We start from the raw sequence: 113,911 nt of genomic DNA, 5'->3' as shown, positions 1-113,911 counted from the left end.
GGAGATCTCGTCGATCATCGTCCCGTCGGGCACGCCGGGCTTCACGGTGTCGAAGAAGTACTCCAAGGTCGGCTGGTGCGCCTCGGACACCCGCGAACTGTCGTTCCAGGACTGCCGGGTGCCCGCCGCGAACCTGCTCGGCACCCGCGGCCGCGGTTTCGCCCAGTTCCTGCGCACGTTGGACGAGGGCCGCGTCGCGATCGCCGCGCTGTCGGTCGGCCTGGCCCAGGGCTGCGTCGACGAGTCGGTGCGCTACGCCCACGAGCGTGAGACGTTCGGCGCGAAGATCGGTACGTACCAGGCGATCCAGTTCAAGATCGCCGAGATGGAGGCCCGCGCCCACACCGCGCGGCTGGCCTACTACGAGGCCGCGTCCCGGATGCTGCGCGGCGAGCCGTTCAAGAAGCAGGCGGCCATCGCGAAGCTGGTCGCGTCCGAGGCGGCGATGGACAACGCCCGCGACGCCACGCAGATCTTCGGCGGCTACGGCTTCATGAACGAGTACCCGGTCGGCCGGTTCTACCGCGACGCCAAGATCCTGGAGATCGGCGAGGGCACTTCCGAGGTGCAGAAGATGCTGATCGCCCGCGAACTGGGCCTCTGAGTGGGCATTCGTGCTCGCACGGAATAGCCCAGTTGGGCCGATCTGAGTAAGTGAACCGGAACTGCCGCCTCAATTCGCTGAGCCCGGCTACCGCCATCTGCCTTCCGCACGAGTGTGAGGGTGCAGATGAGAGGTAGCCGGCCAGAACCGGTCTTTCCCGGATTGCGAGAGCTCCTCGCAGTCATGCGGGCTCTGTGAAGTGGTCGGTGACCAGCCACTTCCGCTCCTCTGCCTGGAAGTGAAGCCAGCCCGACGGCATCTCTGCGCACGTTGGAGGCGAAGCTCGACGCGGGTTCTCCGGCAATTCCGCACGCCTATGTCGACGTGTCCGCGGCACGGTCGCGCAGGAGTTCCGCGAGCTGAAGTTCCACGGTGCCGCCGGGCGCACGGGCTTCAGCACGTCACGGGTGGTGAGCGGCGCAACCTCACGATCCTGGAGGTCTCCGACATCCACGACTTCGGCCGGCAACCCGTGTGCGTCTACCTGACCGGCGACCTGTACGGCGAGGACTCGCCGTTCCAGGCCAACGGTTGTCCCGCTCAGAGCTTCGGCACAGCGCGGTCGATGATCGCGGCGAAGTCGGTGGTCTTGGGCAGCGTGCCGAACGCGACTCCCCAGTCACCGCCGAGCCGTGAGCCGACGAACGCGTCCGCGACCGCAGGGTGTCCGTGCTTGACCAACAGGGCACTTTGCAGGATCAACGCCATCTTCTCGACGACCCGACGCGCCTGCGATTCGTCCACATCGGACAACGCCGTGCCGAGCTCGTTGAGCGCCTTGTCGATCCGCGGGTCGACGCCCGTGACAACGGCGAGGAACTCCTGCACCGACTCGGGTTCCTTCTTCATCGCGCGCAGGACGTCCAGCGCGGCGACGTTGCCGGAGCCTTCCCAGATCGACATCAGCGGCGACTCCCGGAACAGCCGCGGCATCCCGCTGTCCTCGATGTACCCGTTGCCGCCCAGGCACTCCAACGCCTCGGCCGCGTGCACCGGCCCGCGCTTGCACACCCAGTACTTGGTGACCGCGAGCCCGAGCCGCGGCCGGTGCTCCGCCAGCCACATCGCGGCGGTGGTCGCCGCCTCGGACTCGACCGCGAGGTCCGCCAGCACGTTCCGCATCGCCGGCTGGTCGATCAGGTACTTCCCGAACGCCTTGCGGTGCGCGGCGTGGTGCGCGGCCTGCCTGAGCCCGGCGCGCATGCCTGCTGCCGACCCGAGCACGCAGTCCAGCCGGGTCATGTTGACCATCTCGATGATCGTCCGCACGCCGCGGCCCTCGTCACCGATCCGCCAGGCGAACGCCTCGTCGTACTCGATCTCGGCGGACGCGTTGGACTTGTTGCCCAGCTTGTCCTTGAGCCGCTGCAGGAAGAACCGGTTGCGGGTGCCGTCCGGCAGCACCCGCGGCACCAGGAAGCACGTCAGTCCGCCGGGTGCCTGGGCGAGCGTGAGGAACACGTCGGACATCGGCGCCGAGGTGAACCACTTGTGCCCGGTCAGCACGTACCCGTCCTGGACCGGCTTCGCGACCGTGGTGTTCGCCCGCACGTCCGAGCCGCCCTGCTTCTCGGTCATGGACATGCCGGCGATCAGGCCCTGCTTGGTGAGCGGCGCCCGGAGCCCGAAGTCGTAGCTCCGCGCGGTCAGCATGGGTTCGTAGATCCCGGCCAGCTCCGGTGCGACGCGCAACGCGGGCACCGAGGCGTAGGTCATCGAGATCGGGCAGCCGTGGCCGGCCTCGACCTGCGACCACACGTAGAACTTCGCGGCACGCTGAAGGTGCTCGCCGTCCACGTACGCATGGAGGCCGTGCGACACGGCGACGTTCATCAGCTCGTGCCACGCCGGGTGGAACTCGACCTCGTCGACCCGGTTCCCGTACCGGTCGTGCGTGTGCAGCACCGGCGGGTAGGCGTTCGCGAGCCGGCCGTGCTCCTGCCACTCGGCACTGCCCGCGAGCCTGCCCAGCGCGTGCACGTCGGCGTCGTCGACCCACGCGAGCAGCGCCGGGTCGTCCGCGACGTCGTGACCGGTCAGCGGCGGAACCTGGTTGGTCACCTCGTGCGTAGCCATGCCTCGCACGCTACTACTCATCAGTAACTTTCGGCAGTCCCGAGGACCGGCCGCAGCGCGCCGAGCGTCAACCGATCTGTGCGGCCTGCCGGGCGTAGAACTCGTGGTCCGGGTGGATCTCGGCCAGCACCTTCAACGCCTTGTGCTCCAGCAGCCGATAACCGGAGGTGCGCGCGATGGTGAGGCCCTGCAGCACGTCGGGGACGGTGCGCCTGGCGATCAGCGCCGCCGCCTCCGCGTGCCGGTAGCCGGCCTCGCGCGCGGCGGCGACCGCCCTGTCCAGGTGCTCGGCTGCGGCTTCCGGCTGCCCCCGGCGCACCGCCAGCGCGCCCAGCGCCACCCGGACGTCCGCCTCGAACGCCGGATCGCCCATGTCCCGCGCGAGGGTCAGCGCCTCCTCGCCGTGCTGTGCCGCCAGCTCGTGCTCACCCATCGCGGTGTGCACCGTGGCCAGGTCGCTCAACGCGGACGACAGGTGCGCCGTCATGTTCTGCTCCCGGGCCTCCACGATGAAACGGCTGAGGTTGTCGGCCGCCTCCTCGTACCTGCCGAGGTCGCGGAGCGTGCCACCGCACACGGCCAGGTAGAACATCGAGTAGTAGTGCCTGCCGTGCGCTGCGGCCAGTTCGTGCGCCTTCATCAGGTACCGGAGGGACTCCTCCAACCGGTTCTGCATCCAGCACGTCGTGCCGAGCGAGAAGTACTGCGAGGCCAGCATGTCGTCGAGGCCGATCGCCGCCGTGAGCTCCGACGACTCGGTGTAGCAGGCCAGCGCCCTGTCCACGTCGCCCTCCTCGCGCAGGACGTCGCCCAGCACGTGCAGCAGCCGGACCCGTGCCTCCGGCCACGCCGTCCTGAGCGACTCGGTGAGGATGTCCGCCGCCTGGCGCAGCCTGCCGCTGCTCGCGTGCCCTGCGGCGATGCCGAGGTGGCCGACCTGCAGACCCTGCTCGTCGTTCGCGGCGGTCGCGGTCTCCAGCGCTGACTCGGCCATCGCGACCTGCTCCGCGGTGTGCCGCCCGATCTTCAGGTACGTGTGCATCCGGTCCAGCAGCAGGTAGCGCACCCGTCCGGGCGCCTGGGCGGCCACGGCGACGACGTTCGCGCGCTCGTTGTCCAGCCAGTCCGCCGCACTCGACGGCAGCGGCACCTCGGTGCCCCGCTCGAGCAGCATCTTCTCCGGGGCGATGCTGAGCGCCGCGGTGTAGGTCGCGTCCAGGTACCAGCGGTGGAGCCTGTCCAGCGCCTGCTCCCGCGCCTGAGCCGAGTCGTCGGTCTGTGCCCGGCCGAACGCGTACAGCCGCAACAGGTCGTGCAGGCGATAGCGGCCGGGTTGTGGCTGTTCGACCAGGTTGGCGGCGTGCAACACGTCGAGCGAGCCCTCGGCGAGTGCCGCCGCCGACTCCGCGGTGAAGTCGAGGCCCGCGAGCAGCCCGAGCCTGCGGAAGAGCGTGCGGTGTTCGTCGTCCAGTGCGAGGTAGGACAGGTCGAACGCGGCTCGGACGGCCGCCTGCTCGTCGTCGTCGATCACGAGTGCGGCGAGGCGGTTCTGCTCGCGCAGGTCGGCCACGGTGTCCGCGAGGAACTCCCCGGCGTTGGCCGCCGCGATCCGCAGCGCCAGCGGCAGGTACCCGCACAGCCGCGCCAGTTCACGTGCCGCGGCGAGGTCGATGTCGTCACCCAGCACGCGCCGCAGCAGCGCGACGGCTTCCTGCTCGGTCATCACGTCGAGGAACAGCGGGACGGCGTCGAGGTCCACGAGCCGGTTGCGGCTGGTGATGAGGCACGTGGACGAGCCTCCCGGCAGCAGCGGCCGGACCTGGTCGGCGTGGGCGGCGTTGTCCAGCAGGACCAGCATCCGCCGGTCGGCCATCAGCGACCGGTACAGCTTCGACTGCTCGGCCTCACCGAGCGGCACGTGCTGCGCCTTCACGCCGAGCGCCCGCAGGAACTGGGTGAGCACGTCGGACGGCGCCAGCGGCCGGTCCTGGGGGTCGAACCCGCGCAGGTTGACGTACAGCCGCCCGTCGGGGAAGCGCGCCACCTCGGAGTGGCCGAAGTGCAGTGCCAGCGCGGTCTTGCCGACACCCGCGATGCCGTCGATGGCGGTGATCAGCACGGTGCCGGAGCGGTCGGCGAGCTCGCGCAGCTGGTCGTCCCTGCCGGTGAATCCCGGGATCGCGGCCGGCAGCTGGTGCGGAACCTGTGCGGGTGCGGCAACCGTTTTCCCGGCTGCGTCGAACTCGTCCTGCACGGCCCGGCGCTCGTAGCCGAGTGCGGCGCGCACTCCGTTCCACAGCGGTGTTCCCGGCAGGTCGCGCAGGGCGTCGTCCTGCCAGAGCTCCAGAGCGGACTCGAGCAGGGCGGGGTCGGGCAGGGTGCGTGCTTCGGCAACGAGCCGGCGGAACCGGTGGAGGTCGACGAGGTGGGGGTCGACCTCGATCGAGTACGTCTGGCCGACCGTGGTGACGGCCAGCTCCGGCACGTCCTTGAGCGCTTTCCGCAACCGGAACACCTGGGTGCGCAGCGCGACCTCCGGACCGGTCGGCAGATCGTCGTCCCAAATCGCGGACAGCAACCTCGACTGCGGCACAGCCCGTCCCGGTTCGAGCAGCAGAGCCGCCAGCAGACGGCGTTGCCGATCGGTGAGCGAAACGCCCTCGACGGTCAAATGCCCCAGCAGTTGTACCCGCACGCATCTATTGAACAGGAGACCATTGGCCCATTAGGACGTTTGGGCGTGCCAACGGCGTTGATGCGGAATAACGTCGTTCTCGTGAGTGACCATGGGCACAGCTCGGCCGTGGCTGCGTTGAGTGCGCAGTACGCCGCGATGCGCGAAGGTGCGCCGGTGCGGCTCGCGAAGAAGACGTCGAACCTGTTCCGGTTCCGCGCCGATCAGTCGGGCGGGTTGGACGTCGGCAGGTTCGACCGGGTGCTGGCGGTGGACCCGGTCGGACGCACCGCACAGGTGCAGGGCATGACCACCTACGAGAACCTCGTCGCCGCAACGCTGCGCCACGGCCTGATGCCGCTGGTGGTGCCGCAGCTCAAGACCATCACGATCGGTGGTGCGGTGGCAGGACTCGGCATCGAGTCCACCTCCTTCCGCAACGGCCTGCCGCACGAGTCCGTGCGCGAGCTGGAGATCCTCACCGGTGACGGCGAGGTCGTCGTCGCGAAACCGGACGACGACCTGTTCCGAGCGTTCCCGAACTCGTACGGGACTCTCGGTTACGCGCTGCGGCTGGAGATCGAGCTGGAACCGGTCCGTCAGTACGTGCGGCTGCGGCACGTGCCTTTCGGCTCCTTCGCCGAATGCGCCGCGGTCATCGAGGAGGTCTGCTCGGACGGCTCGGCGGACTTCGTCGACGGCACGGTGTTCTCACGAGGTGAGATGTACCTGACGCTGGGCCACTACGCCGACATCGCGCCGTACACGTCCGACTACACAGGCAACCAGATCTACTACCGGTCCATCCAGAAACGGCGCACGGACCACCTGACGATCCACGACTACCTGTGGCGCTGGGACACCGACTGGTTCTGGTGCTCACGTGCGTTCGGCGCCCAGAACCCGGTGGTGCGCCGGATGTGGCCGAAGCGCTACCTGCGCTCGGACGTCTACCGGAAACTCGTGGCCAAGCACCGGCAGGTACGGCCCCGGGTCGACGTCGAACCGGTGATCCAGGACGTGGAGATCCCGGTTTCCGCCCTGCCGGACTTCCTCGACTTCTTCGACCGAGAGATCGGCATCTCGCCGGTGTGGCTGTGCCCGGTTCGCTTGCGCGACAACACGGGCTGGCCGCTCTACCCGATGGACGCGGACACGTTGTACGTCAACGTCGGGTTCTGGTCGGAGGTCCCGGTGCGGCCGGGAGAACGGATGGGTGACCGCAACCGGCTGATCGAGCGCGAGGTGGCGCGGCTGGGCGGCCACAAGTCGCTGTACTCGGACTCCTACTACGAGGAGGACGAGTTCTGGCGGCACTACAACGGTTCGCACTACCGGGCCGTGAAGTCCCGGTACGACCAGACGAACCGCCTGCCCGATCTGTACGCCAAGTGTGTCAGGGGACGATGAATGCGGTTGGCCTCCATATTTCAGCGCATCACCGGTGGCAGCGACGTTCGCTTCCAGGCCTACGACGGCAGCACCGCAGGCCCTTCCGCGGCCCCGGTATCGATCGACATCAAAACACCGGAAGCCTTGTCCTACCTGGCTTCCGCACCTGGTGAGCTCGGCCTGGCGCGTGCCTACGTGACAGGTCACCTGGAGATCCTCGGCGACGTGCACGCCGGCCTCTCCCGGCTCTCCGAGTTCTCCCTGCGCGAGCTCCCGTGGCTGCAGCGCGTCGAACTGCTGCGCTTCCTCGGCCGGATCCGGTTGTCGCACAAGGTCTCCCCGCCGCCGCAGGAGACCCGTCTGCGCGGCCTGCGGCACTCCAAGGCACGCGACCAGGCCGCCATCGCCCACCACTACGACGTGTCGAACCAGTTCTACGAGTGGATCCTCGGTCCGTCGATGGCCTACACCTGCGCGGTGTACCCGTCGATCGAGTCCACTTTGGAGGAAGCGCAGTTCGAGAAGCACGACCTGGTGGCTCGCAAGCTGGGTCTGAAATCCGGCATGAAGCTGCTGGACGTCGGCTGCGGGTGGGGCGGCATGGTCATGCACGCGGCCCGTGAGTACGGGGTGCGCGCCATCGGTGTGACGCTTTCCCGCAACCAGGCCGAGTGGGCGCAGAAAGCCATTGTCTCGGCCGGGTTGGCGGATCTGGCCGAGGTGCGTCACCTCGATTACCGCGATGTGCGCGAGACCGGTTTCGACGCGGTGTCGTCGATCGGGCTGACCGAGCACATCGGAAAGGCGAAGCTGCCCGGGTATTTTTCGTCTTTGTACGGGAAGCTGAAGCCCGGCGGCCGTTTGCTGAACCACTGCATCACGCGGCCGGACAACAAGCAGCGCGCGTTGTCCGGGCCGTTCATCGACCGGTACGTGTTCCCGGACGGTGAACTGGTCGGGCCCGGTCACATCGTGTCCCAGATGCACGACACCGGGTTCGAGGTGCGGCACGAGGAGAACATCCGCGAGCACTACGCGCTGACGTTGGCCGCGTGGGGTCGCAACCTCGAGGCGCACTGGGAAGAGGCCGTGAAGGAGGTCGGGGAGGCCCGGGCTCGGGTGTGGCGGCTCTACCTGGCGGCGTCGCGGCTCGGGTTCGAGCGCAACAACATCCAGCTGCACCAGGTGCTCGGGGTGAAGCTGGACGGCACCGAGTCGCACATGCCGTTGCGCCCGGACTGGCTGTCCTGATCTTCGGCAAACCTAAGGAGTGATCTTCGGCAGATCGAAACGGTGATCTTCGGCAGATGTAAAGGCAGTAACTCGGCAGATCTAAAATGAGCGGTACGATGAGGTAGTGCGAGAAGGTATCGACTACCTGCCGCGGCGGGCGGCGGAGCGGGTGACCGATGCGATGTCGGACACCCGCGTCATCGTGGTGAACGGCGCTCGTCAGGTCGGCAAGAGCACGTTGGCCGAGAAGGTGCTGCGCGAGCACGGTGGCGTGGGACGGTTCCTCGACGACGGCGTGACTCGGGCGGCTGCCGCAGCAGACCCGTCGGCATTCGTTCAGCACGACGGCTTGATGCTGATCGACGAGGTTCAACGGGTGCCGGACCTGTGGTTGGAGATCAAGTACCTGGTCGATCGCAACCAGCGGCCGGGTCAGTTTCTGCTCACTGGTTCGGCCCGCCTCCTGGGGCTGCGCAGCTTGCCGGACGCCTTGCCGGGGCGTTCGGAAACAGTGGAGCTGTGGCCGTTCTCTCAAGGGGAGATCGACGACGCCCCGGATGGTTTCGTCGATGCGGCCTTCGCGGCAGGAGCGGAACTGCGAGCTGAGCCGAGCGAGCTGAGGAAGAAGGACTACCTGGCTCGTGCGGCCAGAGGGGGTTATCCCGAAGCGTTGCGCAGGGATAGTCCGCGTCGTCGTGCCAGGTTCTTCGACGGGTATGTCGCCGACCTGATCGCGCGTGACGTGAAGCAGGTGGCTGATGTCGAGCGAGCGAGCGACATGCGGACGCTCGTGTCGCTGTTGGCGGCGCAGACCACCGGTCTGGTGAGTTACAACCGACTGTCCGGCGATCTTGGGCTGACCGCGCCAACCGTGCGGAAGTACCTGGAGATTCTTGAGACGGTGTACCTCGTGCGCACTGTGCCGGCTTGGTCTGCCAATGCGACGACGCGGGCGGTGGCGACTCCGAAGGTGTTCTTCGTCGACTCCGGGATCGCTGCGCATCTGGGTGCGGGAGAGGGTGCATTGCTCGAGAACTTCGTACTTGGTGAGTTGGCGCGCCAGCTGACGTGGTCGGAGACGTTCGCGTCGCTGCACCACTACCGGGACCGGGACCAGTACGAGGTCGACGCGGTGTTGGAGGACAACGCTCGCCGGGTGGTCGGGATCGAGGTGAAGGCCGCGGAAACCGTGCGAGCAGAGGATTTCCGCGGCCTGCGTTTGCTGCAGCGCAAACTCGGCGACCAGTTCCACGCGGGGTTCGTGCTCTACACCGGCCGTGAGTCGTTCAGCTTCGGCAACGGCATGACCTGCCTGCCGATCTCCGCGCTCTGGACCTGTTAAGGCGCCGGCACCGGGAACGCCACCGGACTGCGCCGCCCATCAGCCCCGACCGCCCGCACCCCGAAGAACACGTTGTCCTTCGAAAGATCCACGGTGTGCGCGCCAACGACGCCGACCGGGATCCGATGCGTCCAGTCCGGCGCCTCTGTCGGTCGCCACACGACCTCGTACCCGGCCGCCGCCGGATCGACGTCCCACACCAGGTCCGTCTCGTTGGTGAGCCGGTTGGTCCGGATCCGCACCCCGCGAGGCGTTCCCGGCGCTGTGGCCAGTGACCACAGCACGGCGGCGTTCACGCGCGCCACCCGTGCCATGTACGCGAAGTCGCAGAACTCGACCAGATCGCCGTACTGCACGCCGTTCTCGACCCGCACGTTCTGGTGCTGGTGCGCGTAGTCCTCGTGCGGCTCGGTGAACCGCGCGGCCGGGAATCCCCGCTCCAGGAACGGGATGTGGTCGCCGCCGCGCAGGTAGCGGTCGCGCCGGTAGATCACTTCGACGGACATCCCGGTGCCGCCGAGGTCCGTGACGAACCGGGCGAGCTGGCGCGACGGCGAGTCGTTCTCGCCGCCCACCGAACGCCGGATCGCGGCCTGCTCGGGGGTCTCCGAGGTCGGCACGCCTTCCGCGAACAGGCGCACCACCCGTGACGCTGAAGCAGGGGCCGCGCCGACGATGTCGTTGGTGAACATCCCCTGCACGCCGGTCAGCTTCGACGCCAGGTGTGCCGCGCCGTACAGGCCCTGCTCCTCGCCGGCCACCGCGGCGAAGATGATCGTCGCGTCGACGTCGCGCGTTGCGAGGACCCGTGCGATCTCCATGACCGCCGCCACCCCGGACGCGTCGTCGTCGGCTCCCGGCGCGTCGCTGACCGCGTCCAACGGGTCGGACGCCCGCGAGTCGTAGTGGCCGGACACCACGTAGATCCGCTCGGGGTTCTTGCCGCCTTTCAACGTCGCCAGGACGTTGGTGATCGTCGTGGCGACCGGAATGCGAGGCGACGGCGGCTGCACGAACGACTGCAGCTCGACGGTCAGGCGACCGGGGTAGGAGCGCAGCTCGCGGAAGATCCAGTCGCGGGCGGCGCCGATGCCGCGCACCGGATCGGTCTGGCTGGACAGGGTGTGGCGGGTGCCGAACGAGACGAGCTTGCGCACGGACGCCTCGATCCGCCGCTGGTCGATCTCGCCGAGCAACCGCCGCAGCTCGCGGTCGGGTTGTTGAGGGGTGGTCGGACGTCCGGGTCCGGTGGGCCAAGCAGACGGGGACGCGTTCGCAGGGGTAACGGCCGTGACCGCGGGGCTGAGTGCTGCCGCGGCCATGAACTGTCGTCGACTGGGCATCACCCCGGTCTAGACCTGCCGGACCGACCCGCACAAGGCTCAGCCGAGCTCAGGTTTTCGGGTCAGCGCGGCGATTCCGAGCGCGAGCGGCGCGAGGTAGAGCAGGATCGGCGGCACGTTCAGCGTGGCCAGGAACAACCCGAGCACACCGGCACCGAACACCAGCGCCACGAACCCGGCCCACCGCGGCCAGACGTTCAGGACCGCGACGCCGTAGCAGAGCAGGGCGAGACCGGCGAGCACGGCGGCGACGGCCAGCAGGCCGACGGTCCACGCGTTCATCGCCACGTACCAGGACGGCACCACGCCGCCCTCCCGCGCCATCTGCACCGTCACGGTGAGCCGGAACGCCAGGTTGCCCAGCCACAGCGCGGTCGCCACCGACATCAGCACGAGCCCGGTGACCGCGACCGGGCCGCCGAGCAACCTGGTCAGCGCCCCAAGGCCGGCGAGCGTCAGCGCCGCTCCCACCGCGAACAGCACGCTCGACACCTGGTAGGCACCCAGGTTCTCGCCGATCATCCGCACGGCGTCGACCGCGCCGGCCCGCCACACCGGGAGCAACGACGGCAGCGAGGCGGCGGCGACCACCGCGAGGCCTCCGGCAGTCAGCAGAGCTCCGATGAACACCTGTTCTCGTCGCATGGCTGCTAGGATTCGCTTAAATCATTTAACAGTCAAGCCGTTTGGATATTAAGTTGGTTGAGGATCTCGGGCAGACGCTGACCCACGAGCTGATGGACCTGAGCGCGGCCGTCGACCTGATCGCGCAGGCAGCGGCGGCGAAGCTCGGCGTGCACCAGACCGACCTGATCTGCCTGCACCTGCTCGTCAGGAACGGTCCGATGAGCGCGGGGGAGGTCGCAGCAGCGCTGGGGCTCACGACGGCGGCGATCAGCACCATGGCCGGGCGGCTGGAGGCGGGCGGGTTCGCGCGCCGGGAGATGGATCCGCACGATCGGCGGCGCGTGCTGCTGCACGCCTCACCGGAGGGAACCCAGCAGGCATACGGACTCTTCGCGGGCCTCTACGACGCCGTCGGAGAAGTGGCCGCACAGCAGGAAGAGCGGGATGTGGTCCGGCTGATCGAGTTGCTCCGGTCGTACCGGCAGCTCGTCAGCGACCACACCGCCGCTCTTCGCGAGAGGGATTAACTCAGCTGGTTCACGATCTGCTTCGCCGTGTTCGACGGGATGGCGAACCCGATCCCGACGCTCCCGGCCTCACCGCTGCTCGACGCCGGTGAGTAGATCGCCGAGTTGATCCCGATCAGCTCACCGGCCGCGTTCACCAGCGCACCGCCGGAGTTGCCGGGGTTGATCGACGCGTCGGTCTGGATCGCCTGGTACGAAACGGAAGACGAGCGCCGGCCCTCACCGGGCACGGTCACCTTGCGGTCCAGCGCCGAGACGATGCCGGTGGTCACGGTGCCCTGCAGGCCGGAGGGTGAGCCGATCGCCATCACCGCGTCGCCGACCTTCACGGAACCCGAGTCCGCCCATTTGATCGGCGTGAGGTCCGAGACGCCAGAAGCCTTGATCACGGCCAAGTCGGACGACGGGTCGGTCGAGACGACGGTGGCCGGCACCTCGCGGCCGTCGTTCAGCTTCACGGTCAGCTGGCCACCTGAGGCCGCGACGACGTGGTTGTTGGTCAGGATCTGGCCGTCGGCGGTCAGGATCACGCCGGAGCCGACGCCGTTCGGGAGGTTCACCTGGACCACCGACGGCAGGACCTTCGACGCCACGGACGTCCAGTCCACAGTGGACTGGTTCAGGACCGTCTGCGCCGACACGGACGTAGAAGAAGCCGGGGTGTCCGGCGAGGCGATCACCGCGCCGGTGACACCTCCGAACAACCCCGCGACGAGTGCCGCCGCGGTGAGCATCGGGGCCGTGCGGCGCCAGAACTTCGGCGCCGGCGCAACGGCTGGCTGCGGTTCCACCAGTGACCCGCTCATCGCGGGGAAGCTCTGCTCGGTCATGACTCCACGATGGACCGCCATCATGTGAACAACCTGTGCGGAAACCCGAAAAAACCCTGATAAGAACTAGCTGAGAAGCGCGGCGACCTCGGTGGCGCACAGCGGCGGCCCGAAGTGCGATCCCTGCCCGCCGGTCACACCCAGCGCAGCCAGCCGGGACGCCTCGGCGGCAGTCCGCACGTCCTCGGCGTAAAGCGGCAGTCGCAGGACCGACGCCCACTTCAGCAGCGCCACCGCAGCGCTCTCGTCGACCCGGTTCGCGCCCGCGTCCAGGCCGTGCACGACGGCGCCGGTGAACTTCACGCCGGTCAGCGGGAGCAACCTCAGCCGGTCGACGCCGACGTTGCCGCCGTTCATCTGGTCCAGCACGAGCCCGATGCCGCGCTCGGCGAGGATCGTCAGCTCTTCCATCTGCTCGTCGTTCAGCAACGCCGGCAGGTGTTCGTGCAGCTCGAAGCGCAACTGCGAAGCGGGCAACCCCGTCCGGTCGAGCACGCGGGAGACCTCGGCGACGAGCTCGGGTTCCTGGCACAGCCGCGGCGGCAGGTCGATCGACAACGCCGGCGCCTTCGAACCCAGCGCGGAATACCACTGGCTCGCTTGGGAACAAGCCTCCGAGAGTGCCCAGTGCACGAGCCGGACGATCATGCCGTTGTCGGAGGACTGGTCGATGAACGTGTCCGGGCACAACACCCCGTGTGCCGGGTGGTTCCAGACGATCTTCGCTTCGAGCGCGAGCACCGAACCGTCGGTCAACGAGTAGATCGGCAGGTAGTCGACGCGGAACTGGCCCTCCTCCAGCGCGCCGGGGATGGAGGCGGCGAGCGCGTATCTCTCCTTGTCGCGCAGGTCCCGTTCGCGGTCGTACAACGCCCACTGCGCCTTGCCGTCGCGCTTGGCCCAGCCGACGGTGACGTCGGCGGCTCTGAGCAGGTCGACGGCGTCCCCGCCACGAGCTGCCCGCGCCACGATGCCGACGCTGGTGGTGACGCCGACGCCGTTCGCGCCGATCCAGATCGGCTCCTCCAGCCGGGCGGTGAACTCGTCGACCAGCGCGATCACGCCGCGCACGTCGCGCGGGTCCTTGATCAGGACGCCGAACTCGTCCTCGCCGATGCGCGCGACCTTGCCGACCTGCTCCGAGAACACGGCCCGCAGGTGGGTCGCGACGTGCATCAGCACCCGGTTGCCCGCCTCGTGCCCGAACGCGTCGTTCACGCCGCGGAACCCGTCGATGTCGACCTGCACGAGGGCCAGAGCCTCCGGTCCCTTCGTGCCGACCGCGCCCTCCAGCCAGCCGAGGAACTGCGCCCGGTTCGGCAGGCCGGTCTGCATGTCGTTGAGGCTCTGCCGCACGAGCTGCGTCTGCAGCGCGCGCATCTCGTTCATGTTCTCGATCATCGTGACGAAGTACGGCGGCGCGTCCTCGTCCTCGCGCACCAGCGAGATCGCCATGTGCGTCTGGATCGTCTCGCCGTCGCTGCGGATCATCCGCTTCTCGACCCGGATGTTGTCGAAGTCGGACGCGATCAGCTGCTGCGCCAGCTCCCGCAGCGCGGCCCGGTCGTCCGGGTGCACCAGGTCGCGGCCGCTCATCGTGCGCAGGTCTTCGCGCTTGTAGTCGAGCATCGCCAGCAACGACTCGTTCACGTCGATGATCTCGCCCGTCAGGCTGCTCACGACGATGCCGAACGCCGAGCTGTGGAAGATCGCCCGGAACTTCGCCTCGCTCGCCCTGACCGCGTTCTCGGCCCGGCGCATCGTGTTGATCGCGGCCGTGCGGCTGATCTCCTGCTGGTCGAGCGTGCGGTCGCGCAGACCCTCGGCGTACCCGGCGGCGAGCGCGCCGAGCTGGGCCGGCGAGACCGGCGTGTGGTCACCGAGGTACGTGAGCGTCAGCTCCAGCGTCGCGGAGGCGATGAAGTCGTTCTCCACCATGGATCGCCCGACCCGCCGAGCCTCGGCGACACCGCCCGTGAGCAACTGCTCGACGAAGCCGCCGAGCAGTTCCTCGAGCTTCTCGCGCGTGAAGTTCGCGAGAAGGGTGCTGGAGATCGCCGCCGCCCAGCGAACGGCGGGCTCTCGGCTGTCGACCATGTTCATTCAGCTCAGGTGGCCATTCGTGGGGACCGGGGTGATCCGTTGATCGATCGTCGGGCGCCAATCGATACGCCTGCGAACCCACTTCCGCCAGATTCGGTCGAACGGGTGACAGCCCCGTCCGGTACCACCACCGGGTGTGGGTCCAACGCTCAAGCTTACTGATCACGCCTGATGTGTCCAACCGAACCCCGATTCCCGGTCGCGAATCATGGGTTCGCCCAGGAATTCACTCGTTTGAACTAATGAATCACCTTGTCGAAGGCCAGCGGACCTATTGTCAGTGGGTCCGCGTCAACGTCGAACAACGGCGTGTACCCGGTCGCCAGGTACAGCCCTTTCGCCTCCGGCTGACGTGGCCCCGTGGTGAGGTAGATCCGGCGATATCCGAACGTCCGTGCCTCGTTCTCGAGTTCCACCAGAACTCGGCGTGCCAGACCGCGCCGGCGGTGCTGCGAGTGCGTCCAGATCCGCTTGAGCTCGGCGGTGTGTTCGTCGTGACGCATGAACGCGCCGCCCGCGACGGCCTCTCCGGCCTCCATGAGCAGCAGGAACTGTCCGTGCGGCGGTTCGAAGACGTCCGCCTGTCGCTTCATCTCCTCCGCCCCGCGAGGGCCGTAGCGAGACGTGTACTCGTACGTCAGCTCAGCGACCAACGGCGCCGCGTCCGGGTCTGACTGCCGGACACGGCGCACTTCGAGCGTGGTCATGCGGCCTTGGCCCGGTCCCTCTTCGCGACTTCCTCGCGCACCAGCGGAATCACGTACCGGCCGAAGTCGATCGCGTCGTCGAGCAGGTCGTAACCGCGCGCAGACAGGATGTCCACGTCGAGGTCGTAGTAGTCCAGCAACGCCTGCGCCACCTGCTCCGGCGTGCCGACCAACGCGTTGGAGTTGCCCGCACCACCCGTCGCTTTCGCGGTGGGCGTCCACAAAGCACGATCGAAACGCTCACCGCGTTCCGCGACCTCCAGCAGCCGTTGCGAACCGGTGTTCTCCGGATTGGTCAGGGAATGACGGCGGCTCAACGGCCCGTTCGCTTTCCGCGCCTCGATCCGGTCCAGCGTCCGATAAGCCTTCTCCCACGCCAGTTCCTCGGTCGGTGCGATGATCGGCCGGAACGCGACCTGGATCCTCGGCACGTCGGTGCGGCCCGCGTTCTTCGCGGCCTGCTTCACCGACTCGATCTGCTGTGCCGTCTCCGCCAACGGTTCGCCCCACAGGCAGAAGATGTCCGCTTCCGCCCCGCCCGCCTCGTAAGCCGCAGGGGAGGAGCCGCCGAACGACACGTTCGGGCGAGGTTGTTGCACGGGAAAGACATCGCTCACGAAGTCCGCGAACCTGTAGTGCTCCCCGTCGTGGTCGAAGGCGGACCTGTTTGTCCAGGCCTTCTTGACGATCTGGATGTACTCGCGGGTGCGGCTGTAGCGCTGGTCCTTCGTCAGGTAGTCGCCCTCGCGCTGCTGTTCGTGATCGGTGCCACCGGTGATGAAGTGCACGGTGAGCCGGCCGTCGCTGATCTGGTCGAGCGTCGCGAACGTCTTGGCGGCGAACGTCGGGTAGGAGACGTTCGGCCGGTGCGCCAGCAGGATCTGCAGCTTGTCGAGCTTGCTGGCCAGGTAGGCCGCCGCCGAAGCCGGCTCCGGTGCGCCTGAACCGTACGCGAACAGCACGCGATCCCAGCCGTGCTCCTCGTGCGCCCGAGCGAGCCTGATCGTGTAGTCCTTGTCGAACGCTCCACCGGACCGCGGTGTCGTCTCCGACCCGTTGTTCGTGGCGGCGATCCCGAGAAACTCAACTGGCATGGCCGATCCCCAGGGCTGGTGGTGAATTTGGCGGGTGCGTTGAGGGAGACGCCCTTCGAGTGCACACCTGTCATCCGCTCGTCGCAACGACGTCCACAGAGCGGGATTTGCTTGCACGCGCGGGGTACTGTGGTGGTGTTCGCGTTGAGGGGCGCGGCTCGTTTCTCGTTGCCCTTCAACGGAAAGACGCGCATGCGCACCCTCGTCGTCATCGGTGGCGGCCCGCGCGCCGCCGGCCTGCTGGAACGCATCGCCGCCCAGTCACCCTCGCTACCTCTGACCGTGCACGTCGTCGACCCGTACCCGCCCGGCGCGGGCCGGGTGTGGCGGCACGCGCAGTCCCCGTTGCTGCGCATGAACTCCATGGCTGAGGACGTCACCGTCTTCACCGACGCCAGCTTTGACGGCGCTGGTCCGGTTCGTCCTGGTCCGTCGCTGGCGGAGTGGGGTGACGTCGACCCGACGTCGTTCCCGTCACGTCAGGTGCAGAGCACGTACCTGGCGTGGTTTTTCGACCACGTGAGGAAATCTCTGCCACCGAACATCTCGGTGACCGTGCATCGGGCAACCGCGCTGAAGGTCGTCGGCAACTGGGTGTGGCTGGACAGCGGGGAGTCGCTGAAGGGTGACGTCCTCGTGCTGGCGCTCGGTCACCTGGACGCCGAGCCCGAACCCGAGCACCGCAAGCTGGCCGAGCACGCCGCGGAGCACGGCCTGGTCTACGTGCCGCCGCTGTACTCGGCCGACGCGGATCTGTCCGAGGTCACAGGTGATGTGGTGTTGCGCGGCTTCGGGCTGGCCTTCATCGACCTCATGGTGTTGCTGACCGAGGGTCGCGGTGGCAGGTACGTGGGCTCAGGTGATCAGCTCCGGTACATCCCTTCTGGAGCGGAGCCAACGCTTCACGTGGGCTCGCGCAGAGGCGTGCCCTACCACTCGAAGACCGGCTACCGGCTGCAGGGAACCCGTCCGGCGCTGCCGCACTTCTTCGCCGCCGATGCCTTGCGCGGCCGCGATCTGGACTTCCGTGACGACGTGTGGCCGTTGATGGCCAAGGAGATCGCCTGGGGTCACTACCACGAGCTCTTCACCGGTCACCCCGGCCTGGTGCGGATGTCGTTCGTGGAGTTCGCGACGGCGTTCTCCGCTCTGTCCTGGTACAGCGACGAAATGCGGGAGCTGGAGCTCCTCGCGGTGCCCGATCCGGCCGACCGCATCGACTTCGAACGCCTGGACCGCCCGCTGACCGGCCTCACCTTCGCGTCGGCCGAGGAGTTCCAGGCGTACCTGCGGACGTACGTCGAGGAGGATGTGGCGCGCCGCTCCGATCCCCGGTACAGCGCCGATCTGGGGGCGTTCCTGGCCCTGCTGTCGGTCTACGGTCAGATGGCGCAGGTGATGCCGCACGACGGGTGGTGGCACGGCTACTTCAGCTACCTGGCCTCCGGTCCGCCGCCGGATCGCCTGGAGGAGCTGCTGGCGTTGTCCCGTGCGGGAGTCGTGCGGTTCGTCGGTGCCGACATGTGGGTGGAGGCGGTGGACGGCGCGTTCGTGGCGGGCAGTCCGACCACGCCGGACGTGGTGCGCGCCAACGGTTTGATCGAGGCGCGCCTGCCCACGCACACGTTGAGCCGCACTGCTGACCCGGTGCTGCAGTCGTTGCGCGCGATCGGGGACGTCTCGGAGGACGACGCCGGGCTGGTGCGGGTGTCCGCGGAAGGCCGTCTGATCAACGAGCGTGGCGAGGAGGACCCTGTGCGGTTCGCCGTTGGGCCTTGTACGACGGGGAAAGCCTTCGCGGCGTTCGCGCGGCCGAACACGAACGCGCCGGCGTTCCGGCAGAACGACGTCCTGGCGCGGGCGATCCTGAAAACCCTAGGCGACTGACGTGTAGCGCCCCTGGTGCCGCACCAGGGGCGCGGCGATGTCGGCGTGCGCGATGTCCAGGGGCTCGCCGACCAGTGCGATGTGGTCGCCGACCGCGATCCGCCGCGAAGTCCGGCACCGCAACCGAATCGGCGCGTCCAGCAGCCACGGCACGCCGTCGTTGTCGTGCTGCCACCGAGTGCCGGGGCCGAACCGGTCGACTCCCTTGGTGGCGAACAGATCTGCCAGCCCGGTCTGCGAGGCGTCCAACAGGTGCACGGCGAACAGCGGCGCGGTCCGCAGCACCGGCCACACCGAGGCGCCCTCGCCGATCCACACGACGACCAGCGGCGGCTCGAACGACACCGAGGTGAACGAGGAGACCGTGGTGCCGACCGGCCCTTCAGCCCCCGACGCCGTGACGATCGTGACGGCCTGGGCGTGATGCCTCAACGCGTCGCGCAGCTGTTGCTTCATCGGAGTACCAGCGCCTTCAGCACCTCGGCGTCCAGCGCGAAGTCCGTGACGTGCGCCGGCAACGAGGTCTCGTTCAGGAACAACGCCTGCGGCACCAACGCGCCCAGTTCGGTCAGCACCGGCCGCAGATGCACCTCGACGGCCAGCGCGTGCTTGTCCGACGCGGCGATCTGCAGTGGCACGACGACCCTGCCGCGCAACCAGCCCGACGGTGCCTGGTCCAGCACCGCCTTCAGCAGACCGGTGTACGCGGCCTTGTACGTCGGTGTCGCCACCACCAGCACCTCGGCCTGCCCCAACGCTTCCAGGGCCGCCTTGATGGTGTCCGGCGAAGTGAACACCTCAGCGGCCAGCGTCGCCGCGTCGACCACCGGACCATCAGCCTCGACGCCCAGCACGCCCGCGAGAGCCTCACGCAGGGCCAGGGCCGCCTGCAGAGTGCGCGAAGCGGGCCGCGGGTTGCCGACCAGAACACCGATGTGCGTCATGCCTTCAGCACAGCCGCAACCAGCAGGACCGTCAACCCGCGTCCACCACGCGAGATCAGTGCGAGAACAGAGCAAAATCAGAGCAAGATCTCTTTCGTCACCCACGAGTTGATGGCATCGACTCGCGCGTAGATCGCGGGGTGGCCGGGCCGTGCACACCCGTCGCCCTTCGACACCAGACCGATCAGCTTGCCGCCCGCGACGAACGGCCCACCGGAGTCACCGTTGCACGCGTCGATGCCACCCTTCATCACCGCGGCGCACATCATTGACCGGTTCTCGTAGAAGTCGTTGCCGGCGCCGTCGTCGCCCCAGAACACGCGGCAGGTCTCGTCCTCCAGGATCGGGATCGACGCCTTCATCAGGTACCCGTTGGTGTCGCCGCCCTCCTTGACCGCGCCCCAGCCCATCACCGTGGCGGACTTGCCGGGCGCGTACAGGTGCCGATCGGCAGCGCCGGCCATCTTGATCGGCTTCTGCTTCAGGTTGCGGTCCAGCGTCAACACCGCGGAGTCGAACGAGATGCCGTCGTACTTGGGGTTGATGACGATCTTGGTGAGCTTCGCGACGACACCCTCACCGGTGCTGTGCACGTTCTCCCGGCCGGCCACGACCACCCGTTTGTTCAACGGGATCGGCTTCGGCTCGCTCACGCCCTCGTCGACGCAGTGCGCGGCGGTGAGGATCTTGTTCGGTGCGACGACCACACCGGTGCACCGGGGATCTTTCGTGTCGGCCGTGGGCGCCAGGTACACCGCGAACGGGTTGTCCTTTATGGACGCTCGCGTGCCTCCGACCACCTGGACGGACGGATCCGCGACCGCCGTGCCCGCCATCGTCAGCACGACCAGGGCAGCCGCGATTCCACCTCGTAACAGCATTCGCCGTTCCTTCCGCAGGAAATCCTTCTTGTGCGGCGAAGAACGGCGAATGATCTGTCTCAGTTCGGCCTTGTAACTTAGGAGACCGCTTCGGCCGCGGAACGTCCGGCCACGCGCCCGGAGAACAGGCAGCCGCCGAGGAAAGTCCCTTCCAGCGCACGGTATCCGTGCACGCCGCCGCCACCGAACCCGGCGGCCTCACCGGCTGCGTAGAGCCCCGGCAGTGGCTGACCGGACGTGTCGAGCACCCGCGACGACAGGTCGGTGTGCAAGCCGCCCAACGTCTTGCGCGTGATCACCGACAGTCGCACGGCGATCAGCGGACCGGCCTTCGGGTCCAGCAACCGGTGCGGCTCGACCACGCGGATCAGCTTGTCGGTCAGGAAGTGCCGCGCCGCGCGGATCGCGTTGACCTGCATGTCCTTGCCGAGGCCGGAAGTCACCTGCCGGTCGCGTTCGATGATCGTCTTCTCCAGCGCGGCGGCGTCGATGCGCGAGTCACCGGTCAGCGCGTTCATCCCGCGCGCCAGCTCCGCGACCGTCCCGGCCTGGATGAACTCCTTGGACTTCTGCGCGAACGCCTCCACCGGCGCGACGGCACCCGGCAACGCGCGCTTCAGCACTGCGCGGGTGTCCTTGCCCGTCAGGTCCGGGTTCTGCTCGGAGCCCGACAGCGCGAACTCCTTGCCGATGATCTTCTTGTTCAGCACGAACCACGAGTGCTCGTGGCCGTGCTTCGTGATGTGCTGCAACGCCCCCAGCGCGTCGAAGCCGGGGAACAACGGGATCGGCAACCGCTCGCCGTCCGCGTCGAGCCACAGCGGTGACGGGCCGGGCAGGATGCGGATGCCGTGCCCGCTCCACACCGGCGCGTAGTTCGCGATGCCCTCGGGGTAGTGCCACATGCGGTCGGCGTTGATGATCGCGCCGCCGGCCTTCTGGGTGATCTCCAGCATGTGCCCGTCCACGAAGTCCGGCACACCGGACAGCATGAACTTCGGCGGCGTGCCCATGCGCTCGGGCCAGTTCTTCCGCACCAGGTCGTGGTTGGCGCCGATGCCACCGGACGTGACGATCACGGCCTGCGCCGACAGCGAGAAGTCGCCGGCGACGGTGCGCGAGCTGGGTTCCGCGCGCTGGACCGACGAAGGTTCCAGCACCTCACCGGAAACGCCGTCGCACACGCCGTTGGTGACGCTGATGCCGGTGACCCGGTGGCGGAACTTCAGCGTCACGAGCCCTTTCGCCACGCCCTCGCGGACCCTGCGCTCGAACGGCTCGACCACGCCCGGCCCGGTGCCCCAGGTGACGTGGAACCGCGGCACCGAGTTGCCGTGTCCGTTCGCGAGGTACCCGCCGCGCTCCGCCCACTGCACGAACGGGAACCAGCGCACCCCCATGGCGTGCAGCCAGGAGCGCTTCTCCCCGGAGGCGAAGTCCACATAGGCCTGTGCCCACAGCCGCGGCCAGTGGTCGCTCTCCCGGTCGAACGCGGCCGAGCCCATCCAGTCCTGCAACGCCAGCTCGTGCGAGTCCTTGACCCGGAGCCTGCGCTGTTCGGGCGTGTCGACGAGGAACAACCCACCGAACGACCACCAGGCCTGGCCGCCGATCGACGCTTCCGGCTCCTGGTCGAGGAGGATGACCTTGCGGCCCGCGTCCGCGAGCTCTGCGGTCGCGACGAGACCTGCGAGGCCCGCGCCGACGACGATGACATCCGCGTCATGTGCCATCGGCCGAGCATAGATCCACCGCTGGTCACGCACGAGACCTGAATCAAGTTCACTTTCTGGGGAGGATGCCAGATGTCGTTCAGACCGGCCTCTGAAGTGGGGTTCAGCACCAAGTCGGCCAGGTTCGTGGCGCCTGGATCGGTCACGAACGGGGAGTTCGGCCTGTTCGAGTGGCAGATGGACGCCCGCCAGCCCGGAGCTCGGCCCCACTTCCACAAGACGTTCTCCGAGTCGTTCTACGTGCTCGAAGGCGAGATCTCGCTGTTCGACGGTGACGAGTGGATCAAGGGCGGCGAGGGGGATTTCCTCTACGTGCCGCCGAACCGGCCCCACGCGTTCCGCAACGACAGCGACGCTCAGGTCCGGATGCTGATCCTGTTCTCACCCGGCATCGCCCGCGAGAACTTCTTCCTGGAGGTGGGGCAGGCCAAGGGGCTGGACCCGGAGGCGCTGGCGGAGTTCTACGCGCGGCACGACNGGCCTTGATGTCGGCCTCGGTGACGCCTTGCCGGAATCGCATCTCGGCCAGCGGGTTACCGGCGGTTGCGACGAGGAGATAACAGGCGAAGCTGCCGATCAGCAGGATGGGTATTGAGATCAGCAGGCGCCGGATGATGTAGCGGATCACGACGAACTCCTAGGGGAAACCCGCTCGGGGGGGGGGGGGCCGGGGGGGGGGGGCCCCCCCACGTTCCGGGTGCCGCCGACCGCCACACCCGGTGAGGGGGGTTTCCGGAGCGTCGGTCGACGGCGGGTTGACCGCGGCGTGAGCGCACAACGCCTGCGGAAGGACTTTTCCAGCCTGGGGGTGCCGGATCGTCCTGGCGCGGGCTCGAACGCCGACGGCCAACCACATTGTTGAACGTACAACCGGACCGTGGTGTTCCGGTCGGCTTTCACTGTGACCGGGCTCAAATCCTTCAGGTTGTCTTCAGGTTCGGCGTGGGTATGTCACCTGGTGTGACGGACGAACTGCCCACGATCACGAACCTCACCGAACTGGTAGGCCTTCTGGGTGACGACGTCTACGTGCGCTGGTCGAAAGGCCCGGCCGCGGACGCCGCCTCGACGTCACGCGACTCGTTGACCGGCGTGGAGCTGCCCGGCCTGTCCGCGAGCCCGCTGCGGGTCGAACCCTGGTGGGGCGAGCGCTCCCACGAGCTGTGGGTGGCACGCCGGCTCTTCGACTACCGCCACCTGCGCGAGCTGCGCGGCCTGGGCGTCCGCGCGTGGGTCCTCCGCGGCGCCGAGGTGGGCCGCGGCCCGGACAACGAGCCGCTGGTCCGCTGCCTGGAGCCGCTGGCGTGGGTGGCCGATTCGGCTTTGAGCCAGTGCGAGGACCTCGTCAACGCTCAGCACTCCGACGAGTGGGGCCCGCTCGACCGCTCTAACTCAGGTCGTTGAGCTTGCGTTCGGCGGCCTTCCTGGCCTTCTCCGCACCCGAGGTGACCCGTTTGGCGTCCTCCAGCCGTTCCGCCGCCCGGTCGAACGCCCGCTGCGCCGCCAGCTGATCGGCCTGCGCCTCCCCGAGCGCCTGTTCCGCCTCGTCCAACGCCTGCTGCGCCTCGGCCCGCTTGCGCTCCTGCCGCTCGCGCCGCTTGCGGGCCAGCGCGTCCTCACCGTCGTCGGGGGCGGGTTCCGGGACCGGCAGCGCGAACCCGAACCCGGAGTACTCCAGCCCCTTCGTGAGGTGCCCGGCGCGCACCTGCTCGGCGGACTCGGGATCGGCCATCGCGGCGGTCAGGGTGTTGCGCACCTGCGTGACGGCGTCGTCCGCGAGCGGCCCGGTCAGCTCCAGCGTGCGGTAGACCAGCGCCTCCATCAGCTCCTTGCGCTTGCGGCCGAGCTCCCGCATGGTCAGCTGCGCCGTGGCCAGCCCCAGCGCCTCCTCCAGGCCCTTCGGCGCGTCCCGGACCAGCCGGTTCACCGCCCAGGCGCCCACGGTCGGCTTGCGCAGGTCACCGATGGCCTTCGCGAGGTCCTTGTCGTCGGTCTGCTTGGCCGCGGCGTTGCGGGCTGCGGTGAACTCCTTCGGGGGCAGCCCGTAGAGCTCGTCGGCGACCGACTTGAGGTCCATGCGCGCAAGGTAGCGCCTGATCAGCCCTCAGTCCTGCTGAATCGCCTCAACGGGGCGCGGCCGGCCTGCGTTGAGGAAGTGGGGCAGCCGCATCAGGTAAACAGGATGGGGACATGCACACCAGGTGGAGATGGGTTCTCTTCGGGCTCGGCGCCGCGGTCGCCGTGAGCGGACCGATCGCGATGGCGGGCGGCCCGTGGTACGGCTACGTCTTCGGCGGTCTGTGGTCGCTCATGGGCGGCACCGTTGCGTGGCGCAGCTTCGGCATGGGCACCAAGGTCGGCGCTGAGGGCATCACGTCGAGCAGTCTCGACCGCCGCACGTCCATCGACTGGTGCGACGTCCAGGCGATCGAACCCGCGCGCCGGCGCAACCTGATCTTCTTTCACACCATCGCGCCGGTCGTGAGATTGCGGCCGGGCGGTGAGGAAAAGCTGACCGAGTTGTCCCTGTTGTCGGTCAGGAAGGATTCGGTGCCCGAACGTGCCGAGCGCTACGTCACCGATCTTCGGCAGGCGTTGAACGCGCACCGTGCGCGTTGTTCGATCTGCGGCGCGCGGCCGAAAGAACTCGAAGTGCGGCCGACCCTGTGGTCTCGACTGCGCAGGCGTTTTAGCTCCGCACTTCTTCGGTAAAGCATCGCCCGGTGCCTTGATCCTGTTACACGGCAAGCGTGTTCACCGTTGACGCAGGCCTTGACATTCCCCTCCTTCAGCTCTTGACTGGAGGGTGAGCGCTCGTTCCACGGCTAAACCGAAACGGGCAGCACTAAAAGCGCGCCCGGACAAGACTCTGAACAGTCCAATGTGGATCTGAGGAATGCTCCGGGCAGACGATTGCCCCTTGCGAGGCGAAGAGATGTGCTTCTGTGCACTCTTACCCCACGAAGGGCTTTTGCGCCGTGAAGAACTGGAGACGCCGCACCGGAACGGTCTTGCTGACCGCGGTGCTGGGCACTACCGGGTTCGGCTTCGCCGCCACCCCTGCCGTCGCGCAGAACGCTCCGCAGCAGCAACCCGCTGCGGACAAGCAGCTCGACAAGAAGGACCGCGAGCTCGTCGACCAGGCCGCCCGCGAGGGCAAGCCGACCGTCGACCTGCTGGTCGCCGCCGAAGACGGCAAGACCGACGCCGCGGTCAGCGAACTGAAGGCGCTCGGCGCCACGGTCCAGAAGACCGAGAAGGACGTCGACTACGTCAAGGTGACCATCCCGCGTGAGAACGCGGCGAAGGCGGCCAAGCTGAAGTCCGTCAACACGCTGGACGTGGACGGCCTCATCGCGCTCGACGACCCGCGCCCGCAGGGCATGGAGAACCCGGCCCCGCAGAAGGCGCCGGACGCGAAGACACCGCGCACCAACCCGTACATGCCGACGCAGGACACGCAGGCGGCGCAGTTCGCCACCGCGCACCCGAAGTGGGACGGCCGCGGCACCACGATCGCCGTGATCGACGGCGGCATCGACCTGGACTCGCCCGCGCTGGCGACGACCAGCACCGGTGAGCGCAAGATCGTCGACTGGTACAACGCGAACGCCACCAACTCCGGCGACGGCACCTGGGTCACCATGACCAAGACCGGCGTCACCGGCAAGTTCACCAACGGTGGCAAGGAGTGGACGGCGCCCTCGACCGGCGGCCCCTACTCGTTCGGTCTCTTCCGCGAGACCGCGGGCGACCTCGCCCTCGGCAACAGCGAGGTCGGCGGCGACATCAACCGCGACGGCGACCGCGTCGACTCCTTCGGTGTCATCCAGGACATCACCACGAAGGAAGTCTTCGTCGACACCGATGGTGACGCGAACTTCACCAACAACAAGCGGATGATCGACTACAAGGTCAAGAAGGACGTCGGCTTCTTCGGTGCCGACAACCCCGCGACCCCGGTGATCGACCGCATCGCGTTCGTCGTGCAGACCGACCGCTCGATCTACGACAACGCGGGCACGCCGTTCGTCAACATCGGCATCTCGGGTGCGCACGGCACGCACGTCGCCGGCATCACCGCCGCGCACAAGATGTTCGACGGCAAGATGGCCGGTGCCGCGCCCGGCGCGAAGCTGATGTCCATCAAGGCCTGCCTCACCACGCCGTCCTGCACCAGCTCCGGCCTCATCGACGGTGTCCTCTACGCGGCGCGCAACGGCGCCGACGTCGTGAACATCTCCATCGGTGGCCTCCCGGCGCTCAACGACGGCAACAACGCCCGTGCGGAGCTCTACAACCGCACGATCAACGAGTACAACGTCCAGCTGTTCATCTCGGCCGGCAACTCGGGCGCGGGCGCCAACACCGTCGGCGACCCGTCGGTCGCCACGGACGCCGTCAGCGTCGGCTCGTACATCACCAGCCAGACCTGGCTCTCCAACTACGGCTCGACGACCGCGCAGAAGCAGAACCTGCACGGCTTCTCGTCGCGCGGCCCGCGTGAGGACGGCGGCTTCAAGCCGAACATCGTCGCGCCGGGTTCGGCCATCTCCACCACGCCGCGCTGGCAGAACCCCGGCCCGGTGGCCGGCACCTACCAGCTCCCGGCCGGCTACGCGATGTTCAACGGCACGTCGATGGCCTCCCCGCAGGCGACCGGTGCCGCCGCGCTGCTCATCAGCGCGTTCAAGGCCACGCACGACGGCCAGCGCCCGACGAGCGCGGAGCTGCGTTACGCGATCCAGCGCTCCGCTTCCTACGTGAGCACCCTCGGTGCCTACGAACAGGGTGCCGGTCTGTTCAACACCAACGCCGCGTGGTCGTTGCTGGACAAGCACTCCGTGCCGGACCAGGTCACCACGGCCGTTCCGGTCAGCACCATCCAGTCCGGTCAGCTCGCCACCCCGAACGTCGGTGTCGGCATCCACGACCGCGAGGGCGTTGCGCCGGGCCAGGAGTACACCCGGACCTACACCCTGACCCGCACCACGGGCCACGACGACGAGACCTACAAGGTGTCGTGGAAGGGCAACGACGGCACGTTCAAGGCCGCCAAGACGGTCGACCTGCCGCTGAACACCCCGGTGCTGTTCCCGGTCAAGATCAAGGCGACCTCGGCCGGCATCCACAGCGCCGTGCTGCAGCTCGACAACCCGGAGACCCCCGGTGTCGACGTGCAGACGCTGAACACGGTGTTCGCGGTCGAGCAGTTCAGCATCGCCAACAAGTTCTCGGTCACGAAGTCCGGCACCATCGCGCGCAACCAGTCGACGACTCTCCTCGTGAACGTGCCTGCGGGCACGGGCTCGCTGAAGGTCGACATGGCGGCTGGCGGCGCCGAGGCCGGCAAGGGCCAGGTCCGCTTCCTGCGCTTCACCCCGCAGGGCCTGCCGCTCGACGTGACCAGCTCGACCAACTGCTACAACCCCGACGCGGGTGCCGGCTGTTCCGGCGGTACCCCGACCAGCCGCACGGTCGTCAACCCGATGGCCGGTGTCTGGGAGATCGTGGTCGAGGCGCGCCGCACCTCCGACGCCGCTGAGGCGCCGTACTCGGTGACCGCGTCGGTGTTCACGACGTCGATCAACCCGAACCCGGACGTCATCGCGTCCGCGGCCCTCGGTGCCCCGCTGAACCGCAGCTACACCGTCACGAACGCGCAGTCGGCGTTCAACGGCAGGCTCGCGGCCGGTGCGGTCGGCAGCGTGAAGCAGGACCGTCCGACGATCGCGCACCACACCGCGCAGGAGTTCGACGTCCAGGTTCCGGCGGGCGCCACGTCGCTCGTCGCGACCATCGGCAAAACGTCCGACAAGGGTGCCGACCTCGACCTGTTCGTGCTCAACTGCACGACCGGGACGTGCGTGCCCGCAGGCGACGACGCGGACGCGGACTCCGAGGAGTCGGTGACGATCGACAACCCGGCAGCGGGTCTGTGGCGCGTCCAGGTCGACGGCTTCGCGGTGCCCGCGGGCACCACGCAGTACGACTACGTCGACGTCTACACCGCTGGTTCGCTGGGCACGCTGACGGTGTCCGACGCCAACGCTGCGCGTGACGCCAGCTCGTCCTGGACGGTCCCGGCCGTGTTCACGCCGCTCGGCCAGCCCGGTGCCGGCCGCGTGCTGCGTGGCGAGCTCGAGATCCGCACGGCCGACGAGAGCGTTCTCGGCCGCGGCTCGGTGATCGTCCAGTCGCTCAGCTAGTTCCCGGTAGTACGCAGAAAGCCCCAGGGTCCACGTGATCCTGGGGCTTTCTACGGTTCAGGGAGCCTGTTGCTGAGCGGCTCATCCACGTCCACTTTGGACACGCCGTCGATCGAGCAGGTCGCTTCCACTTTGTCCACGGGCATTTCGGCGCGCAGGTAGCCGATTCTGGGATCACGCGCCTCAACGGTCGCGCCCAGCTTCTGCAGTGCCTGCTCGACCTCCTCGTCGCGTCCCGGCTGCACGGAGATCATCAGTGGCACGGTGAGGTGGCCGTCGCGTTTCGCCTGCTCGATCCGGAGCTTGTCCGGCTTGGCTGAAGACACGGTCGGGACCTCCGAGAACAGCACGGTCGGCGCGGTTGTCCCGTTCGTACCACAGCTTCCGAGAGCCAGCGCGCAGAACGCGACGGCGAGCGGTCTTCTCATGCGCCTAGGACGGAACGGCCTCCGCGAGCGGTTGCATCTTCGTTTCGGGAACCGCGACCAGCATCACGATCACCCCGCCCACCACCACGACACCGATCACCGCGAACGTCCAGGCCAGCCCCAGTTGCGGCCACAGGATCGCCCCGAACAGCACCGGCACGAACGCGGCCCCGACGCGGCTGATCGACGACGCCCACCCGAACCCGCTGGCCCGCAGGTGTGTCGGGTACAGCTCCGGCGCGAACGCGTACAGCGCCGGGATCGCCACCTGGATCAACGCACCGTAGAGCGTGATCCACAGCTTCGCGGCCGTGTCGACGTTGATCTGCACGGCGAACATGACCAGGGCGACCGAGGAGAGCGGCGCGGTGATCGCGATGACCCACTTGCGCCCGAACACCTCCACCAGCCACGCGCTGATCAGCGCGCTCACGACACCCACCGCCACGGTCGCCGTCGTGACCATGAACGCCGCGTACGTCCCGTACCCCTGCGCCTTCAGGATGCTCGGCAGCCACGTGACGGCGCCGTAGTACAGCAGGAACACCGCCACGAACATCACCCACATCGCGCCCGTCCGCTTCGGGTCGAACCGCCAGATGTCCTTGAGCTGCCCGAACATGGCCCCGAGTGAGAGCTTCTGGGCCTGCTTCAGCTCCGGCAGCCGCCACTCCTCTTGTGGCGCCCCGGTTTTCGCGATCAGGTCGTCGATGACCTTCTTGGCCTCGGTCGGCCTGCCTTTGGCCACGAGGAACATCGGTGACTCGGGTACGCCCTTGCGGATCCAGAACAGCAGGAACGCGGGCACCACCATCGTGAGCATGAGCAGCCGCCAGCTGCCCAGGTCGGCGAGGAAGGCCGCGGTGAGTCCGCAGAACGTGGCGCCGAGCGGCCAGAACCCGTCCATCGCCGCCAGCACCCGCCCGCGCACCCTGGTCGGCGTGAACTCGCCGACCAGCGCGAAGTCGACCGGGATGCACCCGCCGAGCCCGACCCCGGCGAGGAACCGGAACGCGCAGAACGTCACGAAGTCCTGGCTCGCCGCCCCCGCCACGGTGAACACCGAGAACATCAGGATCGTCAGGCTGAACGCCTTCTTGCGTCCGATGATGTCCGCGACCGCACTCCACGCGAACGCCCCGACGGCCATCCCGATGAGGTTCGCCGTCCCGACCCAGCCGCGTTCGCCCAGGGTCAGGTTCCACTCGGCGCTGACCAGTGGAATCAGGAACGCGTTGAGCGTGACGTCCCACGCGTCGAACAGGAAGCCGAGCCCGCCGATGACGAAGATCGTGCCTTGCGCGCGCCACCGCCACGGCAGGCTCTGGACGACCTGATCCCCGGTTCTCATCCAGCCAGTGTGGTGGATGCGTCGCGGATCGTCGCGGCCAACAGCGCCGGGTTCGTGAAGTGCGCGACGTGCCCCTCACCTTGCAGCGTGACGAAGGTGCCGCCGGTGTCCCGCACGAGGTCCCGCGCGCCCGGTCCGAAGATGTGGTCGGTGTGCTCGCCGACGATGACGGTGACCGGGACGTCCAGCTTTGGTGGCTCGTAGCGGTAGTTGTCGACGACGGTGAGCTCGCGCGACGACGTCTCCAGCAGCTCCTGCGCCGCGAGCCAGCGTTCCGGGTCGGAGTCGCGGAACGACGGGTCCCCGGCCAGCTTCGTCACGATGATCTCCAGGGCGAGATCCCTGTCGCCTGCTTTGAGTGCGTGCTGGAAGCTCTCCACCGTCGCGCTGTTGATTCGCAGCGACGGTTCGTACAGCACGAGCGCCTCGAGGTCGTCGCGCTCTTGAGCCGTCATCAAGGCGACGAGCCCGCCGTAGCTGTGCCCGATGAGCGTCGGGTTCTCGTGCCGGTCCAGGGCCTTGTGCAGGTCGTCGATCTCGGTCCGGAGGCTGTAGTCGTCAGGCAGCGGCACCCCGTTGCGCCCTCGCCGCTCGGGCACGTCGGTGGGCCCCAGCAGGGCTTTCACCTGGTCCCAGTCCGTTGCCACACTTTGCGCGCCATGCAGGATCACGTTCATGATCTGGACCGTAAGACTTGACATCAGTGTCAAGGTCAAGGCGTGTTGATCGGTGAACTGGCCGCTTTGTGCGGCGTCTCCACCCGCTCGGTCCGCTACTACGAGCAGTGCGGGCTCTTGTCGTCCTCGCGTTCCTCGAACGGCTACCGCACTTACACGCCGGCCGACGTCGAAACCGTGCGCCGCATCAAGGCGCTGCTCAACGTGGGTCTGCCGGTCGCGACCATCGCCCAGCTGCTGCCGTGCGTCGTGGACGCCTCACCGCGCTTGGACCCGTGCTCGAACCTGATCGCGACCTTGAACGCCGAAGTGGCCCGCCTGGACTCCCAAGCAGCCGAGATCGCCCGCTGCCGCAGCCTGATCACGGGCATCCTGGAGCGTTCTACTTAGGCCCCGCAAACGCTTGCTCCCGCTGTTCGCCGTCCACGCTCTCCCCGAACACCCGCGCGTCGGTGTGGTGATCGCTGGCCGGCTGCTGCTTCTTGGACCCGGTGACCGCCCGCGTCCTGACCTGCGGCAACGCACCGGTGTGCTGCCGCTGCACCCAATCCACCAGGTGCTCCCTCGTGACACACCTGAGGTCCCACAACTTGCCCGCGTCCTCGGCGCTCACCAGCGCCCTGAGGCGCACAAACCCCTGGGTAGCGGCCGTCACCTGCAACACGGACACCCTCCCGTCCCACAGGTCGCTGCCCTCCAACATGGACCGCATCTCCTGCCGCATCGCCTCGACCGGCACCGTCCAGTCGAGATCGAGCTCAACGGTCCCGAGCAACGCCGACTGCGTCCGAGTCCAGTTCTCGAAGGGGGTCTTGAGGAAGTACGACGTGGGCAGCACCAGCCGCCGGTCGTCCCACAGGTGCAACACCACGTACGTCAGCGTGATGTCCTCGACCCGCCCCCACTCACCTTCGACCACCACAACGTCATCAAGCCTGATGGCGTCGCTGAACGCGATCTGCATCCCCGAGATCACGTTGCCCAGCAACGACTGCGCCGCCAACGCCGCCACCGCACCGATCACCGCGGCACTCGCCAGCACGGTCGATCCGACCGCCCGCGCTCCGGGGAAAGTCATCAGGATCGCGCCGATCGCCAGGACCCCGATGATCACCAACGCCAGCCGCCTTATGAGCGTGACCTGCGTGTGCACGCGTCGTGCGTGGCGGTTGTCCGTGACGTCCGTCCGGATCCGCGACAGCGATATGTCGACAAGTGTGCTGATCAGGGCCGAGAGCAGCCACGCTCCGGCCAGGATCAGCGCGATTCCGAGCACGTGCAGAGTGATCGGGGCTTGGATCGGGTACACGCTAAGAGTTATCTGCGCGGCCAGCAGGGCGCCGAACACCTGACCCGGTCGATACATCTTGCCGCTGTGGGTGAAGCGGCGGACCAGTCGGTGGATCACCTCCACCACCAGCAACGCGAAGACCACAGAGCAGCCGAGTATTACGAACAGCACGTTTCCTCCTCCCGTATCCGGGCCGGGTACCCGCTGTCTGGCTGACCGCACACCAGGCTGGGTCAAACTGTGCGATGTGCCATTCAAGTACCGCGAGAACGACGTGTTGCTCATCCCGGTGACCGACGGGTCGTTCGCGCTCGCCAGGGTGGTGCTGAAGGAGCCGAGCCTCTTGCTCGTCCTCCATGCGGTGCAGGTGAGGTCGCGTGACGAGGTGGACGTCGGCAGTTTGCGGACGGCCCAGCCCTCGCTGTTGATGGCGACGATCCCGCGCAGCATCCACAAAGGCATCTGGAGGGTGGCGGGCAACTGCCCACCTGCGACCGAGGTGCCGATCCCGCCGGAGCAGGCTCAGGCGCTCCCCGGCCACGTCTCGTACTCACCGGCTGCCATCGAGGAGGCTGCGAAGGCCCTGCTGGGGCTGACGCCGTGGCTGCCGTGGCACGACAAGGTCAGGAAGGTCTAGGAGATGAGAGTGGACGTCCTGAAAGTCCTGGACCCTGCTGAGGGGATCGTCTTCTTCAGGGGTGACTTCGGCTCCGCGTCTGGCCGCTGGAAGGGCCACGAGCCTGCCGAAACCGGGCACTTCGCGGTCGAGTTCACCCTCCCCGCGGCCGAGGAGTGGACGGCGGCCACGTGTGAGGAGCCCGCCCTCTCCGGTGCCGCCGAACCCGGCTCCGACGTGTGGTTCAGGTGCCAGGTCGAGCGGGTCTACGACGACGCGGTGGTGGTGGCCAGGATGGGCCCGCACATCTTCTACGTCGAGATCCCGAACCGGACGTCGGAGCTCCCCGAGGGACGCTTCATCTCATTCCGGGTGCCCGAAATCGAGCTCTACCCGTACGACGCCTAGTCAGAGCGGCAGCGCGGGCTCGAACAGCCAGCGAGTCAGCAGATCCCGATGCCCTGCCAACGCCATGAAGTCCTCGGTCGTCACAACCCCGTGCCGGTTCCGCGCACACCACTCCCGCAGCAACGCGAAGAACGAGTCGTCACCCATCGCCCCGCGCAACGCGTGCAACGTCAAAGCCCCGCGTTTGTAAACCCGATCGTCGAACCAGTCGGTCCGTGGAGGCCGCCCTATCACCAGGTCCTGAGGCAACCGCCGCAGCAAGTCCCGCGCTCCAGCTGCACAAGCATCGGCAGAGCGGCCACCGGAAGCCTCGGACCACAACCACTCCGAGTAGCAGGCGAAGCCCTCGTTGAGCCAGATGTGCTCCCAAGCGGCGATCCCGACCGAGTTGCCGAACCACTGGTGCGCCAACTCGTGCGCCACCAACCGCTCGGACCCGCGCCGCCCGTCGACGTGGTTCGCGCCGAACGTCGACAATCCCTGCGCTTCAACGGGAACGTCCAGCTCGTCATCGGTGACCACGACCGAGTAGGTGGCGAACGGGTACGGCCCGAACAACGACGAGAACAGCGAGATCATCTGGTTCTGCCGCCCGAAGTCGTGCGCGACCAGCCGCCGCAGCCGGGCCGGCGCCCACACCCCGGGCAGGGCCTCGACGTACTGGCCGATCTGGACGGTCGCCAGGTACGTCGCCATCGGCGCGGCCATCGAGTACACCCAGCGCGTCGTGCTGCCGGAGACCTTGCCGTCGACCAGGACCCCGTTGCACACCACGGTGTACGACGAGGGTGCGGTCACGTCCAGGTGGTAGGAGGCCTTCGAGGACACGACATCGAGGCACGGGAACCACGACGGCGCACCGATTGGCTGCGAGGCCACCAGCGAGCCGTCGGTCAGCTGGTCCCAGCCGAGGTCGCCCCACTCCGGCGTGTGCACCGGCACCGGCGTGCCCGAGTAGCGGATCTCGACCGAGAACGAGCCGCGCACCGCGGCGCGGATGTTCAGCACGCCGCCGGCGTGGCCGTAGCGGGCGGGCTTGCCGTTCACCAGGACCTTCGAGACCCGCAAAGGGCCGAACGACAAGGAGAACGACGAAAGCGAAGTACAGGAAGCCTGCAGCACCGCACGCCCGGAGAGGCGTGCGGAGTGCGGCTTGTAGTCAAGCTCTAGCGCGTAATGGTGTACGGAGAAGCTCATGTCCACGCGGAGATCGGGTTGCCCAGCCAACGGGTTCCCGACGGTACATCCTCTCCGCGCATGACCAGGGAGGCGGGTCCGATCGTGGTGTTGGCGCCCACCGAGGCGCCCGGCAGCACGATGCCGTGCGGGCCCAAAGTAGCGCCTTCGCCCAGAGAAACCCGGTCCATCCGCAGGATCCGGTCGTGGAACAGATGTGTCTGCACGACGCAGCCGCGGTTGACCGACGCACCGGCGCCCAGCGACACCAGGTCCGCCTCGGGCAGCCAGTACGACTCGCACCAGACGCCACGGCCCACGGACGCGCCCAGCGAGCGCAGCCACAGGTTCATCAGCGGCGTGCCACCGGAGAACCCGACCAGCCACGGCACCGCGAGCACCTCGACGAACGTGTCCGCCAGCTCGTTGCGCCACACGAACGCCGACCACAGCGGGTACTCGCGCGTCTTGAAACGGCCCACCAGCGTCCACTTGGCAATTACGGCCACCAGGCAGGCCAGAACACCCGCGCCCAGCAGCACGACGCCGGACCACCAGAGCCCGAACTCCTTCAACGCGAACAGCACGAGCACGACCAAAGCGACGTTCAGCATCACCGGGACGAACCGGCAGAGTTCGACCAACGCCCGCGCCCACATCAGGTGCTTGGGCGGGTCGAACGTGCGCGACTGGTCGGACACCTCGGCGGCCCGCGGCAGCTTCATCGGTGGCATGCCCAGGTACGACGAACCGGCCTTGGCCCGCTTGGGAGCCGCCGACAGCACGCCGACGAGCCCGCCCTTGGGCACGTTGCGGCCCGGCGCGGTCATGCCCGAGTTGCCCAGGAACGCCCGCTTGCCGACGCGCGCGTTCGCGATGCGCAGCCAGCCGCCGCCGAGCTCGTAGGACGCGACCATTGTGTCGTCGGCCAGGAACGCGCCGTCGCCCACTCGGGTCATCTTCGGGAGGGCGACCACAGTGGACGCTTCGACGCCGCGGCCGACCTTCATGCCGAGCAGACGCAGCCACACCGGCGTGAACAGCGAGGCGTACAGCGGGAACAGCGCCGAACGCGCGTTGTTCATCAGGCGCTCGGTCGTCCACGCCTGCCACGCCACGCGGCTGTGCACGGGGTAGTAGCCCTCGCGCATGCCGATGCCGAGCAACCGCACGGAAACCAGGACCAGCAGCGCGTAGGAGCCGAACCAGATCGCCGAAGCCACCGGCACGTCCCAAAGCGCCGACGTCAACGTGACCGGCTGGCGCAGCACGTAGAGCAGGGCCGGTGCCGCCGCGAGCAACGGCAGCGCGCCCAGCAGACCAGACGAGAAGCCGTACATGAGGTTCCAGAAGTACGACCTGGAAGGCCGCCGCGACGGGAACGAGCGCGCGGCCTTGCCCTCGCGGATCGCGGGCACGCCGGCCCAGCGCTGACCGGTCGGCACCGAACCGACGACACCCGAACCGGGCGCCACCTCGGCGCGCTTGCCGATGCGGGCACCGGGGAACAGCGTGCTGCGCGCACCGACCGTCGCGCCGCCGCCGATCCGGATGCGGCCCAGCACCAGCTGGTCGCCGTCCAGCCACCAGCCGGACAGGTCGACCTCGGGCTCGACGGCCGCACCGCGGCCGACCTTCAGCATGCCGGTCACCGGTGGCAACGAGTGCAGGTCGACACCGGGGCCGATCTTGGCGCCCAGCGCCCGCGCGTAGTGCGTCACCCACGAGCCGGAAAGCTCGGTGGCGCGCGACATCTGCGCCAGCATCTCGGCGGTCCACAGTCGCAAGTGGACAGATCCACCGCGCGGGTACCGGCCGGGCTTCACGCCGCGCAGCAGCAAACGTGCGCCACCGGCGGAGATCGCGAGCCTGCCGAGGGGCGAGATGAACGCCGCCCAGCCCGCGACGACCCACCACCAGGAAACGGAAGTCCAGCCCAGGACGTTCGAAAGTGCGGTCAAAGCAACGACCCACCGCGCGCCGGAAACGGTCAGCAGCGGGATCATCAGCAGCGTCTGGACGATGCCGGTGAGTCGCGGCGTCGGCACGACCTCGCGCACCTCGGCCGTCTCGCCGTAGGACTCCAGGCGTCGCGCCAGCTTGTGCAGCGTCGGGTTCTGGTAGATGTCCGACACGGACATGCTCGGGTACCGCGTGCGCACCATCGAGACGAGCTGCGCGGCGCCCAGCGAGCTGCCGCCGGACGCGAAGAAGTTCGCTGCCTCAGAGGAGGGGCCGGAACCGAGCACGGCAGCCCACTGCTCCGCGAGCCAGCCTTCGAGACCCGAGAACACCACGCCCGCGGTGTCCATCGACTCCAGCGGCCACGGCAGCGCGTTGCGGTCGACCTTGCCGGACGTGCGCGTCGGCAGCGTGTCGACCACTGCGATCAACGGCACCAGCGCGGCGGGCAGTTCGGCCCGCAGCTGCTCGATCGCCGTCTCCTGGTCGAACTCCCCGTCGATCACGACGTAGCCGACCAGGATCTGGTTGCCGCCACGCGTCTTGCGCACGGCGGCGGCTGCACCGGCGACACCTTCGAGCGCCAGCAGTGCCGCGTCGACCTCGCCGAGCTCGATGCGCCGGCCGCCGAGCTTGATCTGCTCGTCCGCGCGGCCCAGGAAGACGAGGCCTTCAGGCTCGGCGCGGACCATGTCACCGCTGCGGTACGCGCGGTCCCAGCCCATCGAGGGCAGCGGCGCGTACTTCTCGGCGTCCTTCGCGACGTCCAGGTAGCGCGCGAGACCGACACCACCGATCACGAGTTCGCCCGACTCGCCCATCGGCACGACCTCACCGGCCGCGTCGACGACGACGAGCTCCCAGCCGTCCAACGGCAAACCGATGCGCACGGGACCCTCGCCGGTCATCTGCGCGGCGCAGGCGACGACGGTCGCTTCCGTTGGGCCGTAAGTGTTCCAGACCTCGCGGCCGTCCACGGCGAGGCGCTCGGCCAGCTCCGGCGGGCAGGCCTCGCCGCCGAAGATCAGCAGCCGCACGTCGTCCAGCGCCTCGACCGGCCACAGCGCGGCCAGCGTCGGAACCGTGGAGACGACGGTGATCTCCTGCTCGACCAGCCACGGGCCGAGGTCCATGCCGGTGCGCACCAGCGAACGCGGCGCGGGCACCAGGCAGGCGCCGTGACGCCACGCGAGCCACATCTCCTCGCACGAGGCGTCGAACGCGACCGAAAGCCCCGCCAGCACGCGGTCCTCCGGTCCGATCGGCTCGTCCTGCAGGAAGAGCCGCGCCTCGGCGTCGACGAACGCGGCGGCGTTGCGATGCGTCACCGCGACGCCCTTGGGCTTGCCGGTGCTGCCGGACGTGAAGATGATCCACGCGTCGTTGTCGAGACCGGGTTCGCCGGGCACTCCGAGCGGAGTGCCTTGCAGCACCAGCGATCGGCCTTCGCCGAGCACGGCACTCACTTGTGCCTCACCGAAAACGAGCTCGGCCCGCTCGTCCGGGTCCTCGAAGTCGACGGGCACGTAGGCCGCGCCCGCCGCCAGGGTCGCCAGGATCGAGACGTAGAGGTCGACGGTGCCGGACGGCACGCGAATGCCGACCCGGTCGCCGACCCCGACACCGTCGGCGGCGAGCTTTTCCTTGAGCTCCAGCACTTCTGTGATCAGTGCGCGGTACGTCAGCGCGGTGGTGCCGTCGTCGACGGCCAGCGCGTTCGGGTGCTGTTCGGCACTCGCGCGCAGGATGTCCAGGAGTGTGCGCGGGGTGGGCGCATCCCCTGCCGTGAACATCGATCGAAGAACAACGGGTTCAGCCGCAATGGTCACGACAGCGTCACTTCTCACCCTCTCGGAAACTTGTGGACCAGCCACTTTACCGTGAGTTAACGCACTACCTCTCACCCGAGTAAGGGGACTCACAGGTGCGCTCAGTCACCGCAACACTTTCGAGTGACTTGCGAGCGGTGTACCGCGCGAAGTTCCAGTCCCGCCAGTCCTCTTCGACGTTGCGGAACCTGACGTACCTCAGGGCGCACGATCGTTGCTCTTCAGGCAGCCTGACGAGCGCAGGCACCGCATCTTCCGACAGCTGCGACAGGTAGTACGTGTCGATCTTCTTCGTCGCCTCGAACCGCGACACGTTGTAGTCGGCGACCACCCGTTCGGGGTTCATCGCCATGACCGTGAGGAGGAAAGCGGTCCCGGTCCCGATGATGGCCTTGGGCAACCAGTTGGCGCGCAAGGTGATCCCGCTGGCGATCACCATGAGGTAGACGACCGCGAGCCAGATCTCGCACGACGCCACCAACAGCCGCAGCACCGTCCACCCGTACGCCTGCTGGTAGAACCACATGCGGCTCAACGCACTCGCCACGATCACCAGCGTGAGCACCGCCAGCGACCCGAGCAGGATCCGCAGCCACAACTGTTCTTTCGCCGTCTTCTTGGCTGCAAACCGCGCAACACCCGCGATGACGCCCAGCGTCAGGATCGAGACCCACAGCAACTGCCAGAAGCCGCTGCGCGCGTACTCCGCGAACGTGACCCCGGCCGTCTCCATGACGTACTGCTCGCCACCGAAGAGAACCGCGAGCTGTGTCCCCACGAACCCGGCGAACAGCAACACGAGCACACCGACCGGCAGCGCGTAGTCCTTGACCCGCAACGAACCCGGCTTGCTCTCCGCGTCCTCGTTGATCTGCGCCGGCGCCGCCACGAGGTAACAAGCCCCGACCGCACCAAACGCCGCAACAGCCCCGAAGAACGCCATCCGCACGTAAACGCCGATCTCAAGGTCCGGCACCAGACCTTCGAGGAAGTCGCTGAACGCCTGGTCCGCGCCCGCCAGCAGCGACCCGAAGATCAGCAGCAGCGCCAACGCCACGCCGACCGAGATGAACGGCCTGATGCCGACCGGCCCGCGCTTGCTGAGGCCCTTCGCGACCCACGGAATCGACCTGAACCCGGCCAGCCCGACCCCGAGCGCGCCGAAGACGAGCCCGCGCACGGTCTTGCCGCCGGCCATGGCGATCGAGCCGCAGACCATCGAGGCCATCAGGCACAGCGGGAAGATCCACTCGGCCGCCCTGAGGAAGCCCATCGCCAGGAACGCCAGCGCCGCCGCCAGCCAGAGGGCCCGCTCGACGGACGGCTTGCCCGCGTGGAACAGGACCGCGCCGACGCCGAACAGGCCTGCCAGGAACCAGCCGATGCCGTTGTTCGGCGGGGCCAGGAAGGCGCCGGCCAGGCCCGCGATGAGGCCCACGACCAGGACCTGGGCGGGGGCGCCGGTGGTGGGTGGGCGCCACCACGTCAGGAGCGGCACCGGTGCCGGGGGAACGATCGCGCCGGCCGCGGTCGGGCCTGCGACGGGGTAGCGGGGCACGCTCTGCCACGCTGACGGCGGAGGCAGGGTGGCGGTGGCGACCTGAGCCGGTTCAGCGACCTTTTCGGGCTCAGCGACCTTCTCCGGCTCCACTGGCTTCTCCGCCGCAGGTTCGACGTCCTCGGGAGCCGGCGAACCCCCGGCCTCCGCCGGCTCCGCACCCCCGGAGACGGGCCGATACCCGACCTTCCGGAAGTTCCGATACCTCCGCCGCGCAGCAGCCATCCCCTCCGAGGCGTCCTCGGGCGACCCGGCGTCAGGCTTCTCGTCAGTCATTTCTCTCTCCCAAGCCCCGAAAAAGGGCGTGCTCCACCGTCACACCAACCACGGGTGCGAACAAGAAAGTCAGCGAGGCAAAGTCACCCGGATGCACGACCCGGGATCCACCACGGCGATCGTCCCGCCGTGCAGGTCCACCACCCACCGGGCGATGGCGAGCCCGAGCCCGGTCCCGCCACCGCCCGCCCTCTCCCCTCGGGTGAACCTCTCGAAGATCCGCGACCGGTCGGCCAGAGCGATCCCCGGCCCCTCGTCCCGAACCTCCAGAACCACCGAACTCCCGGTGGAAGACCCGACCACGGACACCAACCCCCCGGTGGGTCCGTGCCGGGCAGCGTTGTCCACCAGGTTCACCAGCACCTGGTGCAACCGCTCCCCATCAGCGAAAACCGAAAGATCCCCGGGAACGTCGATCGAGAACGACGCGGCAGGTGCGGCCACCGCGGCCTCGGCCACCACGTCGGCGACCAAGGACGAGACCGACAGCGTCTCCCGGTTCAGCGACAGCACCCCGGCGTCGATCTTCGACAGATCCAGCAACTCGGTGACCAGCCGCCCCAGCCGCTCGGTCTGAGCCAGGGCGGTCCGCATGGTCGCCGCATCAGCGGTAGCCACCCCGTCGACCACGTTCTCCAACACGGCCTGCAAAGCCGAAATCGGAGTCCGCAGCTCGTGCGACACGTTCGCGATCAGCTCCCGCCGCTGCTGATCGGCAGCGGCCAAATCGGCAGCCATCACCGTGAACGCCTCGGCCAACTGCCCGACCTCGTCAGAGGACGTGGCACGGACCGACCGCGAGTAATCCCCGGAAGCCATCGACCGAGCCGCGGAAGTCATCTCCCGCAACGGCGAAGTCATGCCGTGCGCCAGCAACTGGGACGTGAGCAAGCCCAGCACCAAAGCGATCAGCGTGGTCCGAGGCGGCAACCACCCGGTCACGTAACGGAAGTAGGCGAACGACACACACCCCGACACCACGATGACGATCCCGAGCTTGAGCTTGATGGACCGCACCGAGTCCAACGGCCGCGGCAACAGGTCCAGCCAGCCCAGAACCCTGTCCAGCCAGCCCGAAAGAGTTCTCATCGCGGCACCTCGAGCGCGTACCCCACCCCGTGCACGGTGCGGATCAGATCCGCCCCGAGCTTGCGCCGCAACGCCTTCACGTGGCTGTCGACCGTCCGCGACGAAGCCCCCTCGTGCCACCCGCACGCCTCCGCCAGCAACCGCTCCCTGGCCTGCACGGCGGAAGGCCGCTCAGCCAGGAACACCAGCAGGTCGTACTCGGTGGGCGTCAGATGAGCCTCGACCCCCGCCCGCCGCACCCGTCGTGCGGCCAGATCGATCACCAGATCGCCCAGCTCCAAAGACGTGGAAGCAACGGCTCGCGACACACGGCGCAACAGCACGTGCACACGCGCAGCCAGCTCCCGCATCGAGAAAGGCTTCGTCAGGTAGTCGTCGGCCCCCACGGCGAGCCCGACCAGCAGATCGGTCTCGTCCCCCCGCGCGGTCAGCATCAGCACCGGCACCGAACGCGACGCCTGGATCCGCCGGCACACCTCCAGCCCGTCGAACCCCGGCAGCATCACGTCGAGAACGACCAGGTCAGGCAGGAAAGAGGCCGCGAGAGCAACCCCCGACGGCCCGTCATGAGCCACCGACACCACGAACCCCTCGGCCCGCAGCCGCGCGGCCACGGACTCGGCGATCGTGATGTCGTCCTCCACGACGAGCACCCGGCGCTGACCTGTCATGACGGGGACTTTATGGGCACGACGTGGAGGACGCCGGGACAAGTTGTGAAGATCGTGTGCAGAGATCGATCAGTTACCGCTCGGTGACCGGGCGGAGGAACGCGCGCACTGTTAACAAAGCGAACCATTTAATTAGGCTCCGAACATGGACGGCCTCACCTCGCTGTTCGATCTCGTGGCCGACGAACAGGAAGCCCGCCGGCTCGTCGAGCTCCTCCGCGAGCAGGGAACCTTCAGCGAGCCCGCGGACGCGGACCAGCTCCTCGACGCCGTCCCACTGCGACTGGGCAAAGGCCACTCCCTCAAGACCAGCCTCGGCAGGCTCGGCGGCCGCACGGTCGGCGTCGTCGAGGAGACCGGCCCGCTCGACGCCGCTGCGGCCGAGAAGGGCGCGCGGTTCGTGCGCCTGTGCGATGCGTTCGGCATCCCGCTCATCGCCGTCGCCGGCTCACCGGAACCCGGCGGGGAAGTGCACGGCGGTGCACTGCTGCACGCGTTCGCGGAGAGCCACGTCCCCCGGATCACGCTGGTCACGGGACCCGCGCACGTCACGATGATCGCGGAGACGGCCTGCTCCTCCTTCAGCGACCCGCGCGACATCCGCCGCGCCCTGGTGGAGGCGTTCTGTAAGTTCGGCCCATGAACGTCCTCGAAGCGGTCCTGGAAAGGATCACCTACGCCAACGAGGACAACGGCTACACCGTCGCCAAGGTGGACACCGGCCGCGGCGACCTGGTCACGGTCGTCGGCGCGTTGCTCGGCGCGCAGCCGGGCGAGTCGATCCGCATGCGCGGCCGCTGGGGCTCGCACCCGCAGTACGGCAAGCAGTTCCACGTCGACGACTACACGACGATCCTGCCCGCGACGATCCAGGGCATCCGCCGCTACCTCGGCTCCGGCCTGATCAAGGGCATCGGCCCGGTGCTCGCGGACAAGATCGTCACCCACTTCGGCGTGCAGGCGCTCGACGTCATCGAGAACGAACCCGAGCGCCTCGTCGAGGTCCCGAAGCTCGGCCCCAAGCGCACCAAGGCCATCGCGGCAGCCTGGGAAGAGCAGAAGGCCATCAAGGAAGTCATGATCTTCCTCCAGGGCGTCGGCGTGTCCACGTCGTTGGCCGTCCGGATCTACAAGCAGTACACGGACAAGGCCATCGAGGTCGTCAAGGAGGAGCCCTACCGCCTGGCGAGCGACGTCTGGGGCATCGGCTTCAAGACCGCCGACGTGATCGCGAAGGCCGTCGGCATCCCGCACGACAGCCCGCAACGCGTCAAGGCCGGCCTGCAGTTCACGCTCTCCGAGGCCACCACCGACGGCAACTGCTACCTGCCCGAACAGGCCCTCATCGCGGACGCCGTCAAGATCCTCCAGGTCGACACCGGCCTGGTCATCGACTGCCTCGCCGAGCTCGTCGAGGAAGAGGGCGTGGTCCGCGAGGAGCTCCCGGACGACGAGATCGCCGTCTACCTCGTCCCGTTCCACCGCGCGGAGATCTCGATGGCCTCCCAGCTGAAAAGGCTCCTGCACTCCGACACCGACCGCATGCCGAGCTTCGCGAACGTCGACTGGGACAAGGCTTTCGCCTGGCTGGGCACAGACCTCGAAGAACATCAGGCAGCAGCGGTCAAGCTCGCCCTCACGCAGAAGGTGGCGGTGCTGACCGGTGGACCGGGCTGCGGCAAGAGCTTCACCGTGCGCTCGATCGTCCGCCTCGCACAGGCGAAACGAGCCAAGATCGTCCTGGCCGCCCCGACCGGCAGGGCCGCCAAGCGCCTCAGCGAACTGACCGGCCACGAGGCCCGCACCGTCCACCGCCTGCTGGAACTGCGGCCCGGCGGCGACGCGGCGTACGACCGCGACCACCCGCTCGACGCGGATCTCGTGGTCGTGGACGAGGCCTCGATGCTGGACCTGTTGCTGGCCAACAAACTCGTGAAGGCCGTCCCGCCCGGCGCCCACCTGCTGCTCGTGGGCGACGTCGACCAGCTGCCGTCGGTCGGCGCGGGGGAGGTGCTCAGAGACGTTCTGGCGCACGGAAGCCCGATCCCGAACGTGCGCCTGACGCACATCTTCCGCCAGGCCCAGGAGTCCGGCGTCGTCACGAACGCGCACCGCATCAACAGCGGCGACTACCCGGTGGTGCAGGGACTTCCGGACTTCTTCCTGTTCAGCACCGACGAAGCGGAGGAAGCGGCGACCACGACCGTCGACGTCGTCGCGAACCGCATCCCGCGCAAGTTCCGGCTCGACCCGCGCAAGGACATCCAGGTCCTCGCGCCGATGCACCGCGGCCCAGCAGGTGCCGGCGCGCTGAACACCATCCTCCAAGAGGCGTTGACACCGTCCCGCGACAACCTGCCCGAGAAGCGCTTCGGCGGCAGGGTGTTCAAGGTCGGCGACAAGGTCACCCAGATCCGCAACAACTACGACAAGGGCCGCAACGGCGTCTTCAACGGCACCCTGGGCAACGTCATCGCGCTGGACCCGGTCGAGCAGAAGCTGACCATCCGCACCGACGAGGACGAAGAGGTCGACTACGACTTCTCCGAACTGGACGAGCTGAGCCACGCCTACGCCATGACCATCCACCGCTCGCAGGGCAGCGAGTACCCGTGCGTGGTCATCCCGATCACGACCAGCGCGTGGATGATGTTGCAGCGCAACCTGCTCTACACCGCCGTCACGCGCGCGAAGAAGCTCGTGGTCCTCGTCGGCAGCAAGAAGGCCATCGGCCAGGCGGTCAGAACCGTCGGGGCGGGCCGCCGCCACACAGCATTGGCCCACCGCCTCCGCACTACACCGACGTCAGATAGTCCGTGATCAGCCGGGCCCACGGCATCGCGGACTCCAGCGCGATCGCGTGCCCGCAGGCGATGTCGGTGTACTTCGAACCCGGAATCAGGTCCGAGACCTCCTTGCCGAGGTTGCGCGACAGCAGCTGGTCGCCGGACGCGCCGATCACCAGCGTCGGCTGCGTGACCTGAGGCAGCACGTCGGACAGGTCGATCTTCAGGATGAGGTCGACGTGCGCGGGCGACCCGGTCGGCACGCTCGACCCGATCAGCTCGGCGAAGCCCTCGGCCTGCGCGGGCGTGAGCCGGGCGAGGTACTCCTTGCTGCACATCACCGAAAGGATGAACCGCGACAGCACCGCGCGGGACCCGTCCAGCAACGACTTCCAGTGGTCGATCTTGGCCTTCGTCGCGGCGTCGATCTTCGTGAACGGCGTGCTGAGGACCAGCCCGCGCACCCGCTCCGGATGCCGCACCGCCGCCGTGACCGCGACCGCGCAGCCCATCGAGTAGCCGGAGACGTAGAACGAGTCGTGGCCCGCCTTCACGGCGACGTCGACGAGGTCGTCGGCGAGCTCGTCCAGGTCGAGCGGGCCCGCGGCCTTCGGCGAGTTGCCGGAGCCAGGCAGGTCCGGCGCGATGACGGTGAAGTACTGGGTGAGGGTCCCGAGGATCGGGCCGTAGTTGGCCTGGACGCTGCCGCCCGCGCCGTGCACGAGCAGCAGGGCCGGGCCGGTGCCCTTGACGACGGTGGACAGGCCGGACATGGGGGACCCCCGAGTTTCGTCAGTCCATGCTGCGAACGATGGTCGGCTCCAACCCCTCGTCGTCGTCCGTGAGTGAACCGCGCCAGGGGAAGTGCTGGGAGATCTCAGCGACGTTGTCGTTGTAGAGATGATCCATGGCTTGCGCTCCCGTCAACTTCCCAAGGTGTATTAGCGGACCTCGCTGTTGTCGAGTCGGTTTCGGCCTGACCAGCACAATAACCGCTGCGATACTGGTCGAAATCCTATTGATTTTCGTCACAACGCGCCAAGTGGCCGGGTTCCCGATCCCAAGCACCGGACGGTAATCATCCGGTCGGTCGAACGAACTGGCGGGACTCGCCAGGACAGCCCATCATCGTTGATCATGCGCACCGCCGTCGCCCTGCTCGCCTGCCTGGCCCTCCTGCTCAGCCCCTCACCGGCCCCGGCGGAAGGTCCACAAGCGACGTTCGTGCTGCGTGTGCCCGCCCCGCTCGGGGATTCCGCCCAACGGCTGCTCGCCAAGGGCTACGACGTCGTGGAGCAGCGCGACGGCGACGACCTGTTCGTGATCGGCTCCAAGCACACCGCCGACGAGCTGCGAGCCGACGGTTTCCAGCCGTCTGTCGAGACGGTGATGCCTCCGTCTCAATGGGCGCCGCGCTCTCTCGGGGATTCGACTTACTACGGCGGCTACCGGACCGTTCCCGCGCATCTCGCCCATCTCGACGAGATCTCGGCGGCCCATCCCGAACTCGCCACGGTCGTCGACTACGGCGACTCGTGGCGCAAGTCCCAGGGCGCCGGCGGATACGACCTGAAAGCCATCTGCATCACGCGCAAAGCGCCAGGTGACTGCGCATTGACGCCGACCGCGCCGAAACCACGCCTGTTCGTGATGGGCCAGCTCCACGCGCGCGAAATCACCACCGGCGACATGGGGTGGCGGTTCATCGACGACCTGGTCGGCTCGGACCTGACCGCGATGCTGGACTCCCTCGAGGTCTGGGTCGTGCCGATCGCGAACCCCGACGGCGTGGAGATCGTCGAGTCCGGTGGCGACAAACCCGTCCTGCACCGCAAGAACACCAACGGCACGTGCACCAACGGCCAGCGCGGCGTCGACCTGAACCGCAACGCCGGGTCGCACTGGGGTGAGGTCGGCACGTCCTCGAACAAGTGCAGCGAGGTCTACCGCGGCCCGCGCGCCGACTCCGAGGTCGAGACGCAGGCGTTGGAGTCGTTGTGGCGCAAGCTCTACCGCGACACCCGCGCACCGGGGGACACCGCGGCGGCCTCGCCCGACACCACCGGCGCCGTCATCTCCATGCACAGCTACGGCAACTACGTGCTCTTCCCGTGGGGCTGGAGCACGCAGAAGACCGGCAACGACGCGTCGCTCCGCAAGATCGCCCAGGACATGGCCGCGCTGTCCGGCTTCAAGGCGGGCCAGCCCGGCGAGCTGCTCTACAACGCGTCCGGCGCCACCGACGACTGGGTGTACGAGGACCTGGGCGTGCCGAGCTTCGTGTGGGAGATCGGTGCCTCGTCGGGCACCTGCGGCGGGTTCACGCCGCCGTACTCGTGCCAGAAGGACGTGCATTGGCCGAAAGTGCGTTCCATGCTCGTTTCGGCCATGAAAGCGGCACACAGGCCCTATTGACGGCATCTTGGATGCCATGGGGACTCGATTACTGGCAACTGCCGCCGTTTTCAGCCTGCTCTTCACCGGAACCGCGGTCGCCGACGCTCAGGGCTCGGTGGACCGCAGGATCGTCCAGGAGGGGCTGGACGAGATCACGCGCACGGCCGCGCAGGGAGCGCAGGCGCGCGTCGCGGACGGCCGGGAGCGCTTCGCCGTCCGGTCCGGCACCGCCGAGCTGGACAACCCGCGCCCGGTGCCGATCACCGGCCGGTTCCGCGCAGGCAGTGTCACGAAGTCGTTCACCTCGACCGTGGTGCTCCAGCTCGCCGGCGAGGGGAAGGTCGACCTGGACGCCCCGGTCGACCGTTATCTGCCCGGCCTGATCGACCGGCGCATCACCGTCCGCCACCTGCTGCAGATGACCGGCGGCCTCTACAACTACACGAACGCACTCCGGTTCGACCCGGAAGGCTTCGAGGAGATCCGCTACAGGCACTGGGAGCCTGCGGAGCTCGTCGCCCTGTCGACGAGCAGGCCGCTCCAGTTCGAGCCCGGCACCAGGTGGGAGTACAACAACACCAACTACGTCGTCCTCGGCCTGCTGATCGAGAAGGTCACCGGCGGGAAGTACGAGAAGGCCGTCGCACAGCGCGTGCTGAAGCCGTTGCACCTCAACGACACCACGCTCCCCGGCGACGACCTGAACATCCACGGGCCGCACGCCCACTCGTACGCGATGGTGCAGGGCCGGGCGATCGACACCACCCGCTGGAACCCGTCGATCTTCTGGGCCGCCGGCGACATCATCTCCACCACCCGTGACCTGGACACCTACTTCGCTGCGCTGCTCGGCGGCAAGCTGCTGCGCCCGGCCCAGCAGGCGGAACTGACGAAGACCACGTCCGTCAGCACCCAGTACGGCCTCGGTCTGTTCGTCGAGAAGGCTCCGTGCGGCACCACGATCGTCGGGCACCCCGGCAGCGTGCCGGGTGCCCTGACCTACGCCTACCAGACCCCGGACCTGAAGCGTCGCGTGCAGTTCTCCGCCACGGCCGGACTCGGCACCGGTGACCCGTTGCCGGCGTACCAGCGGGTGATCAACGAGATTTTCTGCTGAGCGGAACGCTTTGAGGGCGTTCCACGAACGCCCGGCATCGTGGAGTGCCATGGGGATTCGAATCGCGGTGGTGGTGGCCCTGCTGGTCGCCACCACCGGTGGCACGGCGCTCGCGGACACCGATCGCGAGGTCATCCAGCAGGGCCTGGACGAGGTCGTGCAGGCGGGAGTGCTGGGAGCACAGATCCGCGTCACGCACGACCGCGAGCACTTCACCGCCCGTTCGGGTCTCGCCGAACTGAACGGCGTCCGGCCGGTGCCGTTCAGCGGCAGGTTCCGCGCGGGCAGCATCACCAAGACGTTCGTCTCGACGGTGGTGCTGCAGCTGGTCGCCGAGGGCGAGGTCTCGTTGGACGAGCCGGTCGGCCGCTACCTGCCAGGCCTGATCGACCAGCGGATCACCGTGCGCCACCTGCTCCAGCACACCAGCGGCCTGGCCGACCACAACGAGCTGCTCCCGTTGGACCCGGCCGGCTTCGAGCAGATCCGCTACCAGCACTGGGAGCCCGCGGAGCTCGTCGCTCTGTCGACGAGCAATCCGCTGGAGTTCCCACCCGGTGCGAAACACGACTACTCCAACACCAACTACGTCGTCGCCGGCCTGCTGATCGAGAAGCTGACCGGCAGGTCGTTGGAGCGGGTGGTGGAGCAGCGGATCCTGAAGCCGTTGCGCCTCAACGACACCGAGCTGCCACGTGACGACGACCGCATCCACGGCCCGCACGCCCGCGGCTACTGGGCGATCGACGGCAAGCCGGTGGACATCACCCGGTTCAACCCGTCCGTCTTCTGGGCGGAGGGCAATCTCGTGTCCACCACGAAGGACCTCGACACGTTCTACACAGCGCTCGCGGGCGGCAAGCTGCTGAAACCCGCCCAGCAACAGGAACTGGTGAAGACCACGGCCATCAGCCCCGAGTACGGACTGGGACTCACGGTCCAGACCCTCCCGTGCGGCACGACGGTCTGGGGCCACGACGGCGGCGTGCCGGGCTTCGGCTCACTCGTGCTGACCACCCCGGACACCGGGAAACGCGTCGCGATGAGCGCCAACACCGGTCCGATCGTGGGTGATCCCGCGCCTGGGCTGCAGAAGGTTCTCGGTGAGATCTTCTGCTAGGAGCAAGGGTTTTCCCTGAGGTGAGTTCAGACCAAGGTCCGATGCGCTCTCAGCCCTGCGGCGGCAGGGTGGCGGACATGGGGATTCGATTGGTAGCCACTGTTACCGCCACGAGCCTGCTGGCTCTGACCACCGCGGGCGTCGCCTCGGCCGACACGGCGAGCGTGGACCGCAAGGTCGTTCAGCAGGCCATCGACCAGCTCTCGTCGGGCGGGGGAGCCCTCGGCGTGCAGGTTCGCGTCACCGACGGACGGCAGCGCTTCACCGCCCGTTCCGGCAAGGCGGAGCTGGACAGCGACAAGCCGGTTCCGCTGGACGGCCGGTTCCGCGTCGGCAGCATCACCAAGACGTTCGTGTCGACGGTGCTGCTGCAGCTCGCGGGTGAGGGCAAGGTCGACCTGGACGCGCCGGTCGACCGCTATCTGCCCGGTCTGATCGACAAGCAGATCACCGTGCGGCAGATCCTGCAGCACACCAGCGGTCTCTACAACTACACCGACGCACTTCCGCTCGACCCGGCCGACTTCGAGAAGATCCGCTACAAGCACTGGGAGCCCGCGGAGCTCGTCGCGATCGCGACGAGCAAGCCGCTCGACTTCCCGCCCGGCACGAAGTGGAGCTACTCCAACACCAACTACATCGTCGCCGGCCTGCTGATCGAGAAGCTGACCGGCAAGCCGTACGAGCGTGCCGTCGAGCAGCGCATCCTGAAGCCGTTGCGGCTCAACGACACCGAGGTTCCGGGCGACAACCCGAACATCAAGGGCCCGCACGCTCACGGCTACTGGACGGTCGACGGCAAGCCGTCCGACATCACCCGCATCAACCCGTCCGTCGCCTGGGCGGCCGGCGAGATGGTGTCGACGACGCGCGACCTCGACACGTTCATCGTGGCGTTGTCGAGCGGCAAGCTGCTCAAGCCCGCCCAGCAGCAGGAAATCAGCAAGACCACGGCCGTCAGCCCGGACTACGGTCTCGGCCTCGGCGTGCAGACCCTGCCGTGCGGCACCAAGGTCTGGGGCCACGGCGGCGGCATCCCCGGCTACTCGTCGGACCTGCTGAGCACGCCGGACACCAAGAAACGCCTGGAACTGTCAGCGACCTCCGCGCCGACCGGGGGCGACCCCGGCCAGGCCTATCTCGCACTGCTCAACGAGGTGTTCTGCTAAACCATGAAACTGGTAGCCGCTTTCACCGCGGCCGCCCTGCTCACCACCGCCGGTGTCGCTTCCGCGGCACCGGCGGGTGAGCGGGAGGCCGTGCAACAGATCATCGACCAGCTCACCACCTCCGGCGGCGCGCTCGGCGTCCAGGCGAGAATCACCGGCCTGGGCACGGTTCGCTCCGGTTCCGCCGTGCTGGGATCGAGAGAACCCGTGCCGCACAACGGAACCTTCCGCATCGGCAGCGTGACCAAGCCGTTCGTGTCGACGGTGGTGCTGCAGCTGGCCGGCGAGGGCAAGGTCTCGTTGGACGAGCCGGTCTCCCGTCACCTGCCCGGGTTGATCGACGACCGGATCACCGTCCGGCACCTGTTGCAGCACACCAGCGGCCTCCACGACTACACGGAGGACCTGCCGCTCGATCCGGCCGGTTTCCCGTCGATCCGCTTCCGCACGTGGGATCCGCACGAACTGGTGGACATCGCGCTGCGCCACCCGCTCGGCTTCGAACCCGGTGCGGAACACAGCTACTCCAACACGAACTACATCGTCGCGGGCCTGCTCATCTCGAAGATCACCGGCCGCCCGTACCAGCGCGAGGTCGAGCAGCGGATCCTGAAACCGTTGCGCCTCAAGGACACCTCACTGCCACTCAATTCCGTCGACGTTCCCGGGCTGCACGCGCACGGCTACCTGCCCGACGCTGATGGCAAACCCGTCGACGTCACGCGCCTCAACCCGTCGTGGGGATGGGCGGCAGGCGAGATGATCTCGACCACCCGCGACCTGGACGCGTTCCTGGAGGCGTTGCTCGGTGGGAAGCTGCTCAAGCCCGCGCAGCAACAGGAACTCATGAAGACGACTGCCGTGAGCCCGAACTACGGCCTGGGCATCTCGGTCCTGCCGTTGCCTTGCGGCGTCACACTCCACGGCAGCGACGGCACGATCCCCGGCTACGCGGCGATGATGATCGGCACGCCCGACAAGCGGATGGCTCTGTCGATCAACCAGGCCGCGAACGGCGGCACTCCCGGCGACGCCGGCTTCCGGTTGCTGAACGAAGTCTTCTGCTGAACACAAAAGGGGAGCTGGGTTGACCCAGCTCCCCTCCCGGCGTTTAGAAGAACTACCCGAGGGCGTTCCTCATCGCTGTGATCAACTCTCCGTTCGCGGTGTCACCGGTGAGCTCCCAGAAGAACGCTCCACCGAGACCCTGGCCCCGAGCCCAGGCGATCTTGCTGGCGATCGTCTGCGGGGTGTCGTAGCTCCACCACTGGCCGTTGCAGAACGCGTAGGCCGTGCCGGCGATGGTGCCGGTGGCGGGGCACTTGGTCTTGAGGACCTTGTAGTCCTCGATGCCCGCCTCGTGCGTGCCCGGAGCCGGACCCGTCGCCGTGCCGCCGGGCGCCGCCTGCGTCACACCCGTCCAGCCGCGGCCGTAGAAGCCGATGCCGAGCAGGAGCTTGGAGGCGGGAACACCCTTCGAGCGCAGCTTGGAGATCGCGGCCTCGGAGTTGAAGCCGGCCTGCGGGATGCCGTTGTACGACGTCAGCGGGGAGTGCGGAGCCGTCGGGCCCTGTGCCGCCCACGCACCGAAGTAGTCGTACGTCATGACGTTGTACCAGTCGATGTACTGCGCCGCGGGACCGTAGTCGGCTGCGTCGATCTTGCCGCCGGCCGAGCCGTCAGCGGTGATCGCCGAGGTGACGAGGTAGTTCGAGCCGAAGCGGGCACGCAGGGCCTGCATCAGGTTCTTGTACGCCGCCGGGCCGCTGGTGTCGCAGGACAGGCCACAGGAGTTCGGGTACTCCCAGTCGATGTCGATGCCGTCGAACAGGCTCGCCCAGCGCGGGTCCTCGAGCAGCTGGTAGCAGGACTCGGCGAACGCCGCCGGGTTCTGCGCGGCCTGGCCGAAGCCACCGGACCAGGTCCAGCCACCGAACGAGTAGAGCACCTTGATGTGCGGGTACTTCTTCTTCAGCTTCATCAGCTGGTTGAAGTTGCCGCGCACCTGCTGGTCCCACTGGTCGGCGACGCCGTCCACGGACTCCGCCGCGGTCATCGACTTCTCGATGGCGGGGAACGACTCACCGATGGTGCACTTGCCGCCCGACACGTTGCCGAACGCGTAGTTGATGTGCGTCAGCTTCGACGCCGAACCCGAGGTGTCGATGTTCTTCACCTGGTAGTTGCGGGCCGGGTAGACGCCCCACTCCGCGAAGTAGCCCAGGTTGATCTTCCCGGGAGGCGGCGGCGGACCAGTCGTGGTCGTCGTCGTGGTGGTCGTAGTGGTGGTGGTGGTAGTCGACGTGGTCGGGTTCGTCCCGCCCGCCTCACACGAGCCACCGTTGAGCTTGCAGTTGGTCGGTGCGCTGAACGCGCCGGTGTACTTGGCGTTGAACCCGAAGCTCACCGACTGGCCGACACCGACGTTGCCGTTCCAGGTGTTCTTGACCGTGACGACCTGGCCGGACGGCGTGTACGAGCCCTCCCAGCCGGACTGGAAGGTGTGGCCGGCCGGGAGCGTGAACTCCACGGTCCACGACGTCAGGGCCGCCGTGGAGTTGTTCGTGATCGTGTACTTGCCCTCATAACCAGATCCCCAGTCCTGAGTCTTGGAGAACGTGGCGGACACGCCACCGGCGCCGCTAGCGGCGGGCACAACGGCGAGCCCGAGGACCATCGCGGCGACGGCCGCGAAGAGAGCAGCTAGATGCCATCGGAACTTGGACATCGGTCTCCTCAGTCGCAGGGGTACCGGAACGATGTGGTTTAGACCACTCAGCGGTCAAGGTCTAGACCTCTGCCGTCACTCGAATGGAGTAGTCCGAAAACGGTTGCGAGACGCTCGATGTCCGTTCTTTGTCTACTCGGTTAACCATTCGAGGGTTCCGAGACATCTGCACACAGAGGACCCAGGTCCTCTTTTCGTTCCAGGCCAAAGCGTTTCAGAACTCGAACGGTGCCTGCAGGTCGTGGGCGCGGAACAGCACGGCGTGCTCGACGCCCATCGCCTCGCCGCTCATGGCGGTGAACTTCGGGATGAAGTCGGTGGGGGCCGGGTGGTCCGGGAGTGCGGCCAGGTACGCGGCGTGCGCTTCCAGAGAGGCGATTCCACGGCGCAGCGGCTCTCCCGTGACCTCGACGCCGTGGGTCGCGGAGCCGGCGAGTCCGGGGACGATGTACCAGCGGGCCGAGTGCGGTTCGAGGCCCTCGTCGTCGATCTGCTCCGGGAACACCCACCGGTTGCCCGCGTCGCGCAGCGCGTCGAGCGTCGCGAGCCCGGCCGCCCGGTGGTCGGCCTGGTCGAAGCCGTAGGGCGTCTCGACGTCGTACCCGGCGCCGAGCACGACGTCGGGCTTGAAGCGGCGGATCTCCCGGCAGATGTCCCGGCGCAGGTCGAGGCCGTAGACGAGCACGCCGTCGGGGTGCTCCAGGACGGTCAGGTGCTTGACGCCGACGACAGTGCAGGCGGCCTGCTGTTCCGCGACGCGCAGCCGCGCCGTCTCCTCGGGGTGGTTCGGCATGCCGGCCTCGCCGCGGGTGAGCAGGAGGTAGCCGACCTCGATGCCGCGCGCGGTCCACCGAGCGACCGCCGCGGACGTGCCGTACTCCATGTCGTCGGGGTGCGCGACGACGCAGAGCACGCGCTGGAAGGACTCCTCTGGGAGCGCAGGCAGTGTCATGCAGGCATCCTGCCGCGTTCAGGCGGCGGGTCAACCGATCGCGCGCTCCGCACCCCAGGCCGCGATGTCCTCACGACTCTGCAGCCCCAGCTTGTCCCGCAACCGCTGCAACCTCGACGCCACCGTCCGCACCGACACGTTCAACCGGTTCGCGATCTGCTTGTTCGTCAGCCCGGTGGCGAGCAACGCGATCACCCGCCGCTCGTGATCGTCCAACGAGTCGTGCGCCGCCTCGGTCCGATCCAGCCACACCTCGTCCTGGATGAAGGCCTCGGTGTCCGCCGCGGTCAAGGGCGTGGACGCGGCCTCCGCGCGCGCAACAGGCAGCATCAGTCGTGCAGTACGCATGGCGCCGGCGACCTTCTCCGCCCAGAACGGATCCGGCACCACGCCGACCGACCGTCGTAGTGCGCGCCCGGTCGCCTCAAGCCGTAGCGCGCGCTCGGCCTGACCACGCATCAACGCCACCACGGCTAGACCTTCGAGGGCGTCAGGCGCGGTCAACGGGTTGATCCCGTCCATCCGCAACGCCTCTTGGAAGGCGTGCATGGCCTCGTCCAAGTCGCCCTGCACCAACGCCACCGCACCGCGTGTGTTCAAAGCCGAAGCAATGCGCGCGGGCACGCCCGACGCGCGCGAGATCGGCAACGCCTTCATGACGGCCTTCTCGGCTCGTTCGTGCTTACCGAGAGAGAGTGCTGTACGAGCCAAGTCCACCAAACAGGTCGCACGCGCGAGGGGCTCGCCCAACAACTCGGCAACCCTCAGGCACTCGGTGTTGTTCTCGTCGGACGCCTCCCACTCGCCCGAAGACTGCTGCACGGCCGCCAACGTGCTGCGGCAGCTCATCGCCAGCGCGGGTTGCCCCAGCGAGCGCACCAACCGGGAAGCCTCACCGGACAGCTCGATCGCCTCGTCGTGATCCCCCTGCTCGGTGGCGAACCGGGCGGCGTGGTTCAACGCCACGCACCGGTAATCGTCCCGAGTGGACGGACGCCGCAACGCGTCCCGCAGCATCACGCGGGCCTGCCCCAGCCGCCCGCGCCTCGCGGCGCAGTCGGCCAGTGCGGAAGTCAGCAGCAGCAACCGCTCGTCGACGCGCTCAGCCGCCCACTCGACCGTGCCCAGCAAGGAATCCACGTGGTTGTCGAGCTTGTGCTGAACCTCCGCCGGCACCGACAACGGTGCGGTGATCAGCACGTCCGACAGGTCCGTGAACCACCGCGCCAGCGCCTCGTAAGCGATGTCCAGCTCGCCGGCTGCGACCAACTTCTCCCTGGCGTGCAACCGAATCGACTCCAGCTGCCGGAACCGGGTCGTACCGGGGATGGCCGTGAGGAGCGACTTGGCCTGCAGTCGTGACAACACGTCCAGCACCGGCTCCGCCGACCGTTCGGAAGAGCAGACCTCGGTGGCCGCGGCTAGATCGAACCCACCGTCGAAGACCGATAGTCGTCGCAACGCGAACTGCTCGTCCGGCTGCAACAGCTGGTAGCTCCAGTCGATCGCCTCACGCAGAGACCGTTGCCGTGCAGGCGACTTGCGGCACCCCAGTGTCAACAGCTCAAGCGGCTCGTCCATCCGGTCGCAGATGTCGGTGACCGGCAACAACTGCACCCACCGCGCCGCCAGTTCGATCGCGAGCGGCATACCCTCCAGCCGTGCGCACAAGAGCGCGACGGCGGCGGTGTTGGTGGGAGTGAGCCGGAAGTCGGGCTTGCGCTCCCTCGCTCGATCCACGAACAGCTTCACCGCTTCCGAGCGCGGCGCCGCCGTCGTGACGAGATCCCGGTCCGTCGACGGCACCGGTAACCCCTCGACGTGAAAGCTCACCTCACCTGTGATCCACAGCGCCTCACGCGACGTCGCCAGCACCCGCACGCCGGGGCAGCGGTTCAGCAACAGGTCGGCGAGCTCGGCACACGTGTCGAGAAGGTGTTCGCAGTTGTCGAGGACCACGACCACTTTCATGTTCACGAGCGTTTCTGTGACTGTGTCGCGCAACGGTTCGTCGGACTCCGCGACGACACCCAGCGCGGCCGCCACGGCCGGCATGACGTCCTGCCCGTGGACGATCTCGCCGAGCTCGACGAGGAGAACCCTGTCCGTTCTCCCGCGGCGCAGCCGGCCGGCGGCCTCCAGAGCGAGCCGGGTCTTACCCGCACCCGCACTGCCGACGAGCGTAACGAGACGGTGCCTGCGCATGAGCTGGTCGAGCTTCGAGAGCTCGGGCTGGCGGCCGATGAACGTGTCGCGCGCAGCGGGCAGGTTGGAGAGCACTCGCAGGTTCTGCCTGCTCACAGGCGCGGCCACCGGAACGGCCGCGCGACGGCGATAGGCCCGTTGGCGGCATGCGTTGGAGCAGTAGGACCTGCGCTGCTCGGAGGTGGCGGGAGGCAGCGTGCCGTCGCACAGGGCGCAACGTCCGGTGCTGATCATCAGTACCTCTCCTCCAGCCGTAACGGCATGCCGTCCCTGTCTCGGTCCGGCGAAATCGCAGGTCGTGGGTGGTGACCCGCTGTGTGCAACCCGTTACACGTCTGTGGGCGCGAGACGGTTCGCACTGTGCTCGTTATGCCTACCTTCCCGAGACCCTCGTTCGGGAACAAACTGGTGACTGGTCCGGTCTCACAGGGAGTGCGCATGACGTTGACAACCAGCACCTCGTGGGCGAGCGCAGGTCTGCAACTGGTGGACAAGCCGCGCACGATCACCGTTGGCATCGCTGACGACGAGGTTCTGATCCGCACGGGAGTCCGCGGCGTGCTGGAGCGTTCCGGCAACGTCGTCGTGGTGGGCGAGGCGGGCGACGGCAGCAGCGCCGTCGAGCTCGCGCGCCGCCACCGCCCGCAGGTCCTGCTGATGGACGCCGCGATGCCCGGCATGGAGGGCCTCGGGGCGGTGCGCATGGTGCGCAGGCACGTACCGGGAACACAGGTGATCATGCTGTGCACCCCGCAGACCGAAGAGATGTTGTTCCCGGCGTTGCGCGCCGGCGCGGCAGGTTTCCTGTTCAAGAACGGCGAACCCGACGCCCTGGTGAACGCAGTCCGCGTAGTGGCAGCGGGAGAGGCGATCCTCTCGCCGTCCGCGACCCGCGCGTTGGTAGACCACTTCACCGGCGCCGACTCAGAACGTCGTGACGCCGCAAGGAGCCGCATCAGCCTGCTCACTCGGCGGGAGCAGGAAGTGCTGGTGTACCTGGCGCAGGGCATGGCGAACGCACGCATCGCAAGGCTCATGTACCTCTCGGAGGGGGCGATCAAGGCCCACGTCAGCCGACTGCTGACGAAACTGCGGTGCGACAACCGCGTCCAGGCCGCTCTCATCGCACGCGACGCCGCCCTTCCCTGCTGAACTGACTGCTGCAACGGCGCAGCAGTCAGACTAGCCACGGTTTTCCGTGCGGCGAAGCGCGTCACCCGGTTGGCCCCGTCCAGAATGATGTCCTTTTCCCGCCAGCGTCTCGGTTGGAATGACGTCATGCTTGGTCGCATGCGGCTGCACAAGTTCTCGGAACGCTTGTGGTTTCAAACACCCCTTTGCCCCGACAACTTGTTCGGCCACCTGATCGCCACCGCCGTTCCCGGCGTGGAGGAGTGGCGGGACGGCGTGTACAGGCGGACATTGCGGCTCCCTTTCGGTTGCGGGATCGCGTCTTTGCGCCCCTTGACCGATCACGTCGCGTGCACTGTGGAGCTGTCCGATCCACGAGATTTGAGCAGTGCTCTAGACCTTTGCCGCTTCCTGCTGGATCTGGACGCTTCGCCGATGGTCGTGGATTCGGCGCTGTCTGCGGATCCCTTGTTGGCACCGCTGGTTTCCCGCGCGCCCGGCCGCCGTGTCCCACGCTCGGTCGACGGCGCCGAGTTCGCAATCCGAGCGGTGCTGGGCCAACAGGTCTCCACAAAAGCCGCACGCACCCACGCGGCTCGTCTCGTGTCGCGTTACGGCACGCCTGTCGGAGACCTGTTCCTGTTCCCGCATTCGTTCGATCCCGCGGACCTCGCGATGCCTGAGTCCCGGCGCCGCACGATGGCCGCCCTGCTCTCGGCTCTCGAGTCTGGTTTGGACCTGTCGCCAGGTGCGGACCGTGCCGCCGCACGCTCGTGGCTGACTTCTCTGCCGGGCTTCGGCCCTTGGACCGTGGAATCGATCGCGATGCGCGCTCTGGGGGATCCGGACGCGTTCTTGCCGACCGATCTCGGAATCCGGTTGGCGGCTGAGGCGTTGGGTCTGCCTTCTACGCCGGCGGCTCTGGTCAGGCGCTCGGAGGTGTGGCGGCCGTGGCGCGCTTACGCGGTGCAGCACCTGTGGGCGACCGGTGATCACGAGGTGAACCGAATCCCGGCCTGAGCTGCACGCTCGCGTACATCGCGGCCGCCGACCCGTCGCGCACGAAACCGGGCAACGCCGGCGGGTCGTGCGCGAACCGTTGCAGGTCGCCGAAAACCTCGCCCGCGCTCGCCGGCCTGTCCTGAGGATCCTTGGCCAGCAACCGCTGCACCACGGGGTCCAGCGGGCTCGACAGCCGTCGCGGCACGTCCTTGACGTGCTTGTCGAACACCGCGTACGCGGTGGGCCCGGTGAAGAGCTGTTCGCCGGTCAGCATCTCGTGCAGGACGCAGCCCACCGCGTACAGGTCGCTGCGCGGCTCGGCGATCCCGCGCCGGATCTGCTCGGGCGCCATGTAGGACGGCGTCCCCAGGATCTGTCCGGTGCGGCTGAACGGCGCGACGTCGCTCTCCCGCAACAGCGCCAGCCCGAAGTCGAGCACCTTCACCGCGCCGTCCGGGCACAGCATCAGGTTGGTGGGCTTGAGGTCCCGGTGGCAGATGCCCTGTTCGTGAGCTTCGGCGAGGACCGCAACCGTCTGCGCCGCGATGGTCGCCGCCCACGCCTCCGGCAGCGGGCCGAACTCCTGCACGAGGTCCGCGACGGTCACGCCGTCCACGAACTGCATGACCTGGAACAGGCGTTGGTCGTGCGTGCCGAAGTCGTAGAGCACCGGGACGCCGGGGTGTTCCAGCTTCGCCACGATCCGCGCCTCGCGCGCGAATCGTTGCTGCACCTCGTCGTCACTGGTGGGGAGCTGGAGGAGCTTGACTGCAACGCGTCGATCGAGACGCAGGTCCCGGCCCTTGTGCACGGCACCCATGCCACCCCGCCCCAACGGCAGGTCGTCGATCTCGTAGCGGTCGGCGATCAACACCCGCGAAGCCTAACCCTCACGCCGGGCCGATCTGCCCGCCCAGCAGGCCCGCGTACCCGAGCCTGATCAGCCCGGTGGCTTCCTGCAGGCTCTCTTCGAGCGCTTTGAGCTGCGCGAACGTCCGCCCGTACCGGCGCTGCGCGTCGATCGGCAGCGATGGCACCTGCTGGCGTCGCACGTCCAGCCTGGTCGAGCCGGTGGGCGTGCGGGCGAACGCGGCGCGCAGCACCCCTTCGAGGAAGTCCGGGTCGAGCTTGCGCGGGTCGATCTCGTACGTCGCGCCGGTGGGCGAGGTGACGACGTGGGTACCGGGCGCCGAGCGGATCAGTTCGCCGATCGTCGTCATCGGCGGCACGGGTTGCTCCTGCAGCTCAGGGAGTTGAGGCAGGTGGAAGGTCGGTTGCAAGGCGAGGTAGGCGGACACGTCGGTGCCGCTGCGGCGCGCCGGGCTGAGGTCGACGTCGTCGTCGAGCAGGTCGATCACGCGCGTGTTCGGCTCAAGAGGGCCGGGGGCGGCCAGCAGGGCGATGTGTTCGGGCACGCGGCCGATCGGGTTGCGAAGCAGCCACAGGTCGCGGCCCGGCTGCACGGTCATCACCGCGCGGATCGCCCCGGCGCGCAACAGGTTGCCGCGGATTCGCTTGCCTGGGCGGCGAGAAGCCGCCGCAGATGGAAGCAGTACCGCCACCTGGCCACCGGGCTTGGCCAGGGAGAGGCAGTGCTGCAGCCACGCCAGTTCCGGTTCGCCGCGCGGCGGTAGGCCGTAGGTCCAACGGGCGTCGCCCACGAGTTCCTCATGACCCCACGCCCGGTCGTGCCACGGCGGATCGCAGAGCACGGCGTCGGCCTTTTGGGCGATGCCGTTGTGCCGCAAGGAGTCGCCGGTGATGATCTGCGCCTTGGGCAGCCGGCGCCGCGCGATCACCGCCGACACCGGGTCCAGCTCCTGCCCGATCTTGTGCCGGGCGGAGGAGGCCTTCAACAAAGAACCGGTTCCGCACGCGGGGTCGATCACCGTCGAGCCGTCGGTCGTGGCCAGGACGAGCTCGATCACCTCGGGTGGAGTGGGGTTCAACAGCCGCGAGTGCGCCTCCAGGTAGCGCTCGTGCAGGAACTCGAAGGTCACCGCATCGGCTTCGACGGCAGCCAGGGCCTCGCCCAGCCGCAGATCGTCGACCGTGCGCAGCTGGGTCCAGAGGCGTTCGGCGGGGGAGACGCGGAACTGCTTGCCGTTGCGGCGCAGCCACGCCTCCACGTCGCGCAGCAGGTACAACGGACTGGAGGCCGTCCCGCCCACCGGCGCCGGGAAGTCCTCGAACCGGCGCCGCCAGTTCGACACGGCCGCCCGCCCCACGTCGGCTAGGCGCGCGATGTCACCGGCGTTGACCGTCTCATCCATGTTCACAACCGTATTGCTTGTGAAGTGAGTTCACAACTGATCTACTGGAGACATGACACACGAGCTGCGCATCGCCGTGGCGACCGATCCTGGGCTCGTTCGCGAGCACAACGAGGATTCGGTCTACGTCCGCCCGGACCTGCAGGCCGTGGCCGACGGCATGGGCGGCCACGAGCACGGCGAGCTCGCGAGTGCCATCGCGGTGAACGTCCTCGCCGCCTGGCGGGGCGACCTCGGCCCCGCGGTGGCCGAGATCGCGCGCAGACTCGACGCCGAAGCCCCGCAGGGCGCCGGCACCACGCTGACCGCGATGCGCTGGGAGGGCCTCGCCTTCCAACTCGCTCACATCGGCGACTCCCGCGCGTACGTGCTCAGGGAGGGCGAACTCCGCCAGATCTCCCACGACCACACCATGGTGCAGGCTCTGGTCGACGCCGGCCGGATGACACCGGAAGAGGCCGCGAACCACCCGCGCCGCGCGTACGTGCTGCGTGCCCTGCAGTCCGGCAACTCGCACGACCCGGACCTGTCGTGGCACCAGGCAAACATCGAAGATCGCTACCTGCTGTGCAGCGACGGCCTCACGGACTACGCGCACATCGAAGACATCCACGAGATCCTGCTGTCCACAGAGGACGGCACGGAAGCGGCCTGGCAGCTGATCGCGCTCGCCAACGGCAACGGCGGCCCGGACAACATCACCTGCGTGATCACGGACGTGGCGAAGAAGAAGTGGTGGCGGCGCTGAGAAAAATGGAAACGGCCCCCGACACAACGTGCCGGGGGCCGCAGCTTTAAAAGGTGTTACAGGTTGGCCGGCATGCCCGACTCGTCGGCAGGAGCCGTAGCGGACCCGCTGAGCAGGTCGCGCACGATCTTGTTGGCCTCCTTGACGGCCGGCGTGATCATCTTGATCTTCACCTTGCCGTTGGTCAGCTTGCCGCCGACCTCGAACGTCTTGTCCTCGCCCGGCAACGGCAGCGCCTGGCAGCCGGTGTACTGCTTGCGCGGGGTCGCACCGGTCTGGAAGAAGAAGACGATCGGGTCGTCGACGCAGTCCGTGTTGTACGGGAACAGGCCGTGCGAGCCCTCGTTGTCAACGCTGATCAGCTTCGCGCCCGGCAGAGCCTTGGTCGTGGCCAGGCCGCCCTCGTACGCCGTGGCGGCGTCGAGCTCGCTCTGCGCGACCAGCAGGCGCGGGAACGTCTTCTTGTCCGGCTTCGGCATCGAGTTCTTGGTCTGCCAGTACGCGCACAGCGGCGTGCTCATGAACGGCGCGATGAACGGCGCGTTCACGGTCAGGTCGGCCAGCCAGTAGTTCCAGTAGTGCAGGTTCTGGTTCCACTGACCGTCCTGGCAGCGGATGGCCTCGAACGTCGCGTCCCAGGTCTCGACCTCGGCGGCGGCGGTCGTGGACTTCACCGCGACGCGCTCCTTCTTGGCGATCGCGGCGAGCGCGTTCTCCTTGCCCTTCGCGATGAACGCCTTGTTCTCGGCCGAAAGCCCAGGCGTGGCAAGCATCTTGGCGACGAGCGCGGACACCTTCTCCGAGTCGGTGCCGGAAGGCTGCTCACCGATCACCGCGGCCACGGCCGAGGCGGCCGAAGGGTACTGGGTGGTGTCGTACATCGCGGGGATGATGAACCACGCGGTGAACAGCATGCCGACGAACTCGCGCGTGCCGCCGGCCTTCTCCCAGTTGCGGCGGATCTCCATCGGGTCGGTGCCCTGCGCGTACGTCGCGTTGTTGCGCGCCATGTAGGGCAGCAGCGCCTCCTGGAACTGGCGGTCGCGGGTGCGCGGCTGCAGGTCCCAGGTGTTCTCCAGCGTCGACTGCGAGGCGTCAACGGCCGAGTCGAGCAGGAAGCGGTGCGCCTTGCTCGGGAACGTGGCGGCGTACCAGGTGCCGAGCCACGTGCCGTAGGAGTAGCCGATGTAGCTCATCTTCTTCTCGCCGAGCAGGACACGGATGAAGTCCATGTCGTAGGCGGTCTGCTCGGTGGTGATGAACTGGGTGAGCGGGTTCTCCAGGCAGCCCTGGACCTTCGCCTTGTTGATCACGTTGACATCAGTGCTGCTCGGGACCGTGTAGCTGCACTTCAGAGGCGTGGACAGGCCGACGCCGCGGGGGTCGAAGCCGATGAAGTCGTACTGGCCGGCGAGGACCGGGGAGCGCAGGGCCATCGCCGCGCCCCACGGCAGGCCGGAGCCGCCGGGACCACCGGGGTTGACCAGCGCGATCCCCTGGCGGCTGGTGCCCTTGTACGCGGTCTCGGTCTTGGAGACCCGGATGCCGATCGTGTTGCCGTCGGCGGGGTTGTGCCAGTCGCGCGGCACCTGGACGGTGGCGCAGGCCAGGCCCTTGACGGTCTTGAACTTCTTGACGGTCTCCTCGGCGACGCCGGGGAACGTGCACTCTTCCCAGTTGATGGTCTGGGTGGCCAGCGCGCCCGAGAGCTTGGCCGTGTCCGGGTCCTGTGGTGCCGCCGCGTTCGCCGTCGGCGTGAGCACGATGCTGGTGGCGGCCAGCACCCCTGTCAGCGCGGCGATGCCGCCTCTGAAGTACTTCCTCACGGTCGATCCCTTCCTGCCCCCGCACGGCCGGGTGAGGCCGCGCTTTCAGAAGGGGGAGAAAGGGGTTTCCCTCGTTTGACACTCGCGAGGGGTGGCAGAAAGCCGCCATGTCTGGAAACTGTCACGAAAGGTGTTCACAGAGTGATGAACACTGCTCACATCGGTGACTTTGGGTGACTAGAGCCAACCTCGCCGTGACGCCTGCACGCCCAGTTGGAACCGCGTCTGCGCGCCCAGCAACTGCTGCAGACGGCTCACCCGGCGGTGCACCGTTCGTTCGCTGACACCCAGCTCGCGCGCGATCGACTCGTCGGTCAGACCGGCGCTGAGCAGCGCCATCAGCCGCCGGGTCACGGTCGTCGGCTCCTCGTCGCCGGCTTCCTGGCTGCCCGGCGTGATCGACACGGCCATCCGCCAGAACGCCTCGAACAGCTCGATGAGCGCGCTCAGTAGCACAGATGGGTGAATGAGCAGTGCCACGACGTTGCCACCGGTGACCGTCGGCACCGCGATCAACGCCCGGTCCGAGTCGGCGATCACGAGCTTGAGCGGCACGCCGGGGAACGCCCGCGCCTGCTCGCCCACCGCGATGCTCTCCTGCACCGACGCGAACCCCAGTTCGCTCTGCAGGAGCGCCGACTCGTACACGACCCGGTAGCCGACGCCACGGGCCAGCGCCGGAGGCTGTGCGGGACTCGCCTCCGGCTGCGGGCTCAGGTACGAACCGGGATCCAGTGCCCGGATCTCGGTCTTGGCCTGGCTCTGCATCTCCTCGAACGCGCTGATCACCTCGTCGGCGCCCTTCAGCAGCTCGACGAAGTCGACCTCTTTCGCACCGTGCTCGGCGTACGCGGCGGCCAGCAGTTCGGCGGTCTCCCTGGCCCGGACGGCCGCGGCCTCGTGGCTCGACGCGATGGCGGCCAGCGCCGAGCGCGGCGGGCGCGCCACACCGTTGCGGATCAGGCCGAGCCGGACGAGTTCTTCTTGTGCCGCACCGGGTTCACTGTTCGCGCCGCGCAACATGGCCAGGTACAGCTGCTCGGCTTCCGGCGACAGCCCCTCGTGCACAAGTCTCCCTTCGGTTCTGCGACCGAAGGTACCCGCTCAGATCTTGGCGGCGCGCCGCATCGCCCCGAGGAACAGCGCGTCGAACCCGCGGTCCGACAACACCCTGCGCGCGAACAGGATCGGCCCCGCACCGAAGCCGGCGGCGTAGCGCGTGCGCGGCCGGCGAGCCCGCACCGCCTTGACGATCACGTCCGCGATGACCTTCGGCTCGGACCCGCGGTCGGCCTGCCCGAAGAACGCCGACAGCTGGCGGACCTGCTCCTTGTACGCACCCTCACCGGACCGCTTGCGCAGGTTGTCGACGGCGATCCCGGTCCACTCGGTCTTGATCGCACCCGGCTGGATCACCACGACGTCGATCCCGAACGGCTTCAGCTCCAGCCGCAACGAGTCGCTCAGCCCCTCCACCGCGAACTTCGTCGAGTGGTACCAGCCGCCGAGCGGTTCGTAGATCTTGCCGCCGATCGACGACACGTTCACGATCCGCCCGCTCTTCTGCTCACGCATGTGCGGCACGACCAGCTGCACGAGCCGCGCCAGCCCGAACACGTTCACCTCGAACTGGTACTTGCCCTCGCTGAGCGGCACGTCCTCGAACGCCCCGTACGACCCGTAACCGGCGTTGTTCACGAGCACGTCGATCCGGCCGGTCTCCGCGATGATCTGCTTGACGCCCGCGACCATCGAGTCGTCGTCCGTGACGTCCATCTCCAGCACCCGGATGCCCTTCGCGGCCAGCCCTTCCATCCGCTGCACCCGGCGCGCCGCGGCGTACACGGTGTAGCCGGCTTTGTGCAGCTCATCCGCCGTGGACTCGCCGATCCCCGACGAGGCGCCCGTGACCAGTGCGACCTTCATGATGCCCGCTCCTAACTAACCGTTTGGTTGGCGTAACTGACCAGTTGGTTGCCACTCGCGATAACTAACTGGTTGGTTGCTAACTAGGCAACCGCGTCTCGCCCGGCCTGTCAACCAACTAGTTGGTTGCTTCTACCAACCGGTTGGTTAGAATGCGGAGCGTGGTGAGGGACAAGGAAGCGACCAAGGCCAAGCTGCTGGAGGCCGCGCTCGAGGAGTTCGCGCGGTACGGCATCGCCGGCGCGCGGGTCGATCGAATCGCGGCCAAGGCCGGCTGCAACAAAGCGATGATCTACGCCTACTTCGGCAGCAAGGAAGGCCTGTTCGAGGAGCTGCTGAGGATCCAGATCGACCGCATGGTCAAGTCCGTGCCGATCACCGCCGACGACCTCCCCGGCTACGCGGGCCGGTTGTTCGACTCCTACGCGGAGCACCCGGAGCTGCTCCGGCTCGCGGCCTACCACCGGCTGGAGAACGGCTTCGACGCCGTCCCGAAGGCGGAGGCCGAGGCGTACCAGCACAAGGTCGCCGCCGTCGCGCAGGCCCAGATGGAGGGCAAGGTCTCCGCCGCGTTCAACGCCTCAGACCTGCTGGACCTGGTCGTGCACACGTCGATACTGGCTTTCAGCACCCCGTACGCGACCAGGGATCTCGTCGAACGCACGGTCAGGAGACTGGTCGCCGAGTGAACTAGGTCCTGCGCAGCAGGTAGGTGTCCATGATCCACCCCTTGCGCGCCCGAGCCTCGTCCCGCAGCTCACGGATGCGCGGAGCCACGTCACCGACCCGTCCGGCCACCAGGATCTCGTCCGGCATGCCCAGATAGGCGCCCCAGTAGATCCACGTGTCCGGGTCGACTCCCTCGAACGAATAGGAAGCGTCCAGCATCACGGCAACGTCGGAAACACCGTCAGGCCACCCGGAAGCCAGCCTGCGCCCGGTCGTGATCTGCACCGGCCGTCCGACCTGGTTCAGCGCCACCTGGTGCCCGGCCGTCAACGCCGCCACCGACGTCACCCCGGGAATCACCGAGACCTCGAACGACTCCCCGCGCGACGCGAGGTCGTCGAGGATCGCCAGCGTCGAGTCGTACAACGAAGGGTCGCCCCACACCAGGAACGCCCCGACCTCATCTGGGCCCAGCGACGCGAGCAACCCCTGACACACGTCCGCGCGCGCCCGGCGCCACGCGTCGATCGTCGCCACGTAGTCGGAAGGGTTGCGGTCGCGCTCCGGATCGCGGCCCTCCAGCCACCGGTAGGGCCGCGTCACGTGCTCGTCGACGATCGACCGGCGCAGGTCGACGAGCTCGTCCTTCACGGAGCCCTTGTCCAGCACGAAGAACACGTCGACCGTTTGCAGCGCCTTGACGGCCTGCAACGTCAGGTGGTCGGGGTTGCCCGCGCCGATACCGATGACCAGGATCTTTCGCACCCGGACACACTAGCTACACGAGCGCGGGCTCCCGAACGCGCGCCAGCACCGCGCCCAGAGCGAGCAATCCGGCACCCTGCGCCACCACGAGCACCTGGGCGCCCAACAGGTCGCCGAACACGCCGAAGCTGAGGAACGCCACCGGATAGGTGAGGCTCAGCACCGCCGTCAACGCCGCGAAGAACCGGCCCTTCACCGAGGCCGGCACGACCTGCTGGAACAACGTCATGAACTTGACGTTGCACACCCCGAGGCAGAACCCGCTGAACACCAGCGCCACCGCGTAGACCGGCAGCGACACCACCACACCGGGCACCGCCAGGAACACCCCGAACAACGCCACGCAAACGGCACCGAACGACGTGATCGAGCCGCGAACCGGAATCCTCGGCGCCAGCAGCGCTCCCGCGATCAGCCCGAGCCACACCGCGGACTCCAGCAACGCCAGCGAGCCGGCACCCGCACCCAGTACGGACTTCGTGTACAGCGGCAGCACCAGCACGGTCGGCGCCGAGAAGAAGTTGACCCCGGCGAACACCAGCAGCACCGGCTTCACCCCGGGCAACGTGCCCAGGAACGCCCACGTGCCGCGCTCACCCGGACCAGCAACGGGAGCAGCCGCGAACCGAGCCATCAGCAGGCACACCACGGAGATCAGGTAGGTCAAGGCGTTGACCGCCACAGCACCGGAGAACCCGACCGAAGCCAGCAACACCGCCCCGAACGCCGCACCGGCGAAGTTCGCGACCGGTTGAGTGGACGAGCCGTAGCTGACCGCCCGCGGCACATCGGCAGCAGGCACCAACTCCGGCAACGCCTTCATCAACGTCGGATCGAAGAACGCCTGACAGGTCGCCAGCACCAGCCCGACGACGTAGACACTCCACACAGGAGGGTCGCCGACGAGCAACAACGAAGCCACCGCAACGAAAGCAACGGCCTCAGCCCGCAGCATCACCACCCGCGACGGTACCCGCGAGATGACCCGGCCGATGTAACCGACCAACGTCAACGAAGGAAGCACGCCGACAACCAGGAACGCCCCAGCCGCCAACCCGCGTGACGAAGCGGGCATCTGCTCAAGCAGCCACCACAGCAATGCGATCTGGTACAGCCGGGTGCCGCCCTGCGACAGCACCTGGCCGAGCCACACCAGCCGGAAGTCGCGGGTCAGCACGGGCGTTCGTCGATCAGCCGCACGGTCTTCCCGCTGCGGGGGTTGACCTCCAGAGCGGAGACCCACTCCACCGCCAACGGAGCCACCGTCCCACGACCGACCTGCAGCTCGAACCGCGGGCTGATCACGTAGACCTCGTCGCGCACCGCCGAAACGTCCTGCGGCGAACCGGCGATCCGCAACACCAGCTGATCCCGCGCGTCCACGCGCCGAATCACGACCTGCACGCCGGTGTGCACCACCCCGGCGCGATCGACCGCGTCCCGCAGATGATCGAGGTGCAGGGTGACCGGCCCGACCCTCGCGCCCTCGTCGGCACGCCCGAGCAGCCGGAAGATCCCGTCCTCGACGTCGACCCACTCGGCCAGGTCCCCGACGGGGTAACGGATCATCGGCTGCAACCGCCGCGTCAGATCCGTCTGCAGCAACCGTCCGGGCTTGCCCGGTGAGGTGATCACACGACCGGTCTCGACGTCGACGATCTCCAGCACCGAACTGTCCACGAAGGACCGGAACACCCGCGGGTCGTCCGATCCCAGCACTGCGGTCCCGATGATCCCGCCGTCCACGCTGCCGTACACGAACGACCGGAACTCGGCCTGGGGAAACGCCTTCGCAAGCAACGCGCGCTGGTCGTCGTACAACGCCTCACCGCTGAACAGGACCAGCCGCACGCCGTCCAACGACCCGACCTCGGAGACCACATGTGCGGCAAGACGGCACAACGTCGTGGGGAAGCCCGCGACGACGTTGGCGTCGAAGTCCTGCATCGTGGTGAGTGTGAACTCGACCGGTGCACTGCCCGTGACCGGCAGCTGCACCAGGTCGATCGGCGACCGCTGCAGCGAGTTCAGCGCGAAGATGAAGCTGGAGTAGAGCTCGCCGGCCGCGAACAGGTTCGCGATCCGGTCACCGTGCCGCAACCCGGCCGCGGGCAGCGTTTCCGCGTACGTGCGGCACATCGCGTCCCACTCCTCGTTGGTGTAGAAGGACACCCGAGGAGCCTTGGTCGTGCCGCCGGTCTTGAAGATCAGCCCGTCGGTGTGCGCACGGGTCAACACCTGGTTGTCGCGCACGGTGTTCGCGGCCCAGAACGCCGCCTGGTCGATCACCGGCAGCTCGGCCAGCGACGAACCCTCGATCCCGTCGTACAGCTCCTTGTAGAACGGCGAGTGCGTGCGGGCGTAGCAAATGAGGTCGAGAACGGACATCTCACACGCTCCTGCTGCTGCGCTGGTCGACAACGGCGATCAACTTGCCGCTGCTCTTCGTCCTCAAGAAGTCAGCCAACGGCACGTTCTCCACGCGCACGTTCAGCAGCCTGTCCTTCTCGACCGCCTCGGCGACCTCGGCATAACGGGACAGCAGCGTGATCTGGGTGGCGGCCGGTTCGGGCGCCCGCCCGCGTTCGAGACGCACCACCAGCTCCTCGCCGGAAGCGTCCTCGTTCAGCTCGATCTGCAACGCACCCGAGTAGCTGTACTCGTCTTCGAGGATCGTCAGGAACCGCCGGTAGTTCAACGTCTGCGCGGCCGCACGGAACACGTCACCGGTGCGCCCCAACAACTCGAACCGCGGCGTCTGCCGGCCGCACGCACACGAGCCGGGCACCCACCGGCCGAGGTCGCCGATCTCGTAACGCTCCAACCGCTGACCACGCCGCGTGTGCGTGGTGAAGACCAGGCGGCCAGGCTCCTCGGCGACAACAGGGCGATCCGTCGACGGGTCGAGGATCTCCAGCGTGTGCAGGCCGGTGAACAGGTGGTGCACCTTGCCCGACGACGCCTCGCACTGGTACCCGACCGGGCCCGCGTCGACCGTCGCGTAGGCAGCCGAGCGGATGATCTCGATGCCGAACTCGTCCCGCAGCCGCGCCATGGCCTGCGCGCCGAAGTGCTCGCCCGCGTAGAAGATCTTGCGGATGCCGCCGTACTCCTTCAGGAGTTCGCCGTGCTCGGCGAAGAGCCGCTGCACGAACGAAGGCGCGGTCAGCAGCGTGTCGACGCGGTTGTCCACAATGGCCTGGGCGATCGCGTCGAGCTGGCCCCACTCGCCGCCCATCGGGAACTGCACGGCGTTCATCCGCTCCAGCGCGGAGAAGAAGCTGACGAAGCTCGCGTACATGTGCCCGTTGAAGAACAGGTTCATGATCCGGTCGTGCCGCGGGTCGAGCCCGGTGGCCAGCAACGCCTCGGCGCCGACCCACATCTGCTCGTCCCAGTCCGCCCACGTGTACGCGGAGAGCTTCGGTGCGCCGGAGCTGCCGCCGCTGCGGAAGTACACGTCCGCCGGTCGGTCCTGCAGCGTCTCGAAGTCGGACTTCAACGTCACCGGCACCGCGGGAACGGGCAACTGCCGCGACTCGGTCAGGTCGTCCAGCGACGCGTCGAGCGCGAACCTGTCGTCCAGCTGCACGGACACGCGGTTGCTGTAGCGCTGCAACGCGTACACGCCGTCGTGCGGCTCACCGCTGTAACCGCCGAGCATCGAGCCCGGCGTGGTGATCCGCTGCACGCCGACCGACACGAACGACCGCGCGAGCATTGCGGCGTCCGGTCGTTCGGCCGCGAGCCCGACGGTCTGCAGATAACGCCGCATGGGCCGCAACACAGAGGTGATCTGCTTGCGCGGCAACGGCTTCACCCACACCGTGCGGTACAGCGGCGACGTGCGCAACGCGGACCGCACGTCCGCCAGCACCCGCCAGTGCTCGCCCGTGTGCACCTCGGTGAGCCCGAGGTGCTCTTCGAGCTGGGCGACGACCACGGTGTTCGTGATCTCGGCCCACTCCGCCTGCGACGGCTCGCGGGTCGGCGGGCCGGTCAGCTCCAGCACGTTCGCGAAGCGCTCGGCGAACGCGAAGACCTGGTTCGGGTCCTCGGTGTCGAGGTAGATCACCTGCGGGCTGGAGCACGCCTGCTGTTCCAGCTGGCACACGTCCGCCGCCAGCGCGTGCAGGGTGTCCACATCGGACCACAGGTCGCGGGTCAGGTAGGCGAACGACAGCTTCGGGCCCCAGTCGATCACGCGCGTGCCGGGCCGGACCAGTTCGGTGACGCCGGTGACGGCTTCCTCGCCGCCCCAGACGGCGACGGCGTCGGCCGCGCCGAGCATGCGCGACATCCAGTCGGCCCGCGAGGAGGAGAAGCGCAGCACGATGAGCCGGGCCGCGATCTGGCCGGTCTGGTCGAGGGCGGCCAGTGCGGCGAGCACCTCGGCGGTGAAGCCGGAGTCGTCGGACGCGACCTTGATGACGTTGAGGTTGCCCGAGAGCAGGCCCTCGACGGCGCTCAGCACCCCGGAGACGGGCGCGTTGCCCGCCGTCACGTGGGCGAGCAGCCCGAGCGGCACCCAGGCCTCGTACGTGGGCGTGCGGAAGTCGAACCGGACCAGCCGCGCCGGGTCGAGGTTGCCGAGCTCGCGCTTGAGCTTGCGCTCCAGCTCGGGCCGCGACAGCGCGTGCCGCAGCGCCTCCAGCGTCTCGTCGATCTCCAACGAGTCCAGGCCCCACGCGACGAGCGCCGCGCGGTGGCTCTCCAGGTCGAGCTTCTCGGCGGCGGCGAGCACGACGAGCGGGTTCAGCCGCGGGCCTGCGATGACCTGCTGTGTGCGGTCCTCCAACGTGTCCAGGCGGTGGCCGACGGCGTCGTCGTCGACCCACTCGCCCTGCCAAAAGTGCCTCATGCCTTGCCCTTCAAAAGCTCTGCTGCGGCGATGGCGCAGGATCGGTTGCGGGAGACACCGGCGCGGCCGAGGATCTCGAACCACGGGGTCTCGTTGCCGCAACCGCACTCCTCAGGTGCGTGCAGTGCGGCGAGGTCGCCCATCAGCACGCTCTGCGCGGGCGCCGAGGTGATGTACGGGGAGACGAACTGGATGTAGCCGGATTCGCCGTACGGCAACGGCTCCAGCGTCCGGACGTCGCGAACCAGCGCGCGCGACCAGGTCGGCACGTGCAGGTTGTGGTGCGCGCATTCGACGTACGGCACCGAGTGCTCGACCGAGCCGTAGCTGTCGCGGATCCGGTTGTCGGGGATGCCGAGCATCTCGGTGACCTTGGAACGCAGCTCGGACTTGGAGATCTGCTTGTCGGCGTTGCCCTTCCAGCCGCCGCCGAACCACACCAGCGAGCGCTCGTTGAGCTTGACCGGCTCCACGCCCATGGCGCGCATGCGGTCGATGGTGAAGCTGAGGAACGCGGGGAACCCGAAGATCCGCACGGGCAGGCCGCTGTCCGCGAACCGCTGCAGCGCGCGGATGCTGCCGAACGCGTCGAACTCGTGGCCGGTGCCGGTGTGCGCGAGGCCGTAGTCCACCGACTGCACGGGGGCGAAGTCGGTCATGAACTGGCCGGTGAACGAGCTGCCGAGCTTGACCGACGGCGTCGGCTGGTTGAGGTTGATCAGGTAGTGCACGGGCTCGGTGTCGTCGATGAACCCGTTGTGGTCGTAGATCCGCGCGACCATCCGCTGGCCGGCGCGCAGGGTCCACGCGTCCCAGAACATCTGCGACTTCTGGCCGGTCGTGCCGGACGAGGTGGCGTGCACGACGACCTCGTCGCGCGGCACCGACAGCACCTCGTGCATCTTGAAGAAGTTCGCGTGGACGTACGGCTGCTCGCTGATGTCCTTGATCGGCTTGCCGTTCCACAGGCTGCGGAAGAAGTCGTTGCGCTGGGCGTGCCAGCGGTTCGACTCGTTCATGGCCTCCAGGAACAAAGCGTCGTCGCTGTGGTCGTACGGCGCCGCGATGTCGCACAGCGCCTGGACAGCGCTCAACGACCGGTCCGGCACCGTTGCTGGACCGAGGTGGGGGTTCATGCGCGGAAAACTCCGTTGGTGTTGAGGAACTTCTGCGTCCACAGCTCGATGTACTGCTCGGTGAAGGGCCGGAACGCCTCGTCGATCGTGAGCCCGCGGAAGTCGGGCGGCTGCGGCGTGTGCACCATGACCACGTAGTCGTGGTGGAGGTCGCCGTCCTTGCGCATCGCCGGGTACAACGCCACCGGCAGGAAACCGAACGCCAGCAGCGCGCTCAGCTCGTCGAACTCGTGCAACGGCACGAGCGTCTCCACGTGCGGCGCGCCCAGGCCGGCGAGCGTGTCGATCACGCCGCCGAGGTGCGGCACGACGGCCATGGCGCTGGGGGTGCTGCCGAAGATCGTGCAGTACCCGTCGTGGCGGTTGAGGTGGCCGTAGATCTGGTACTGGCCTTGTTCGTCGGCGAGCAGCACGTTCGGCTTGTGCATCGGGTAGAAGCGCCGCGCAGGGTCGTTGATGTTGCGCTCGAAGTGCCGCTGGACGAACTGCGGTGCTTCGATCACTTCGAGGCGCGACGGCTCGGCGGCGGGGAAGTCGGTGTCCTCGACGAACTCCGGCAGCACGGGGAGCCCGATCGTGCGGTGGGCCGCCGTGATGAGCTTCTCCAGGCCCTTGGGCGCCTTGTGCACCTCGGCGCGGTTGTCGAGCACGCCGTCGCGGTGCTTCGCCAGCAACGCCATGGTCTCGCGCCGGGCGTGCTTGAAGAGGTTCGGCACGAGCCCGAGCGCGTGGAATCCGTTGCGCAGACACACTCTCTGCGGCGCGATGTGCACCGTGCGGGCGGTGCCGTACACCGAGTCGATGTCGTTGTAAGCGAGCATCCGATCGGTGATCTGGCCGACGGCGTGGTGCGCGATGCCGCCACCTTGCGCGTCGGGGTCCACGACCAGGCCGGCGATCTTGCCCATGCGGTCGGAGGTCTCGACGTGCCCGGTGATCGAGGCGACCACCTTGCCGTTCTGCCGCCACACCAGCCACGTGGTGCCGGGGGACTCGATCTCGGCCGCCATGACGGCGGGGTCGGTGCCCATCGCGATCGGGTAGTTCGCGCCGTGTGCCCGCCGGTACAGCCTGAGCAGGTCGTCGATGTCGTCGAGTCGGGCCGGCTCGAACTCGGGTGCCACTGCAATGCCTCCTTCGTATCCCGTTGCGGACGCACACGAAATAAGCCGGTGCACGGAGCTGGCGGATGCGTGGACCGACTTCTTGCTAATGCGAGGGGTTGACCTATTTCCAGGCTACTGGCTGGTACAACCGCCGTTCAGGTGAGAGAAGCGCCGGAGCTGCGCGATTGATTCCTGATGGCGAGCGGGATCACAGGAATTATCAAGTCCGCCTTAACCCTAAAGGCCCCGTTCCACCTTCTGGGGGAGTCTTAGCTGGTTGAAAGCTTGATCACTGCTGTGATCGGGATCGCTTCTTGGGTTTCCTCAAAGGTTTTCAGCATCCTTCGTCCTGTAATCGGGGTCACCCTCCACGTTTCTGTCATATGTCAACACCCATGCTTCTTCTCGCGCTATTTCCGTGCCAACACAAGGAAGTTGCGAGACGCTCCTGTGCCGCGCCCGGCCGCCGGGAGTTACGGGAATCGGGCGTTGACCCGGGGTTCGAGTGCCACCGAAGCTTGGACCGGAGAGGGGAACGCATGAGGTCGTTGCCGGAACGGGCGCAGCAGGTCTTCCTCAGGTTGTGCCGGATGGAGGAGGACGACCGGTACACGTTCTTCTTCCCCGATTCCGGTGATCAGCTGGCGGTGCTGGCCGAACACGGGGTGGTCGAGACCGACGGCCAGCGGTTGCTGGTGGACCCCGCTGCGGCGGAGCTCGGCCGGGCGGCGATCGACAGTGAGCTCGCGCGGTCCGTCGACGAGGGGATGGCGGCCAACTGGACCGCGTCCATGGTGGTCGCCCGCGACAACGGGCAGGTCGGTGAGGTGGTGAGCCTCGCCTTGAAAGCCGCGCCCTACCTGCGCCGGCTGGAGCGCTGGGACCAGCTGGCGTGGGTGTGCGAGACCGCGCTGGCCCGAGACACCTCCCCTTCTACCGCAGCGCTGCTGCTGCCGTTCGCTGAAGCCGCCGCAAAGGGTGGACTGGGCGAACGTGCCCTCCACGCACGCGTGTTGATCGAGGTCGATCGCGAACGCGGTCTGGCGCAGAGCCGTGAGGTGCTGGCCGCGGCGGTGGCGGCGGGCGACTTCCGGCTGGCGGCGGCGACGGCGAGCGAACTGAGCAACGTGCTGCGGGCAGCCGGATCACCCGAGGCGTCGACGCTGGCCAGGCAGGCGAGCGAGTACACGGCCTCGGCCGGGCTCGGCCCGTGGAGCCGTGCGCTGGCCAGGCTGCGGGAGCTGCAGGCGCTGCCCGCCGACCGTGCTGTGCTCGACGAGGTGCGGCGGCTGCTCGCCGAGCTGCCCGCGACCTCCGGTGAGCCGGAGACCACGACGCTCTGGCACGTGCGGGAAGGCTTGCTGAACCTGGGCTCCTACGTGGGCGCGACGGTCGGCGACGGCCTGCACTTCGCCGAGGAACTGGTCGCGAGCATGACGAGCAGGAACGCCACCCTGCCGGACCTCGCGAAGGCCAGGTTCGTGCTGGCCGATCGGCTGGTGGACGCCGGCAGGGACACCGAGGCGCGCGAGCATCTGCTGTGGTGCCAAAGCGTGTCCGACGACGGCGCGGTGAGCGGCGTGCTCGCGGGCATCGAGGACCGGGCCGGGAACCACTCGCGTGCCGCCGAACTGAAGGCCGACGCGCTGCGGGCGGCTTACGCGGCGGGGAACCTGACCGCGATCGGCGAGGGACACCACGACCTCGCGGTCCTGCTGGGCCGCCTGGACAGCGCGTCACCGCGGGTGCTCGCGAACTACGTGGCGTCGGCGGTCATCGCGTTCCGCATGCAGGCCGGGACCCTGGCCACCGAGATCGACATGCTGGCCATGTTCACCTTCGCCCACGGCCTCCCGCCGCAGATCGCGCTGGAGGACATGATCGCTCTCGCCGAGCAGACCGAGGGCGTGCACCTGGGTGACCTGCTCGAACGCCTGCCGCAACAGGCGCCGGACGAGCTGCAGCAGGTGTTCGACGCCGTGCTGCAGCGGGCGGGCCAGACCATGCAGGACTGGACGCCGTTGATGTCCGCGGTGGTGCTGAAGGCTTCTGGGGACGAGCAGCCGGGCCTGGACGAGCACCTGCGGGCCTGGCTCACCGACCTGGACCAGCGCGCCGGCACGGAGCCGTTGCTGCACGCGCTGCACCGTGTCCTGGCCGGTGAGCGAGGCCCCGAACTGCTGGCGGGGTTGGGAATGCTCCCCACCGGGATCGTGTCGAAGATCCTCGGCGCGCTCAGTGAGCGAGAACGTGGAGGATCCGCACCGGCTTCTTAGGCGCGCCGTCGAGCGTCCCGTCCGGCTGAGGCACGATCCCAGCTGCGACGATCCGGTCGAGCGTCTCCATGCCGTGCGTGACGTGGCCCATCACCGTGTACACGGGCCGGATGTTGGCGAACGAGTGCACGATGAAGAACTCGCTGCCGTTCGTGCCCGGTCCCTGGTTCCCGTACGCGATGGTGCCGCGCGGGTAGGTCTCCTTGCCGGTCACCTCGTCGGCGAACCGGTAGCCGGGCCCACCCTCCTCGGCCCGGTAGATGTCACCGCACTGCAGCACGCCCAGGCGCGCGGTGTTCGTGAGCCGCCAGCACTGCGTCATCGTGTAGAACCAGTTCCGCGCCAGGTGCGCGAAGTTCTCCACCCCGCACGGCGCGTTGGCGCGGTCGAGCTTCGCCACCACCACGCCGTAGTTCGTCACGATGGTGACCTTCACGCTGCCCTTCGCCGGAACGGTGGCCGGCGGCGGCTGGACGGGACGGGCGGCCGGGTTCTCCGGCGTCGGGATGAACTCGCACTTCGCGGTCGGCGGGCCGGCGTGCGCGGTTGCCGGTGCCAGCACGACCATCATCAACACAGCGAGCAGTAGCCTCATGAACGCCGACCGTAGCCGCCGGAACGTCACACGGGAACGGTTTCACGCTGTTCAACCGGGGCGCCGCGCCTCGCCGGCTTGCGCTCCAGCCACCACTGCGAGATCAGCAACGGCACCACCCACCCGGCCCACGTGGAGATCCCCGCGAGCACCCAAGGCAGCTGCTCCTCCGGCACCCGGTCCGAGAACGCGAGGAACCCGAACACACCCCAGATCCGGTTGGTGATGATCGAAACGGTCAGCGTGAAGCTGCGGATCATCCACTTCCGGTGGTCGCGGAACTGCCGCCGCCGCGCCGCCCGCCAGGCCAGCGCGGTGAACCACAGCCACAGCACCGCCAGCATCACGGTGCTGACCACGGCGACCGGCCCGAACGGCGTCATCCAGCCGATGACCAGCCCGGACAGGCCCGCGGGCAGCACACCCGCGAACACGTAGACCCGGCCGACCCGCCGGTGCCACGCGGGGAACCGGGAGCGGAACCACGGCCAGATCTGCACCACGCACGTGATGATCGCGACCGACGCGAAGACGACGTGCATCACCAGCAGGGGGTAGTGCGGTCCCCAGTCCGACTGCACGCGCGCCTGCAGTCGGTCACCGGTCAGATAGGGCGGCAGCGAGAACGCCACGAACGCCACCACCACGAAGGCCAACGGGCCCACCCAAGGCTTGCGCAACCAGGTCATACAAGCACGATCACAAGCACCGCTTACCGATCACGCACCGCTCGCTGACGTGGCCTTCTGACACCTCGCTGACAGCTGACCCGCGGTAGCTGTCAGGTCGCTGTGAGCGCACATCAGCAGTGTCAGCGCCATGAAGTCGACAAGCCTGATCGCGGCGGCGGCGCTGGTGCTCCTCGCGGCACCGGACGCTCAAGCGGCGTCTTGCAGCGGTACCGGCTGCAACGGCAAAGACCCGGTCGCCGCCGGGTGCAGCAGCACGAGCGTTGCGGACACCGCGGCCATGTTCAAGGGCGGCACGGCCGAGCTGCGCTGGTCGGCCGGCTGCAAGACGAACTGGGTGCGGGTCTCGAACTACTCCGGCGGTGACTCGGCTCTGCGCATCACCGTGTGGTCGAGCCACGGCAACGTCGGCTTCGTCGCGCCGGGAACGCCCGGAAACCACTGGGGAAACATGGTCTACGCGCCCGGCTGCGCCCGCGGCGAGGTGCTCTACGTCGACTCCGACGGCGTTCACCGCACCGCCCGCCTCGCGTCGAGCGACTGCTGAGGGGGCTCGCCGTGACCGGCTACATCACTGACTGACTTTCGCAGAAACCGTTGAGGGAGAAGCATGTTCCGCAAGACCGCGCTCACGGCGGTCGCGGCCCTGTCCGTGCTCGTACCGCTGCTGAGCGCCGGCACGGCCCAGGCCGAGGTCCGCACGTTCACCGCCACGACCGCACTCGACGGACGCACCGCCAAGAACCCGGACGTCCCGGTCGGCAAGCAGCGCGTCGCCGACATGTACCTCAAGGGGCAGAAGGTCAACGTCGTCTGCCAGGACACCGGTCCCGAGTACGGCGGCAAGAAGATCTGGGACCTCACCACCGAGGGGCTGTGGATCCCGGACGGCTACACGAGCAACACCTCGGAGACGATGGTGCTGCCGAAGTGCGTCACCTCGAAGTCGTTCCCCGCCAAGGTGGATCTCAACGGCCGCAAGAACAAGGGTGATGCCGCAACCGCACCCGGTTCGGTCGTCGACAAGTACCGGGCGGGGCAGCAGGTTCCGGTCAAGTGCCAGGCGCAAGCCGAGAACGGCACGATCTGGGACTTCACCACGGACAACCTGTGGGTGCCCGACCACTACGTCAAGACCGGCACCGAAGGGTTCGTGCAGGGCCTCGCACGGTGCGACACCGACGGCATCGAGCCCGGCGAAGCGCCGCCCGGCAACGCCGTCCACGGCCGCAGCAACGGTCCGGCGGGCCCGACCACCGGTACCAACGCGGAGAAGGTCCAGCGCGTGATCGACACCGCGAAAGCCCAGCTGAACAAGGGATATCTCTACTCGTGGGGCGCGGGCGGCAAGGGTGGCGCGTCGTACGGAGTCCACCACTACCCGGACAACGACCCGTCGCAGGGCGATGACTACAACCGGCTCGGCTTCGACTGCTCAGGCCTGACGCTCTACGCCTTCTGGAAGGGCGCCGGTGTCGACATCGGCGCGTGGACCGGTGCGCAGAACACCAAGGGCCGCGCGGTGGCGATCGCGGACCGCAAGCCGGGCGACCTCGTCTTCTGGGGCCGCGCCGACAACGACGCGGACGTCACCACGCACGTCGCGCTCTACCTGGGCGACAACAAGATTCTGGAGGCCTCGCCGCCGCGTGACGGCAGGAGCATCCGGATCAGTGATCTCAACAGCCACGGCACGCCGTACACCAAGGTCCGCCGGATCTTCGGATAACTGAGGGGAAATCCATGCACGTCAAGAGAATGCTGTCCGCGGTGGCGGGCCTCGCGATCGGCCTCGGCGCACTCGTCGTCAGCGGCCAGGCGGCTCAGGCCGCGACGAACTTCCAGCTGCCGTTCCCGTGCGGCCAGGTGTGGGAGGGGCAGACCCGCGGCCCGGACCACCCGCGTCCGCACCGGCCGTACGAGGCCATCGACTTCAACCGCTCCAACGACATCGGTGACACGGTCGTCGCCTCCGCGGCCGGCACCGTGAGCCGGGTGGCCAACACCGGCAGCGACAGCTACGGCAAGTGGATCGAGATCAACCACGGCAGTGGCTGGACCACCCGCTACGCCCACCTGTCCGAGCAGAGCGTGCGGGTCGGCCAGGCCGTCTCGCAGGGCCAGAAGATCGGCGAGGTCGGCAGCACCGGCGGTTCGGACGGCCCGCACCTGCACTTCGAGCAGCTGCAGAACGGCGACCCGAAGCGCGTGAAGTTCGACGGCGTGCAGGCGCTGTACTACGGCACCAAGGACTACAAGAGCAAGAACAAGTGCGGTGGCAGCACGCCGTCGAACCCTTACACCGCTGAGGAAGTCTGTGGCGCCGGCTACAAGCAGGTCGACTCGCAGGCCGTCACCGGTGGCCGCGTGCACCTGATGTACAACGCCTCCAACGGCAACAACTGCGTCGTCACCCTGAAGTCCACCAAGCTGGGCACCGAATCGGAGGTCTCGGCGTTCCTGGAGGTCAAGGGCCAGGCGCGCAAGACCGACAAGGGCGACTACGGCTACTACGCCGGTCCGATCCGCAAGGCGGCGCCGGGCACGTGCGTGAAGTGGGGCGGCCAGGTCGGTACGACGGGCGGCTACACCAGCGGCTTCGAGCACTGCGGCTGATCAGCCCAGAACACTGTCCAACAGGTTGTCCCTACGCAGACCGGGTGTGCCGAGCAGTTCGGCCGCCCGGTCCGCGTGCGTTTCCAGGCCTGCCTTCACCAACGTCCGCCGCGCGACACCCTCGCCGTAACGGTCACCGCGAGCACTGGTGATCTCCAGACACCGCTGGGCGTCCTCTGTGGCCTCCTCGCGATGACCTCTCGCCAGCAACACTTCCGCGCGACACAGCAGAGCCTGCCACTCGTCGTTGTGCTCGCCGGTCGCCCGGCACAGCTCGATGCACTCGTCCAGCGCGACCTCGGCCTCACTCAACCTGCCGAGCTTGAACAGCGCCTGCCCCTGCGAGGCCAACGCATACGCGGTCCCGGCGGCGTCTTGGTCTGCGCGGGCGTACTTCAGGCTCAGCACAGCGGCCTCGAGTGCCTGCTCGTAACGGCTGGCGACCTGGTGCACCTGAGCCAGTGCGGAGAGCGGAACCCGTTGCGCACCAGCAGGTCCGTGCTCCTCGATGAGCCTCACGGCGTCCGCGAGCGTGCCCAGGGCCGCGTCGAGCTCGCCCAGCTCACGTTGGATCGTCCCGATGCCGGCGAGCGCACGACCCTGCCCGAACGGGTCGTCGGCGCGTGCTTCCAGGACCTCTTCCAGCTGAGCGCGGGCGGTCTCGAACGAGCCGATCCGACGGTTGGCAGCGGACTGCACGAGCAACGCCGTCTGCAACGCGGCGGAAGTGCCGATCGTCCGCGCCGCCTGGTCCGCGATCTGGCCCAGCTCGACCAGATCGGCGACTCTGTCCTGTTTGAACAGATGCGGGTAGAGCATGTGCGCGATCGCCAACGCATGCGAAGCCAACGCCGGCTCGGTCATCGTCGATCGGGTCGCCGCCAGCAGGTTCTCGGCCTCGTCCGTGAGCCACTGCAACGGCTCGTCGATGTCCTGCTGGGTAGCGGAGTTCGTGAGCGCGCCATAAGCGTGCGGACGCAGCTTCTTCAGCGCAGCGGTCAAAGTCTCGCGGTAGTAGGTGAGCGCACGAGTGAGAGCGTCCTGCTTCTCGTCGTTGGGATGCTCAGCGCCGAACAGCCGCAAGAGATCGTGCACCCGATAGCGTTCCGGCCCGCACGGTTCCACGAGCTTGGCGTCCACCAACGGATCCAGCACCCGGTCGACGTCTGCCTGGTCGAGCAACGCGGAAGCGGTCTCCTCGCTCACCGTCGGCACGTTGAGACAGCACAGCAGCGTGAACGCTCTGGTCGCCCGCTGATCCAAGCCCTCGAAGCTCAACTGGAAGCTCGACCGCACCCCGAGGTCGTCGAAGTTCAGCTCGTCCAGCCGATGCCGCTGGTCCGCGAGCCGGCGGGCCAGCGTCTTCGTGGTCCAGTCCGGCCGCGACCGCAGCCGCGCCGCCGCGATCGTCAAAGCCAGCGGCAGGTGGTCACACGCCTTCGCGACCTGCTTGGCCGCCTCGCAGTCGTCACCGAGCAACCGGACCGCGTCGTCCTCGGGCAACGGGTCGAGCCGGACGTGCCGCGCGCTGAGCGTGGCCAGCATCCGGCGGCTGGTGATCAGCACGGCCGAACCGGGTTCGCCCGGCAGCAGCGGGCTGACCTGGGCCGCGTCCACCGCGTTGTCCAGCAGCACCAGCACTTTGCGCCGGGCCAGCGTCGACCGGTAGAGCGCCGCGGCCTCCGAGGTGTCCGTCGGCACCGCGAGCGGCGGCGTGCCCAGCGCCCGCAGGAACCGCCTGATCACCTCGGCGGGGGACAGCGGCGCACGGCCGGGTGTGGCGCCGTGCAGGTCCACGTACAGCTGACCGTCCGGGAAGCGGTCCGCCATCGCGTGCGCGGCCGTCGTGGCGAGAGCGCTCTTGCCCTGCCCGCCCGGCCCGTGCACGGCGATCACGGTCTCCGCCGAGCCGGTGATCAGGTCGATCTCGGCGCGGCGCCCGACGAACGGCTCGGGCTTCTTGGGCAGCTCACGGGGAACGGCCGGGATGTCGCCCTGCAGGATCGCCGCGTGCAGGTCCTTGAGCTCCTGCCCCGGATCGAGCCCGAGCTCGTCGGCCAGCAGCCGCCTGCCCTCGTCGTAGATCCTGAGCGCGTCGGCCTGCCGTCCGCTGCGGTGCAACGCCACCATGAGAGCGCCGCGCAGCCGTTCCCTGGTCGGGTGCTGGGTCACCAACCCGGTCAGCTCGCCGATCACGTCCAGGTGCCGGCCGCCCTTGATCGCTTTGTCGACACGTCGCTCGACGGCCGCGAGCCGCTCTTCCTCCAGCTGGCTCGCGAGCTGGGTGTTCGTGGTCAGCTCGGCCAGCGCGGGCCCGCGCCAGTAGCCCAGCGCCTCGTCCGGGTCGTCGGTGTCGCGGAACAGCTGCAGGTCGAGCGAGTTCGGCGGGACGTCCAGCCGGTAGCCCTGCTGGGACCACCGCAGACTCACGCCCGGCAGGTCCTTGAGAGCCCTCCTGAGCTGCGAGACGTGCACCTGCACGGCCTTGCGCGCGCTCGCCGGCGGGTCGCCGTCCCACAAGATCGACATCAGGTGGTCGACGCTGACGGTCTGGCCGGCGTGCACGAGCAGCAGCACCAGGACCTGACGCGGTTGACCTGCGGGAACGCGCACGTCCCGCTGCCCGTGAGTGACGAGCAGCGGCCCAAGCACCCCGAACCGAACGCCGTCCACCGGCCAACGATATCCGGTCCATAACGGTGTTGCGGCCGCTACGCTCGGTGACGTGACCATGCACCGGCTGCGAGTCAACGGTGAGATCCGCGATGTTGAAGCCGACCCGGAAACCCCGTTGCTCTGGATTCTTCGCGACCACCTCGGCCTGACCGGCACGAAGTACGGCTGCGGGGTGGGTGCGTGCGGGGCGTGCACCTCCATAGTGGACGGACAGTCGTTCCGGCCGTGTCAGCACTCCGTGGCGAGCACGGCCGAACAGGACGTCCTCACCATCGAAGGCGTCGAGGACCACCCGGTGCAGCAGGCGTGGCTCGACGAGGACGTCACGCAGTGCGGGTACTGCCAGCCCGGCATGATCATGGCGACCATCGCGTTGCTCGCCAAGCACCCGGACCCGACCGATGAGGACGTCGACGAGGCGTTGCGGGACAACGTCTGCCGGTGCGGCACCTATCCCCGGATCCGCAAGGCGATCAAGAGGGCCGTCGAACGAATGCGAGCCGAGGCGTGAACCCCGCCACGGGAAATCCATTCGTCCGCATCGACGCGGAATCCGGTCTGGTCACGGTAACCGTCCCGGTTCCCGACACGGGACAGGGCGTGCGCACGGCCGTCGCCATGATGGTCGCGGAAGAGCTCAAGGTCTCCGTCGAGAGCCTCGTGATCGAGCAGGCGGAAGGCGACCCGGACACCTACGGCCCGCAGCTCGCCGTCAACTCCAACACGATGCAGCGCATCCACGAGCCGATCCGCACGGCCGCGGCGACCGTCCGGCACCAGCTGATCATGGCTGCCGCGCACCGCTGGCAGGTCGCGGAGGACGAGTGCGACGCGGACAACGGTTTCGTGCGCCACGGCGAGGACTGCCTCAGCTACCAGGAGTTGGCCGAGGAAGCCGCAGCCCTCACCCCGACCGAGATCAAGCTGACTCCGCAGCAAGAGTGGAAGACGCTCGGAAATCCGGCGATCAAACGGGTCGACCAGGACGCGATCGTCACGGGCAGGCTCGCGTACGCCGTAGACCAGCCGGCCGACCTGGTCGCGGTGATCGCCAGGCCACCGTGGATCGGCGCCACCCCAACGGGTTTCGACGCCGCGAAGGTCCACAACGCCGACGTGGTCCAGCTGGAGCACGGCTTCGCGTTGCTCGCTGAGGACACCTACACCGCGATCAAGGCGCGGGAGAACCTCGCAACGACCTGGCAGGGCGGCAGTCCCGACGCGGACAGTGACCAGTGGATGGCCGACCTCAGGGCCGCCTTGCCAGAAGGAAGCACGCCACCAGGCGAGTACGTCGAGAAGATCTTCGTCACGCCGATGCTCGCCCACGCGCCGATGGAGCCGCCAACGGCGACGGCGAAAGCCACGGAGGAGGAGGTGACGTTGTGGGCGCCGACCCAGGCACCTGACAAGGTGCGCAAACTTCTGGAGGAGGACTTCGAGAAGGTCACGGTGATCCCGACACGTGCGGGTGGTGCGTTCGGGCGGAAGTTCGAAGTCGACTTCGTGCTGGAGGCAGTCCAACTCGCACGGCACACCGGCAAGACGGTGAAAGTGCTGTGGACGAGAGACGACGACATGCAGCACGACTCCTACCGTCCATTGTCCGTCCACCGCATACGAGCAACGGTCAACGACGAAGGTCTACCTGTCTGGCGGGATCACGCTGTTTCCACGTGGCCTCTCTCGGCGATGCTCGAAGTCACGAGCAACCCGCAGATCCTGAAGATGATGATGGCGAACAAGTATCCGTACGGCGTGGAGGGTGAGGTCCACTTCGCCATCTCCGAACCGCCGATCAGAACCGGCTTCTGGCGCAGCGTCTACGCAGGTCAGTTCGTTTATGCCGAAGAGATGTTCCTGAGCGGGCTGGAGATGCCGCACAACCAGCTGGAACGCCGGTTGAAGCTGTTGACCGACCAACGGGTCAGAAAGGTTCTCGAAGCGGCCGCGGAAGCGCACGACGGAGAACCGGAAGCCGTTGCCTGTCATCGGGACTACGGCTCGGTCGTCGCGGTGATCGCCGAAACCGGACGGGACGGTCGTACGAAAATCACCGCGGCCGTCGACGTGGGTGTCGCACTGCACCCATCGGGTGTCCGCCAACAGGTCGAAGGCGCGATCATGGACGCGGTGTCGACGACAAGAGGTGCGCGAATCACCGTCAAGCAGGGAAAAGTCGTGCAAAAATCGTTCGGGGACTACCCGTGGGCGCGGATCGGCGACACACCCGAGATCACCGTCGTCGTGGTGGCGTCGGACGAGCCCGTGGGCGGATTGGGTGAGCTGGCATACCCGGCTGCCGCAGCGGCACTCGGATTTCTTTCACACGGAAAGCAGAACGGGGATTTGCGGTAGCGTCCGTATTAGTGGGTCACCTCATTGGAGTAACGGCGGTGCCGCGATCATCCCAAGTCGGGCATCATCACCTGGCTCGACCAAGTCGTAGAACGAGGGGTCTCGTGTGACCATCTTCCGTGCCGGCCGGACCGGAGCGTGGTGGATGTACCTGGTGGCAGGTCACCTGCTGCTGGGTGTCTACTACCTGATTCCGGTCAGCCCTGCGGGGACAACGGGACAAACGGTGCGTGTGGTGCTCTACTGCACGATCAGCGCCTCTGCCGCGATCGCGACATTCACAGGTGTCAAGCACAACCGCCCCCAATGGCGGCGGCCATGGGTGTTCCTCGCACTCAGCCAGGTCGTTTACGCGATCGCCGACCTCACGTTCTACACATCGCACTACGTCTTCAAGTACACGGATTACCCGTCGTACGCGGACATCTTCTACCTCGGCCACTACCCGTTGATGGTGGCGGGCGTGATCCTGCTGATCCGCCGCCGCACTCCGGGACTCGACCTGCCGAGCCTGCTCGACGCCGCGGTGCTCGCGGTCGTCGCGGGCATGGCGTCCTGGCTCTACGTGATCGGCCCGCAGGCCCGTCTCACGTCACCGGCGCTGGTGAAGATCGCGTCGCTCGGCTATCCGATGATGGATCTCGCGCTCTTCGTCGTGGCACTCCGTTTAATCTTCGGAGCCGGTCCGCGCCCGCGGGCGTTCATCCTGCTGACGTGCAACCTGCTGGGAATCCTGACCGCGGACACGATCTACGTGCTGCAGCGCCTCGACGGCAGCTACCACGCAGGCAACTTCCTCGACGCGATCTGGTTGTCCGCCAACCTGTGCATGGGTGCCGCGGCGCTGCACCCGACGATGGCGCGCCTCGTCGATCGAGCGCACGTCCACGACCAGGGTCTGTCCCGCGGCCGGATCATCGCGCTGTCGTCGGCCGCACTGGCCGCGCCGGTGCTGATGCTGGTGCACGACGTCCGCCAGTCGTCGCAGGACGTACTGGTGCTCGCGGCGGGTGGCGCGCTGCTGTCGTTGCTGATCATCGCCCGGCTCGCGGGGCTCGTCGCGGACCAGCGCAAGCTCGCGATCACCGACAGCCTCACCGGGCTGCACACCCGGAGGTTCTTCGAAGCCCAGCTGCCGTTGGAGATCGCTCGCGCACGCCGCAGCGAAGGTTCCGTGGCGGTGTTCATCATCGACGTCGACCGCTTCAAGTCGATCAACGACAACTACGGCCACCCGGCCGGGGACGACGTGCTGATGGAGGTCGCGGCCAGGCTGCGCGCGGCGTCCCGATCGGGTGAGGTGCTCGCGCGGTACGGCGGCGAGGAGTTCGCGCTGCTCGTCCCGGACGCGGGCCCCGGCCGGCTGTCCGTGATCGCGAACCGGCTGCGCGAACGGGTGGCGGAGAAACCGATCCCGGTCAACGCGGGCAACGACGACATCCCGTTGTCCGTCACGGTGTCCGTGGGGTCGGCGAGCTTCCCGACGCACGGCGACGGGCCGGACGAGGTCGTGGTGATCGCGGACCGCGCGCTGTACGCGGCGAAAGCGGCCGGGCGCAACCGGATCGCGGTCGGCCCTGAGCCGTTGCCCGCGGTCGACCCGGACACCGACGGCGCGATGGCGGAGTTCCTCTGCCAGGTCGCCGACCGGGTGGACGGGTGGCTGCACCGCTACGACCACAGCCGTTCGGTGTCGCGCTGGGCGGGTGTGGCGGCGGGGGAGTTCGGGCTCGATGCGCCGACGGTCCGGGTCGCGCAGCTGGCAGGCCGGCTGCACGACATCGGCAAGATCATCATTCCCGAGGTCGTGCTGACCAAGCCGGGCGCACTGTCCGAAGAGGAATGGCGGTTGCTGCGGCAACATCCCGACTTCGGCTACCGGCTCGCGCGCATGGTGCCGGGGTTCGCGGGCGTGGCGCACGTGATCAGGCAGCAGCACGAGCGCTACGACGGCGCCGGCTATCCGGACGGGCTGCGAGGTGCGGACATCCGTGCCGAAGCGCGCATTTTGTCCGTTTGCGTGGCGTGGGCGGCAATGCGGTCGAATCGTCCACATCAGACAGCGCTGGACGAGAACCGGGCACGGCGCGAGTTGTGGGCCGGACGAGGCGAGCAGTTCGATCCGGACGTAGTGGACATGTTCCTGGATCTGCACACCCAGGGCACCATCGGAACGTTGCGTCCGTCCGGTTTGTCCGTTCAGGAGGCGGGTTTCCCGGCGGACTTCAGGCCTTGATCACCTGGTGATGGCATGCTCTGCGCCATGAGCACGGAGTACGCCATCCCCGCCGAGGTGCCGAGCCCGGAACGTCCGGCGCCACCGGGAGGTCCGGTGGGGAGGTGGCTGCTCGCGGACCGCGTGGCGCCCTCAGGTCCGGAGAGCCACGACTCGCACGCCAAGCCGCACGCGTGGTGGAAGGTCATGACGCTGACCGGCGTCGACTACTTCTCCACGCTGTCGTACCTGCCGGGCATCGCCGCTCTGGCGGCCGGCGCGCTGTCGCCGTTGGCCACGTTGCTCATCGTGGCTTTGACCTTGCTCGGCATGCTGCCGATGTACCGGCGGGTGGCGCGGGAGAGTCCGAACGGGCAGGGCTCGGTCGCGATGCTGGAGGACCTGCTGCCGTTCTGGCGCGGCAAGATCTTCGTGCTGGTGCTGCTGGGGTTCGTGGCGACGTCGTGGATCATCACGATCACCCTGTCCGCGGCCGACGCTTCTGTGCACGCGCTGGAGAACCCGTACGTTCCCGAGTCGCTGCACGGTTACGAGCTGGCGTTGACGATCGTGCTGCTGCTGATCCTCGGCGGCGTGTTCCTGATGGGCTTCAGCGAGGCCGTGGGCGTCGCGATCCCGTTGGTCGCGGTGTTCCTCGCACTGAACGCCGTCCTGGCCGTGGTGGGCCTCGTGGACGTCTTCGCGACGCCGGACGCGCTTGATCGCTGGATCGCCGCGCTGGGCTCGCACGGCGACGGCTTCTTCGGGGTGATCGGCCCGGCGATCCTGGCGTTCCCGCTGCTGGTGCTGGGCCTGTCCGGCTTCGAGACGGGCGTCAGCATGATGCCGCTGGTCGCCGCTTCCGGCAAGACGCCCGCGGAGCGCATGGAGAGCCGGGTGCGCAACACCCGCAAGCTGCTGACGACCGCCGCGCTGATCATGTCGGTGTACCTGATCGCGACGTCGTTCATCACGACAGTGCTGGTGCCGCAGGACAAGTTCGCGCCGGGCGGCCCCGCGAACGGCCGGGCGCTGGCGTACTTGGCGCACGAGCTGCTCGGCGAGGCGTTCGGCACGGCCTACGACATCTCCAGCATCCTGATCCTGTGGTTCGCCGGCGCGTCCGCGATGGCGGGCCTGATCAACATCGTGCCGCGCTACCTGCCGTCCTACGGCATGGCACCGGAATGGGGCCGCGCGGTCCGGCCGGTCGTGATCGTTTACACGATCATCTGCATCATCATCACGATCATCTTCAAGGCCGACGTGAACGCGCAGGCCGGCGCGTACGCCACCGGAATCCTGGCGATGATGGTCTCCGGTTCGTTCGCGGTGACGGTGTCCGCGTGGCGCAAGAAGCAGCGCCGCGCCACGATCGGCTTCACGGTGCTGACGCTGGTGCTGCTGTACGCGTTGGTGGAGAACGTGATCGAGAAGCCGGACGGCATCACGATCTCCCTGGGCTTCATCCTCGGCATCGTCGTGATCTCGTTGGTGTCCCGCGTCTCCCGCACCACCGAGCTGCGCGTCGACAAGATCAAGTTCGACGACCGGGCACGTCAGTTCGTGACCGACACGATCGCGTACGACAACCGGATCACGTTGATCGCGAACCGCCGTCAGGCCGGTGACAAGGCGGAGTACGACGAGAAGGAGAACGAGCAGCGCGGCATCAACCCGGTGCCGGGCACCGCGGACGTGATGTTCCTGGAGATCGACATCGTGGACCCGTCGGCGTTCAGCAACGTGCTGTGCGTTTCCGGGGTCGAGGTGGACGGGCATCGCATCTTGCGCACTTCCGCACCCGCCGCGCCGAACGCGATTGCGGCGATCCTGCTGGCGTTGCGCGACTCCACCGGCGTGATCCCGCACGCGCACTTCGAGTGGTCGGAGGGAAACCCGCTCGGGCACCTCTTCCGCTACCTGATCCTGGGCCGCGGCGACACGCCTCCGGTCGTACGCGAGATCATCCGCTCGGCTGAGGAAGATCCCTCTCTACGGCCACGCGTGCACGTCGGATAGCTGGCAGACTCCCCCTGTACGTCCGACTACAGGGGGAAGGACGAATGTCTTTGCATCGCAAGATCTTCATCGCTTGTGTCTCGCTCGCGACAGTGCTGGCCGGAATGTCTCCCGCTGTCGCGAGCGAGTCTCATTCTGTTGTCCAGCCGACGCGTTCGTGTGCGGAGCTGGTGCGCTCGTACGCCGTGCCGGACGCTAAAACGCAGGTCACGTCGGCAGTGGTGGTGCCGGCTTCCGGTGGTGTGCCGGAGTTCTGCGACGTGCGCGGCAAGATCGAGCCCAACATCGGCTTCCAGCTCAAGCTGCCGACGCAGACCTACCGCGGCCGCTACGTCCAGTACGGCTGTGGCGGATTCTGCGGTTTCATCACTGATCCGGCCTTCCCGAAGTGCGGGCCGGCCTTCGGCGACGCGGCCGTGGCGGCAACCGACGACGGCCACCAGTGGCCTGAGGAGAACCCGTTCGACACCGAGTGGGCCCGCGCCGACCAGAAAGCGCGCGACGACTTCTTCTTCCGCGCCCCGCACGTGCTGTCGAAGGTGTCGAAGCACCTGGTCGGCGTCTTCTACGGCAAGGCGCCGCGGAAGTCGTACTTCACCGGTTGCTCGAACGGCGGCCGTGAGGCGCTGGTGCTGGCCCAGCGCTACCCGCACGACTTCGACGGCATCATCGCCGCCGCACCCGCTTCCCATTACACCGGCCTGATCGCGTACCAGGGCTGGCTCGCCCGCAACGCCATCCCGGACGACAAGGTCGTGCTGCTGCACTCGGCCGTGATGGCGGCCTGCGACGGGCTCGACGGCTTGGTGGACAAGCAGATCGACGAGCCGCGGCTGTGCAGGTTCGACCCGGCCACGCTTGCGGGTTCTTTGACTGACGAGGAGATCGCTCGGGCGAAACGGTTGTACTCAGGTCCTGTGGACAGAGGCGTGCGTCTGTACCCCGCGGGGCAGGCCTACGGCTCGGAGCTCGGCTGGCTCTGGTGGATCAACCCGCGTGCCGAGTTCGGCGGCTCCATCGCCGGTCAACTGGCCGACAACGGGTTGAAGAACCTCGTCTACCCGATCGGTCAGCCGCACTCGTCGTTGGAGAAGTTCGAGTTCACGGTGCGCGAGTTCCGCCGCCTGGTCCCGGAAACCGTGAAGGCGAACTCACTTTCGCTGGACCTGCGGGAGTTCCGGCGTTCGGGCGGCAAGCTGATCCTCTGGCACGGCGCCGCCGACCAGGCCATCCCGGCACAGGGCACGATCGACTACTGGCAGCGCCTGACCGGAGGCCGGACACCGGACTGGGCACGCCTGTTCATCGTGCCGTCGATCTCGCACTGCGAGGGCGGCGACACGTTGACCCACTTCGACCCGTTCCGCTCGCTCGTGTCGTGGGTCGAGGGAGGTGCGGCGCCTGATCGTGTGATCGCGGAGGGGCGTGACGCTGACGGCAACGTCGTGCGGACTCGTCCGGTGTTCCCGTATCCGTTGCGGGCTAAGTATGACGGTTCGGGTTCGGTGGACGATGCTTCGAACTTCGTTGCCGCGCCGGGCTTTCAGACGGTGGACCGGGTGCGGTGGGCCGGTGAGGACCTGTATCACCGGCCCGGACCCGTTGCGCCTTAACGGAATTTTTCGACCGCGGCAGCGATCGCGCGGTCCATGCTGTTGCCTTCCATGATGACGTGGCCGGCGTCGTTCAGGATCACCAGTTCGGCGTCGGGCCACCTCTTCGCGACTTCCCACGCCGTCTGCAGCGGGCCGCCGAAGTCGTTGCGGCCGTGGATGAGCACGCCCGGGATGCCCTTGAGGTTGTGCAGGTTGTCGAAGATGTAGCCGGGTTCGATGAACGCGTCGTTGCCCCAGTAGTGCGTGACCGTCCTGGCCAGCCGGTAGCGGGTTTCCGGGTCGTCCCACCGCGTGCCGGTGAAGTCGTTGTCTCCTCCGGTCACCGTGGACATGTCCCACTTGCACCAGTCCCAGGCCGCCTTTTCGCGTGTTTCCGGGTCCGGGGAGTTGAGGAGTTTGTTGTAGGCCAGGGCCAGGTTGCCGTCACGGTCTTCTTCCGGGAGGCCGTTCAGGAAGGCCTCGAAGTAGTCAGGGAAGAAGAGGCCCAGGCCTCTGGTGATCCACTCGTGTTCTTCTGGGCGGGAAGCCGTCACCGCCGGGATGATGATCTCGCTGACCCGGTGCGGGTGCTGGATGGCGTAGGCGAGGATCAGGGTCGAGCCCCAGGAGCCGCCGATCAGCAGCCACTTGTCGATGCCCAGGTGTTCCCGGAGCTTTTCGGCGTCGTCGATCAGGTGCTGGGTGGTGTTGAGGCTCATGTCGGTGGACGGGTCGCTGGCCGGCGGGGTGCTCTTGCCGGCGCCTCGTTGGCTCCACAGCACGAGTTTCCAGTGTTGGGGGTCGAAGTCTTCCCGCCATTTCGGGTTGAGGCCGGAGCCTGGGCCGCCGTGGAAGACCACTGCTGGTTTGCCTGTCGGGTTGCCGCTCACTTCCCAGTGGATTTGTTGGCCGTCGCCTACGTTGAGCATGCCCTGGTCGTAGGGCTCCACCATGGGGTACATGGGTTGAGCCTATTTTGGTGGGGTGGGGGGTGCGACCGGTTTCTGTTGGGTTTGCGCGGGTCGGCTTGCGTGGTTGGCCGCCGGTTCCAGCGGAGGGGTCGCGTGGCGTGCGGGCGGTCGCCTTGCGTGCGTGGCTGGGCGGGTCCTTAGACGGGCCGGGTCATTTCATCGCCGCTTCGCGACGATTGCGATTGGGGCTTGACTTCGGGGCCCATACGAGGCGCTGGTCGGCCTGTAAAAGCCGGGCATGTAAAGCGCCCGGCCGATCCGAAACGGTAGCACCTCGAACCCAAAGTCAAGCCCCAATCGCCGTCGTGCGTGGTTGCGTTGGCACGACACGTCACCATTACCGGCGCCCAGTCGGGCATTAGGCCTTTACGGGCTCGCTTCGCGTCGCCATTGCCGGGGCGCCTCGCCTTCGGCGTTGACCGTGCGCGGGATCAGGCCGTTTCAGGCACGGCGATTACCGGCCTGTCTGTTAGAAGGCGTTGATGAGGTTGCGTCTGGGTCTGCGGTCGGGGTCGAGCCATTTCGGTGGGGAGAAGACCGGGATGCCGTTGGCCATTTTCACTGTCCAGCCGCTGTGGTGGATCAGTGTGTGGTGGTGGCGGCAGAGCAGCACGCCGTTTTCTGCGGAGGTGGCGCCGCCGTCGGCCCAATGTTTGATGTGGTGGGCGTCGCAGTGCTTCGGGTGCCGGTCGCAGCCGGGGAACGCGCAACCGCGGTCGCGGATGACCAGGAGTCGGCGGATTCCGGCGGTGAAGGTGCGGGCCTTGCGGCCGACGTCCAGCGGCTGCGACTGCGTGCCCAACACCAGCGGGATGATGCCCGCGCTGCAGGCGAGTTGGCGGATCTGGTCGGCCGGGATGCGTTCGCGGGTGTCCAGCGTCGCCGAGCCGACCTGGCCTGCGAGGTCCTCGTAGCGCATGGTCAGCGTGAGGGTGACCGGCTCGCCGCCGTGCTCGGGCATCTGGTCGGCGCGCAGCATCAGGTCGACCAGCTCAGCGAAAGCGTCGCCTTGGCGTTCGGTGCGGGAGCGCGGGTCGGGGCCTTCTTCCGACGTCGGGCGGGGCTTGGCCAAGGGGTCGATCAGCGCTTCGAACTTGGCGCCGGTGACCTTGTCCAGGGTGCCTGAGACCTTCAGCAGGTCGCCGCGCCAGTGCAGCGTGAGGTCGTTGACCTGTGGCGCGGGATCGGCGTCGCGAGGCTCGGGGTCGTCCTGGTAGAGGCGGTAGGCCAGCTCCTTGCCGAACGAGCGCACCGAACTTGGTTCGTGCTCGCGGGCGAAGTCGACTACCGATGCCTCGGCGTCGGCGGGCAGGGTCTTCATGGCCTCGGCGACCGCTGCGACGTGCTCGATCGACAGCGCGCCCTCTGCCGCCGCGGAGGCGGTGACGGGAAGTTCGGGAGGGAGTTCGCTGCCGGTCGGGGTGACTTCCGACGCCAACAGGCGAGCGTGATCAATCCGGCGCTTGGCGATCGTGCGATCCCAGCGGACCGCGTCGCGCAACACGTACGCCAAATTCTTGTAGCCGAGTTCGGATGCGGCGCCTCGCCGATCCAATTCGGCGATTCTCTGCATGACGGCGTGTTCGCGAATCCGGATCTCCATCACATCATTGACGATGTCGCGCAGGACATCGTCGGTGGAGAGGAGTGGGAGACATTCGATCACGTGTTCTAATCTACCGCAAGATCACGATAAGATAACGCGTAAAGCCGCACACGATCGGATGAATCGCCCGAGCTGCCCGCCTGTGGCGACGCGAAGCGAGCCCGTACAGGCCTAATGCCCGACTGGGTACCGGTATTGGTGAGGTCCGGTGTCAACGCAACCACGCACGCTGGCGATTGGGGCTTGACTTTGGGTTCGAGGTGCTACCGTTTCGGATCGGCCGGGCGCTTTACATGCCCGGCTTTTTAAGGCCGACCAGCGCCTCGTGAGGGCCCCGAAGTCAAGCCCCAATCGCAATCGTCGCGAAGCGGCGATGACGCAACCAAAGCTCGTCTAAGGACCCGCCCGGCCACGCACGCAAGGCGACCGCCCGCACGCAAGGCGACCCTTCCGCTGGAACGTGACCAGCGCACGCAAAGCCGACCCGCCCGCCAGGGAACCGACGCCCGCCAACGCAAGCCGACCCGCCCGGCACCGCGAATCCCGGATACGCCAACACGCCCACTGCGCGGCGCGGTGGACGTGTGAGTGGCGTGCGTTAAGAGCGTTGGAGCGTCAGGGCTTCTGCTTGGCGGCGATCTGGTCGAGGACCTCGGTCTGCGACACGATGATCTTGCTGGCCAGAGCCTTCGAGCCGATGTGCTCGCCCTTGGCCTGGGCGTCCTTCGCCATGTCGACGCCGCTGCGGAGGTGGCGGGACAGGGTGGCGAGGAAGAGGTCGTCGAACTGCTTGCCCTGGGCTGCCTTGAGGGTTTCGACGTCCTTGGCGGTCATCATGCCCGCCATCTTGTGGGTGCCGTGCGGGTCGTCGCCGGGGACCTGGATGTTCCAGGAGCGCAGGTAGGTGGCCATTTGCTCGATCTCGCCGGCCTCGGCGGTGGCGATCTTGTCGGCCACGTTGACCACGAACTCGTCTTTTGAGCGTTCCATCGCGACCTTGGCGATGTCGATCGTCTGCCGGTGGTGGGGGATCATCCTCAGCGAGAATGTCGCATCCGCTTCGTTGGCCGCTGGTTCGCCGGAGCTGCTGGCTCCGGACATCGAACAGCCCGTCAGCGCTAGCAGGCCTAGCACGATGATGAGCAGACGCGCTCGCATGAAGCCTCCCGTCTCGGTTCCCTGACTGGGCATACGGGTGGCCGATGTGTCCGGTTCAGCGAAACTTCCGGAACCTAAGGGATCATCGCGTCCAGAGCTTTGACCACGCCGGACACGACGTCGGGGTGGCCGAGCGGGAGCGGTGCCGGGATGCGGTCGTCCGGGCCGCCGTGGCTGCGGACGATGACTTGGGCGAGTGAGGGGTCGACGTCGACCTCGGGGTCTACCAGGAGCACGGAGCGCACCAGGTCTTCGTGGCCGTGCGCCAGGTCGATCACGTCGGCCGCGATCGGGCCGCTGGTCACCACGTCCAGGACGGTGCGGGTGTCGTCGCGGTGCATGCTCAGGACTTTGTCCACTGTGGACTTCCACGACGGGGCGGCGGGGACGCGGAGCCACACGATTCGCATCTGGTCCGCCAGTGCGCGCCAGGTTGCGGGGATCTCGTCGTGCAGGGCCTCGCCTGCTGGATCGATCACGAGCACTGTTGCCGCTCCGGTCGGGCCGTCGGCTACCACGCCGGGTCCGGTTGCCCTGGCGGGCTGGCTGAAATCGCGCATGCCGAGGGCTACCCGGCAAGCCGTGGTTTGTACCCAGTACCAGTGAAGCAATTGGTTCGGTCCGGTGACCTGGTTTGTCGGTGACAGGACCACCGCGGAGCGTGGACTTGTTGACAGCCACCGATTTTTGGTGACCACCCGGTGACCGCTTGACCACTTTCCGAACCCAGGTTTATGGTCTAGACCACACCGAAACTGGATCGGCGAGCGATCTAGACGCTCCCGGTTCCCGCCCCCTGCCACGGGTCCAACCCGCCTGGGAACGATCCAAGGAGTTCGGATGATCAAACATGCTCGAAAAGCGGCGGTCCTGTTCGCCGCGGTCCCTGTAATCATGTTCATCTCGCCTGTTGGCACGGCCAGCGCGCACGGTTACGTGTCGTCGCCGCCCAGCCGGCAGGCGCAGTGCGCGTCGGGAGTGGTGCCGAACTGCGGTGGTCCCCAGTGGGAGCCGCAGAGTGCCGAAGGCGACAAGGGCTTGGTGACCTGCAGCGGCGAGGACCGCCGGGACTTCGCCGTGCTCAACGACGACAGCAAGCCCTGGCAGGCGACTGCCACCGGTACCAGCCTGACGATGACGTGGACGTTCACCGCTCGACACCGCACGCGTGACTACGAGTACTACATCGGCAGCACGCGGGTCGGGTTCGTCAGCGGCAACAACGCGGCGCCGGTCGACCCGGTGCGGCACACCATCAACCTGAGCGGGTTCTCCGGCCGGCAGAAGCTCCGCGCGGTCTGGAACATCGCCGACACGGTGAAGGCGTTCTACTCCTGCATCGACCTCAACATCGGCGGCGGTGGCGGCAACCCGACCCCGCCTCCGACCACCACCAACCCGACGCCACCTCCTGCTGGTGGCACGTGGGCGGCGAACACCGCCTACGCGGTCGGGGCGACCGTCACCTACGGCGGGTCGTCGTACAAGTGCCGGCAGGCGCACACGTCGCTGACCGGCTGGGAACCGCCGAACGCGGCGTCGTTGTGGGAGCGGATCTGATCTGATGAAGCGCCTGATCGCGATTGCGGCCGCGGTCCTGGCGCTGGCGGGGTGCGGCGGAGAGGCGATCGTGCCGGAGGGTTCCCAGGGAGCCCACGGACACGGTGCCAACTCCGCCGCACCACCCGTTCCCACCGCCAGCGCGAGGTTCAACGATGCGGACGTCATGTTCGTGCAGATGATGGTCGACCACCTGCAGCTGGGCATCAGCCTCTCGCAGCTGGCGATGGACAAAGCCACCAAACCGCAGGCCAAGGACCTCGCCGGCGCGATCAACACGACCCAGCGCGAGGAGCTCTCCACGCTCAAGTCGTGGTTGAAGCTCTGGGGCAAGCCAGAGGGTGGCGGTGCGGACCTGCACGCCGCGCACGGCGGCCAGCCGTTGCTCGACAACAAGGTCATCGACGACACCAAGGAGAAGAGCGGGGCCGAGTTCGACCTCTCCTTCCTCAACCTGATGGCCGGGCACCAGGGAGCCGGCGTGGAGATGGCTCTCGCGGAGAAGAAGGACGGCATGAACCCGGAGGCCGTGGCCTACGCGGAGCGCGTGATGAACTCCAGGCAGGGCCAGATCCAGCAGATGCTCGGTCTCATCAGCGAACAGTAGGCGTTTGGTCAGCGGCTCGGCGTTCCCTTCCGGGTCATGGACGTTTTGATCTCGGGAGCGGGCATCGCCGGGCCCGCCCTCGCCTACTGGCTGGCGCGATTCGGCTTCTCACCGACGGTGGTGGAGCGCGCGCCGGCCCTGCGCCCCGGCGGCCAGGCCGTGGACTTCCGCGGCCACGCACACCTGTCCGTCCTTGAACGGATGGGCGTGCTCGACGCGATCAAAGCCGAGCAGGTCTCGTTGCCGGACATGGTCTTCCGCGACCCGTCAGGACGTGAACGGTGCCGGCTGCCCGCGAGGTACACCGGCGGGGACGTGGAGATCCGCCGCGGTGACCTGTCGAAGATCCTCTACGAGGCGAGTGCCGACGACACCGAGTACGTGTTCGGCGACTCGATCACCTCGCTGCACGACGACGGCGCCGGGGTGGACGTGACGTTCGCGCACGGGCCGCCGAGGCGGTTCGACTTCGTCATCGGCGCGGACGGGATGCGGTCCGTGGTGCGGCGGCTCGTCTTCCCGGAGTACCGGCCGAAGTTCGGGGGCTACTACTTCGCGATCTGGGACGCCGAGGGCGACGACCGCGACATGACGTGCGTGCCGGGCGTGAACACCGCGCCGGGCTGGGTGATGTTCAAGTCGTCGGTGCCGCCCGAGATGATGCCGGACGAGCTGGTGTCGCCGGACGTCTACTTCGACTCGATCAGCATGGTGCGGATGCCGACGGTGAGCTCGGGCCGGGTCACGTTGATCGGGGACGCCGGCTACGGGTCGACGCTGGGCGGCATGGGCACCGGGATCGCGGTCGTCTCGGCCTACGTCCTGGCGGGGGAGATGGCGGCGGGTGGCGACGCGTTCGCCCGCTACGAAGCCCTGATCGGACCGTACGCACGGGGGTGCCAGGGCAATCCCGGGCCGTTCCTGGCGCCCGGGACGCGGCTCGGGATGTGGGTGCGGGACAGGATGTTCGGGTTCCTGCCCAAGGCGCCGATGTTCGCCAGGATCGACATGCAGCGGGCTACCGCGATCAAGCTCCCTGAGTACGAGTTGGTTCGCTGAGCGCTTCCCGCGCGTGCGCCAGTTCTTCCAGCGACTCCTCGACGTGCTGCTTGGCCGCCGAGTGCATCCACCCGAAACCCAGTTCCCGCTGGGCTTCCCGCAACAGCTGTTCGGCGCCGGCCAGATCGCCCCTGCGCTGGGCGATCTTGGCCAGGCCGGCGTTCGCGTACGCCCGCGTGGCCGCCAGCCCGGCCTGCGTCGCCATCTCCAACGCCAGGTGGTAGTCGCGTTCGGCCTCGTCCTGGTCGATGTCGAGCAGCCGGTCCGCACGTCGTCCGCGCAGCTCGGCCAGCTCCTCCTTGGCGCCGAGTTCGCCGACGACTCGAAGCGCTTCTTCAGTCAGCGCCAGTGCCTCGCGCGGGTCCTCGGTCAGGTTGGCCAGCACGTCCAGGACCTGGGCCGCGCCCCAGCGTTCGCCCAGGTCCTGGAACTGTCGAAGCGCTTCGCGGGCCTTCTCGATCGCCGCCGCGCGGTCGCCTTGCACCGCCCAGACGACGTGCGCGTTGCTGAAGCCCATCAGGCCCTTGATCCACGGGTCGTCGCTGGCCTCGATGTCGTCCTGCAGTTGCGTGCGCGGAGCGTAGGGATCCGGCGGGCCGCTCAGCATGGCCCACGCGATGAGCACGAACGGCAGCCTGATCGGACCGCTCAGGCCCTCCAACACGTTCTGCGCGCGTTCGGGTGCGGCCAGGGCCAGCAGGATCCCGTATTCCTCTGTGGACTGTTCGGGGATCTGAGCGAGGAGTTTCCTGGCCACGCCCTGGACTTCCGTGCGGCTGCCCTTCACGTACCAGTACCACGACAGCGCACCGACCAGCTCCAGAGCGAGCGTCGGGTCGTGCTCGGTGGCCCACTCGACGGCCTGCATCAGGTTCGCGTGCTCGGCGGTCAACCGGGTGAACCACCGGACCTGATCACGTTGGCGCAGCTCGGGATCCGCGCGCCGGGCGAGGGAGAGGAAATACCTGGCGTGCTCGGCGTCGACACGTTTGTGCTGAGCGCAGAACTCGCGGATGGTCACCAGCATCCGGTAGCGGCCGTCCGCGGCCTCCACCAGGGACTTGTCCACCAACGCTTCCAGCACCTCGATGTCGTGCCGGCACACCTGCTCGACGGCCTCCAGCGTCACGCCACCGCTGAACGTGGCGAGCGAGGCGGCCAGGTCGCGTTCGTCCGCGTCGAGCAGGTCCCAGCTCCACTCGACGACCGCGCGCAAGGTCTGGTGGCGTGGTGCGGCAGCGCGGTTTCCCTTGATGAGCAACCGGAAGCGGTCGCCCAGCCGATTGGCGATCTCCTCGGTGGTCAACGTCCGGGTCCGAGCGGCGGCGAGCTCGATGGCGAGCGGCAGGCCGTCCAGCTCGCGGCAGATGTCGACGGTGTGCTGGTCCTGCACGAACGCCGGGTTCACCAGGCGGGCTCGGTCGGCGAACAGCGCCACGCTCTGCTCGGGCTTGAGCGGCGGCACCGGGCACAGCGTCTCGCCGGTGATGCCCAGCGGTTCCCGGCTCGTGGCCAGGATGCGCAACGACGGACACGTGCTGAGCAGGTGCTGCGCCAGCCGGGCGGCCTCGACGATCACGTGCTCGCAGTTGTCGAGGATCAGGACGCTGTCCCGCTCGCGCAACGCCAGCGTCAGCCGATCTTCCGGCGCCAGCACGGTTTCCTTGAGTCCCAACGCCTGCAACGTCGCCGCCGCGACGTCCTTCACCGGCGCCAGGTCGACGAAGATCGCCCCGGCGTCGGCGCTCTGCAGGGCGAGCCGAGTCTTGCCCGCACCACCGGGCCCGGTCAGCGTGACGAGCCGGGACGTCAACGAGGCGAGCCGCTGGAGTTCCTCTTGCCTGCCAACGAAACTGGTGAGCTGAGCGGGCAGTTCGCGGTGGGTCTGCCCGCGCAGGATCTGCAGGTGGATCGCCCGCAGCTCAGGTGACGGATCGGTGCCCAGCTCGTCGGCCAGCAGTGCTCGCACGTCCTCGAACGCCTGCAACGCCTCGGCTTGGCGGCCCTGCTGGTTCAACGCCTGCATCAGGTAACCGCGCAGGCGTTCGTCCAGCGGGTGCTGCTGGACCAGATCCGAGATCTCCTGCACGTCGGCCTTGCCGAGCCGGATCCGCGCGGCGATCAGCGCACTCGTCGCGGTCGAGCGCTGCTGTTCGAGCCGGGTCGCGTGGTCGGCCGCGTCGACGTCGGCGAGCGCGGGCCCACGCCACAGCTGAAGTGCTTCGGACAAAAGGGATTCCGCGACCTGCGGGTCACCCTGCTCCAGCGCCTGCTGACCTTCGGCGGCCAACGCGGCGAACCTGTGCGCGTCGACCTGATCTGCCACCAGTGCCAGCTTGTACCCGGCCGGGTGGAACTCGATCAGCGAAGCGTCCCCGAGCGCACGCCGGAGCCGGGACACCTGACCCTGCAGGGCGTTGGCGGCATCGGACGGCGGCTCGGCGCCGTACAGCTCGTCGACCAGCCGGTCGAGCGGAACGATCTCGCCCACCCGCATGGCCAGCAACGCGAGCAGGGTGCGCGGCCGCGGCCCACCCACCGCGATCTTGCCGTCCGCGGAGTGCGCTTCAACGGGGCCGAGAATGCCGACGTGCACGGTGTCAGCGTACGAACCGGCCGGGACTCGTACCCAGGACACGGCGGAAATGGCGCGTGAGGTGCGACTGGTCGTGGAATCCGGCCAGCACCGCCGCCTCCGCCGCGGGCAGTCCCTCCACCAGGTACCGGCGCGCAAGATCCACCCGGCGCCCGGTCAGGTACTGGTGCGGAGCCAGCCCGAACCGCTTGCTGAACGCCCGCACCAGGTGCGTGGGGCTGGCCTCCAACTCGGCAGCGGCCTCGGCGAGCGTGATCCCGTCCGGCAACGAGGCGTCGAGCAACTGCCTGAGGCGGTCGGCGAGCGTCGGATCCGCGTACACGGCGGCCGAGGTGCCCGCGAAGTCGTGCGTGATCCGCTCGGTGATCAGCGCGAGCCGGCTCGCCGCCTCGAACGTGTCCTCCAACGACAGGTGGAGCTGGTGCAGCCGTTGGCGCAACAGCGGATCGACGAGCATCGGGGTGTCGACCGACTTGCCGATCAGGTCGGCAGGCAGCACCGGGCCGTCCAGGTACAGGACGCGCTTGCGGAAACCGGTCGGGTACGCGGACCGGCCGTCGTGTGGCACGTGCGGCGGCAACAGCGTCACGCCGTTCACGAGCGCGCCGTGCTCGTGACGGTCCAGTTCGTACCGCACGGCACCCGTGTCGACCAGCATCAACGTCCACGCGTCGTGCGTGTGGGTCGGATACGCGTGCGTGGTGAAGGAGGCGTGGAAGACCTCCCGGATGCCTTCCACGTCCGGCTTCCAAGCCGCGACGTCCATGTCAAGAACGTACAAGACCGCACCGCCGGGTGCCCGCGATCGTGAACCCCATGTTCGACACCAAGATCGCTGTGTTGCTGCGCGACGACCTGGCCGGCTGGCAGGCGCTGAACGTCACCGCCTTCCTCGTCAGCGGGCTGCCCGAAGAGCTTCGCGGCGAGCCCTATGTGGACGCCGACGACGTGAACTACCTGCCGATGTTCGGCCAGCCCGTGGTGGTCCTGCAGGGCGACCAGGAGCTGCTCAAGAAGGCTCACGAACGCGCCCTCAACCGCAACCAGCCGATGGCGATCTTCACGGCCGACCTGTTCGCGACGGGCAACGACGCCGACAACCGGGCCGCGGTCAGGAAGGTGCACACGCCGGACCTCGATCTGGTCGGAATCGCGGTGCACGGCCAGAAGAACGCCGTCGACAAGATCTTCAAGGGCTCCCGCATGCATCCGTGATTGACTGCGAACCATGCTTGCGCCGTTCGAGAAGTCCAGGCCGCGTCTGGAAGCGATCGCGTACCGGCTGCTGGGGTCGGCGACCGATGCCGAGGACGCGGTGCAGGACACGTACCTCCGCTGGCAGGCCGCTGACCACGCGCTCGTCGAGGTGCCGGAGGCGTGGCTCACGAAGGTGCTCACCAACATCTGCCTCAACCGGCTGACCTCGGCGAGGGCCCGGCGCGAGACGTACGTGGGCCAGTGGCTGCCGGAGCCGGTCTTCGCCGGTGACCGGATGCTCGGCCCCTCTGAGACCGTCGAGCAGCGCGAATCGGTCTCGATCGCGATGCTCACGCTGATGGAACGGCTCTCGGCCAACGAACGGACCGTGTACGTGCTGCGTGAGGCGTTCGGTTATGCGCACAGCGAGATCGCCGAGATCCTCGACATCACCGAGACGAACTGCCAGCAGATCTACCGGCGCGCCAAGCAGCACCTGGCCACCGGCCGGACCCGCGTGGAGGTCGACGCGGCCGATGCGCGCAAGATCGTCGAGGAGTTCCTCGCCGCGGCGCTCAGCGGCGACACGAACGAGCTGGTGAAGCTGCTTTCGGACGATGCGATCAGTGCGGGCGACGCGGGTGGCGTGTTCATCAGCCTGCCGAAGCCGATCACCGGCGCGCTGAAGGTGGCGAGGTTCCTGCGCACCCTGTTCACCATCGACGAGGCCAAGCGGGAGATGGTCGGCGGCAGTCCCTCGGTGTTCGCCGAGGTCGTCAACGGCATGCCGGCGCTGGTGCTGGTCGTCGGCGGCCGGGTCGTCACCGTCGTCACCCTGGAGGTGACGACCGAGGGCATCACCGCCGTCCACACCCTGGCCAACCCCGCCAAGCTCGACCGCGTCAACAGCCGGTGGGCCACGTCCGAGCACGGAGGAGCCCTCGTCGAAAGCTGGTGACCCAGCTCACAGTCGGCACCTGTCAGGTTTCGCGTCGCTGTCCGGTTCAGGAAGCGACAACCGACCAGACAGGAGCGAAACCATGACGCACCGCATCGTCGTTCTCGGAGCCGGATACGCCGGAGCCAACGCGGCCGGACGCCTCGCCAAGCGGCTGCACGGCGCCGAGATCACCCTCGTCAACGCCGACCCCGAGTTCGTCGAGCGGGTGCGTCTGCACCAGGTGGCGACCGGTCAGGACCTGAAGGTCCGCAGGCTGGACGACGTCTTCGCGGGCACCGGAGTTCAGGTGCGGATCGCGCGGGTCACCGCGGTCGACGTCGAACGCAAGGTCGTCGACACCGACGGCGGCGAGATCGCCTACGACACCCTCGTCTACGCGCTCGGCAGCACCGCCTCCGACGTTCCCGAGCACGCCTACAACATCGCCGGAAAGCAGGCCGCGCAACGACTTCACGCCCGGCTGGAAGACCTCGGCGCGGGCGGCACCGTGCTCGTCGTCGGTGGCGGTCTCACCGGCATCGAGGCGGTCACCGAGATCGCCGAAGCGCGGCCGGATCTCCACGTGTCGTTCGCGGTGCGCGGTGAGCTCGGGGGCTGGTTGAGCGACAAGGCCCAGCAGCACCTGCGCAAGGTGTTCGACCGGCTCGGCATCACCGTGCACGAAGGTGTCGACGGTCGCACGATCGACGCCGAGGTGACCGTGTGGACCGCCGGGTTCGCCGTCCACCCCATCGCCGCGGCCACGACCCTGGAGGTCACCGCGGCAGGGCAGATCGTCGTGGACGACATGATGCGTTCGGTTTCGCACCCGGACGTTTACGCCATCGGTGACGCCGCGTTCGCGCACGGCGGGAGTGGTACGCCGTTGCGGATGTCGTGTGCCTCGGGCGTGCCGACGGCGCACCTTGCGGCCGACGCGATCGCCGCGCGCCTCACGGGCCGTGAGCTTCCGAAGAACAAGATCGGCTACAACGGCCAGTGCATCAGCCTCGGTCGCAACGACGCCGTCATGCAGTGGGTGACTCCCGACGACAAGCCCAAGCCGTCGGCTGTCACCGGCAAGGCTGCCGTCCGCATCAAGGAGTTCATCTGCACGGCCGCGGCCTGGAGCATCTCGCACCCGACCGTCCTGATGCCGTCGCGCCGCCGGCGCGTCAGCACAGCCAGCGCAGTGCTCGAAACCGCGCTCTAATTCTGTGCGTGATCAAGCTGCTCCGGATGGCCGTGTTCCTGCTGGTCCTGTCGGCAGAGGTCTACCTGGTGGTCGTGCTGGGGGACCGGTTCCGCCTGGCGAACCACCTCGGCTACTTCACCGTGCTGTCGAACATCTTCGCGGCGTGCGTGGCGTTGCTGGGCGTGTTCCGGCCGGTGTCCGCGCAGATCAGGGGCGCGGCCGTGCTCTACATGACGACGACGGGCATCGTGTACGCGATCTTGCTGAGGGGCGTGGACGTGCAGACACCCGCTTATGCGAACTGGGTGCTGCACGTCATCGTCCCGATCCTGGTCGTCGTGGAGTGGTTGCTGGCCCCGCAACGGACCACGCGCGCCTGGCTGTGGCTGTCGTTCCCGGCCGTCTACCTCGCCTGCACGCTGCTCCGCGGGCCGATCGTCGACTGGTACCCGTACCCGTTCCTCGACCCACGCCCGCACGGGTACGCCGATGTGGCCCTGACCTGCGTTTCCGTTGCCGTGATCCTCGGCGCGCTGGCTTTCTTCGTCTCCTGGACCGGCACCAAATTGGCCCAGAGAAACAGCCCTGTTTTGTCCCACGACTAGGGCCAATCGCCGCCTTAGGTTCTAAGGCATGACCAGGCGACTCGCGTACGCACAGCTGACGAACTCGATCGGGGACGGCGGTTTCCTCGTCGTCTCGGCTCTCTACTTCACCCAGATCGTCGGCCTGAGCGCGGCACGGGTCGGCCTCGCGCTCACCCTCGCGTGGGGCGTCGGAGCCGTCGCGGGTGTCGCGTTAGGACACGTCGCGGACCGCTTAGGACCGCGCACCACGGCGGTCGTGCTGGCGCTGGCCACCGCAGCGAGCATCGGAATCCTGCTCTTCACCCGGAACTTCACGGCGTTCGTTCTGGTCATGTGCCTGTACGCGAGCTTCCAGAGCGGCCTCCAGGCGTCGCGGCAGGCCCTGCTGGCGGGCCTCACCACGCCCGAGGAACGCACGCGAGCCCGCGCCAGGATCCAGTCCACGGCCAACGCGGGCATCGCGATCGGCGCGGCGGCTGGCGGGTTCGCGCTACACCTCGGCACCGAGGTCGCCTACACGGCGGTGTTCGTGCTCGACGCCGTCAGCTTCCTCGCCGCCGCAGGGATTCTCGCCACGCTCCCGGAAACCGTGATGACGCGCGCCAAGGGCAAGTTCGACGTGCTGAAGGACCGCCCGTACGCGCTGATCACGTTGATCAACGCCGTGATGCTGCTCTACATGCCGCTGCTGAGCCTGATCATCCCGCTGTGGATCGTGCAGCGGACCGAGGCGCCGACGTGGCTCGCGGCCGCGCTGCTGGTGCTCAACACCGCGGCCGTCGTGCTGTTCCAGGTGCGGATCGCCCGACGTGCCAACGGTCTGGCCGCCGCCTCGAAGCTGGTGAGGCACGCCGGACTGATCATGCTCGCGTCCTGCGCGGTGTTCGCGGTGACGGCCTTCAGCTTCGGAGCCTGGCCCGCGGCGGCGTTGCTGATCGCGGCCGCCGCGTTGCAGGTGCTCGGCGAGATGATGCTGGCCTCCGGCGCGTGGGAGATCAGCTTCAGCCTCGCGCCCGCCGACCGGCAGGGCCAGTACCAGGGCTTCTTCGCGACCGGAACGGCCGTCGCGCGCATGGTCGGCCCCGCGCTGCTCACCACCGTCGTGCTCGGCTGGGGCACGATCGGCTGGCTCGTGGTCGGCGGGCTGTTCGTCGTGGCCGGTTACGCGATGGGGCCGGCGGTGCGCTGGGCCCGTGAGAAGAACTCCACCAGCTCCGGCGCCATGACCGACGACTTGTACATGTGCGTCTGACCGGGCAGCGTCCGGTACTCGGTGTCCGCGCCCAGCACCTCCGCGACGTTCTTCATCGTGTTGCGGAGGTACTCGGGCGACTTGCCGCCGTCCATCGCGAGCGTCGGCACCTTCACGTGCCAGCGGTCCGTCGGAAGCTTCGAGCCGCGGCCGTCGTCGCCGAGGATCGTCAGGTCCCACGGCAGCGTGTGCGCGACCAGCTTGAGCTTCTTCCACATCGGGGTCAGCTTCATGATCGCGACGCCGAAGCCGGGCGCGCCGACCATCTTCATGAACTTCGCGAGCATGCCGGAACGGTCGCCGCGCGCGAGCAGGTCGTTCATCTGCTGCACGATGTCCGCGGGGCGCGGGGTGTAGGTGTCGTCGACCACGAACGGCGTCTCGTAGATCGCGAGTCGCGAGATGCCCGGCAGCCGTGACGCGGCTTCCACGGCCAGCACCGCGCCCGACGACACCCCGAACACGAACGCCGACCCGCCGGCCTCCTTGATGATCGCGTCGATGTCCTCGATCTCGCGCTCCAGGGACCACGGCGTGGCGCCGTCACCGGTCTCGCCGCGACCGCGCCGGTCGTAGGTGTAGACGGTGAAGTTCTTGTCCAGCACGGACGCCAGCTCCGTGGTCGGGCCGAACATCCGGTGACACATGGCGCCGTCGACGATGATCAGCGCGGGTCCGGAACCGGTGATCGAGTACGCGATCTCGGTGCCGTCGGCGGAGGTCGTGAAGCGCGTCATTTCTTCTCTCCCAGGGTGATGTCGAGCCAGCGCTGCCAGTCCTGTTCGGACTCGTCGCCGTCGAAGACGTGGTGCGCGGCGATCATCGGGCCGAAGAACCCGCGCAGGAACCGGTACATGCCCCGCTCGGTGCGCAGACCGAGGGTGTGGTCGTTGCGGTGGAACACGACGGCGCCGGGGAGCTTCTCGGCGATCGCCTCGTCGATCTTCTTCCAGGCCTCGTCCCAGTCGCTGACCACCGGCCCGAAGACCGTGAGCGGGCGGGCCGTGCGGCCGGGGAAGAAGTTCAGGTACTCGACCAGCGTGCGCCAGAACAGCGCGCCGCCCAGTGTCATGGCCTCGAACTCGTCGGCCCAGTCCTCACCGGGCAGGAAGCCGCTCGTCACCATCCGCAGCACGGTGCTGCCGTGGTCACGACCCTCGACCATGAACTCGTAGGCGATGAACCTGCCGTCGGCTTCCTTGTCGCTCTCCTGCTTGAAGTGGTGCGGCGGGTCCCACGCGGTGATCTCGTGCGTCGGCTGGTACTCGCCGAACGCGAGCTTGACCTGCCCGTTCGCCACCTCGTTGCGACCCATGAACCACGAGTCGATCCCAGGCCCGGTCGCGATGGCCTGCCAGACGTCCTCGACGGACGCCGGCACCTCGATCTCCTCGGTGCCTTCGAACGCGTGGCCCATCAGATCTCCCTCCAGGTTCGTGGATGGTCCCATCCTGGCGCCGACAACTCCCTTCGTCAAGACAGCGACACTAGTCTTGACAAAAAAAGTTGTCGGTGGTTCCGTTCTCGCCACAGCCGAACTCCCTGGAGGTACTCATGTCCCGCATCGCTTGTGGCGTCGTCGCCGGCCCGCTCTACCTCGTCGTCGGGTACGCCCAGGCGTTCACCCGCGAGGGCTTCGACCTGGCCGAACACCCGTTCAGCATGCTCAGCCTGGGCTCGCTGGGCTGGATCCAGATCGCGAACTTCATCGTGAGCGGCGCGTTGTTCGTCGTCGCCGCCACGGGCATGGCGCGGTTCTCCCGCTGGGGTGCGCGTCTGATCGGCCTGATGGGCGTCGGAATGATCCTCGGCGGGGTCTTCACCGCCGATCCCGCGCTGGGCTTTCCTCTCGGCACGCCTGATGGGCCGCCGTCTGCGCTGTCGTGGCACGGCATGTTGCACGCGGTGGCGTTCGGTCTCGCCATGATCGGCTGGATCGGTGCGTGCTTCGTGTTCGCGCGTAGGCTCGGGGGATGGCTGGCGGTGATGAGCGGCCTGACGGGCGTGCTCCTGATGGTGCCGATGGCGTTCCTGGGCAACCCCGGCGGCACGGTGCTGCTCTACGCGGTGGCGACGATCGGCTGGATCTGGACCTCGCTCGTGTCCCTGAGGCTGAGCCGGCCTGCCTACTTGAACTGATCTGCCCGGAGTGCGGGCGCGTCACCACCGACGAGTACGCGCCCGGTTGCCCTGCCTGTCAGACCAGCTGATGCGCGTGCATCTTGCTGATGTCGTAGGACACGCCGCAGAACGTGCACTGCAGCCCGTACCGGCTGCTGATCGTGAACAGCGGGATGAAGAAGATCGTCGGCTTGGTGTAGCGCCGGAACAGGTTGTGCGCGGACTGGTGGTGGCAGTGCCCGCACACCAGCGTCAGCATCCGCAGCTGCTCGATCGTCGTGCGCCAGCCGAAGATGACCATCTGCTCTCCCTGGGTTGGTTGTCCCTATGACGCGTGATGTCCCGTCTGAGTTGCGACCGGCTCCCCAACTTCAGAAGGTGGACAGGTGAGCGACCTCCTGCGGCCCTGGCTCCCCGCCGACGCGCCGATCGTCCTGGCCGCGGCCGCCGAGCCGATGATGGACCGCCAGTTCACCTCCCCGATCGACTCGCTCGCCGCCGCGCAGGAGTGGATCGAACTGCTCGCGGATCGCCGGACCGAGGACAGCGCGTACTCGTTCGCGGTGCTGCACGAGGGTGTGCCGGTGGGCAACGTCGCGGTGTCCAGCGTCGAACGCCGGCACCTCACGGGCTGGGTGTCCTACTGGATGCGGGAAGAGGCGCGCGGCAAGGGGCTCGCGACCAGGGCCTGCCGCGCGGTCAGCGAGTTCGCCTTCGCGGAGCTCGGGCTGTTCCGGCTGGAGCTCGCGCATCGGCTCGACAACCCCGCCTCCTGCCGGGTTGCTCTGGGCGCCGGTTTCCAAACGGAAGGCGTGGAACGGGCCCGGCTGCTCTACGACGGCGTCCGCTACGACACCGAGACGCACTCCCGGCTCGCCACCGACTGAGGTTCACGCCGCGCACAGCCGGGTAACCGGGAGTGCATGAGCGACGTGCAGGACGAGCTGCTGAGGACGTTGACCAAGGTCGCCAACGCTCTGCGCAGCGCGCAGATCCCGTTCGCGTTGACGGGCGGGTGTGCCGGTTACGCGCGCGGTGGCCCTGCCAGTGAGCACGACGTCGATCTTCTTGTGCGCGAGCAGGACGCGACCGAGGCGGTGCGGGTGCTGGTGCAGCGCGGGCTGCGGGCAGCCGAGCCGCCGGAGGACTGGCTGTTGAAGGTCTACGACGGCGATTCGTTGGTGGACCTGCTGTTCCGGCCCAACGAGCGGCCGGTCACCGACGAGATCCTGGCGATGGCCGAGGAGATGCCGGTCGGATCGGTGATGCTGCCGGTGATGCCGGCGACGTTCGTGCTGAGCAGCAAGCTGCTGGTGCTGGACGGGCATCGCTGCGACTTCAGCGAGTTGCTGCCGTTCGCCCGTGCGCTGCGTGAACAGATCGACTGGGAACACGTGCGCGAGGAGACCAAGCACTCCCCGTACGCCGAAGCGTTCCTGGTCCTCATCGAACGCCTGGAGATCATCGGGAGAGGCAATGGAATCCGAGCAGTACCTCGCGGCAAACCTGCGTAGGGCAATGGCGGAGGACCCCAGAACGGCCGAGCTCGGTGTGCGAGTCACCGTGCGCGGTGATCACGTGATGCTCTCCGGCGATGTGGCGTGCGCGGACCGGCGCAAGGCGCTCGAAGAGGTGCTGCACGAGGCCGCGCCCGAGCTGACGATCTTCAACGACGTGCGCGTGACCCCGGCGGGCGAACCGGAGGGTGAGGAGGACCTGCGATGATCCGGATCGCCGCAGTCGGCGACGTGCATCTCGGTGAGGACATGCGCGGCAGGCTCCGGCCGGCCCTGGAGAAGGTCGGTGAGCACGCGGACGTGCTGCTGCTCGCCGGTGACCTGACCCGGCACGGCACGGTCAGCGAGGCCCAGGTCGTCGCCGACGAGTTCGCGGACCTCCCGGTGCCCGTCGTCGCCGTGCTCGGCAACCACGACCACCAGGACGACAAGCCGCTCGAAGTCACCAAGACGTTGCAGGACAAGGGTATTCACGTGCTCGAAGGCACGACCTTCGAAGCGCGGATCAACGGCTGCACGCTCGGCGTCGCAGGCGTGAAGGGGTTCGGCGGCGGGTTCGCGGGCAAGTGCGGGAGCGCGTTCGGTGAGCGCGAGATGAAGGCGTTCATCCAGCACACCTGTGACATCGCGGAGACCCTGGAGCAGGCACTGTCCGAACTGGACACCGACATCAAGGTCGCGCTGACGCACTACGCGCCGGTGCCGGACACGTTGCGCGGTGAGCCGCCGGAGATCTACCCGTTCCTCGGCTCGTACCTGCTCGGTGAGGCGATCGACGCCACCGGCACGCATCTGGCCATTCACGGGCACGCGCACTTCGGCATCGAGCAGGGCATGACACCGGGCGGAGTGCGGGTGCGCAACGTCGCACAGCCGATCATCCGGTCCGCCTACACCGTTTACGTGATGGAAGGTGCACACGCATGACCGTTGGAGACTTCATCGTCGGACGGTTGCGCGACTGGGGTGTCAAGCAGGTCTTCGCATATCCGGGTGACGGCATCAACGGGATCGTGGCCGCGTTCGGCAAGGCGGACAACGATCCCGCGTTCATCCAGACGCGGCACGAGGAGATGGCCGCGTTCGCCGCGGTCGGCTACGCGAAGTTCAGCGGTGACGTCGGCGTCTGCCTGGCGACGTCCGGCCCCGGTGCGATCCACCTCTTGAACGGCCTGTACGACGCGAAGCTCGACCACGTGCCGGTCGTCGCGATCGTGGGCCAGACCGCCCGCACCGCGCAGGGCGGCAGCTACCAGCAGGAAGTCGACCTGCACTCGTTGTTCCGGGACGTGGCCAGCTTCCTGGTCGACGTGAACGTGCCGGAGCAGCTGCCGAACGCGCTGGACCGGGCGATGCGCACGGCGGCGGCGGATCGCGCGCCGGCCGTGGTGATCATTCCGAACGACGTGCAGGAGCAGGACTACGAGGCGCCCAAGCACGAGTTCAAGTACATCCCGTCGAGCCCGCCGTCGCGTCCGTCGTCTCGTGCCGTGCCGGCCATCGACGAGGTGCGGCGCGCCGCCGAGGTGCTGAACAGCGGCTCGAAGGTCGCGATCCTGATCGGCCAGGGTGCTCGCGAGGCGGCCCCCGAACTGCGCGAGGTCGCCGAAACGCTCGGTGCGGGTGTCGCGAAGGCGTTGCTGGGCAAGGACGTCCTTCCCGACGACCTGCCGTTCGTGACCGGGTCGATCGGGCTGCTGGGCACCCGGCCCTCGTACGAGATGATGCGCGACTGCGACCGGCTGCTGATCGTCGGCTCGAACTTCCCGTACTCGCAGTACCTGCCGAAGTTCGGTGCCGCTCGGGGCGTGCAGATCGACGTCGACGGCCGCGCGATCGGCATGCGGTATCCGACCGAGGTCAACCTCGTCGGCGACGCGCGGGAGACGTTGCGAGCGCTGTTGCCGTTGCTGGAGCGCAAGAACGACCGCTCGTGGCGGGAGACGATCGAGTCGAACGTCGAGCGCTGGTGGGAGGTCGTGGAGCGGCAGGCAGCCGTGCCGGCCGACCCGGTCAACCCGATGCTGATCGTCTCGGAGCTGTCGAAACGTTTGCCCTCCAACGCGATCGTCACCGCGGACTCGGGTTCCGCGACGAACTGGTACGCGCGGCTGCTGCGGATTCAGGGCGGGGTGCGGTCCTCGTTGTCCGGAACCCTGGCCACGATGGGTTGCGCCGTCCCGTACGCGTTGGGCGCTGCTTTCGCTCAGCCCGGGCGGCCGTTGATCGCGCTGGTCGGCGACGGCGCGATGCAGATGAACGGCATGGCGGAGTTGTTGACGTTGAAGCGTTACGGCATCCGGTGCGTCGTGTGCGTGTTCCACAACAACGACCTCAACCAGGTCACGTGGGAGCTGCGCGCGATGGGCGGCGCGCCGAAGTTCGAGGAGTCGCAAACGCTTCCGGACATCTCGTACGCGGCGTTCGCGCGCTCGATCGGCCTGCAGGGCATCGAGGTCGACTCGCCGGACCAGCTGGGCGCCGCCTGGGACAGCGCGCTGGCGTCGGAGGGCACCGTCGTGCTCGACGTGCGCTGCGACCCGAACGTGCCGCCGATCCCGCCGCACGCGACGTTCGACCAGATCAAGGACATGACCGAGGCGGTGCTGCGCGGCGACCCCGACGCGTGGGACCTGATGCGCCGCGGTCTCAAGACCAAGATCCAGGAGTTGCTGCCGTGAAGCTCGGTTACTTCCTTTCCTCAGAAGAGCACGGCCCGCGAGACCTCGTCCAGCACGCGCGCCTGGCGCAGGAACACGGCTTCGAAGCGCTGTGGATCTCCGACCACTACCACCCGTGGAACGATGAACAGGGTCAGTCGCCGTTCGTGTGGGGCACGATCGGCGCGCTGTCCGAGACCGTGACCCTGCCGATCACGACGGCCGTCACCTGCCCGATCGTCCGCATCCACCCGGCGGTCATCGCGCAGGCCGCGGCCACGGCGGCGGTCCAGTGCGAGGGCCGCTTCGTGCTCGGCGTGGGCAGCGGCGAGGCGCTGAACGAACACGTGCTGGGCTCGCGCTGGCCGTCCGCCGACGTGCGCCTGGAGATGCTGGAGGAGGCGATCGGCCTCATCCGCACGCTGCACCAGGGCGACGAGGTCACCCACCACGGCAAGCACTACACGGTCGAGAACGCCCGCGTGTACACCGTGCCCGAACGTCCGGTGCCGATCTACGTCTCCGCGTTCGGCCCCAAGGCAGTCCAGCTGGCGGCCCGGTGCGGAGATGGCTACGTCTGCGTCGGCCCAGCCGGTGACCTGGTGAGGAAGTACCGCTCCGCGGGCGGGCGCGGGCCGGCCCAGAGCGGGCTCAAGGTCTGCTACGCGCAGTCCGAAGAGGACGGTGTCGCCACGGCGCACCGGCTGTGGCCCAACGACGGCCTGCCCGGCGAGCTCGCCCAGGTGCTGCCGACGCCTCGCCACTTCGAGCAGGCCTCCGAGCTCGTCACGCCGGAGATGATCCGCAAGGCGATCCCGTGCGGTCCGGATCCGGAGCGGTACGCGGAGAAGATCCGGGAGTTCGCCGAGGCCGGGTTCGACGAGGTCTACGTGCAGCAGATCGGGTCGAACCAGCAGGAGTTCTTCGAGTTCTGGGCGAAGGAAGTAGTGCCGCTGCTCGACGTTTGACCGTGAGTTCGCGGAGGGTATACGGGTCCTATGAGGAGGTTCCTGCGCGAGCGCAGCCTGTCGCTCGTTTTCGGCGGGCTCTTCCTCGCCGCGCTGGTCGGCCAGTTCTTCGCGGGCCACGCCGACTACAACGAGCGTCAGGCTGCGCTCGGGCAGCCGGTGCTGTCCCTCGGGGCGTATCTGTTCTCCGCAGACTTCCTGGTCGACGTCGTGGAGAACTGGCAGTCCGAGTACCTGCAGTTCTTCCTGTACGTCACGGCCACCGTCTGGCTGATCCAGCGCGGTTCGCCGGAGTCGAAACCGGCGGACAAGGCGGGCCTCGACACGGACAAGAACCAGCAGGTCGGCCGGTACACGAACGAGGACTCACCGAAGTGGGCGCGCGTGGGCGGCTGGCGGACCACGTTCTACTCGACCTCGCTCGGTCTTGTGATGCTGGCGTTGTTCCTGTTCTCGTGGACGATGCAGTGGATCGCGGGCTGGTACGCCAACAACTCCGACCCGCTGGCCGAGCAGACGGGGCTGTTCCAGTACTTCCTGAGCGCCGACTTCTGGAACCGGTCGCTGCAGAACTGGCAGTCCGAGTTCCTGGCGATCGCGTCGATGGCGATTCTCAGCGTGTACCTGCGGCAGCGCGGATCACCCGAGTCGAAGCCGGTGGGTGCAGCGCACTCGGTGAGCGACAGGTCAGGTTGATTCCACCCACTGCCGCCGCCACTCCGGCGCGTCGAACTTCTGGCTGTAGTACCGGGTGTCGCTCCGAATCCGCCCGTCCTCGTCCAGCTCCCACACGACGATGACGTGCCACACCTCGTCGCCGTAGTCGTTGACGCCCTCGACGACCCAGAACCGGCCGCTGCCCACCACCCGTCTCAGGCTGATCGTCGGCGGCTTCGGGAACGCCTCCTGCATCGCGCGCATGTTCTCCCTGCCGCGGATGCGTTCCCCCGACTGCGGCATCTCCATCACGTAGTCGGGTGACCGCAGCTCGTACTCGGACTGCGCGTCCAGGTCTCCGAACATCAGCTCGACACCCTCGCGCAACGCGTCGGCGTCATCGTCCGCCACGGCGCGGCGGAACAGCTCCAGGGCCGGGTTCATCAAAGAAGTCTGCTCCGGCCTGCCGCATCCGGCAGAATGACCGGCATGACCAACCGAAAGGGCCATGCCGCGTAGGCGCCCCGCTCCGGTCCGTGCCCGTCAGCCGCACGGACGACCGATCCGGCAAGTCTCCAGGGTGTCCGCACCCACGTTGCGTGCCATCGCCACGCTCGAACACACACCTGGCGCGATCGCCGAGGCCCTGAACGGCTGGACGCGGTTCGTGCACGGGCCGGCTCGGGCCATCGACGACTACGGGGAACATCCGCATCCGGACCTCTGCTGCCACCGCCACGACCCGGCCGACTGCCGCGCCGCA

The 113,911-nt window shown here is 68.0% G+C and carries 100 protein-coding genes (2 of these 100 running past the window's edge); 50 read left to right on the top strand and 50 right to left on the bottom strand.

Features of this window, described 5'->3' with window-relative positions; all coding sequences use genetic code 11:
* Positions 1 to 604, top strand: partial view of an acyl-CoA dehydrogenase family protein gene (locus LFM09_RS04300; RefSeq protein ID WP_414094925.1) — the 3' portion only. It extends 548 nt beyond the left edge of the window; the window shows 604 of its 1,152 coding nt (coding positions 549-1,152); its start codon lies off the left edge, out of view; the stop codon is at positions 602 to 604.
* A gap of 540 nt (positions 605 to 1,144) precedes the next feature.
* Here the strand turns inward: LFM09_RS04300 and LFM09_RS04295 are convergent.
* Complete coding sequence (locus tag LFM09_RS04295) at positions 1,145 to 2,680, bottom strand: acyl-CoA dehydrogenase family protein (protein ID WP_414094924.1); 1,536 nt, start codon at positions 2,678 to 2,680, stop codon at positions 1,145 to 1,147.
* Between the two features lie 67 nt (positions 2,681 to 2,747).
* Entirely contained in the window at positions 2,748 to 5,375 is a 2,628-nt protein-coding gene (locus LFM09_RS04290; RefSeq protein WP_414094923.1) for an ATP-binding protein, read from the bottom strand.
* Positions 5,376 to 5,435: 60 nt separating this feature from the next.
* On the opposite strand from LFM09_RS04290, the gene LFM09_RS04285 reads away from it, so the two are divergent.
* From LFM09_RS04285 to LFM09_RS04275, 3 genes are all read left to right on the top strand, one after another.
* Positions 5,436 to 6,764 carry an FAD-binding oxidoreductase gene (locus LFM09_RS04285; protein ID WP_414095154.1) on the top strand — a complete coding sequence of 443 codons (1,329 nt, stop codon included), beginning with the start codon at positions 5,436 to 5,438 and terminating at the stop codon, positions 6,762 to 6,764.
* Positions 6,765 to 7,997: a class I SAM-dependent methyltransferase gene (locus tag LFM09_RS04280; RefSeq protein WP_414094922.1), complete on the top strand. Its 1,233-nt coding sequence runs from the start codon at positions 6,765 to 6,767 to the stop codon at positions 7,995 to 7,997.
* A gap of 106 nt (positions 7,998 to 8,103) precedes the next feature.
* Positions 8,104 to 9,321, top strand: coding sequence for an ATP-binding protein (locus LFM09_RS04275; protein WP_414094921.1), 1,218 nt, complete (start codon positions 8,104 to 8,106; stop codon positions 9,319 to 9,321).
* Here the strand turns inward: LFM09_RS04275 and LFM09_RS04270 are convergent.
* Both LFM09_RS04270 and LFM09_RS04265 read right to left on the bottom strand, forming a co-directional pair.
* Positions 9,318 to 10,664, bottom strand: a complete 1,347-nt coding sequence (locus LFM09_RS04270; protein ID WP_414094920.1) for a M20/M25/M40 family metallo-hydrolase — start codon at positions 10,662 to 10,664, stop codon at positions 9,318 to 9,320. The two genes, LFM09_RS04275 and LFM09_RS04270, sit on opposite strands and share 4 nt — an antisense overlap.
* Before the next feature lie 39 nt (positions 10,665 to 10,703).
* Positions 10,704 to 11,309, bottom strand: coding sequence for a hypothetical protein (locus LFM09_RS04265; protein ID WP_414094919.1), 606 nt, complete (start codon positions 11,307 to 11,309; stop codon positions 10,704 to 10,706).
* Positions 11,310 to 11,362: 53 nt separating this feature from the next.
* Between LFM09_RS04265 and LFM09_RS04260 the strand changes: the two genes are divergently transcribed.
* Complete coding sequence (locus LFM09_RS04260; protein ID WP_414094918.1) at positions 11,363 to 11,818, top strand: MarR family winged helix-turn-helix transcriptional regulator; 456 nt, start codon at positions 11,363 to 11,365, stop codon at positions 11,816 to 11,818.
* Here the strand turns inward: LFM09_RS04260 and LFM09_RS04255 are convergent.
* The 4 genes from LFM09_RS04255 to LFM09_RS04240 all read right to left on the bottom strand — a co-directional run bounded on the left by LFM09_RS04255 (position 11,815) and on the right by LFM09_RS04240 (position 16,552).
* Entirely contained in the window at positions 11,815 to 12,648 is an 834-nt protein-coding gene (locus LFM09_RS04255; RefSeq protein WP_414094917.1) for a S1C family serine protease, read from the bottom strand. The genes LFM09_RS04260 and LFM09_RS04255 overlap by 4 nt on opposite strands.
* A gap of 66 nt (positions 12,649 to 12,714) precedes the next feature.
* A complete protein-coding gene (locus tag LFM09_RS04250; protein ID WP_414094916.1) occupies positions 12,715 to 14,745 on the bottom strand; it encodes a putative bifunctional diguanylate cyclase/phosphodiesterase in 2,031 nt (676 codons plus the stop codon).
* A 245-nt stretch (positions 14,746 to 14,990) separates the two neighbouring features.
* Entirely contained in the window at positions 14,991 to 15,458 is a 468-nt protein-coding gene (locus LFM09_RS04245) for a GNAT family N-acetyltransferase (protein ID WP_414094915.1), read from the bottom strand.
* Positions 15,455 to 16,552: an LLM class flavin-dependent oxidoreductase gene (locus LFM09_RS04240; protein ID WP_414094914.1), complete on the bottom strand. Its 1,098-nt coding sequence runs from the start codon at positions 16,550 to 16,552 to the stop codon at positions 15,455 to 15,457. The genes LFM09_RS04245 and LFM09_RS04240 overlap by 4 nt, the downstream gene beginning before the upstream one ends.
* A gap of 192 nt (positions 16,553 to 16,744) precedes the next feature.
* On the opposite strand from LFM09_RS04240, the gene LFM09_RS04235 reads away from it, so the two are divergent.
* The gene (locus LFM09_RS04235; RefSeq protein ID WP_414094913.1) at positions 16,745 to 18,439 is read left to right on the top strand and encodes an FAD/NAD(P)-binding protein; all 1,695 of its coding nucleotides are present in this window, start codon (positions 16,745 to 16,747) and stop codon (positions 18,437 to 18,439) included.
* Here the strand turns inward: LFM09_RS04235 and LFM09_RS04230 are convergent.
* From LFM09_RS04230 to LFM09_RS04215, 4 genes are all read right to left on the bottom strand, one after another.
* A complete protein-coding gene (locus LFM09_RS04230; protein WP_414094912.1) occupies positions 18,428 to 18,895 on the bottom strand; it encodes a flavin reductase family protein in 468 nt (155 codons plus the stop codon). The two genes, LFM09_RS04235 and LFM09_RS04230, sit on opposite strands and share 12 nt — an antisense overlap.
* Positions 18,892 to 19,383: an NADPH-dependent FMN reductase gene (locus LFM09_RS04225; protein ID WP_414094911.1), complete on the bottom strand. Its 492-nt coding sequence runs from the start codon at positions 19,381 to 19,383 to the stop codon at positions 18,892 to 18,894. The genes LFM09_RS04230 and LFM09_RS04225 overlap by 4 nt, the downstream gene beginning before the upstream one ends.
* Before the next feature lie 77 nt (positions 19,384 to 19,460).
* On the bottom strand, positions 19,461 to 20,264 hold the full coding sequence (locus LFM09_RS04220) for a S1 family peptidase (RefSeq protein WP_414094910.1): 804 nt from the start codon (positions 20,262 to 20,264) through the stop codon (positions 19,461 to 19,463).
* Between the two features lie 77 nt (positions 20,265 to 20,341).
* Positions 20,342 to 21,997: an FAD-binding dehydrogenase gene (locus LFM09_RS04215; protein WP_414094909.1), complete on the bottom strand. Its 1,656-nt coding sequence runs from the start codon at positions 21,995 to 21,997 to the stop codon at positions 20,342 to 20,344.
* A 72-nt stretch (positions 21,998 to 22,069) separates the two neighbouring features.
* On the opposite strand from LFM09_RS04215, the gene LFM09_RS04210 reads away from it, so the two are divergent.
* Entirely contained in the window at positions 22,070 to 22,483 is a 414-nt protein-coding gene (locus LFM09_RS04210; protein WP_414094908.1) for a cupin domain-containing protein, read from the top strand.
* A gap of 474 nt (positions 22,484 to 22,957) precedes the next feature.
* Positions 22,958 to 23,401 (top strand): DUF6098 family protein, encoded by a 444-nt coding sequence (locus tag LFM09_RS04205; protein WP_414094907.1) that lies wholly within the window; start codon positions 22,958 to 22,960, stop codon positions 23,399 to 23,401.
* On the opposite strand, the gene LFM09_RS04200 is transcribed toward LFM09_RS04205, so the two are convergent.
* Complete coding sequence (locus LFM09_RS04200; protein WP_414094906.1) at positions 23,385 to 24,074, bottom strand: hypothetical protein; 690 nt, start codon at positions 24,072 to 24,074, stop codon at positions 23,385 to 23,387. The two genes, LFM09_RS04205 and LFM09_RS04200, sit on opposite strands and share 17 nt — an antisense overlap.
* Positions 24,075 to 24,187: 113 nt before the next feature.
* On the opposite strand from LFM09_RS04200, the gene LFM09_RS04195 reads away from it, so the two are divergent.
* Positions 24,188 to 24,709, top strand: coding sequence for a hypothetical protein (locus tag LFM09_RS04195; protein ID WP_414094905.1), 522 nt, complete (start codon positions 24,188 to 24,190; stop codon positions 24,707 to 24,709).
* A gap of 266 nt (positions 24,710 to 24,975) precedes the next feature.
* Positions 24,976 to 28,206 (top strand): S8 family serine peptidase, encoded by a 3,231-nt coding sequence (locus tag LFM09_RS04190; protein WP_414094904.1) that lies wholly within the window; start codon positions 24,976 to 24,978, stop codon positions 28,204 to 28,206.
* A 50-nt stretch (positions 28,207 to 28,256) separates the two neighbouring features.
* On the opposite strand, the gene LFM09_RS04185 is transcribed toward LFM09_RS04190, so the two are convergent.
* Genes LFM09_RS04185 through LFM09_RS04175 form a run of 3 tightly spaced genes read right to left on the bottom strand, consistent with a single transcriptional unit; the run spans position 28,257 to position 30,662 of the window.
* Complete coding sequence (locus tag LFM09_RS04185; RefSeq protein WP_414094903.1) at positions 28,257 to 28,634, bottom strand: hypothetical protein; 378 nt, start codon at positions 28,632 to 28,634, stop codon at positions 28,257 to 28,259.
* 4 nt (positions 28,635 to 28,638) lie between these two features.
* Positions 28,639 to 29,985 (bottom strand): MFS transporter, encoded by a 1,347-nt coding sequence (locus tag LFM09_RS04180; RefSeq protein WP_414094902.1) that lies wholly within the window; start codon positions 29,983 to 29,985, stop codon positions 28,639 to 28,641.
* Entirely contained in the window at positions 29,982 to 30,662 is a 681-nt protein-coding gene (locus LFM09_RS04175; protein WP_414094901.1) for an alpha/beta fold hydrolase, read from the bottom strand. The genes LFM09_RS04180 and LFM09_RS04175 overlap by 4 nt, the downstream gene beginning before the upstream one ends.
* Before the next feature lie 42 nt (positions 30,663 to 30,704).
* Between LFM09_RS04175 and LFM09_RS04170 the strand changes: the two genes are divergently transcribed.
* The gene (locus LFM09_RS04170; protein WP_414094900.1) at positions 30,705 to 31,052 is read left to right on the top strand and encodes a MerR family transcriptional regulator; all 348 of its coding nucleotides are present in this window, start codon (positions 30,705 to 30,707) and stop codon (positions 31,050 to 31,052) included.
* On the opposite strand, the gene LFM09_RS04165 is transcribed toward LFM09_RS04170, so the two are convergent.
* Positions 31,045 to 32,124 (bottom strand): mechanosensitive ion channel family protein, encoded by a 1,080-nt coding sequence (locus tag LFM09_RS04165; RefSeq protein ID WP_414094899.1) that lies wholly within the window; start codon positions 32,122 to 32,124, stop codon positions 31,045 to 31,047. The two genes, LFM09_RS04170 and LFM09_RS04165, sit on opposite strands and share 8 nt — an antisense overlap.
* A 76-nt stretch (positions 32,125 to 32,200) precedes the next feature.
* Between LFM09_RS04165 and LFM09_RS04160 the strand changes: the two genes are divergently transcribed.
* Positions 32,201 to 32,590 (top strand): hypothetical protein, encoded by a 390-nt coding sequence (locus tag LFM09_RS04160; protein WP_414094898.1) that lies wholly within the window; start codon positions 32,201 to 32,203, stop codon positions 32,588 to 32,590.
* Between the two features lie 3 nt (positions 32,591 to 32,593).
* On the top strand, positions 32,594 to 32,977 hold the full coding sequence (locus LFM09_RS04155) for a hypothetical protein (RefSeq protein WP_414094897.1): 384 nt from the start codon (positions 32,594 to 32,596) through the stop codon (positions 32,975 to 32,977).
* Here LFM09_RS04155 and LFM09_RS04150 read toward each other — a convergent pair whose 3' ends face one another.
* The 5 genes from LFM09_RS04150 to LFM09_RS04130 all read right to left on the bottom strand — a co-directional run bounded on the left by LFM09_RS04150 (position 32,978) and on the right by LFM09_RS04130 (position 41,538).
* Entirely contained in the window at positions 32,978 to 34,174 is a 1,197-nt protein-coding gene (locus tag LFM09_RS04150; protein ID WP_414094896.1) for a M1 family metallopeptidase, read from the bottom strand. It lies immediately after the preceding gene.
* Entirely contained in the window at positions 34,171 to 37,908 is a 3,738-nt protein-coding gene (locus LFM09_RS04145) for a Pls/PosA family non-ribosomal peptide synthetase (protein WP_414094895.1), read from the bottom strand. The genes LFM09_RS04150 and LFM09_RS04145 overlap by 4 nt, the downstream gene beginning before the upstream one ends.
* A gap of 100 nt (positions 37,909 to 38,008) precedes the next feature.
* Positions 38,009 to 39,778 carry a DUF4153 domain-containing protein gene (locus tag LFM09_RS04140; protein ID WP_414094894.1) on the bottom strand — a complete coding sequence of 590 codons (1,770 nt, stop codon included), beginning with the start codon at positions 39,776 to 39,778 and terminating at the stop codon, positions 38,009 to 38,011.
* Positions 39,779 to 39,847: 69 nt separating this feature from the next.
* Positions 39,848 to 40,867: an ATP-binding protein gene (locus LFM09_RS04135; RefSeq protein WP_414094893.1), complete on the bottom strand. Its 1,020-nt coding sequence runs from the start codon at positions 40,865 to 40,867 to the stop codon at positions 39,848 to 39,850.
* Positions 40,864 to 41,538, bottom strand: a complete 675-nt coding sequence (locus tag LFM09_RS04130) for a response regulator transcription factor (protein WP_414094892.1) — start codon at positions 41,536 to 41,538, stop codon at positions 40,864 to 40,866. The genes LFM09_RS04135 and LFM09_RS04130 overlap by 4 nt, the downstream gene beginning before the upstream one ends.
* Positions 41,539 to 41,683: 145 nt before the next feature.
* Here LFM09_RS04130 and LFM09_RS04125 point away from each other — a divergent pair, with 145 nt between their 5' ends.
* Both LFM09_RS04125 and LFM09_RS04120 read left to right on the top strand, forming a co-directional pair.
* On the top strand, positions 41,684 to 42,181 hold the full coding sequence (locus LFM09_RS04125) for a carboxyl transferase domain-containing protein (protein ID WP_414094891.1): 498 nt from the start codon (positions 41,684 to 41,686) through the stop codon (positions 42,179 to 42,181).
* Entirely contained in the window at positions 42,178 to 44,358 is a 2,181-nt protein-coding gene (locus tag LFM09_RS04120; RefSeq protein WP_414094890.1) for an ATP-dependent RecD-like DNA helicase, read from the top strand. Before LFM09_RS04125 ends, LFM09_RS04120 begins: the two co-directional genes overlap by 4 nt.
* Here LFM09_RS04120 and LFM09_RS04115 read toward each other — a convergent pair.
* Positions 44,333 to 45,097 (bottom strand): alpha/beta fold hydrolase, encoded by a 765-nt coding sequence (locus tag LFM09_RS04115; protein ID WP_414094889.1) that lies wholly within the window; start codon positions 45,095 to 45,097, stop codon positions 44,333 to 44,335. The genes LFM09_RS04120 and LFM09_RS04115 overlap by 26 nt on opposite strands.
* Before the next feature lie 364 nt (positions 45,098 to 45,461).
* On the opposite strand from LFM09_RS04115, the gene LFM09_RS04110 reads away from it, so the two are divergent.
* From LFM09_RS04110 to LFM09_RS04090, 5 genes are all read left to right on the top strand, one after another.
* On the top strand, positions 45,462 to 46,739 hold the full coding sequence (locus LFM09_RS04110; protein WP_414094888.1) for a M14 family zinc carboxypeptidase: 1,278 nt from the start codon (positions 45,462 to 45,464) through the stop codon (positions 46,737 to 46,739).
* A 16-nt stretch (positions 46,740 to 46,755) separates the two neighbouring features.
* Positions 46,756 to 47,838 carry a serine hydrolase domain-containing protein gene (locus LFM09_RS04105; RefSeq protein WP_414094887.1) on the top strand — a complete coding sequence of 361 codons (1,083 nt, stop codon included), beginning with the start codon at positions 46,756 to 46,758 and terminating at the stop codon, positions 47,836 to 47,838.
* Positions 47,839 to 47,887: 49 nt separating this feature from the next.
* A complete protein-coding gene (locus tag LFM09_RS04100) occupies positions 47,888 to 48,958 on the top strand; it encodes a serine hydrolase domain-containing protein (RefSeq protein ID WP_414094886.1) in 1,071 nt (356 codons plus the stop codon).
* 77 nt (positions 48,959 to 49,035) lie between these two features.
* Positions 49,036 to 50,127 carry a serine hydrolase domain-containing protein gene (locus LFM09_RS04095; protein WP_414094885.1) on the top strand — a complete coding sequence of 364 codons (1,092 nt, stop codon included), beginning with the start codon at positions 49,036 to 49,038 and terminating at the stop codon, positions 50,125 to 50,127.
* Positions 50,128 to 50,130: 3 nt separating this feature from the next.
* Positions 50,131 to 51,195, top strand: coding sequence for a serine hydrolase domain-containing protein (locus LFM09_RS04090; RefSeq protein WP_414094884.1), 1,065 nt, complete (start codon positions 50,131 to 50,133; stop codon positions 51,193 to 51,195).
* A 52-nt stretch (positions 51,196 to 51,247) separates the two neighbouring features.
* Here the strand turns inward: LFM09_RS04090 and LFM09_RS04085 are convergent, their stop codons facing one another.
* From LFM09_RS04085 to LFM09_RS04075, 3 genes are all read right to left on the bottom strand, one after another.
* A complete protein-coding gene (locus LFM09_RS04085) occupies positions 51,248 to 52,855 on the bottom strand; it encodes a glycosyl hydrolase family 18 protein (protein ID WP_414094883.1) in 1,608 nt (535 codons plus the stop codon).
* 214 nt (positions 52,856 to 53,069) lie between these two features.
* Positions 53,070 to 53,807: a PIG-L deacetylase family protein gene (locus LFM09_RS04080; RefSeq protein ID WP_414094882.1), complete on the bottom strand. Its 738-nt coding sequence runs from the start codon at positions 53,805 to 53,807 to the stop codon at positions 53,070 to 53,072.
* 30 nt (positions 53,808 to 53,837) lie between these two features.
* Positions 53,838 to 56,246, bottom strand: a complete 2,409-nt coding sequence (locus LFM09_RS04075) for an ATP-binding protein (RefSeq protein ID WP_414094881.1) — start codon at positions 56,244 to 56,246, stop codon at positions 53,838 to 53,840.
* A 204-nt stretch (positions 56,247 to 56,450) separates the two neighbouring features.
* On the opposite strand from LFM09_RS04075, the gene LFM09_RS04070 reads away from it, so the two are divergent.
* Positions 56,451 to 57,164 (top strand): response regulator, encoded by a 714-nt coding sequence (locus LFM09_RS04070; RefSeq protein ID WP_414094880.1) that lies wholly within the window; start codon positions 56,451 to 56,453, stop codon positions 57,162 to 57,164.
* Positions 57,165 to 57,248: 84 nt separating this feature from the next.
* Positions 57,249 to 58,163, top strand: a complete 915-nt coding sequence (locus LFM09_RS04065) for a DNA-3-methyladenine glycosylase family protein (RefSeq protein ID WP_414094879.1) — start codon at positions 57,249 to 57,251, stop codon at positions 58,161 to 58,163.
* On the opposite strand, the gene LFM09_RS04060 is transcribed toward LFM09_RS04065, so the two are convergent.
* Together LFM09_RS04060 and LFM09_RS04055 are read right to left on the bottom strand one after the other, a co-directional pair.
* A complete protein-coding gene (locus LFM09_RS04060) occupies positions 58,069 to 59,019 on the bottom strand; it encodes a serine/threonine-protein kinase (protein WP_414094878.1) in 951 nt (316 codons plus the stop codon). The genes LFM09_RS04065 and LFM09_RS04060 overlap by 95 nt on opposite strands.
* Before the next feature lie 16 nt (positions 59,020 to 59,035).
* Positions 59,036 to 60,418 carry an HsdM family class I SAM-dependent methyltransferase gene (locus LFM09_RS04055; protein WP_414094877.1) on the bottom strand — a complete coding sequence of 461 codons (1,383 nt, stop codon included), beginning with the start codon at positions 60,416 to 60,418 and terminating at the stop codon, positions 59,036 to 59,038.
* A 52-nt stretch (positions 60,419 to 60,470) separates the two neighbouring features.
* Here LFM09_RS04055 and LFM09_RS04050 point away from each other — a divergent pair, with 52 nt between their 5' ends.
* Complete coding sequence (locus LFM09_RS04050) at positions 60,471 to 61,166, top strand: PP2C family protein-serine/threonine phosphatase (RefSeq protein ID WP_414094876.1); 696 nt, start codon at positions 60,471 to 60,473, stop codon at positions 61,164 to 61,166.
* Between the two features lie 56 nt (positions 61,167 to 61,222).
* On the opposite strand, the gene LFM09_RS04045 is transcribed toward LFM09_RS04050, so the two are convergent.
* From LFM09_RS04045 to LFM09_RS04035, 3 genes are all read right to left on the bottom strand, one after another.
* On the bottom strand, positions 61,223 to 62,992 hold the full coding sequence (locus LFM09_RS04045; protein ID WP_414094875.1) for an alpha/beta hydrolase: 1,770 nt from the start codon (positions 62,990 to 62,992) through the stop codon (positions 61,223 to 61,225).
* Between the two features lie 177 nt (positions 62,993 to 63,169).
* On the bottom strand, positions 63,170 to 64,060 hold the full coding sequence (locus LFM09_RS04040) for a helix-turn-helix transcriptional regulator (RefSeq protein ID WP_414094874.1): 891 nt from the start codon (positions 64,058 to 64,060) through the stop codon (positions 63,170 to 63,172).
* A gap of 36 nt (positions 64,061 to 64,096) precedes the next feature.
* Positions 64,097 to 64,918 (bottom strand): oxidoreductase, encoded by an 822-nt coding sequence (locus LFM09_RS04035; RefSeq protein WP_414094873.1) that lies wholly within the window; start codon positions 64,916 to 64,918, stop codon positions 64,097 to 64,099.
* Positions 64,919 to 65,079: 161 nt separating this feature from the next.
* Here LFM09_RS04035 and LFM09_RS04030 point away from each other — a divergent pair, with 161 nt between their 5' ends.
* Positions 65,080 to 65,607, top strand: coding sequence for a TetR family transcriptional regulator (locus LFM09_RS04030; RefSeq protein ID WP_414094872.1), 528 nt, complete (start codon positions 65,080 to 65,082; stop codon positions 65,605 to 65,607).
* A 1-nt stretch (position 65,608) separates the two neighbouring features.
* Here LFM09_RS04030 and cobF read toward each other — a convergent pair whose 3' ends face one another.
* The 6 genes from cobF to LFM09_RS04000 are packed head-to-tail and all read right to left on the bottom strand — an operon-like array spanning position 65,609 to position 73,473.
* The gene (gene cobF / locus LFM09_RS04025) at positions 65,609 to 66,352 is read right to left on the bottom strand and encodes a precorrin-6A synthase (deacetylating) (RefSeq protein ID WP_414094871.1); all 744 of its coding nucleotides are present in this window, start codon (positions 66,350 to 66,352) and stop codon (positions 65,609 to 65,611) included.
* 13 nt (positions 66,353 to 66,365) lie between these two features.
* The gene (locus LFM09_RS04020) at positions 66,366 to 67,529 is read right to left on the bottom strand and encodes an MFS transporter (RefSeq protein ID WP_414094870.1); all 1,164 of its coding nucleotides are present in this window, start codon (positions 67,527 to 67,529) and stop codon (positions 66,366 to 66,368) included.
* Complete coding sequence (locus LFM09_RS04015; RefSeq protein ID WP_414094869.1) at positions 67,523 to 68,740, bottom strand: phenylacetate--CoA ligase family protein; 1,218 nt, start codon at positions 68,738 to 68,740, stop codon at positions 67,523 to 67,525. Before LFM09_RS04015 ends, LFM09_RS04020 begins: the two co-directional genes overlap by 7 nt.
* A gap of 1 nt (position 68,741) precedes the next feature.
* Positions 68,742 to 71,213, bottom strand: a complete 2,472-nt coding sequence (locus tag LFM09_RS04010; protein WP_414094868.1) for an acyl-CoA reductase — start codon at positions 71,211 to 71,213, stop codon at positions 68,742 to 68,744.
* Positions 71,210 to 72,349 carry a hypothetical protein gene (locus LFM09_RS04005; RefSeq protein WP_414094867.1) on the bottom strand — a complete coding sequence of 380 codons (1,140 nt, stop codon included), beginning with the start codon at positions 72,347 to 72,349 and terminating at the stop codon, positions 71,210 to 71,212. The genes LFM09_RS04010 and LFM09_RS04005 overlap by 4 nt, the downstream gene beginning before the upstream one ends.
* Positions 72,346 to 73,473 carry a GNAT family N-acetyltransferase gene (locus LFM09_RS04000; RefSeq protein ID WP_414094866.1) on the bottom strand — a complete coding sequence of 376 codons (1,128 nt, stop codon included), beginning with the start codon at positions 73,471 to 73,473 and terminating at the stop codon, positions 72,346 to 72,348. Before LFM09_RS04000 ends, LFM09_RS04005 begins: the two co-directional genes overlap by 4 nt.
* 521 nt (positions 73,474 to 73,994) lie before the next feature.
* Here LFM09_RS04000 and LFM09_RS03995 point away from each other — a divergent pair.
* A complete protein-coding gene (locus tag LFM09_RS03995) occupies positions 73,995 to 75,731 on the top strand; it encodes a hypothetical protein (protein WP_414094865.1) in 1,737 nt (578 codons plus the stop codon).
* On the opposite strand, the gene LFM09_RS03990 is transcribed toward LFM09_RS03995, so the two are convergent.
* Positions 75,691 to 76,326 carry a peptidylprolyl isomerase gene (locus tag LFM09_RS03990; RefSeq protein ID WP_414094864.1) on the bottom strand — a complete coding sequence of 212 codons (636 nt, stop codon included), beginning with the start codon at positions 76,324 to 76,326 and terminating at the stop codon, positions 75,691 to 75,693. The genes LFM09_RS03995 and LFM09_RS03990 overlap by 41 nt on opposite strands.
* A gap of 26 nt (positions 76,327 to 76,352) precedes the next feature.
* Positions 76,353 to 77,015: a DUF2306 domain-containing protein gene (locus LFM09_RS03985; protein ID WP_414094863.1), complete on the bottom strand. Its 663-nt coding sequence runs from the start codon at positions 77,013 to 77,015 to the stop codon at positions 76,353 to 76,355.
* A gap of 130 nt (positions 77,016 to 77,145) precedes the next feature.
* On the opposite strand from LFM09_RS03985, the gene LFM09_RS03980 reads away from it, so the two are divergent.
* From LFM09_RS03980 to LFM09_RS03970, 3 genes are all read left to right on the top strand, one after another.
* On the top strand, positions 77,146 to 77,562 hold the full coding sequence (locus LFM09_RS03980) for a DUF2690 domain-containing protein (RefSeq protein WP_414094862.1): 417 nt from the start codon (positions 77,146 to 77,148) through the stop codon (positions 77,560 to 77,562).
* 63 nt (positions 77,563 to 77,625) lie between these two features.
* A complete protein-coding gene (locus tag LFM09_RS03975; RefSeq protein ID WP_414094861.1) occupies positions 77,626 to 78,744 on the top strand; it encodes a C40 family peptidase in 1,119 nt (372 codons plus the stop codon).
* 14 nt (positions 78,745 to 78,758) lie between these two features.
* Entirely contained in the window at positions 78,759 to 79,631 is an 873-nt protein-coding gene (locus LFM09_RS03970; RefSeq protein ID WP_414094860.1) for a M23 family metallopeptidase, read from the top strand.
* Here the strand turns inward: LFM09_RS03970 and LFM09_RS03965 are convergent, their stop codons facing one another.
* Positions 79,632 to 82,304, bottom strand: a complete 2,673-nt coding sequence (locus tag LFM09_RS03965) for a BTAD domain-containing putative transcriptional regulator (RefSeq protein WP_414094859.1) — start codon at positions 82,302 to 82,304, stop codon at positions 79,632 to 79,634.
* A gap of 58 nt (positions 82,305 to 82,362) precedes the next feature.
* Here LFM09_RS03965 and LFM09_RS03960 point away from each other — a divergent pair, with 58 nt between their 5' ends.
* The 5 genes from LFM09_RS03960 to LFM09_RS03940 all read left to right on the top strand — a co-directional run bounded on the left by LFM09_RS03960 (position 82,363) and on the right by LFM09_RS03940 (position 90,515).
* Positions 82,363 to 82,818 carry a (2Fe-2S)-binding protein gene (locus tag LFM09_RS03960; RefSeq protein ID WP_414095153.1) on the top strand — a complete coding sequence of 152 codons (456 nt, stop codon included), beginning with the start codon at positions 82,363 to 82,365 and terminating at the stop codon, positions 82,816 to 82,818.
* Positions 82,815 to 84,665: a molybdopterin cofactor-binding domain-containing protein gene (locus LFM09_RS03955; protein ID WP_414094858.1), complete on the top strand. Its 1,851-nt coding sequence runs from the start codon at positions 82,815 to 82,817 to the stop codon at positions 84,663 to 84,665. The genes LFM09_RS03960 and LFM09_RS03955 overlap by 4 nt, the downstream gene beginning before the upstream one ends.
* Positions 84,666 to 84,771: 106 nt before the next feature.
* A complete protein-coding gene (locus LFM09_RS03950; protein ID WP_414094857.1) occupies positions 84,772 to 86,901 on the top strand; it encodes a diguanylate cyclase in 2,130 nt (709 codons plus the stop codon).
* 27 nt (positions 86,902 to 86,928) lie between these two features.
* Complete coding sequence (locus LFM09_RS03945; RefSeq protein WP_414094856.1) at positions 86,929 to 88,902, top strand: amino acid transporter; 1,974 nt, start codon at positions 86,929 to 86,931, stop codon at positions 88,900 to 88,902.
* Positions 88,903 to 88,946: 44 nt separating this feature from the next.
* Positions 88,947 to 90,515 (top strand): tannase/feruloyl esterase family alpha/beta hydrolase, encoded by a 1,569-nt coding sequence (locus LFM09_RS03940; RefSeq protein ID WP_414094855.1) that lies wholly within the window; start codon positions 88,947 to 88,949, stop codon positions 90,513 to 90,515.
* Here the strand turns inward: LFM09_RS03940 and pip are convergent.
* From pip to LFM09_RS03920, 4 genes are all read right to left on the bottom strand, one after another.
* Positions 90,512 to 91,459: a prolyl aminopeptidase gene (pip, locus tag LFM09_RS03935; protein WP_414094854.1), complete on the bottom strand. Its 948-nt coding sequence runs from the start codon at positions 91,457 to 91,459 to the stop codon at positions 90,512 to 90,514. The genes LFM09_RS03940 and pip overlap by 4 nt on opposite strands.
* A gap of 478 nt (positions 91,460 to 91,937) precedes the next feature.
* The gene (locus tag LFM09_RS03930) at positions 91,938 to 93,134 is read right to left on the bottom strand and encodes a DUF222 domain-containing protein (protein WP_414094853.1); all 1,197 of its coding nucleotides are present in this window, start codon (positions 93,132 to 93,134) and stop codon (positions 91,938 to 91,940) included.
* Between the two features lie 555 nt (positions 93,135 to 93,689).
* Positions 93,690 to 94,232 (bottom strand): DUF305 domain-containing protein, encoded by a 543-nt coding sequence (locus LFM09_RS03925; protein ID WP_414094852.1) that lies wholly within the window; start codon positions 94,230 to 94,232, stop codon positions 93,690 to 93,692.
* A gap of 74 nt (positions 94,233 to 94,306) precedes the next feature.
* Complete coding sequence (locus LFM09_RS03920; RefSeq protein ID WP_414094851.1) at positions 94,307 to 94,792, bottom strand: hypothetical protein; 486 nt, start codon at positions 94,790 to 94,792, stop codon at positions 94,307 to 94,309.
* Between the two features lie 280 nt (positions 94,793 to 95,072).
* On the opposite strand from LFM09_RS03920, the gene LFM09_RS03915 reads away from it, so the two are divergent.
* The 3 genes from LFM09_RS03915 to LFM09_RS03905 are packed head-to-tail and all read left to right on the top strand — an operon-like array spanning position 95,073 to position 97,458.
* Positions 95,073 to 95,792: a lytic polysaccharide monooxygenase gene (locus tag LFM09_RS03915; protein WP_414094850.1), complete on the top strand. Its 720-nt coding sequence runs from the start codon at positions 95,073 to 95,075 to the stop codon at positions 95,790 to 95,792.
* A 4-nt stretch (positions 95,793 to 95,796) separates the two neighbouring features.
* Positions 95,797 to 96,399 carry a DUF305 domain-containing protein gene (locus LFM09_RS03910; RefSeq protein ID WP_414094849.1) on the top strand — a complete coding sequence of 201 codons (603 nt, stop codon included), beginning with the start codon at positions 95,797 to 95,799 and terminating at the stop codon, positions 96,397 to 96,399.
* Positions 96,400 to 96,435: 36 nt separating this feature from the next.
* A complete protein-coding gene (locus LFM09_RS03905; protein ID WP_414094848.1) occupies positions 96,436 to 97,458 on the top strand; it encodes an FAD-dependent monooxygenase in 1,023 nt (340 codons plus the stop codon).
* Here LFM09_RS03905 and LFM09_RS03900 read toward each other — a convergent pair.
* Both LFM09_RS03900 and LFM09_RS03895 read right to left on the bottom strand, forming a co-directional pair.
* On the bottom strand, positions 97,427 to 100,054 hold the full coding sequence (locus tag LFM09_RS03900; RefSeq protein ID WP_414094847.1) for a BTAD domain-containing putative transcriptional regulator: 2,628 nt from the start codon (positions 100,052 to 100,054) through the stop codon (positions 97,427 to 97,429). The genes LFM09_RS03905 and LFM09_RS03900 overlap by 32 nt on opposite strands.
* A 4-nt stretch (positions 100,055 to 100,058) precedes the next feature.
* Positions 100,059 to 100,820 carry an AraC family transcriptional regulator gene (locus LFM09_RS03895; protein ID WP_414094846.1) on the bottom strand — a complete coding sequence of 254 codons (762 nt, stop codon included), beginning with the start codon at positions 100,818 to 100,820 and terminating at the stop codon, positions 100,059 to 100,061.
* A gap of 50 nt (positions 100,821 to 100,870) precedes the next feature.
* Here LFM09_RS03895 and LFM09_RS03890 point away from each other — a divergent pair, with 50 nt between their 5' ends.
* From LFM09_RS03890 to LFM09_RS03870, 5 genes are all read left to right on the top strand, one after another.
* Positions 100,871 to 101,269, top strand: a complete 399-nt coding sequence (locus LFM09_RS03890; protein WP_414094845.1) for a DUF2000 family protein — start codon at positions 100,871 to 100,873, stop codon at positions 101,267 to 101,269.
* Positions 101,270 to 101,282: 13 nt separating this feature from the next.
* Entirely contained in the window at positions 101,283 to 102,209 is a 927-nt protein-coding gene (locus tag LFM09_RS03885) for an RNA polymerase sigma-70 factor (RefSeq protein WP_414094844.1), read from the top strand.
* 82 nt (positions 102,210 to 102,291) lie between these two features.
* Entirely contained in the window at positions 102,292 to 103,404 is a 1,113-nt protein-coding gene (locus tag LFM09_RS03880; RefSeq protein ID WP_414094843.1) for an NAD(P)/FAD-dependent oxidoreductase, read from the top strand.
* Positions 103,405 to 103,412: 8 nt separating this feature from the next.
* Entirely contained in the window at positions 103,413 to 103,991 is a 579-nt protein-coding gene (locus LFM09_RS03875) for a Pr6Pr family membrane protein (protein WP_414094842.1), read from the top strand.
* Between the two features lie 28 nt (positions 103,992 to 104,019).
* Entirely contained in the window at positions 104,020 to 105,225 is a 1,206-nt protein-coding gene (locus LFM09_RS03870; RefSeq protein ID WP_414094841.1) for an MFS transporter, read from the top strand.
* Here LFM09_RS03870 and LFM09_RS03865 read toward each other — a convergent pair.
* Together LFM09_RS03865 and LFM09_RS03860 are read right to left on the bottom strand one after the other, a co-directional pair.
* A complete protein-coding gene (locus tag LFM09_RS03865; RefSeq protein ID WP_414094840.1) occupies positions 105,135 to 105,962 on the bottom strand; it encodes an alpha/beta fold hydrolase in 828 nt (275 codons plus the stop codon). The genes LFM09_RS03870 and LFM09_RS03865 overlap by 91 nt on opposite strands.
* Positions 105,959 to 106,642 (bottom strand): SRPBCC domain-containing protein, encoded by a 684-nt coding sequence (locus LFM09_RS03860; RefSeq protein ID WP_414095152.1) that lies wholly within the window; start codon positions 106,640 to 106,642, stop codon positions 105,959 to 105,961. The genes LFM09_RS03865 and LFM09_RS03860 overlap by 4 nt, the downstream gene beginning before the upstream one ends.
* A 137-nt stretch (positions 106,643 to 106,779) precedes the next feature.
* Here LFM09_RS03860 and LFM09_RS03855 point away from each other — a divergent pair, with 137 nt between their 5' ends.
* Positions 106,780 to 107,364: a DUF998 domain-containing protein gene (locus tag LFM09_RS03855; RefSeq protein ID WP_414094839.1), complete on the top strand. Its 585-nt coding sequence runs from the start codon at positions 106,780 to 106,782 to the stop codon at positions 107,362 to 107,364.
* Between the two features lie 58 nt (positions 107,365 to 107,422).
* Here LFM09_RS03855 and LFM09_RS03850 read toward each other — a convergent pair whose 3' ends face one another.
* Positions 107,423 to 107,647, bottom strand: coding sequence for a zinc-ribbon domain-containing protein (locus LFM09_RS03850; RefSeq protein WP_319966184.1), 225 nt, complete (start codon positions 107,645 to 107,647; stop codon positions 107,423 to 107,425).
* Positions 107,648 to 107,732: 85 nt separating this feature from the next.
* Between LFM09_RS03850 and LFM09_RS03845 the strand changes: the two genes are divergently transcribed.
* The 7 genes from LFM09_RS03845 to LFM09_RS03815 are packed head-to-tail and all read left to right on the top strand — an operon-like array spanning position 107,733 to position 113,187.
* The gene (locus LFM09_RS03845) at positions 107,733 to 108,233 is read left to right on the top strand and encodes a GNAT family N-acetyltransferase (protein ID WP_414094838.1); all 501 of its coding nucleotides are present in this window, start codon (positions 107,733 to 107,735) and stop codon (positions 108,231 to 108,233) included.
* A gap of 36 nt (positions 108,234 to 108,269) precedes the next feature.
* Positions 108,270 to 108,860: a nucleotidyltransferase family protein gene (locus tag LFM09_RS03840; protein ID WP_414094837.1), complete on the top strand. Its 591-nt coding sequence runs from the start codon at positions 108,270 to 108,272 to the stop codon at positions 108,858 to 108,860.
* On the top strand, positions 108,823 to 109,071 hold the full coding sequence (locus tag LFM09_RS03835; protein WP_414094836.1) for a BON domain-containing protein: 249 nt from the start codon (positions 108,823 to 108,825) through the stop codon (positions 109,069 to 109,071). Before LFM09_RS03840 ends, LFM09_RS03835 begins: the two co-directional genes overlap by 38 nt.
* Positions 109,068 to 109,790 carry a metallophosphoesterase family protein gene (locus LFM09_RS03830; RefSeq protein WP_414094835.1) on the top strand — a complete coding sequence of 241 codons (723 nt, stop codon included), beginning with the start codon at positions 109,068 to 109,070 and terminating at the stop codon, positions 109,788 to 109,790. Before LFM09_RS03835 ends, LFM09_RS03830 begins: the two co-directional genes overlap by 4 nt.
* Positions 109,787 to 111,544 carry a thiamine pyrophosphate-requiring protein gene (locus LFM09_RS03825; protein ID WP_414094834.1) on the top strand — a complete coding sequence of 586 codons (1,758 nt, stop codon included), beginning with the start codon at positions 109,787 to 109,789 and terminating at the stop codon, positions 111,542 to 111,544. Before LFM09_RS03830 ends, LFM09_RS03825 begins: the two co-directional genes overlap by 4 nt.
* The gene (locus LFM09_RS03820) at positions 111,541 to 112,491 is read left to right on the top strand and encodes a TIGR03557 family F420-dependent LLM class oxidoreductase (protein ID WP_414094833.1); all 951 of its coding nucleotides are present in this window, start codon (positions 111,541 to 111,543) and stop codon (positions 112,489 to 112,491) included. Before LFM09_RS03825 ends, LFM09_RS03820 begins: the two co-directional genes overlap by 4 nt.
* A 30-nt stretch (positions 112,492 to 112,521) precedes the next feature.
* Positions 112,522 to 113,187 (top strand): DUF6766 family protein, encoded by a 666-nt coding sequence (locus LFM09_RS03815; protein WP_414094832.1) that lies wholly within the window; start codon positions 112,522 to 112,524, stop codon positions 113,185 to 113,187.
* On the opposite strand, the gene LFM09_RS03810 is transcribed toward LFM09_RS03815, so the two are convergent.
* Positions 113,179 to 113,592, bottom strand: coding sequence for a hypothetical protein (locus LFM09_RS03810; protein ID WP_414094831.1), 414 nt, complete (start codon positions 113,590 to 113,592; stop codon positions 113,179 to 113,181). The two genes, LFM09_RS03815 and LFM09_RS03810, sit on opposite strands and share 9 nt — an antisense overlap.
* A 136-nt stretch (positions 113,593 to 113,728) precedes the next feature.
* Here LFM09_RS03810 and LFM09_RS03805 point away from each other — a divergent pair, with 136 nt between their 5' ends.
* Positions 113,729 to 113,911, top strand: the 5' portion of a protein-coding gene (locus tag LFM09_RS03805) for a hypothetical protein (RefSeq protein WP_414094830.1). 138 nt of this gene lie beyond the right edge of the window; 183 of the gene's 321 nt are visible here — the first part of the coding sequence; the start codon lies at positions 113,729 to 113,731; its stop codon lies beyond the right edge, outside the window.

Source organism: Lentzea alba (genome assembly GCF_047445655.1).
In the GTDB taxonomy this organism is placed as follows: Bacteria; Actinomycetota; Actinomycetes; order Mycobacteriales; family Pseudonocardiaceae; genus Lentzea; species Lentzea alba_A.
This window is presented reverse-complemented; position numbering and strand designations above follow the sequence as displayed.

Excerpts from the sequence above, each read along its gene's own strand:
- LFM09_RS03825 (WP_414094834.1), top strand. The coding sequence starts at position 109,787 with ATGACCGTTGGAGACTTCATCGTCGGACGGTTGCGCGACTGGGGTGTC.
- LFM09_RS04240 (WP_414094914.1), bottom strand. The coding sequence starts at position 16,552 with ATGCCAGTTGAGTTTCTCGGGATCGCCGCCACGAACAACGGGTCGGAG.
- LFM09_RS03855 (WP_414094839.1), top strand. The coding sequence starts at position 106,780 with ATGTCCCGCATCGCTTGTGGCGTCGTCGCCGGCCCGCTCTACCTCGTC.
- LFM09_RS03945 (WP_414094856.1), top strand. The coding sequence starts at position 86,929 with ATGAGCACGGAGTACGCCATCCCCGCCGAGGTGCCGAGCCCGGAACGT.
- LFM09_RS04130 (WP_414094892.1), bottom strand. The coding sequence starts at position 41,538 with ATGACAGGTCAGCGCCGGGTGCTCGTCGTGGAGGACGACATCACGATC.
- LFM09_RS04180 (WP_414094902.1), bottom strand. The coding sequence starts at position 29,985 with ATGAGAACCGGGGATCAGGTCGTCCAGAGCCTGCCGTGGCGGTGGCGC.
- LFM09_RS03830 (WP_414094835.1), top strand. The coding sequence starts at position 109,068 with ATGATCCGGATCGCCGCAGTCGGCGACGTGCATCTCGGTGAGGACATG.
- LFM09_RS03995 (WP_414094865.1), top strand. The coding sequence starts at position 73,995 with ATGAGGTCGTTGCCGGAACGGGCGCAGCAGGTCTTCCTCAGGTTGTGC.
- LFM09_RS04005 (WP_414094867.1), bottom strand. The coding sequence starts at position 72,349 with ATGAACCCCCACCTCGGTCCAGCAACGGTGCCGGACCGGTCGTTGAGC.
- LFM09_RS03970 (WP_414094860.1), top strand. The coding sequence starts at position 78,759 with ATGCACGTCAAGAGAATGCTGTCCGCGGTGGCGGGCCTCGCGATCGGC.
- LFM09_RS03835 (WP_414094836.1), top strand. The coding sequence starts at position 108,823 with ATGGAATCCGAGCAGTACCTCGCGGCAAACCTGCGTAGGGCAATGGCG.
- LFM09_RS04080 (WP_414094882.1), bottom strand. The coding sequence starts at position 53,807 with ATGACACTGCCTGCGCTCCCAGAGGAGTCCTTCCAGCGCGTGCTCTGC.
- LFM09_RS04220 (WP_414094910.1), bottom strand. The coding sequence starts at position 20,264 with ATGCTGTTACGAGGTGGAATCGCGGCTGCCCTGGTCGTGCTGACGATG.
- LFM09_RS04075 (WP_414094881.1), bottom strand. The coding sequence starts at position 56,246 with ATGATCAGCACCGGACGTTGCGCCCTGTGCGACGGCACGCTGCCTCCC.
- LFM09_RS04125 (WP_414094891.1), top strand. The coding sequence starts at position 41,684 with ATGGACGGCCTCACCTCGCTGTTCGATCTCGTGGCCGACGAACAGGAA.
- LFM09_RS04285 (WP_414095154.1), top strand. The coding sequence starts at position 5,436 with ATGCGGAATAACGTCGTTCTCGTGAGTGACCATGGGCACAGCTCGGCC.
- LFM09_RS04095 (WP_414094885.1), top strand. The coding sequence starts at position 49,036 with ATGGGGATTCGATTGGTAGCCACTGTTACCGCCACGAGCCTGCTGGCT.
- LFM09_RS03910 (WP_414094849.1), top strand. The coding sequence starts at position 95,797 with ATGAAGCGCCTGATCGCGATTGCGGCCGCGGTCCTGGCGCTGGCGGGG.
- LFM09_RS03980 (WP_414094862.1), top strand. The coding sequence starts at position 77,146 with ATGAAGTCGACAAGCCTGATCGCGGCGGCGGCGCTGGTGCTCCTCGCG.
- LFM09_RS04265 (WP_414094919.1), bottom strand. The coding sequence starts at position 11,309 with ATGCGACGAGAACAGGTGTTCATCGGAGCTCTGCTGACTGCCGGAGGC.
- LFM09_RS03985 (WP_414094863.1), bottom strand. The coding sequence starts at position 77,015 with ATGACCTGGTTGCGCAAGCCTTGGGTGGGCCCGTTGGCCTTCGTGGTG.
- LFM09_RS04215 (WP_414094909.1), bottom strand. The coding sequence starts at position 21,997 with ATGGCACATGACGCGGATGTCATCGTCGTCGGCGCGGGCCTCGCAGGT.
- LFM09_RS04070 (WP_414094880.1), top strand. The coding sequence starts at position 56,451 with ATGACGTTGACAACCAGCACCTCGTGGGCGAGCGCAGGTCTGCAACTG.
- LFM09_RS03885 (WP_414094844.1), top strand. The coding sequence starts at position 101,283 with ATGCTTGCGCCGTTCGAGAAGTCCAGGCCGCGTCTGGAAGCGATCGCG.
- LFM09_RS03880 (WP_414094843.1), top strand. The coding sequence starts at position 102,292 with ATGACGCACCGCATCGTCGTTCTCGGAGCCGGATACGCCGGAGCCAAC.
- LFM09_RS03905 (WP_414094848.1), top strand. The coding sequence starts at position 96,436 with ATGGACGTTTTGATCTCGGGAGCGGGCATCGCCGGGCCCGCCCTCGCC.
- LFM09_RS04230 (WP_414094912.1), bottom strand. The coding sequence starts at position 18,895 with ATGAAGCAACAGCTGCGCGACGCGTTGAGGCATCACGCCCAGGCCGTC.
- LFM09_RS04115 (WP_414094889.1), bottom strand. The coding sequence starts at position 45,097 with ATGTCCGGCCTGTCCACCGTCGTCAAGGGCACCGGCCCGGCCCTGCTG.
- LFM09_RS03840 (WP_414094837.1), top strand. The coding sequence starts at position 108,270 with ATGAGCGACGTGCAGGACGAGCTGCTGAGGACGTTGACCAAGGTCGCC.
- LFM09_RS03960 (WP_414095153.1), top strand. The coding sequence starts at position 82,363 with ATGCACCGGCTGCGAGTCAACGGTGAGATCCGCGATGTTGAAGCCGAC.
- LFM09_RS04295 (WP_414094924.1), bottom strand. The coding sequence starts at position 2,680 with ATGGCTACGCACGAGGTGACCAACCAGGTTCCGCCGCTGACCGGTCAC.
- LFM09_RS04175 (WP_414094901.1), bottom strand. The coding sequence starts at position 30,662 with ATGAACGTGATCCTGCATGGCGCGCAAAGTGTGGCAACGGACTGGGAC.
- LFM09_RS04120 (WP_414094890.1), top strand. The coding sequence starts at position 42,178 with ATGAACGTCCTCGAAGCGGTCCTGGAAAGGATCACCTACGCCAACGAG.
- LFM09_RS04090 (WP_414094884.1), top strand. The coding sequence starts at position 50,131 with ATGAAACTGGTAGCCGCTTTCACCGCGGCCGCCCTGCTCACCACCGCC.
- LFM09_RS03865 (WP_414094840.1), bottom strand. The coding sequence starts at position 105,962 with ATGACGCGCTTCACGACCTCCGCCGACGGCACCGAGATCGCGTACTCG.
- LFM09_RS04100 (WP_414094886.1), top strand. The coding sequence starts at position 47,888 with ATGGGGATTCGAATCGCGGTGGTGGTGGCCCTGCTGGTCGCCACCACC.
- LFM09_RS03920 (WP_414094851.1), bottom strand. The coding sequence starts at position 94,792 with ATGCGCGATTTCAGCCAGCCCGCCAGGGCAACCGGACCCGGCGTGGTA.
- LFM09_RS03890 (WP_414094845.1), top strand. The coding sequence starts at position 100,871 with ATGTTCGACACCAAGATCGCTGTGTTGCTGCGCGACGACCTGGCCGGC.
- LFM09_RS03860 (WP_414095152.1), bottom strand. The coding sequence starts at position 106,642 with ATGGGCCACGCGTTCGAAGGCACCGAGGAGATCGAGGTGCCGGCGTCC.
- LFM09_RS04250 (WP_414094916.1), bottom strand. The coding sequence starts at position 14,745 with ATGGTCGACAGCCGAGAGCCCGCCGTTCGCTGGGCGGCGGCGATCTCC.
- LFM09_RS04150 (WP_414094896.1), bottom strand. The coding sequence starts at position 34,174 with ATGAGCTTCTCCGTACACCATTACGCGCTAGAGCTTGACTACAAGCCG.
- LFM09_RS04055 (WP_414094877.1), bottom strand. The coding sequence starts at position 60,418 with ATGGATGAGACGGTCAACGCCGGTGACATCGCGCGCCTAGCCGACGTG.
- LFM09_RS04050 (WP_414094876.1), top strand. The coding sequence starts at position 60,471 with ATGACACACGAGCTGCGCATCGCCGTGGCGACCGATCCTGGGCTCGTT.
- LFM09_RS04015 (WP_414094869.1), bottom strand. The coding sequence starts at position 68,740 with ATGTCCGTTCTCGACCTCATTTGCTACGCCCGCACGCACTCGCCGTTC.
- LFM09_RS04225 (WP_414094911.1), bottom strand. The coding sequence starts at position 19,383 with ATGACGCACATCGGTGTTCTGGTCGGCAACCCGCGGCCCGCTTCGCGC.
- LFM09_RS04200 (WP_414094906.1), bottom strand. The coding sequence starts at position 24,074 with ATGGACCTCAAGTCGGTCGCCGACGAGCTCTACGGGCTGCCCCCGAAG.
- LFM09_RS04105 (WP_414094887.1), top strand. The coding sequence starts at position 46,756 with ATGGGGACTCGATTACTGGCAACTGCCGCCGTTTTCAGCCTGCTCTTC.
- LFM09_RS04195 (WP_414094905.1), top strand. The coding sequence starts at position 24,188 with ATGCACACCAGGTGGAGATGGGTTCTCTTCGGGCTCGGCGCCGCGGTC.
- LFM09_RS03990 (WP_414094864.1), bottom strand. The coding sequence starts at position 76,326 with ATGAGGCTACTGCTCGCTGTGTTGATGATGGTCGTGCTGGCACCGGCA.
- LFM09_RS04235 (WP_414094913.1), top strand. The coding sequence starts at position 16,745 with ATGCGCACCCTCGTCGTCATCGGTGGCGGCCCGCGCGCCGCCGGCCTG.
- LFM09_RS04010 (WP_414094868.1), bottom strand. The coding sequence starts at position 71,213 with ATGAGGCACTTTTGGCAGGGCGAGTGGGTCGACGACGACGCCGTCGGC.
- LFM09_RS03940 (WP_414094855.1), top strand. The coding sequence starts at position 88,947 with ATGTCTTTGCATCGCAAGATCTTCATCGCTTGTGTCTCGCTCGCGACA.
- pip (WP_414094854.1), bottom strand. The coding sequence starts at position 91,459 with ATGTACCCCATGGTGGAGCCCTACGACCAGGGCATGCTCAACGTAGGC.
- LFM09_RS04155 (WP_414094897.1), top strand. The coding sequence starts at position 32,594 with ATGAGAGTGGACGTCCTGAAAGTCCTGGACCCTGCTGAGGGGATCGTC.
- LFM09_RS04140 (WP_414094894.1), bottom strand. The coding sequence starts at position 39,778 with ATGACTGACGAGAAGCCTGACGCCGGGTCGCCCGAGGACGCCTCGGAG.
- LFM09_RS03810 (WP_414094831.1), bottom strand. The coding sequence starts at position 113,592 with ATGAACCCGGCCCTGGAGCTGTTCCGCCGCGCCGTGGCGGACGATGAC.
- LFM09_RS04135 (WP_414094893.1), bottom strand. The coding sequence starts at position 40,867 with ATGAGAACTCTTTCGGGCTGGCTGGACAGGGTTCTGGGCTGGCTGGAC.
- LFM09_RS04145 (WP_414094895.1), bottom strand. The coding sequence starts at position 37,908 with ATGTTCACGGCAGGGGATGCGCCCACCCCGCGCACACTCCTGGACATC.
- LFM09_RS03925 (WP_414094852.1), bottom strand. The coding sequence starts at position 94,232 with ATGCGAGCGCGTCTGCTCATCATCGTGCTAGGCCTGCTAGCGCTGACG.
- LFM09_RS03815 (WP_414094832.1), top strand. The coding sequence starts at position 112,522 with ATGAGGAGGTTCCTGCGCGAGCGCAGCCTGTCGCTCGTTTTCGGCGGG.
- LFM09_RS04245 (WP_414094915.1), bottom strand. The coding sequence starts at position 15,458 with ATGACCACGCTCGAAGTGCGCCGTGTCCGGCAGTCAGACCCGGACGCG.
- LFM09_RS03915 (WP_414094850.1), top strand. The coding sequence starts at position 95,073 with ATGATCAAACATGCTCGAAAAGCGGCGGTCCTGTTCGCCGCGGTCCCT.
- LFM09_RS04065 (WP_414094879.1), top strand. The coding sequence starts at position 57,249 with ATGATGTCCTTTTCCCGCCAGCGTCTCGGTTGGAATGACGTCATGCTT.
- LFM09_RS04085 (WP_414094883.1), bottom strand. The coding sequence starts at position 52,855 with ATGTCCAAGTTCCGATGGCATCTAGCTGCTCTCTTCGCGGCCGTCGCC.
- LFM09_RS03975 (WP_414094861.1), top strand. The coding sequence starts at position 77,626 with ATGTTCCGCAAGACCGCGCTCACGGCGGTCGCGGCCCTGTCCGTGCTC.
- LFM09_RS03870 (WP_414094841.1), top strand. The coding sequence starts at position 104,020 with ATGACCAGGCGACTCGCGTACGCACAGCTGACGAACTCGATCGGGGAC.
- LFM09_RS03850 (WP_319966184.1), bottom strand. The coding sequence starts at position 107,647 with ATGGTCATCTTCGGCTGGCGCACGACGATCGAGCAGCTGCGGATGCTG.
- LFM09_RS04255 (WP_414094917.1), bottom strand. The coding sequence starts at position 12,648 with ATGACCGAGCAGAGCTTCCCCGCGATGAGCGGGTCACTGGTGGAACCG.
- LFM09_RS04110 (WP_414094888.1), top strand. The coding sequence starts at position 45,462 with ATGCGCACCGCCGTCGCCCTGCTCGCCTGCCTGGCCCTCCTGCTCAGC.
- LFM09_RS04280 (WP_414094922.1), top strand. The coding sequence starts at position 6,765 with ATGCGGTTGGCCTCCATATTTCAGCGCATCACCGGTGGCAGCGACGTT.
- LFM09_RS03895 (WP_414094846.1), bottom strand. The coding sequence starts at position 100,820 with ATGGACGTCGCGGCTTGGAAGCCGGACGTGGAAGGCATCCGGGAGGTC.
- LFM09_RS04270 (WP_414094920.1), bottom strand. The coding sequence starts at position 10,664 with ATGCCCAGTCGACGACAGTTCATGGCCGCGGCAGCACTCAGCCCCGCG.
- LFM09_RS04035 (WP_414094873.1), bottom strand. The coding sequence starts at position 64,918 with ATGAAGGTCGCACTGGTCACGGGCGCCTCGTCGGGGATCGGCGAGTCC.
- LFM09_RS04185 (WP_414094903.1), bottom strand. The coding sequence starts at position 28,634 with ATGAGAAGACCGCTCGCCGTCGCGTTCTGCGCGCTGGCTCTCGGAAGC.